At 48.0% G+C, this 115343-nt stretch carries 100 protein-coding genes; 40 read left to right on the top strand and 60 right to left on the bottom strand.

What is annotated here, in order from left to right; translation table 11 throughout:
- The first annotated feature begins 110 nt into the window (after positions 1–110).
- From hutG to AADH33_RS02925, 3 genes are all read left to right on the top strand, one after another.
- Positions 111–1178 (top strand): formimidoylglutamase, encoded by a 1068-nt coding sequence (gene hutG / locus AADH33_RS02935; RefSeq protein WP_348549940.1) that lies wholly within the window; start codon positions 111–113, stop codon positions 1176–1178.
- A 290-nt stretch (positions 1179–1468) separates the two neighbouring features.
- Positions 1469–2809, top strand: coding sequence for an imidazolonepropionase (gene hutI / locus AADH33_RS02930; protein ID WP_348549511.1), 1341 nt, complete (start codon positions 1469–1471; stop codon positions 2807–2809).
- 172 nt (positions 2810–2981) lie between these two features.
- Positions 2982–3758, top strand: a complete 777-nt coding sequence (locus tag AADH33_RS02925) for a hypothetical protein (protein ID WP_348549510.1) — start codon at positions 2982–2984, stop codon at positions 3756–3758.
- Between the two features lie 66 nt (positions 3759–3824).
- On the opposite strand, the gene AADH33_RS02920 is transcribed toward AADH33_RS02925, so the two are convergent.
- The 5 genes from AADH33_RS02920 to gdhA all read right to left on the bottom strand — a co-directional run bounded on the left by AADH33_RS02920 (position 3825) and on the right by gdhA (position 11098).
- Positions 3825–4799: a glycosyltransferase family 2 protein gene (locus AADH33_RS02920; protein ID WP_348549509.1), complete on the bottom strand. Its 975-nt coding sequence runs from the start codon at positions 4797–4799 to the stop codon at positions 3825–3827.
- Positions 4800–4841: 42 nt separating this feature from the next.
- Positions 4842–6047, bottom strand: coding sequence for a hypothetical protein (locus tag AADH33_RS02915; protein WP_348549508.1), 1206 nt, complete (start codon positions 6045–6047; stop codon positions 4842–4844).
- A gap of 68 nt (positions 6048–6115) precedes the next feature.
- Complete coding sequence (locus AADH33_RS02910) at positions 6116–7312, bottom strand: glycosyltransferase (protein ID WP_348549507.1); 1197 nt, start codon at positions 7310–7312, stop codon at positions 6116–6118.
- A 100-nt stretch (positions 7313–7412) separates the two neighbouring features.
- Positions 7413–9398: a glycosyltransferase family 2 protein gene (locus tag AADH33_RS02905; RefSeq protein ID WP_348549506.1), complete on the bottom strand. Its 1986-nt coding sequence runs from the start codon at positions 9396–9398 to the stop codon at positions 7413–7415.
- Positions 9399–9751: 353 nt separating this feature from the next.
- Entirely contained in the window at positions 9752–11098 is a 1347-nt protein-coding gene (gdhA, locus tag AADH33_RS02900) for an NADP-specific glutamate dehydrogenase (RefSeq protein WP_075100536.1), read from the bottom strand.
- A gap of 648 nt (positions 11099–11746) precedes the next feature.
- Here gdhA and AADH33_RS02895 point away from each other — a divergent pair.
- From AADH33_RS02895 to AADH33_RS02860, 8 genes are all read left to right on the top strand, one after another.
- Positions 11747–12109, top strand: coding sequence for a roadblock/LC7 domain-containing protein (locus AADH33_RS02895; protein ID WP_105243989.1), 363 nt, complete (start codon positions 11747–11749; stop codon positions 12107–12109).
- Positions 12110–12183: 74 nt separating this feature from the next.
- Positions 12184–12678, top strand: coding sequence for a PAS domain-containing protein (locus AADH33_RS02890; RefSeq protein ID WP_105243990.1), 495 nt, complete (start codon positions 12184–12186; stop codon positions 12676–12678).
- Between the two features lie 3 nt (positions 12679–12681).
- Entirely contained in the window at positions 12682–13431 is a 750-nt protein-coding gene (locus AADH33_RS02885; RefSeq protein ID WP_348549505.1) for a PhnD/SsuA/transferrin family substrate-binding protein, read from the top strand.
- A 163-nt stretch (positions 13432–13594) separates the two neighbouring features.
- A complete protein-coding gene (locus AADH33_RS02880; RefSeq protein WP_075100532.1) occupies positions 13595–14218 on the top strand; it encodes a hypothetical protein in 624 nt (207 codons plus the stop codon).
- Positions 14219–14259: 41 nt separating this feature from the next.
- Positions 14260–14874, top strand: coding sequence for a hypothetical protein (locus AADH33_RS02875; protein ID WP_105243993.1), 615 nt, complete (start codon positions 14260–14262; stop codon positions 14872–14874).
- A gap of 531 nt (positions 14875–15405) precedes the next feature.
- Positions 15406–16077 (top strand): class I SAM-dependent methyltransferase, encoded by a 672-nt coding sequence (locus AADH33_RS02870; protein ID WP_075100530.1) that lies wholly within the window; start codon positions 15406–15408, stop codon positions 16075–16077.
- Positions 16078–16422: 345 nt separating this feature from the next.
- Positions 16423–17076 carry a DsbA family oxidoreductase gene (locus tag AADH33_RS02865; RefSeq protein ID WP_348549504.1) on the top strand — a complete coding sequence of 218 codons (654 nt, stop codon included), beginning with the start codon at positions 16423–16425 and terminating at the stop codon, positions 17074–17076.
- 31 nt (positions 17077–17107) lie between these two features.
- Positions 17108–17803 (top strand): haloacid dehalogenase type II, encoded by a 696-nt coding sequence (locus AADH33_RS02860; protein ID WP_348549503.1) that lies wholly within the window; start codon positions 17108–17110, stop codon positions 17801–17803.
- 86 nt (positions 17804–17889) lie between these two features.
- Here the strand turns inward: AADH33_RS02860 and AADH33_RS02855 are convergent, their stop codons facing one another.
- Positions 17890–19020: an S-(hydroxymethyl)glutathione dehydrogenase/class III alcohol dehydrogenase gene (locus AADH33_RS02855; RefSeq protein ID WP_348549502.1), complete on the bottom strand. Its 1131-nt coding sequence runs from the start codon at positions 19018–19020 to the stop codon at positions 17890–17892.
- Between the two features lie 200 nt (positions 19021–19220).
- On the opposite strand from AADH33_RS02855, the gene AADH33_RS02850 reads away from it, so the two are divergent.
- Together AADH33_RS02850 and AADH33_RS02845 are read left to right on the top strand one after the other, a co-directional pair.
- The gene (locus AADH33_RS02850; protein ID WP_348549501.1) at positions 19221–20135 is read left to right on the top strand and encodes a LysR family transcriptional regulator; all 915 of its coding nucleotides are present in this window, start codon (positions 19221–19223) and stop codon (positions 20133–20135) included.
- A gap of 170 nt (positions 20136–20305) precedes the next feature.
- The gene (locus AADH33_RS02845; RefSeq protein WP_348549500.1) at positions 20306–20824 is read left to right on the top strand and encodes a DUF302 domain-containing protein; all 519 of its coding nucleotides are present in this window, start codon (positions 20306–20308) and stop codon (positions 20822–20824) included.
- 125 nt (positions 20825–20949) lie between these two features.
- On the opposite strand, the gene AADH33_RS02840 is transcribed toward AADH33_RS02845, so the two are convergent.
- From AADH33_RS02840 to epmB, 8 genes are all read right to left on the bottom strand, one after another.
- Positions 20950–21240: a DUF4031 domain-containing protein gene (locus AADH33_RS02840; RefSeq protein WP_348549499.1), complete on the bottom strand. Its 291-nt coding sequence runs from the start codon at positions 21238–21240 to the stop codon at positions 20950–20952.
- Between the two features lie 68 nt (positions 21241–21308).
- Positions 21309–23630: a transglutaminase family protein gene (locus AADH33_RS02835; RefSeq protein WP_348549498.1), complete on the bottom strand. Its 2322-nt coding sequence runs from the start codon at positions 23628–23630 to the stop codon at positions 21309–21311.
- A complete protein-coding gene (locus tag AADH33_RS02830; RefSeq protein ID WP_348549497.1) occupies positions 23627–24688 on the bottom strand; it encodes a hypothetical protein in 1062 nt (353 codons plus the stop codon). The genes AADH33_RS02835 and AADH33_RS02830 overlap by 4 nt, the downstream gene beginning before the upstream one ends.
- A gap of 84 nt (positions 24689–24772) precedes the next feature.
- The gene (locus tag AADH33_RS02825; protein ID WP_348549496.1) at positions 24773–25801 is read right to left on the bottom strand and encodes an AAA family ATPase; all 1029 of its coding nucleotides are present in this window, start codon (positions 25799–25801) and stop codon (positions 24773–24775) included.
- Positions 25802–25849: 48 nt separating this feature from the next.
- Positions 25850–26308: a c-type cytochrome gene (locus AADH33_RS02820; RefSeq protein ID WP_348549495.1), complete on the bottom strand. Its 459-nt coding sequence runs from the start codon at positions 26306–26308 to the stop codon at positions 25850–25852.
- Between the two features lie 56 nt (positions 26309–26364).
- Entirely contained in the window at positions 26365–28449 is a 2085-nt protein-coding gene (locus AADH33_RS02815) for an EAL domain-containing protein (protein ID WP_348549494.1), read from the bottom strand.
- A 293-nt stretch (positions 28450–28742) separates the two neighbouring features.
- Positions 28743–30536: a hypothetical protein gene (locus AADH33_RS02810; protein ID WP_348549493.1), complete on the bottom strand. Its 1794-nt coding sequence runs from the start codon at positions 30534–30536 to the stop codon at positions 28743–28745.
- Between the two features lie 293 nt (positions 30537–30829).
- Positions 30830–31837 carry an EF-P beta-lysylation protein EpmB gene (epmB, locus tag AADH33_RS02805; protein ID WP_348549492.1) on the bottom strand — a complete coding sequence of 336 codons (1008 nt, stop codon included), beginning with the start codon at positions 31835–31837 and terminating at the stop codon, positions 30830–30832.
- Between the two features lie 194 nt (positions 31838–32031).
- Between epmB and efp the strand changes: the two genes are divergently transcribed.
- Positions 32032–32604: an elongation factor P gene (efp, locus tag AADH33_RS02800; protein ID WP_075100517.1), complete on the top strand. Its 573-nt coding sequence runs from the start codon at positions 32032–32034 to the stop codon at positions 32602–32604.
- Between the two features lie 84 nt (positions 32605–32688).
- Here efp and AADH33_RS02795 read toward each other — a convergent pair whose 3' ends face one another.
- From AADH33_RS02795 to AADH33_RS02755, 9 genes are all read right to left on the bottom strand, one after another.
- A complete protein-coding gene (locus AADH33_RS02795; protein ID WP_348549491.1) occupies positions 32689–34452 on the bottom strand; it encodes a GAF domain-containing hybrid sensor histidine kinase/response regulator in 1764 nt (587 codons plus the stop codon).
- 35 nt (positions 34453–34487) lie between these two features.
- Complete coding sequence (locus AADH33_RS02790) at positions 34488–35303, bottom strand: tRNA threonylcarbamoyladenosine dehydratase (protein ID WP_348549490.1); 816 nt, start codon at positions 35301–35303, stop codon at positions 34488–34490.
- Between the two features lie 104 nt (positions 35304–35407).
- Positions 35408–36415, bottom strand: coding sequence for a TatD family hydrolase (locus AADH33_RS02785; protein WP_348549489.1), 1008 nt, complete (start codon positions 36413–36415; stop codon positions 35408–35410).
- 501 nt (positions 36416–36916) lie between these two features.
- Positions 36917–39160 carry a type II secretion system secretin GspD gene (gene gspD, locus AADH33_RS02780; RefSeq protein ID WP_348549488.1) on the bottom strand — a complete coding sequence of 748 codons (2244 nt, stop codon included), beginning with the start codon at positions 39158–39160 and terminating at the stop codon, positions 36917–36919.
- Positions 39161–39364: 204 nt separating this feature from the next.
- Positions 39365–40258 carry a type II secretion system protein N gene (locus AADH33_RS02775; RefSeq protein WP_348549487.1) on the bottom strand — a complete coding sequence of 298 codons (894 nt, stop codon included), beginning with the start codon at positions 40256–40258 and terminating at the stop codon, positions 39365–39367.
- 9 nt (positions 40259–40267) lie between these two features.
- Entirely contained in the window at positions 40268–41095 is an 828-nt protein-coding gene (gspN, locus tag AADH33_RS02770) for a type II secretion system protein N (protein WP_348549486.1), read from the bottom strand.
- A gap of 162 nt (positions 41096–41257) precedes the next feature.
- Positions 41258–41581 carry an H-NS histone family protein gene (locus AADH33_RS02765; protein WP_348549485.1) on the bottom strand — a complete coding sequence of 108 codons (324 nt, stop codon included), beginning with the start codon at positions 41579–41581 and terminating at the stop codon, positions 41258–41260.
- Positions 41582–42053: 472 nt separating this feature from the next.
- Entirely contained in the window at positions 42054–42656 is a 603-nt protein-coding gene (ssb, locus tag AADH33_RS02760) for a single-stranded DNA-binding protein (protein WP_348549484.1), read from the bottom strand.
- Between the two features lie 138 nt (positions 42657–42794).
- Complete coding sequence (locus AADH33_RS02755; RefSeq protein WP_348549483.1) at positions 42795–44159, bottom strand: MFS transporter; 1365 nt, start codon at positions 44157–44159, stop codon at positions 42795–42797.
- 819 nt (positions 44160–44978) lie between these two features.
- On the opposite strand from AADH33_RS02755, the gene uvrA reads away from it, so the two are divergent.
- Positions 44979–47885 carry an excinuclease ABC subunit UvrA gene (gene uvrA, locus AADH33_RS02750; protein WP_348549482.1) on the top strand — a complete coding sequence of 969 codons (2907 nt, stop codon included), beginning with the start codon at positions 44979–44981 and terminating at the stop codon, positions 47883–47885.
- Positions 47886–48003: 118 nt separating this feature from the next.
- Here uvrA and AADH33_RS02745 read toward each other — a convergent pair whose 3' ends face one another.
- Positions 48004–48858: a M48 family metallopeptidase gene (locus tag AADH33_RS02745; RefSeq protein WP_348549481.1), complete on the bottom strand. Its 855-nt coding sequence runs from the start codon at positions 48856–48858 to the stop codon at positions 48004–48006.
- 207 nt (positions 48859–49065) lie between these two features.
- Entirely contained in the window at positions 49066–49347 is a 282-nt protein-coding gene (locus AADH33_RS02740; protein ID WP_207969129.1) for a DUF503 domain-containing protein, read from the bottom strand.
- 158 nt (positions 49348–49505) lie between these two features.
- Between AADH33_RS02740 and AADH33_RS02735 the strand changes: the two genes are divergently transcribed.
- The 3 genes from AADH33_RS02735 (at position 49506) to gorA (ending at position 52273) form a co-directional block, all read left to right on the top strand.
- Entirely contained in the window at positions 49506–50321 is an 816-nt protein-coding gene (locus AADH33_RS02735; RefSeq protein WP_317053777.1) for a threonine/serine ThrE exporter family protein, read from the top strand.
- 1 nt (position 50322) lies between these two features.
- Positions 50323–50775, top strand: coding sequence for a threonine/serine exporter family protein (locus AADH33_RS02730; protein ID WP_075100506.1), 453 nt, complete (start codon positions 50323–50325; stop codon positions 50773–50775).
- Positions 50776–50917: 142 nt separating this feature from the next.
- Positions 50918–52273, top strand: a complete 1356-nt coding sequence (gene gorA, locus AADH33_RS02725) for a glutathione-disulfide reductase (protein ID WP_348549480.1) — start codon at positions 50918–50920, stop codon at positions 52271–52273.
- Positions 52274–52625: 352 nt separating this feature from the next.
- Here gorA and AADH33_RS02720 read toward each other — a convergent pair whose 3' ends face one another.
- Together AADH33_RS02720 and AADH33_RS02715 are read right to left on the bottom strand one after the other, a co-directional pair.
- Positions 52626–53222, bottom strand: coding sequence for a GNAT family N-acetyltransferase (locus AADH33_RS02720; RefSeq protein ID WP_348549479.1), 597 nt, complete (start codon positions 53220–53222; stop codon positions 52626–52628).
- A gap of 104 nt (positions 53223–53326) precedes the next feature.
- Positions 53327–54964, bottom strand: coding sequence for an FAD-dependent oxidoreductase (locus tag AADH33_RS02715; protein ID WP_348549478.1), 1638 nt, complete (start codon positions 54962–54964; stop codon positions 53327–53329).
- 362 nt (positions 54965–55326) lie between these two features.
- Here AADH33_RS02715 and AADH33_RS02710 point away from each other — a divergent pair, with 362 nt between their 5' ends.
- Positions 55327–56502, top strand: coding sequence for a tRNA pseudouridine(13) synthase TruD (locus AADH33_RS02710; protein ID WP_348549939.1), 1176 nt, complete (start codon positions 55327–55329; stop codon positions 56500–56502).
- On the opposite strand, the gene AADH33_RS02705 is transcribed toward AADH33_RS02710, so the two are convergent.
- Together AADH33_RS02705 and AADH33_RS02700 are read right to left on the bottom strand one after the other, a co-directional pair.
- On the bottom strand, positions 56499–57962 hold the full coding sequence (locus AADH33_RS02705; RefSeq protein ID WP_348549477.1) for a GGDEF domain-containing protein: 1464 nt from the start codon (positions 57960–57962) through the stop codon (positions 56499–56501). The genes AADH33_RS02710 and AADH33_RS02705 overlap by 4 nt on opposite strands.
- Before the next feature lie 288 nt (positions 57963–58250).
- Positions 58251–59132 (bottom strand): PHP domain-containing protein, encoded by an 882-nt coding sequence (locus tag AADH33_RS02700; RefSeq protein ID WP_348549476.1) that lies wholly within the window; start codon positions 59130–59132, stop codon positions 58251–58253.
- Between the two features lie 306 nt (positions 59133–59438).
- On the opposite strand from AADH33_RS02700, the gene AADH33_RS02695 reads away from it, so the two are divergent.
- The 5 genes from AADH33_RS02695 (at position 59439) to AADH33_RS02675 (ending at position 64209) form a co-directional block, all read left to right on the top strand.
- On the top strand, positions 59439–59990 hold the full coding sequence (locus tag AADH33_RS02695) for an inner membrane-spanning protein YciB (protein WP_274631929.1): 552 nt from the start codon (positions 59439–59441) through the stop codon (positions 59988–59990).
- 191 nt (positions 59991–60181) lie between these two features.
- A complete protein-coding gene (locus tag AADH33_RS02690) occupies positions 60182–60508 on the top strand; it encodes a YciI family protein (protein WP_075100499.1) in 327 nt (108 codons plus the stop codon).
- Positions 60505–60942 (top strand): hypothetical protein, encoded by a 438-nt coding sequence (locus AADH33_RS02685; protein ID WP_348549475.1) that lies wholly within the window; start codon positions 60505–60507, stop codon positions 60940–60942. Before AADH33_RS02690 ends, AADH33_RS02685 begins: the two co-directional genes overlap by 4 nt.
- Positions 60943–61124: 182 nt before the next feature.
- Positions 61125–63104 carry an FAD-dependent 5-carboxymethylaminomethyl-2-thiouridine(34) oxidoreductase MnmC gene (gene mnmC / locus AADH33_RS02680; RefSeq protein WP_348549938.1) on the top strand — a complete coding sequence of 660 codons (1980 nt, stop codon included), beginning with the start codon at positions 61125–61127 and terminating at the stop codon, positions 63102–63104.
- Between the two features lie 433 nt (positions 63105–63537).
- On the top strand, positions 63538–64209 hold the full coding sequence (locus AADH33_RS02675; protein WP_348549474.1) for a hypothetical protein: 672 nt from the start codon (positions 63538–63540) through the stop codon (positions 64207–64209).
- 122 nt (positions 64210–64331) lie between these two features.
- Here the strand turns inward: AADH33_RS02675 and AADH33_RS02670 are convergent, their stop codons facing one another.
- The 7 genes from AADH33_RS02670 to ffh form a co-directional block, all read right to left on the bottom strand.
- A complete protein-coding gene (locus AADH33_RS02670; RefSeq protein ID WP_348549473.1) occupies positions 64332–65000 on the bottom strand; it encodes a DUF4112 domain-containing protein in 669 nt (222 codons plus the stop codon).
- Positions 64993–65910, bottom strand: a complete 918-nt coding sequence (gene ubiA / locus AADH33_RS02665) for a 4-hydroxybenzoate octaprenyltransferase (RefSeq protein ID WP_348549472.1) — start codon at positions 65908–65910, stop codon at positions 64993–64995. The genes AADH33_RS02670 and ubiA overlap by 8 nt, the downstream gene beginning before the upstream one ends.
- Positions 65911–65968: 58 nt before the next feature.
- A complete protein-coding gene (locus tag AADH33_RS02660; RefSeq protein ID WP_207969624.1) occupies positions 65969–66217 on the bottom strand; it encodes a hypothetical protein in 249 nt (82 codons plus the stop codon).
- 76 nt (positions 66218–66293) lie between these two features.
- Entirely contained in the window at positions 66294–67187 is an 894-nt protein-coding gene (locus tag AADH33_RS02655) for a class I SAM-dependent methyltransferase (protein ID WP_348549471.1), read from the bottom strand.
- 51 nt (positions 67188–67238) lie between these two features.
- The gene (locus AADH33_RS02650; protein ID WP_075100492.1) at positions 67239–68081 is read right to left on the bottom strand and encodes an undecaprenyl-diphosphate phosphatase; all 843 of its coding nucleotides are present in this window, start codon (positions 68079–68081) and stop codon (positions 67239–67241) included.
- An 81-nt stretch (positions 68082–68162) separates the two neighbouring features.
- Positions 68163–68861, bottom strand: coding sequence for a tRNA (adenosine(37)-N6)-threonylcarbamoyltransferase complex dimerization subunit type 1 TsaB (tsaB, locus tag AADH33_RS02645; RefSeq protein WP_075100746.1), 699 nt, complete (start codon positions 68859–68861; stop codon positions 68163–68165).
- Positions 68862–69112: 251 nt separating this feature from the next.
- Positions 69113–70651, bottom strand: coding sequence for a signal recognition particle protein (ffh, locus tag AADH33_RS02640; RefSeq protein ID WP_348549470.1), 1539 nt, complete (start codon positions 70649–70651; stop codon positions 69113–69115).
- Between the two features lie 398 nt (positions 70652–71049).
- Here ffh and ccsA point away from each other — a divergent pair, with 398 nt between their 5' ends.
- Complete coding sequence (gene ccsA / locus AADH33_RS02635) at positions 71050–71841, top strand: cytochrome C assembly family protein (protein ID WP_348549469.1); 792 nt, start codon at positions 71050–71052, stop codon at positions 71839–71841.
- A 108-nt stretch (positions 71842–71949) separates the two neighbouring features.
- Here the strand turns inward: ccsA and purU are convergent, their stop codons facing one another.
- Positions 71950–72915, bottom strand: coding sequence for a formyltetrahydrofolate deformylase (gene purU / locus AADH33_RS02630; protein ID WP_348549468.1), 966 nt, complete (start codon positions 72913–72915; stop codon positions 71950–71952).
- Positions 72916–73126: 211 nt separating this feature from the next.
- Positions 73127–75178: a hypothetical protein gene (locus AADH33_RS02625; protein ID WP_348549467.1), complete on the bottom strand. Its 2052-nt coding sequence runs from the start codon at positions 75176–75178 to the stop codon at positions 73127–73129.
- 486 nt (positions 75179–75664) lie between these two features.
- Between AADH33_RS02625 and rpmB the strand changes: the two genes are divergently transcribed.
- Together rpmB and rpmG are read left to right on the top strand one after the other, a co-directional pair.
- Positions 75665–75901 (top strand): 50S ribosomal protein L28, encoded by a 237-nt coding sequence (rpmB, locus tag AADH33_RS02620; RefSeq protein ID WP_075100488.1) that lies wholly within the window; start codon positions 75665–75667, stop codon positions 75899–75901.
- Between the two features lie 38 nt (positions 75902–75939).
- A complete protein-coding gene (gene rpmG, locus AADH33_RS02615; RefSeq protein WP_075100487.1) occupies positions 75940–76095 on the top strand; it encodes a 50S ribosomal protein L33 in 156 nt (51 codons plus the stop codon).
- Positions 76096–76265: 170 nt separating this feature from the next.
- On the opposite strand, the gene AADH33_RS02610 is transcribed toward rpmG, so the two are convergent.
- The 13 genes from AADH33_RS02610 to ispH all read right to left on the bottom strand — a co-directional run bounded on the left by AADH33_RS02610 (position 76266) and on the right by ispH (position 88110).
- Positions 76266–76577: a hypothetical protein gene (locus AADH33_RS02610; protein ID WP_192996055.1), complete on the bottom strand. Its 312-nt coding sequence runs from the start codon at positions 76575–76577 to the stop codon at positions 76266–76268.
- A 200-nt stretch (positions 76578–76777) separates the two neighbouring features.
- Complete coding sequence (locus tag AADH33_RS02605; RefSeq protein WP_075100485.1) at positions 76778–77089, bottom strand: hypothetical protein; 312 nt, start codon at positions 77087–77089, stop codon at positions 76778–76780.
- Positions 77090–77260: 171 nt separating this feature from the next.
- On the bottom strand, positions 77261–77620 hold the full coding sequence (locus tag AADH33_RS02600; protein ID WP_241900745.1) for a hypothetical protein: 360 nt from the start codon (positions 77618–77620) through the stop codon (positions 77261–77263).
- Positions 77621–77686: 66 nt separating this feature from the next.
- Positions 77687–78379 carry a ribulose-phosphate 3-epimerase gene (rpe, locus tag AADH33_RS02595; RefSeq protein ID WP_348549466.1) on the bottom strand — a complete coding sequence of 231 codons (693 nt, stop codon included), beginning with the start codon at positions 78377–78379 and terminating at the stop codon, positions 77687–77689.
- A gap of 54 nt (positions 78380–78433) precedes the next feature.
- Positions 78434–78655 (bottom strand): TIGR03643 family protein, encoded by a 222-nt coding sequence (locus AADH33_RS02590; RefSeq protein WP_349257763.1) that lies wholly within the window; start codon positions 78653–78655, stop codon positions 78434–78436.
- 60 nt (positions 78656–78715) lie between these two features.
- Positions 78716–78865 (bottom strand): hypothetical protein, encoded by a 150-nt coding sequence (locus AADH33_RS02585; protein ID WP_348549465.1) that lies wholly within the window; start codon positions 78863–78865, stop codon positions 78716–78718.
- An 88-nt stretch (positions 78866–78953) separates the two neighbouring features.
- Positions 78954–79844, bottom strand: coding sequence for an S-formylglutathione hydrolase (fghA, locus tag AADH33_RS02580; RefSeq protein WP_348549464.1), 891 nt, complete (start codon positions 79842–79844; stop codon positions 78954–78956).
- A gap of 94 nt (positions 79845–79938) precedes the next feature.
- Positions 79939–81408: a C13 family peptidase gene (locus AADH33_RS02575; RefSeq protein WP_348549463.1), complete on the bottom strand. Its 1470-nt coding sequence runs from the start codon at positions 81406–81408 to the stop codon at positions 79939–79941.
- 333 nt (positions 81409–81741) lie between these two features.
- Positions 81742–83721 (bottom strand): molecular chaperone HtpG, encoded by a 1980-nt coding sequence (gene htpG, locus AADH33_RS02570; RefSeq protein WP_348549462.1) that lies wholly within the window; start codon positions 83719–83721, stop codon positions 81742–81744.
- Positions 83722–84023: 302 nt separating this feature from the next.
- On the bottom strand, positions 84024–85550 hold the full coding sequence (locus AADH33_RS02565; RefSeq protein WP_348549461.1) for a catalase: 1527 nt from the start codon (positions 85548–85550) through the stop codon (positions 84024–84026).
- Positions 85551–85916: 366 nt separating this feature from the next.
- Positions 85917–86732 carry a thioesterase family protein gene (locus AADH33_RS02560; protein ID WP_348549460.1) on the bottom strand — a complete coding sequence of 272 codons (816 nt, stop codon included), beginning with the start codon at positions 86730–86732 and terminating at the stop codon, positions 85917–85919.
- A gap of 168 nt (positions 86733–86900) precedes the next feature.
- Positions 86901–87152 (bottom strand): hypothetical protein, encoded by a 252-nt coding sequence (locus AADH33_RS02555; RefSeq protein ID WP_075100476.1) that lies wholly within the window; start codon positions 87150–87152, stop codon positions 86901–86903.
- A gap of 1 nt (position 87153) precedes the next feature.
- Positions 87154–88110, bottom strand: a complete 957-nt coding sequence (gene ispH, locus AADH33_RS02550; RefSeq protein ID WP_075100475.1) for a 4-hydroxy-3-methylbut-2-enyl diphosphate reductase — start codon at positions 88108–88110, stop codon at positions 87154–87156.
- 317 nt (positions 88111–88427) lie between these two features.
- Between ispH and gmk the strand changes: the two genes are divergently transcribed.
- The 8 genes from gmk to AADH33_RS02510 all read left to right on the top strand — a co-directional run bounded on the left by gmk (position 88428) and on the right by AADH33_RS02510 (position 99651).
- Entirely contained in the window at positions 88428–89051 is a 624-nt protein-coding gene (gmk, locus tag AADH33_RS02545; RefSeq protein ID WP_100749974.1) for a guanylate kinase, read from the top strand.
- 191 nt (positions 89052–89242) lie between these two features.
- A complete protein-coding gene (gene rpoZ / locus AADH33_RS02540) occupies positions 89243–89503 on the top strand; it encodes a DNA-directed RNA polymerase subunit omega (protein WP_068403827.1) in 261 nt (86 codons plus the stop codon).
- Positions 89504–89911: 408 nt separating this feature from the next.
- Complete coding sequence (locus AADH33_RS02535; protein ID WP_348549459.1) at positions 89912–92110, top strand: RelA/SpoT family protein; 2199 nt, start codon at positions 89912–89914, stop codon at positions 92108–92110.
- A gap of 253 nt (positions 92111–92363) precedes the next feature.
- Entirely contained in the window at positions 92364–92744 is a 381-nt protein-coding gene (locus AADH33_RS02530) for a RidA family protein (protein WP_075100471.1), read from the top strand.
- A gap of 218 nt (positions 92745–92962) precedes the next feature.
- A complete protein-coding gene (locus tag AADH33_RS02525; protein WP_348549458.1) occupies positions 92963–95245 on the top strand; it encodes a primosomal protein N' in 2283 nt (760 codons plus the stop codon).
- A gap of 307 nt (positions 95246–95552) precedes the next feature.
- Positions 95553–96722 (top strand): cation diffusion facilitator family transporter, encoded by a 1170-nt coding sequence (locus AADH33_RS02520; RefSeq protein ID WP_348549457.1) that lies wholly within the window; start codon positions 95553–95555, stop codon positions 96720–96722.
- A 264-nt stretch (positions 96723–96986) separates the two neighbouring features.
- Positions 96987–97691, top strand: coding sequence for a hypothetical protein (locus AADH33_RS02515; RefSeq protein ID WP_348549456.1), 705 nt, complete (start codon positions 96987–96989; stop codon positions 97689–97691).
- A gap of 73 nt (positions 97692–97764) precedes the next feature.
- Positions 97765–99651: a monovalent cation:proton antiporter-2 (CPA2) family protein gene (locus AADH33_RS02510; RefSeq protein ID WP_207969609.1), complete on the top strand. Its 1887-nt coding sequence runs from the start codon at positions 97765–97767 to the stop codon at positions 99649–99651.
- Positions 99652–99761: 110 nt separating this feature from the next.
- Here the strand turns inward: AADH33_RS02510 and AADH33_RS02505 are convergent, their stop codons facing one another.
- Positions 99762–100691 (bottom strand): DUF2628 domain-containing protein, encoded by a 930-nt coding sequence (locus AADH33_RS02505; RefSeq protein WP_348549936.1) that lies wholly within the window; start codon positions 100689–100691, stop codon positions 99762–99764.
- Positions 100692–100966: 275 nt separating this feature from the next.
- Here AADH33_RS02505 and trmB point away from each other — a divergent pair, with 275 nt between their 5' ends.
- From trmB to AADH33_RS02490, 3 genes are all read left to right on the top strand, one after another.
- Positions 100967–101800, top strand: coding sequence for a tRNA (guanosine(46)-N7)-methyltransferase TrmB (gene trmB / locus AADH33_RS02500; protein ID WP_348549455.1), 834 nt, complete (start codon positions 100967–100969; stop codon positions 101798–101800).
- 1098 nt (positions 101801–102898) lie between these two features.
- Positions 102899–103957: a recombinase RecA gene (recA, locus tag AADH33_RS02495; RefSeq protein ID WP_100749980.1), complete on the top strand. Its 1059-nt coding sequence runs from the start codon at positions 102899–102901 to the stop codon at positions 103955–103957.
- A gap of 30 nt (positions 103958–103987) precedes the next feature.
- Positions 103988–105040, top strand: a complete 1053-nt coding sequence (locus tag AADH33_RS02490) for a regulatory protein RecX (RefSeq protein WP_348549454.1) — start codon at positions 103988–103990, stop codon at positions 105038–105040.
- 29 nt (positions 105041–105069) lie between these two features.
- Here AADH33_RS02490 and AADH33_RS02485 read toward each other — a convergent pair whose 3' ends face one another.
- The 7 genes from AADH33_RS02485 to AADH33_RS02455 all read right to left on the bottom strand — a co-directional run bounded on the left by AADH33_RS02485 (position 105070) and on the right by AADH33_RS02455 (position 112666).
- The gene (locus AADH33_RS02485) at positions 105070–106527 is read right to left on the bottom strand and encodes an anion permease (protein WP_075100462.1); all 1458 of its coding nucleotides are present in this window, start codon (positions 106525–106527) and stop codon (positions 105070–105072) included.
- Between the two features lie 227 nt (positions 106528–106754).
- Positions 106755–107465, bottom strand: a complete 711-nt coding sequence (locus AADH33_RS02480) for a YidB family protein (RefSeq protein WP_348549453.1) — start codon at positions 107463–107465, stop codon at positions 106755–106757.
- Between the two features lie 408 nt (positions 107466–107873).
- Positions 107874–108332: a hypothetical protein gene (locus AADH33_RS02475; RefSeq protein ID WP_348549452.1), complete on the bottom strand. Its 459-nt coding sequence runs from the start codon at positions 108330–108332 to the stop codon at positions 107874–107876.
- Between the two features lie 37 nt (positions 108333–108369).
- A complete protein-coding gene (locus AADH33_RS02470) occupies positions 108370–108660 on the bottom strand; it encodes an FAD assembly factor SdhE (RefSeq protein ID WP_348549451.1) in 291 nt (96 codons plus the stop codon).
- Between the two features lie 28 nt (positions 108661–108688).
- Positions 108689–109636, bottom strand: a complete 948-nt coding sequence (gene folP / locus AADH33_RS02465; protein ID WP_348549450.1) for a dihydropteroate synthase — start codon at positions 109634–109636, stop codon at positions 108689–108691.
- Between the two features lie 196 nt (positions 109637–109832).
- Positions 109833–111728: an ATP-dependent zinc metalloprotease FtsH gene (gene ftsH, locus AADH33_RS02460; protein ID WP_075100457.1), complete on the bottom strand. Its 1896-nt coding sequence runs from the start codon at positions 111726–111728 to the stop codon at positions 109833–109835.
- Between the two features lie 305 nt (positions 111729–112033).
- On the bottom strand, positions 112034–112666 hold the full coding sequence (locus tag AADH33_RS02455; protein WP_075100456.1) for an RlmE family RNA methyltransferase: 633 nt from the start codon (positions 112664–112666) through the stop codon (positions 112034–112036).
- A 341-nt stretch (positions 112667–113007) separates the two neighbouring features.
- On the opposite strand from AADH33_RS02455, the gene AADH33_RS02450 reads away from it, so the two are divergent.
- Positions 113008–113319 carry a YhbY family RNA-binding protein gene (locus tag AADH33_RS02450; RefSeq protein ID WP_075100455.1) on the top strand — a complete coding sequence of 104 codons (312 nt, stop codon included), beginning with the start codon at positions 113008–113010 and terminating at the stop codon, positions 113317–113319.
- Positions 113320–113629: 310 nt separating this feature from the next.
- Positions 113630–114319: a hypothetical protein gene (locus AADH33_RS02445; RefSeq protein WP_348549449.1), complete on the top strand. Its 690-nt coding sequence runs from the start codon at positions 113630–113632 to the stop codon at positions 114317–114319.
- A 123-nt stretch (positions 114320–114442) separates the two neighbouring features.
- On the opposite strand, the gene AADH33_RS02440 is transcribed toward AADH33_RS02445, so the two are convergent.
- On the bottom strand, positions 114443–115171 hold the full coding sequence (locus AADH33_RS02440) for a CHAP domain-containing protein (RefSeq protein ID WP_348549448.1): 729 nt from the start codon (positions 115169–115171) through the stop codon (positions 114443–114445).
- Positions 115172–115343: the final 172 nt, after the last annotated feature.

Genomic DNA, 115343 nt, shown 5'->3' with positions numbered 1-115343 from the left:
TGATAACAGCACGCAAGTAAAACTTATACCAGTCGCACTGTACTTATTTTATAGCGGATCAAATATACACAAGCCATACGGATTAAAGGAGATCGGCGATGAGCCTATCAATGTCTGACACAGCCGTGAGCCACAGCGCCGCTGATATGAGCCGCTGGACTGGACGTGCCGAGCCGTTTGAGTCTGCACGCGCCCGCTATTGGTATCAAATAGCGCAGCCTTATGCCTTTGATAGCAGCAGTCAACAAAAAAGCCAGCAAAATGGCCAGCGCATTGGGCTAGTCGGCTTCGCTTGTGACCAAGGCGTCAGACGCAATCAAGGACGCGTGGGAGCCAGAGCGGCGCCGCCTTTGATTCGTCAAGTATTTTCGGCGCTGCCCGTCATCGCTGAGCTACAACAACGCTTTGATGGGCAACTATCAACGCTACTGGGTGATGCTGGTGACATACATTGTCATGATAATGATGACTTTGCCGAACGCACCCTTGAGCAAGCTCAATTAACCTACGCTGATAAAGTCAGTCACATTATCCAGCAAGGCGGTTTGCCTGTCGGACTTGGTGGTGGTCATGCGATTGCTTATGGTAGCTTTTTGGGATTGTGGCAAGCGCTACAGCAGACAGATGCTACCAGTAACAACGATGCGCCGCTGCGTATTGGCATTATTAACTTTGATGCGCATCTGGACATTCGTCAGTCTGATGTCGCCACCTCTGGTACGCCCTTTCGCCAAATAGCCGAGCACCTTGAGGCGCAAGGCCAGCCATTTCACTATTGCTGTATCGGCGTCAGTCGGTTTTCCAACACTGCTGCACTCTTTGACCGTGCTGAGCAGTTAGGTGTGCATATTATCAGTGATGAAGATTGCACCAATAAAAAATGGAAAAAACTTGCGGCGCAAATAGAGACCTTTATCAATGACGTTGATGTCATCTATTTAACCATTGACATGGATTGCTTGCCAGCAAGCGTGGTACCCGGCGTTAGTGCGCCCGCCGCTTATGGTATTAACTTGGCTTTCGTTGAGCGCGCGGTCAAACTGATTATGGCATCAGGCAAAGTAAAAATGTCTGATATCGCCGAGATTAATCCGACCTTTGATATTGATGCACGCAGCTGTAAAGTCGCCGCTCGCCTCTTAGCGACTATTATCGAGCAGCATTTACTTTTAGTATAAATAAATCGATATAGAATCAAAATGTGGTTGCTATTGATATAAGTGACTGGGATAAATTTTGCGAAGCCTTTGTCTCGCTTGCGCACAACAAGCGAGTAAAATTTGTACCAGTCACGCTATAACATTTTTAAAATAAACCAACCATACAAGGTTACTGAAGTAAATTTTGCACACCCTCTGTCCGCAGCACCACAGCAAGAAGCGTTTTTACCAACGACACACTGTCTATTTTAAAATAAACGGACTATGGATGGCTGCACTAAATCTATACTAATAAGCAGGAGCACACCATGACTTATACAATAAATCCTACAGATCAAATGCATATAAACGATTCCATCCTGACTTCATTTGATCACGTTATTATCAATGCCAATCTTGCCACCTTTTCAGCGCAATACGGCTTTGATATTTATCGCAACAATCAAAGCGCTAATCAAAGCAATGATCAAAATAAAAGCACCCCTTATGGTCAATTAGAAAACGCTGCTATCGGTATCAAAGACGGCAAAATCGCATGGGTTGGTACGCATGAGCAAATCAAACCGCATCTAACTCATTATAAAAGCGATCAAATCAAAGACGTACATGGCAACTGGATCACGCCCGGACTTATCGATTGTCATACCCATATCGTGTATGGCGGCAACCGCAGCAACGAGTTTGAAGCACGCTTGCAAGGTGCCAGTTATCAAGATATCGCGGCACAAGGTGGCGGCATCGTCTCGACAGTGAGCGCCACTCGTGCAGCGAATGAGGAAGAATTGTTTGCGCAAAGCGAAAAACGTCTGCTCGCGCTCATGCGCGAGGGCGTGACCAGTATCGAGATTAAATCTGGCTATGGGCTAGACTTAGACACTGAACGCAAAATGCTAAAAGTCGCCCGCGCACTTGGTGACAAACACCACATTCATGTCAGTACCACGTATTTGGCCGCCCATGCGCTACCGCCTGAGTATAAAGACCGTGCCGATGCGTATATCGAGCAAGTTTGCCAGTGGTTGCCCATTTTACATAGCGAGGGCTTGGTCGATGCGGTCGATGGCTTCTGCGAAAACATCGCCTTTAGTAGTGAGCAAATTAAGCGGGTCTTTGACGCTGCCCGTTCATTAGACTTGCCAGTGAAGCTGCACTCTGAGCAGCTCTCAAACATAGGTGCGAGTGCTTTGGTAGCAGAATACCAAGGGCTATCAAGCGACCATCTTGAGCACTTGGCAGAAGTCGATATTAAAAAAATGGCCGCAAGCAACACAGTAGCCGTGTTATTGCCGGGTGCTTTTTATACGCTGCGTGATACCAAGTTGCCACCGATTGAAGCGTTGCGTAAGCATCAAGTTCCGATGGCTATCTCGACCGATTGCAACCCCGGTACCTCGCCGCTCACCTCGCTGTTATTAGCGATGAATATGGGCTGTACACTATTTTATTTAACGCCCGAAGAAGTGCTCGCAGGAGCAACCGTTCAAGCGGCACAAGCGTTAGGTCTAGCCAAAAAAGGCAAAATAGAAGTCGGCTGTGATGCTGACTTGGTATTATGGGACATCGCCCGCCCCGCTGACCTTGCTTATCAAATGGGGCTAAATCCTATCACAGGTATCATGGTACAAGGCAGATGGCGTGAGACGGTATAACAAACTCCTATAAAAACCTATTCATAACAAAAAATCTGGCAATACCTTATTGCCAGATTTTTTCTATTTTCAAAACTCAAACAAGCCTAGGCACCTTCTTCTTTATACTATAATGAGCACATGAGAAAAATCTCACTCACCGTCTATACCTTAATACATTGATATGCCAGATATGCTTGATCAATCACTACCAAATATCAGTAGTAGCCATCTTGCTGCAGAAGCATTTGCTGCGCTACCGCCTATCATGCAGGCGCGGCTAATACAAAGCCAGCGTGTGATATTGATCGCCAACAACCCGTCGATAGATACAGCAAGCCTAAAGACGCTATTGCAGCCTACTGATATGTTGGTGTTATTTAATGATTTTATTCATGCAGACTTCTTTGCCTATCATCCGCTCGCCAAAGATTTGCCAAAGCTACTGTTTTTTAGACAAATCGGTGACAGTAAACTGCATTTTGGCCTACCACCACGCAGCAATAATGTGACAGCGATGCTCGATATGACCAAGCAAGCACCGCTTGGCATCTTGTTTGGGAATGCTGCCTATCAGTTTCCCATGCCATGCGACGACCCAAATCCCACTGACGACCCTATAACGGCTAACCGAGTGCTAGAGATTCCAGAACCGCTTGAGAAACTATTACGTAGCGATGAGTATTGCGCTGTGCTATCAGAACAGCACAGTGTGGTAGCAGACTATCCTATCTTTACTGATATCCATTCCTCTGCGCCGACATCAGGGTTTTTATTATACCGGTTACTCTTATCTGCACGCCTGTATATTCAGCAAAAACAGAAAGCTGTGACGCCGCTATCGATCATCATGTTAGGTTTTAATAATGATGATAAGACCGCGCATTTTTGGGAAGGTCATAATTGGGCGTTTGAACGGCAAGCGCTTGCAACGCCGCCTACAGGTGTGGAGATTATCCGTCAGTATTAGTTGTTCATCAAAACTAACTACTCATTGCTACTAGTGATGTATCGGTATTAAAGTGCTAAGAGCCGTCTACACATACGGTGCATCTGAACAATGTGCGCCGTCAATCTCAGCGCTACTTGGCTGCCGAAGAATCTCAATGGGTATTGTCTGCGTCTCTTGCCAATCAATCAAACCTAGCTGCGTAAACGCTACCAGCCAGCCTGCCATCGGCCAATGCTGCCATTTGTCATAAAAGCGATTGGCATTAATCACTATGCTATCGAGATGATTGAGCGGCGGCCGGTAGACGCTATGCTGCTGATGGTAAACCACGTCGTTGGTCAAATAAAAATCAATGTCTAAAGCACGTGCCATAAAAGCAAAGTCGGTGTCTTCAGCGCCGTAGCCGACATAATCGGTATCAAAGCCGCCGATCCGCTCAAACTGATGACGCATTATCGCAAAGCATAGACTCCAAAATGCGCCATAGTCTTGCGTTTTTTTAATATTAGCATCGACATTGTCACTACGATGTTGGGTAAAGTTAACACGATAAGGGTTAAATACCGACAGCTTGTCTAAGGCATCGGCGGCCATTTGACCTTGCTGTAGCTGACTACCCTCATCATCCGTCAAAGGCCGTGTTAAATAACGTGGCTGTCCCATCAGTAGCGCATCAGGATGCGTTTGCAATTTATCATATAGCCCGTCGATAAATCTATGGCCGACGATGCAATCCACATCCAGAAAAATCATGGCATCATAGCTAGCACGTGCAGCGCCAAAATTACGGTTACGACCGATATCAAACGAGGCGCTACTCGTCAATCCATGCTCAGTCGCTGTAGTCGTTGCTATCTTAATAATATTTAAATCGTAGTCTGCCAGACGTTCAGCTTCGGCGTCATCATTAACGATAACCACCTCGCTCGGCCTGACGCTACCTTGCGCCAGACTAGCAAGTAGATTGTAAAGATGACGATTGCGCCCGTAGCAAGTCGTTATTACACTCACGGGAATGGTGTTATATGCGGCGTCTTGAGCTCTGGTTGTCGCTGTCATGGAAATATTTGCTCTTATTATTATAAGTTTCTTTGTTATTTCTTATTTTTTAGGTTTTAAGTCCAACTGCGGCAATAGCCATTCCGCAAACCAAGCTTTTACAGAAATATAGTCAGCAATGCTACTCATAAAGCGTTGCGCCGCCAGATTGGCTTGCTTACTCATCAAAGCAGTCTGCTCATGGTCAATCGACTTATTATTCGTGGAGAGAGAAGACAATAGGTTCTGAGTGTCCAGACTAGAGGCTTTAGCGATAAACTGTGGCCAACTAAGCGCACGGCCTTGCTCAATAAGCGCCTCTGCCATCACTTCTTGCTCACGGTGCGGGCGCACATCAGGCAATACAATAAGCGGCGTAGCATAATCATAGGCCTGCGCAATTCCATTCAAGCCACACGCCATCAATAGCAGATGACTATAGGCGATAAATGGCGTCACATCATCGACATGGGCGGCAATATCGACACAATGCCGTACTTCATCGTTGATAGGACCAAGAGAGACAATTATAGCGTCTGGTAGCATTTGGCGTAGCTTCGGCAACTTGGCATCAATCGCTTCGTGCCCGCCATAGCCTTTAATCACAGTAACGATAGAAGACTTATCGACACTGGCGACCAGTTGTTTATGAATAGCATCATCATGGGTCAATGTCATAAGCTCGTCCATAAACTCACAAAAGCTAGGCAAACCTTGGGCTCTGCTTGGTAAAAAATCCAAATATAACGTTTTTTGTCGTACCCAGTCTGGCGTTGCTGCCGCCTCCAATGCTTTAGGATAAGGAGCTAACAATCCAAGCGCGCCTGCAAAGGCGTTTAAGTGCGGCGCATCATCACGCTCGCCTGCCAGCCGTACATAGAGATAAGGCACACTAGCGGTACGGCATAGCATAGCCACTTCGGCGCTCACATCGACAATCATCAGGTCAATCTGGCGCTGATAAATGGTATCAAGCAGCTGCCAACTGCGTCTCTGGATGTCTTTGTTACCTACTGGCGAATAGTGCAAACAGCTTGGCTGCCAATACTCACCTGCTCGCCCCGCTAGCACATCATCTGGTCGCTCATCCTCAGCGTCTAAACGTACGATGTGCTCATTATTTATACTGCTAAAGCGATAACCATCAGCAGGTAAGCTGGTAAACACCGTCATTTGCGAACGCAGCTCTGGTGGTAGTAAGGCGGCCAGTTTGTCTGCTTGGCGGCAGTGCCCCGAGCCGTGGTGATGAGCATAGTAGCCGATACGCATGGTAAATAGTTCCTAACAAGTTAAGCCAGTCATTGATATTCACTACATAAAGAAAAAAGGAAAGAACGCTAGACAAACGCCTCTTGGATGCTATCGCTGTCATCAACCGCTACTGCCTGCTCATATAAACGCAGATAACCATCGACCATCGTAGCGACTGAACAAAACTGCTCAGCGCGAGCACGACAGGCTGCTCGTGAAATATGCTGAATGTCAGCAAACGCTTGTATAAATGCTTTTTTATCCTTTTTGGGTACGATAATACCCGTCTGATGCGTGATAATCTCAGCACTAGCACCGGCATCGAAGCCAATCACGGGCGTACCACAAGCGAGGCTCTCAGCGAGCGTCAAGCCATAAGGCTCCTCCCAAGTACTGGTAAATAGCATGGCGGTGACTTGGCTTAACTGCTTGTTGATTTCATCCTTACTTAAATGTCCAACATAATCAAATAACGGCATATCGCTATTCCTATCTGCCTCTAACAGCGGTGCCACATAGTCATCGAAGTATTCCTCATTACTTTTGGGTCCTGCAATAATCAGGCGCTTGCCTGCCGCTTTGCAGTAGTCCATCGCCAAATGCGTGCCCTTTTCAGGACAAATGCGCCCGTACCAAAAATACACTTCATCAGCAATTGGGTTTGTATTGGCAGTAAATGAGTGAACATCGATGCCGTTATAGACCACATGCGAGGGCACAAACTCAGCAAACAACTGCTGCTGATGACCACTGATTGCCGTAAACTGAGTCTGCGTCCCCAGACGTAGTGTCAGTAGTGCCAGACGCAGCTGCGGAAAAATCGGCGTATGAAACGTGGTAAAAAACCGCGCGCCAAACGCCTGCCCCATCATCATCGGCACATGGTGCAAGCTATGATTGTGTACCACATCAATCATTCCCATCTCATCACGGCTAATGATATCGCGCAGCGCCTGCTGGTAGACCAAATACTGATACAGCTCCTCACGGCTCATCTCTACTGACTCATGCTCATTGGGATAAACTGTCTTTTCAAATTCATCACGGGTCATAAAGGGCACTAGTGTGGCATGGGTTTGACTATCCGCATGAGCGTAGAGCAACACCTGATGGCCTTGAGCCACCAGCTCATCACAAATCAGCTGAGTGATCATCTCAAGACCGCCTGCATAAGGCTGGGCAATGGGATATAACGAGTGAGCGATGATGGCAATACGTAGTGGTCTTCTTACTTGAATGTTTGCCCCATCGGTTGTCTCACACGCCGCTGATGATTCAGACAAGTCATATGCTTTATGCATAATGATGTTAGGAGTTTTAGCTTTTATATGACTATTTGAATTGGTTTTGATAGAAGTCAGCATACGTCATCCATTTATTATTTTATTCAGCCATATATTTTTTTATTGGGTCGGTGTTATTTGGGTGCTTATTTTTAGTAATATTATCTCTAGCCGTCTTTTTATTTTTAGCGACATTATTTTTAATCACACAGCTTTGGTTTACAGTGTTATTGATCTCGTCATACGTGTCATGCTCATCAGCATAGCGCTCATCCACCTCAGGATGATACCCATAGTTATCAAAAGCTATTTTTGCAGACCATAGCTTGAGGACGGTGACTACAAGCGCACTGACAAATAACAAAGGCGAATACAGCGCTGATAGCGGTGAGGTCACAGCCAAAGTGATGATGTTAAGTATGAGTAGCAGTTTTGGTAAGGCACAAATATTGGCCTGCCATACGCTGCGGCGGCTACTGATCACCGCCTGTTTGGGCGTACACACAAATGGCTTGTCGCGGCCCCACAGCACAGGCCACCATGACAACGCGCCGATTTCCCAAAAGTTCAGATGCAGTGCCCACGCTCGTAGCTTATTGGTAAAGGTTGGCGTAACGTGCTGAGCTACCTGCTGATTAAGCGGTGAGCGGTCTTGTGCATAGGCCCACAGCCGTCGCAACAAAAACACGCCATAAGCCGCATAAACCACATATAAGGGCGTAAGCAACATCGCCATATCCACCTGTGCGCCCATTATCAGAGCCGCCAGCATGATAAGCAGCGTACAGATCTGCAGCACGATAAAAATCCCCGTGAAATTAATCCAGGCACTCAGCTGCGAAAAATGCGCACGCATATACTGCAAACGCTCGCCCATCGTCTGGCTTACATTTGTATTTGCGCTGCTATCGGCGGTCAAAGACGCCGGCCTAACAAAGTAACTATTGAGCACTTGTGCATTGCCATATACCCAGCGCTGCCGCTGAGCGATCAAATCACACAGCGTGGTGGGCAATATACCGGTAGCAATCACCTTTGGTATAAAACGACTGTGCAGACCCATACGATGGAGCAGCACCCCCATCTGCGCATCTTCAGTAATGGACGCTCCTGACCAGCCGCCTAAACCCACCAAAGCATCTCGGCGTATCACCGCATAAGTACCTGTAGATAACGCCCGCTGACGGTTAAAAAAGCGATATAGATGATAGTTAAAATAATGGTTTAATTCGCTGTGGACATCTGCTTTATCTGCATCACGATAAAACTGCGGAAATTGCAATAAAGCATGCTTAGGATACTCGTGGATCGCGCTGATAATAGCCTCACGAGCATGTGGCAACGCTTGATAATCACTATCGACCACCACCACATGACTGGCGCTAGGGTCCATCAGCCCCAGCGCCAAATTGAGCGCACCAGACTTAAACCCTGACACCGCATCGATATGATAAAAATGCACATTGAGATGCGGATCCAAGCCATGACAAAAATCTGCCAAAGGCTCATAAAGCTCACGCTTAGTATGGTTGTTATCTATGATTAAAATTTCATCATCGGCCGCTTTAATGGCTAATAGCGATTGTATGGTCGCAATTACCATTGTGGCAGGCTCAGCACGGGTCATCAACTGAAAGCTCAAGCGTATCGGCTGCGCGACCTGATCGATAGTACTGACTGCATCATCTGCTAGACGCTCCATCCGCTCAAATTTACCGACAGGTTGCATGCCATTGTTTGTGTCATTTTTTATACCCCTTTGGGTGTTTTGGTGGTAGGGCTTTAGGTAATCATCGCTACGTAGATGGTTGGTTACTTGCTCGTTTATATGCTCATTTATATGATTGTTTATATGGTTGTTTAATACAGGGTCTTTATACCAGCTGGTCTGCGCGCGTTTGGAAGCTGGTAGATAAGCGCCAAAGGCATGCGCCGCTCGATTGCTTATAGCTTCACTGCCATTATCGTTATGATTCTGACCAACGCTGCAAGCAAACCGCTCAGCATTTGGCGTATCCTGTATCATTGGATATAAGCCCGACATACCTGAGCGGCCATCAGAATAGACCTCCTTATTGACTGTCATGATTCATCCTTTGATAAATATATCGACATTGTCAGCGGCATCGTTTGCCCGCGACATGAATGATTGATGATATAAACCCGTGCGATAAACACTGAGATAATTGATGATAGTCAAAAAGATCGGTGATAATTATTTATAAACTGTCTAAAAAAATAGATTAATGTAACTTCAAGTAAAACATGTAAAAACTTTTATAAATTAACACTTTATAATCCAAAAAACTTTAACCGGCGTCTATTACCTCGAATTTGCAACCAGTCTTTGCGCTCATAAATATTTTATACAAACAAAAAAATACCGCACTTATATATGATAAGCGCGGTATTTGACAGTGTCTCAGCAGCCAGAAGGCGTTAGTTTAAGATACCATAAGCGCACAGTGCGTCCGCCACCCGTTTAAAGCCAACGATATTGGCCCCTGCCATATAGTCGATATAGCCGTTGTCCGTTTGACCATAGTTTGCTGACGCTTCAGCCGAGCAGTCATGGATGTTTTTCATGATGCACTTTAGGCGCTCATCGATTTGCTCAAAGGTTTTGTATTGACGTACCGAGTTTTGTGACATCTCAAGACCTGAGACCGCCACGCCACCTGCGTTTGCTGCCTTACCTGGCGCATAATGCACACGGTGCAAACGGATATGATCGACTGCCTCTGCCGTCAGTGGCATGTTCGCGCCTTCGACGATATATCTGATGCCGTTTTCGACCATATGTTTGGCATCGTCTTCGTTGACTTCGTTTTGTGTGGCTGATGGAATGGCGATATCACCTTTGATATGCCAAGGTTTTTGCTGCGCGAACCACTCACCACCATAGACCTCGACATAATCGCACAGTGGTTTGCTCTGGGCTTTTTGCGCTTTTAGCCAATCGATTTTTTCTTGATTTAGGCCATTTGCATCATAGAGCGTCCCTTGTGAGTCGGAGACCGTCAGAACTGTCGCGCCTAGCATGCAGGCTTTTTCGGCGGCATGGAGCGAGACGTTGCCTGCCCCTGACACCAGTACTTTTTTGCCTTCGATACTCTCGTTTTGAGCAGCAAGCATGTTTTCTAAGAAGTACACCGCACCGTAGCCTGTCGCTTCTGTACGCATCAAGCTACCACCGAATCCCACCCCCTTACCTGTCAACACGCCACCGTATTCACGCGTTAAGTTTTTGTACATGGCAAACATATAGCTGACCTCACGGCCGCCGACACCGATATCACCAGCTGGCACATCGATGTCTTTATTGACATAGTGGTGCAGCTCACGCATAAACGCATAGCAAAAGCGGCGAATTTCGCTGTCTGTTTTACCTTTAGGGTCAAAATCAGCGCCCCCTTTACCGCCGCCCATCGGCAGACCTGTCAAAGCGTTTTTGAAAATTTGCTCAAAGCCCAAAAACTTAAGCACTGACTGGTTGACGGTTGGATGAAACCGTACACCGCCTTTGTAAGGGCCAAGAGCGTTGCTGAACTGGACACGCCAGCCGCGGTTGACTTGTACTTCACCTTTATCATTTTCCCAGTTGACGCGAAAGCAAATAATACGATCCGGCTCAACCAAACGCTCGAATATCTTCATTTTTTGAAATTCAGGATGGGCATCGTATAAAGGCGCGATAGTCAGTGCCACTTCTTTTACGGCTTGGACAAATTCAGGTTGATGGGCGTAACGCGCTTCGACTTTTTCGATGGCCTGACTGATACTCATATAGGTTCCTTAGGGTAAAAATGGTGGACGTGTTTATTTACATCGATGTCGCGTCGTATGGCAACAAACGAAGGGGATTATGGACATTGATGTAAGACTACAATCGCCCCTATACACTGCGGTATATAGAGGCTCGTGGGAGTAGAAAAGCGGGATAATGTGACGCCTGAACAAGACGCTCAGTAGCAATGACCGTTTCTATCCTATAACTATATATCATTTTTTTGGGGTATAAGTCTAGTGAATATCACCATCATGAAAAGTTATGGTCAACGTTTTTTGTATAAATCATTCGTTTATCTGGCCGCTACATAGGCTGCTAGGCATTGCGAGCTTGAAGTAAAGCGCTGAGTAAATGAAACAAAAATTGCTACAGGCCTACTGTCTGATTGCAAGTGGCTGAGCCAAATGGAGAGAATAAAAACCCTATCACCAACTTTAGTTCGGCTTAAAATTAAAAACAACAGATAAAAGGTTGATAATGATAACTAGACGGTCAAAAAATAGCAGAACCCAGCCATTTGTTTGCTGTAACATATATCAATATAAGTAGTAAGGGTTTATAATGACCAGCGTTTGCTTCAGTCTTTTTTTGACATCACTGATAGTGGTGCCATTCATTCAATAACCTATCATAGAGAAAGTGATATGCGTACAGATTCGTTCCAGCAAATCTTGGAAGACCTAAACAGCTCATCTGCCGATGTCGAAGCATCTGCCCTAATTTCTAACGATGGTCTAATGATCGCGTCAGCCCTACCATCAGGCGTTGATGAAGACCGTGTTGGCGCTATGTCAGCCGCTTTATTGTCATTGGGTGACCGTGCAGGTCGCGAGCTGGCGCGTGGTAGTATCGATCGTATTATGATCCAAGGCGAAAAAGGCTATGTCATCATGACCTCATCAGGCGATGAAGCGGTATTGACCATCATGGCCAAGCCAAACGCCAAGCTCGGTTTGATCTTTTTGGACATCAAACGCGCCTCAGAAGCCCTAGCAAAACTTATTTAATCGATCACTGTTTGCCAGTCAATCATGACGAATACAACGATAGATAAATACAACGATAAATAAAGGAGATTACTATGGGTTCTCCAATCCCTGATGCACCAAAGCCGGATATGCCAGCTGAGCAGATGACGCTGACTTACTATGACGGCACCTCGCGCACCATTTATGATACGGGTGTTGAGCGCCCTTATCCTGATGGTAAGCTTATCGTCTCACGTACCGACTTAGACGGTATTCTAACTCACGTCAACGATGCTTTTGTCGAGATTAGTGGTTACACCAAAGACGAGCTGCTTGGTCAGCCGCAGTCTATCCTGCGCCATCCTGATATGCCAAAAGCGGCTTATCAAGACTTGTGGGACACAGCAAAAGCTGGAAAGAAGTGGCATGGCTATGTCAAAAACCTATGTAAAGACGGCAGTCACTACTGGGTCTATGCCACTGTGGTGCCAAACGTGCGCCGCGGTGAAACCGTGGGCTATACCTCAGTACGCCGCAAGCCATCACGTAGCAAAATCGAAGCCATGCAGGCGCAGTACGCTGATATGAAACAAAATGAGGAAGGGTAAATCATGACGACACACAATATGTTAATCGCCCCTGATTTTTCGCCTGAGCGTTTTGCAGGTTGGCATATGTTTAACACCTTGATTCAAAAGCGTGCCAACTTAAACATGCACCTAAATACGCCAGCCTCACACGCAGAGCAACAACAAATCATCACGGCTGGGGACATTCAGGTCATCTATGCCAACCCTTTTGATGCGGCAGCTTTGATCCGTGAACAAGGCTACAAAGCGGTCGCACGTCCTATCGGCAAATCTGACGAAATGGTCATCGCCGCTGGTGCCAACAGCGACATCAACGCCTTAGAAGATATCAAAGCTGGTGCCACCATCGCGATGGCAAACAACCGCGATGTCAAGCTGATCGGTTTGCGCCTGCTTGAAGCTGTCGATATAGCAGAGTCTGATCTGAGCTGGGATGTCACCGAAACATATCAAGCTGCCGCGCGTAAAGTCATCAAAGGCGATGTGCAGGCAGCGTTCTTTTTGGCAGAGGTATTTCACGGTTTTTCTCGTCTGACCAAAGCTCAGCTATCGGTACTGATCGAAAGTGATTTGGCTGATATCAGTCATGTGCTGCTGATCAAAGACGATTTTCCAGATACCGATATCTTTATGAACGCCATACTCAACCTGCACAACGACCCAGACGGTCAAGAAGCATTGGCCGAGCTCGGTATGCCGCAAGGATTTGAGGCCATGGATGAAGAAGACGCCGAGTTTATGATTGATTTGATGGAAACCTTGCTTGATTAGTCGTTACTTGCTATCTTGCTTTGGCTGATTTTATTTTTCATGGTCGATGACAATCGTCGTCGCCGTGATTATTGGGTCATGTCCATACAACGCAACACCATAGGCGCAGCCGCTATCAAGGCAAGAATAACCGCAACGAAGATGTGACCTAAAGGATCCTGTTATGTCTGATGTAGATCTGATCAAAGAAGCCGAGACCGAGGCGCGCCGTGCGTTTCGCTTTTACTCACGCAAAGTGTTTTTGGCACCTGCCAATCGTCACTTTCATGAGCAGCGTATCAACGCTGCCCTACTGCTGAGCGAAAAAGAGCCGCTACAGGGCGCAGTGGCAGATTTTTTTTATGGCTGCTGGTACGACATTCCTTACGATGTCAATAATCTATTTACCCGTATTAAAGACCGTCTGTACCCTCATGTTGCACAAGGCTTTCGCGACTGCATCGACAAAAAACGCTACATCCAGCGCAACAGTATGCTGGCGACGCGTTGGAGTGTATTGATATCGCCGTCGCTCAATGAGCAAAAACAGCGACTGCGCATCAGTAGCGACGATGCCAAAGAAATCTCCAAAGACATCACCGCCGAGCTGATGCAAGCACGTGCCGAGGAGGACTGGGGCACGATTGAACAAATCGAAAACGAGTTTTTTGCCCACTGCATCGCTCGCAATGACCGTCTGGCTTTTTCTTTGGTTTGGTTTCGTTTAGGCAAAAGCGACTGGCACTTTGATGAACGCTGGAACAACTGCCAACAACGCCTTGACCAAACCAAAACCATCAAAACTTAACTTATCGCCTGTTTTATAATTTCATCACAATGGTAGCCGCTATGTCCTCTTACTTAAATGCTGATAAAACCTATCTTACCCTAACCCCAGCCGGTATTTTTGAGGCATTTTCCCAAAGCGAACCTACAGAGGAGCAGCTATCGTTACAAGACCTACTCTCTTATGAGCAAACCCTACTCGCCGCTGATTGGCTAGAGCGCTACTCTGAGACGTGGTTACAGCGCTTTATAGAGGCCGGCTGGATCGAAAAGTTGTCTCTGTTTTTGCCCGCGCCCAACTTACCATTGGATCAGTTTTTGCCTTATGTCGTCGCTAGCCTATCTGGTAAGCGCCGTGCCGCCATCGGCTCTGATGAGGGCTTTTGTCTGGCACGTATCGGCTATAACCAAGAAGAAGCGGATATGCTGAGTGTGGCGGCGGCTGACTTTTCAGGCTTTATGCTGCGCCAAAAACAACGCGGCTGGGCAGTAGAAAGCCAAGCAATTTCGTTTTTTCAGCAGGTTGACTTGTTGATTCCTGAGACCAGTTTTGTGTTTTTGTGGATTGATGGCTCAGGATATGTGCTGATCATCGATGGCGAGCCGCTCACCAATAGCCGCGCTTTTGTAGAGCTGGTTTGGGCACTCAAAACCTCTGGACTCCGATTTTTAAATTAAGCGTCTATGGCGTACTTGCTCATAACTCGTGACGGTCATGACTTTTATAAACATAAAAATAGACATGACTGACATATCATATTCTCATTGAGAGGCACGTACCCCACTTCTATGTTTGGGTTTATAGCAGACAACTTGGTGCGGTGCGCGCTCTTTTTATCCACAACGCCCTCCTTTATCTTTATGCCATACCGCCATACTTCTATATACGCAACGAGATAGCTGACGGCGGCACACTTCGCAACGATACTACCCTCATACGTAACAGTAGCTGGCACCGTATTGCGTCATACTGACCTTTGACGTATGCCAACCTTTATTTGTCTGTTTTTATTGATTTTATTGAACTGATGTTTTATTGAACTGACATATAGGCCGTGTTGAATATTTACCAATAACCACTGCTGTGCATGACCCACCATTTATATCAACCAGCTCTCTACACATTACGTCATTGCACAAAAAACCCAGCCTTTGAACGTGGCACTCCTTGCCAAACCTTGCATTCTTGCTTATTTTTTAGGACAGTTTATGACTTCGCTGACGACTGTGCGTGTGCGTTATCAAACGATTGAAATCGGCAATACCGACATCCATATTTGTACGCTACGTGACAATCAACAATTTAGTGATCCCAATGATGAGGCATTAAACCTCGGTATTTGCTCGGCGTCTTGGCCGATGTTTGGGGTGATATGGCCATCGAGCTTGGTGCTGGCCAATCATATGCTTAACTACGATGTGGCTGGTAAGCGTATCTTAGAAGTCGGCTGCGGCATGGCGTTGTCTAGCCTGCTACTCAACCACAGGCGTGCTGATATTACTGCAACTGACTATCATCCGACGGTTGAGTATTTCCTTGATCGTAATACCACTTTAAACAACAACAAAGAGATACATTTTGAGCGCCTAGACTGGCATGATAACAACAGCCATCTGGGCACGTTTGATATGATTATCGGTAGCGACTTGCTCTATGAAGACCAGCATATCGATATCTTAGCTGACTTCATCGAGCGCCATGCGCGGCCAACTTGTGAGGTCATCATCGTCGACCCTGGGCGTGGTCGCAAAAATAAGCTGACCAATAAAATGTTGGAGTTTGGTTTTAGCAGTCAGCACGTAAGGCCAGAGGATACCTCTTATCTTGAGCTGCCTTTTAAGGGTCATATCTTGACCTTTGCACGCAAGGCTATGGCATAACCCCTCCTGTATGATGGATGCCTGACGTGATGGCCGCACCTTGCCACTGCTGGCGCGTGCTTGTAAATCTGCCCAGCGGGGCAGTGGCCACATTACAAAGCATTATGACCTATAAGATAGTGCTGACTGATTTATTATGACGTAACGATTGCATTGTCTTGTTTTTACTGTGTAGTCATTGCAGTGTAGGTATCAATCTAAAAAAAACAAACCAAAGTTTATTTAATAATATGATTGCAATCGCAATATCATTCTTCTAGCATGGATTGATAGATAGCAATTGAGCATAAACCTCAAATAATTTTAGATAATATCAATTATATTAATAATATCAGGCAGATAGATATGAAAAATACCAACCCTCCCCTACGTGTCGACATCGTCTCAGACGTGGTGTGCCCTTGGTGCGTCGTTGGCTACCGCCAATTGGCCGCAGCGCTTGAGCAAAGCAATACAGACCATGAGATACATTGGCATCCTTTTGAATTAAACCCAAAAATGCCAAAAGAAGGACAAAATATGCGTGAGCACATCATGGAAAAGTATGGCTCAAGTAAGGCAGAATCGGATGCCAGCCGCGCCAGAATAACAGAGGCGGGAAATGAGGTCGGCTTTCAGTTTCACTTCAACGACGACACACGGATGCACAATACCTTTAATGCGCACCAGCTCTTGCACTGGGCCGAAAAACAAGGCCACAGACATGAGTTAAAGCAAGCGCTTTTTGCAGCGCACTTCACGGACAATCGCGATATATCGGATAACGCGGTACTGGCCGATATCGCAGCAGATGTCGGCTTAGATCGAAGCGAGGCACTGGCGGTCTTAGCAGACCAGCGTTTTGCTCGAGAGATACGCGCAGAAGAGCAGCACTGGCAGCAGCAAGGCATTCAAAGTGTGCCAGCGATGATTTTTAATGAGCGTCATTTGGTAAGCGGCGCGCAAGGGGTAGACAATTACCTCAATATCTTAGAACAATTGGCCCATATGCCCGACTAAACCCTAAGCGTTGTCGATGAAAGGATATCTTATGCACGCTCACCCAACACCCGCGGTTATCGTCTTTGATGTCAACGAGACACTACTCGACATAACCACTTTAGCGCCGTTATTTGCACGCCTATTCGGTGACGAAAACATGCTAAGAGAGTGGTTTGCCCAGCTGGTGCTATATTCGCAAACCATGACGTTATCAAGGCTTTACACGCCTTTTGGTGAGCTGGGCGTCGGCGCATTACAGATGAGCGCTGATATCCACCAAATCACGCTGACAGAGGACGATATCGATGAGTTTAAAGCGCGTATGAGTAACATGCCTGCGCATTCTGACACTGTCCCAGCATTGACCAAACTACGTGAGGCAGGGTTTCGTCTGGTGACGCTGACCAATTCAGCACCCAGCGCCGCCCCTACGCCACTAGACAAGGCAGGATTGAGCATATTTTTTGAGCAGTCTTTTAGTGTTGAGCAGGCCGCAAAGTTCAAGCCGGCGCCTGAAACCTATGAGCTGGTCGCTAATGAACTGGCCGTCCAGACGTCAGATTTATGCCTAGTCGCCTGTCATCTTTGGGATACCATCGGCGCGCAAGCTGCTGGCTGCCAAGGAGCGTTTCTCAAACGTCCTTATAATGCCTTGTTATCCGCCCCCAATGTGCCAACACCGGACTTTGTGGCCACAGACTTGACTACGCTTGCAGAGCAAATCATTCATCGCGCGCAAGGCTAATCGCTATGGTTTGTCTTGAGCATAAAAAAATACCGCCCCATAATAGGCGCGGTATTTTCAGCTTATCGTTTGCTGCTTATTAATGTTTACTCAAAAAAGTGCACCACCGAACGAATGCTCTCACCTTTATGCATCAAATCAAAGGCATCGTTGATGTCTTCTAACGGCATGGTGTGAGTGATGAAGTCTTGTAGCGGAATCTCACCTGCTAGGTAGCGCTCGACGTAGCCTGGCAACTCGCTGCGACCTTTGACACCGCCAAATGCTGAACCTTTCCAAACACGGCCTGTCACCAGCTGGAATGGACGGGTTGAGATTTCTTGGCCTGCGCCTGCGACCCCGATGATGACCGACTCGCCCCAGCCTTTGTGGCAGCACTCTAGTGCTGAGCGCATCACATCGACATTACCGATACATTCAAATGAATAGTCGACGCCGCCATCGGTTAATTCAACGATAACCTCTTGAATGGGTTTGTCATAATCTTTTGGGTTAATACAGTCGGTTGCGCCCAGTTTTTTGGCCAACTCAAACTTGCTCTCGTTGATATCGATAGCGATGATACGGCTGGCGTTGGCCATTTGTGCGCCGATGATAGCGGACAGTCCGATGCCGCCCAGCCCAAAGATAGCGACCGTTGCGCCCTCTTCGACTTTGGCTGTATTCATCACTGCGCCCATACCCGTGGTCACGCCGCAGCCCAGCAAGCACACTTCTTCTAATGGTGCCTCGGCGTTGACTTTGGCCAATGAAATCTCTGGCAACACCGTGTATTCAGAAAAAGTCGAGCAGCCCATATAATGATAAATCGGCTCACCATCTTTGTAAAAACGCGTGGTACCATCTGGCATCAGGCCTTTACCTTGGGTCTCGCGTACGGCCGAGCATAGATTGGTCTTACCTGAAGTACAGAACTTACACACCCCGCACTCTGCGGTGTATAACGGAATGACATGATCGCCAACTTGCACACTGGTCACGCCTTCACCGACTTGCTCGACGATACCGCCACCTTCGTGACCCAAAATCGCAGGAAACACGCCTTCTGGGTCTTCACCAGATAAGGTGAACGCATCGGTATGGCAAACGCCGCTGGCGACGATCTTTACCAGCACTTCGCCTTTTTTGGGCAGCATCACATCGACTTCTTCGATAGATAGCGGCTCATTTGGCCCCCACGCGATGGCGGCTTTGGACTTAATAAAATTATCTGACATAGTATTCTCTCTTGTAATCATAAATAAGTGATGGCGTTAATCACGCTCAGACCAATTTAGCTTATAGCGCTTACACCGTAGAGGCAAGCGCTAGTTTGAGTCGTCTATAGGCGTTGATTTTATACTGTCCATTATAGTTGTTTCTGCTGTGATAACAATGTGTTATATTTGCAAATATCTTTTTCACAGTGGTAATAATCATGCGCTGGGATGGTATTAGTGAGTTTGTCTATGTGGCTGAATACGAGAGCTTTACTCGTGCGGCAAAAGAGTTGGGCGTGTCAACGGCGCAGGTCAGCCGACAGATCAGTGCATTAGAGCAGCGCCTCAATATCAAATTGCTGTATCGCACCACTCGGAAAGTATCACTCACAGAAGAAGGCCGAGTGTTTTATCAACACTGCCGCAGCGTGCTTGATGGCTTAGACGCCGCTGAGCAAGCCGTGAGCAATCTGCAATCCAAACCGCAAGGCAGGATTAAGCTGACCGCCCCTGTCACTTATGGCGAGCAGCAATTATTGCCACTGGTCAATGATTTCATGGTGCAATATAGTGATATCGAAGTGACGGCATTTTTGAGTAATCAAAAAATCGACTTGGTTGATGGCGGCTATGATCTAGCGGTGCGTATTGGCAAATTAAGCGACTCAACCATGATGGCAAAAAAACTCAGTCGCCGTACCAACTTTGTCTGCGCTGCCCCTGCTTACCTCAAAAGATATGGTACGCCGCACACGCTGTCTGATCTGCACAAACATAACTGCCTGCTTGGCACACGTGATTATTGGCACTTTATCGAAAATAATAAACAGGCTAACAAAGCAGTGGGTCAGCAAGCGCACAAACCAACGGACACAGAAAAAAACCTACGCGTCTCAGGCAGCGTGCAATATAACAGCGGTCATAGCTTAGTGGATGCAGCATTAAAGGGTCTGGGTATCGTGCAGCTGCCTGATTATTATGTGCAGCAATATCTGGCGTCAGGGGCATTGGTCAGCGTACTGGATAACTATAGAGAGCCTGAAGAAAGCATTTGGGCGATTTATCCGCACAATCGTCATTTATCGCCAAAGATTCGCTTGCTGGTGGATTATCTGGCAGCGCGTCTGGCATAGTTGGCGCTCTTACACCATCGCTGATAAGGTCCATTTGTCACGCGCGCCTTTACTATGCATGGTTTATTACGCACAATGCTATGAGGCACAGTATTATGATTCACAATGAATATTCGATGTTGTCAGCCATCACTCGCTGAATAAACAACCACAATAAAAAAGGACTTTTTATGCTTAAGATTATCTCTATCGCTGCCCTAGCTTTGGCCGTATCCTCTTGCGCCAGTGTTGAAAATATTGTCAATGCGCCGGATAAGGTGCCGCCAACACCCAAAAATACGCCTGCTATCGACGCCCAAAAAGGTTTGGTAACCATGCCAAGCCCGCATTCAGTACAAGACACTGCCGATAAGCTGGTCGCCATTATCGAAAGTAAAGGCATGAAAGTATTTGCCCGCGTCGATCATCAAAAAAACGCGCAAGGTGTTGATTTAACCTTAAGACCGACGCAAGTGATTATGTTTGGTAATCCGAAAGCGGGTACACCATTGATGAATTGCGAGCAAAGCGTCGCTATCGACTTGCCACAAAAAATCCTCATCAGTGAAGATGCCGATAAAAAGGTCTGGTTGTCGTACAATAATCCTGCCTATCTCAAAGACCGCCATAATATAAAAGGTTGTGATACCCAATTAGGGAATATTGCAAAAGCCCTTGATGGCATCAGTAAAGCCGCTATTGCACAGTAACCCCACAATACAATACCCAAAATACAATTGGTAGCGTCAAACGCGCTACTGGTAAACGTCTAAGCAAATAAAAAGGTGGGCTACAAACGCATGACCCACCTTTTTTCTGCTTTGAAAGAATGCGCTTATTCGCAGCCCTCAGCACGTGCGATTTGCTCATGTAATTCTATTTTTAGCTTCTTTGCACATTCAATAATCTTTTTTCGATTGGCAGGTATGGCACCATATTCAATCGCTGTTTCTCGCATTTGCACCGTGACATCATAGTGTGGATAACTTGCATGACGATGGAATAAACGCTTATCCACTTCAATCAGCGCTGCAAAATCATGCAGCTCTTGCAGGGTATCTGCGAGCATGTGGCACCATTTATAGCCTTTAAATTCTATCTGCATAAAATCGACGTATATCGCCATAGAGTCGCCTCCTTTATTATCGATAGCTATTTTATCATGTGCTAAACAACGCTTTCACAAAACAGCCATTAGAACAATTCACGTGCATCTTTCTTAAGCTGCTTTAGGATAGTTTGGTACTCGCTATCATTGGTTTCAAGACTGCTTAGACGTCCATAACGCAGTTGACGATAGTCCTGCCTCATTTGCAAGATTTTTGCTTGTACAATCTCTGAATGGCCGCTATCTGTTAGCTTACTCACTTTACTGCTCTTATTACTACTTTTAGCATTGGTATCGGCGTTGATATCAGCGTCGATATCAGTATTTGAATCATTTTCTCGGTCATCAACCGCTATTGCCAAGCGCTCAAGCCAAGCCAGCTGCCCTTCACTCTCTTGACGAGCCAACTCTTTATCACTTTTACCAATACGTTTTGATAGCTGTGCAAGTGGTAGGTCTGCTGGATGCCAACGCTGACGGCGACGTTGCCAAATAACAAAGACCAAAATCACCATGACAGTAATAGCACTTGCCGCTAGCCAAATAATTTGCTGCATGATTGAGCGGATATTAAACCATTTGAGTAGCGAGTCGGCTTGCTTGTCCTGATCATAGCCAACGACGTCTTTTTGCCAATAATAGCTGGCTTGATCTGACAGGCGGCGTAAGGTTTGTAGCATTTGATACTGCTGATAGCTGATTTGCGCCCCAGCGCCATCACCGAACATCGCCGCTCCTTGTGCCTGCGTCAGTGCATCCATACCCTGCTCAACACGCTCAGGGGCTACAAAAGCCGTCGGATCGACACGTAGCCAACCTTGACCATCAAGCCAAACCTCCGTCCAAGCGTGCGCGTCTTTTTGCCGCACTTCCCAGACATTGCCGCCGCGGCTGGGCTCACCGCCTTGATAGCCTGCCACGACGCGTGCAGGAATGCCAGCGGCGCGCATCATAAAGGTGAAGCTAGAAGCATAATGCTCACAAAACCCCGCTTTGGTCTCAAACAAAAACTCATCGATACGGTTACTAGCTAAACGTGGCGGAGACAGTGTATAACGAAAGTCCGTTTGGTTAATCCAGCGCTCCAGTGCCTGCATATAGCGCACAGGGTCTGAGCCTGACTGAGCGTATAATTGCTGCGCCAATATTCGCGCTTGCGGGTTGCCGTCATCTGGCAGTGTAAGATTGAGACGGCGCGATTCATCAGAGAGAATCGGATCGATACGCATCGGTGCAAACTGCAATACCTCGTAGCGCAACTGCTGAGTCACCGGTTGATCTTTTAACAAAGTAAAATCTGAGGTGATTTTGACGTCTTGGCGCTGCGTAAACGGATAATCAAGCCCAAACAGCCAGCTTTGCTGCGTTGGCTCTAGGATAATCTCATAATTGGTCGGCGCAACTTTCGCTTTATCAGGGATAGTTGCAAAGGCATTCTCAATCCAAGCAGGTGTTTGCGGTGCAGGCTGCCACTCTTGTTGCTGAGGGCTAGGACGCCACGTGACCCCATCAAAGTCGCTAAACACCAAGCCGCGCCAATATAGCTGCTGCTGTGGTGGGCGGTTATCTGCAAACTCTACCCGAAACGCCAGCTCGGTCGATTTTCCCAAATTGGCAAAATCGCCAGGCGACATGCTATCAGAGACACCCGTGGTCGCCTGCTGACCTGAGAGCTGCACCGACCATAGCGGTGGCAAGCGCGGGAAAAACAAAAACAGCACGACCAATAATGGCAATGCGCCAATACCCAGTACACCTAAAGTACGCAAGCGACCATCGCCACGAGTATTGCTATCGTCATTTAAAGCAATAAATGCTAACAACACAATGACCGCCCCGACGATTACTTCTAACGTCGTCACAAGACCTTGATCCATCAAAAATAGCGCGGCGAGGACAAATAGCGAAAGATTCAATACCACATAAGCATCACGGCGTTTATACAACTCCCACAGCTTACTGATGAGACATAGCACTAAAAACGCTACGCCCATATCGAGGCCGAAAGCGGTGTGATAAGTCAGCCATAACCCTGCCAGCCCTAACAAAAACCCGAGCATCTGCATGCCCTGATAGACGCGTTTTAGATGTGCTATTTTTTTAAATTGCGCTTTGACGCCGGGCATCTGAGCAATGATACTGACCACCGCAAATCCCATTAGCCATAATGGCAGATGGGCTGCATGCGGTAAGATAATGACCACTTGGGCGATCAACACCCAGTAGTAGGCAGGCAAAGCAAAAAACTTGGCATATCCGCTTGGCCTTTCACCGCGTACTATCTGTGCGCTGCGATGATCACCCAAGGCCAACTGCTCAAAGCTGGCAGCGTTTATAGCGTCTGCTTTATCCAAGCGACTCGATGACGCTATCGTTTTTTTTGATAAAGGCTGCGTAGAGTTATTCATGGCGCTTTTGCCAACCTTAGCAAGCACGCTTGTACAAAGCTGTCACCTGCCCCCATCGCCGCGCCGGCAGATTTATCTTGCGGTAGTTGCATCGTAAAGGGTACGCCCAGCCCACCCAAGGTCTGTACGCCATAAGCCAGCTGTGCCAGTTTTTGTTCATGATGCGCGGCTGGCATATCGGCATAATCCAACGTTTGCTCATGACCGATAGGATCAGCGAAATGCTTGGTAAACATACCTTGGCCGCGTGCCACATGCCCCCACGACACACGGGCCAGCGACTCACCTTCGATATAGTTGTCGAGCCGCTCAAAATCGTCCTGACCTTGCTGATATTGCCCGCCTGTTGGCAGATCTTTTTCATTGGCTAGCGCATACTGTGCTTGCCAATCAAAAGCCTCAGGTTTGGGATACACCCAAGCGCAACGGGCAAAATACACATAAGACCAGGCGCGCATAATGCCGAGCGGGTAGACGGTTTTGATGGTGAGTCTGGGGAGCACCAGCTGGCCGCGGCTGTGCGTTTGTACAGGCAGGCGAATTGTTTGTTCGCCTTGGAGCCGTGTCACCAGTAGGGAGTTTTGAGACTCAGCGCCAGCGTTTGCTCGGGCGTCGGTTTTTTTATCGGTCTTTTTAGTCTTTTTGCGTGACCCTTTGCTCTCTACCTGCTCAAAGCCAAATAACAGCTGCCGTCTGGGCTGACGACTTTCGCTACAAAGCTTTAAAGTCACCCAGACAGGCGCGCCCGCCTCTGCCATAGTGACATCTATCAATTGCACCTTGAGACCTGAGATATGAGCAAAGGTCACATGAAAGCTGATCAGCCAGACACTAACCAAATAAAAGCACAAACCCAGCACCAAGTTGTTGCCATAATTGATGCCAGCAATAAAAGTGATGATTAACAAAACGGCAAACAGCAGGCCTTCACGGCTAAAAAAAATATAGACATTACGCAGCGTGAGGGTGGCGCTATCGCTTTTGGGCGCACGCGCGGCAAACCAGCGGCGTAGTGCAGAGTCCGCTGGTACAGTAAAGGCATTTGGCAACAGGCTCATAACGACCCCATCCTCAACATTAATAGTCTTATCGCTAATAAACGAGCAGCTTTAGAAGTGAGTCTATTATGAGTAAACAGACGGTCAAACAATAACAGCCACTTCTGCCAAAATACGTTGGGCGATGGTCTGCATCGCTTGTCCACCAGTCACATGCGCGGGCACAAAACGCTGACCAAGGCGATGATCGGTGACGGCAGCAAACACCGCTTGGATGTCCTCTGGTGCCACCTCCTGATGCCCCGATACATACGCATAAGCCTGCGCCGCACGCTGTAGCGATAGCACACCTCGCGGCGACAAACCATGATACTCCGAGCTGGCGCGTGTCTTTGCAACCAGCCGCTGCAGATAGTCCAAAACTACATCAGCGACATACACTTGCTTGACGCCTTGCTGCGCTAATAATACCGCCTCGGTATCAAGTACAGCAGGCAAGCCTTTGAGCAGCTCGCGGCGGTCTTGACCTTGCAAAAGCTCACGCTCAGCGGCAGGCGATGGATAGCCAAGCGAGATACACAATAAAAACCTGTCGAGCTGCGACTCAGGCAATGGATAGACGCCTGCTTGCTGCAATGGGTTTTGGGTGGCAATGACAAAAAACGGCTGCGGCAGCACATAGGTTTGCCCATCTTGCGTCACTTGCCGCTCCTCCATGGCCTCTAGCAGCGCGCTTTGGGTTTTGGGACTAGAGCGGTTGATCTCATCCGCAAGTAACAACTGCGTAAAGATCGGCCCTGGCCGAAACTCAAAGTGCTGGTTTTTTTGCTCAAAGATACTCATGCCCAAAATATCAGCGGGCAGCATATCATTGGTAAACTGCACACGATTAAAGCTCAGGCCAAGCAGCTGGGCTAGCCCTTGTGCTAACGTGGTCTTGCCCATACCAGGCAAGTCTTGTAGCAATAAATGACCACCCGCCAATATACCACTGAGCGCCAGCTTAATCGCCTGCGGCTTATCTAAAACGATGTGGTTTAGTTGCCCAAGCAGCTGAGCTATTTTTTGCTGATTGTGCTGATAGTCAGCGGCACTCAAGGCCGCCGTATCTGCCAGCTGCGGCGCTGGTTGAGAGGTGGTGCTAGAAGCGGGGTCGATCGCGGCATGGCTCATAGTCAGTTATTGGCTCATTTTGGATGAATAAACATAATAAGTCTGCGATCAATTGGCATCATCGGTCGCAGGCGGCGCGGCCCTTAGGGTTGACAGATAAGCAATCACATCTGCTCGCTCTTTTGCATCCGGCATCGGGTCTGAGAGCATTTTTGAGTCTGGCATACTCTTTTGCGCATCGGCGATATAAGGGTCTAGTGTCTGTGCATCCCATACCCAGCCTGACGCCTTTAGTCCTTCACTATAAGTATAATCCTCGAGGGCGGCGGCAGGCGCGCCGTAGATATTCATCAGCTGCGGGCCTTTTTTGTTCAGCCCTGCATTGAGCTGATGGCACTGACCGCAGGCATCTTGATAAATGATCGCACCGTTGTCGGCATCGCCCTCAGTATATAGCGGCAATGTCACAGGGTCACGGTGATCAGCAGGCACTTGCTCTCCGCACGCACTGAGCAATAAAACAGCGGCAACAAGGCCGTACAAACGATACTGACGAATCATAAACATGTTTGACAATCTTCAGTTAAAAGGTATGACAGTTAAAAACAGGATGAGGCATGACGTTATGAGACTTTTATGGTCGCGCTGGGCGCTTCTAGATAGTATCCTTGCAAATAGCGGGCGCCCACACTCCACGCCACCGACATCGTCGCGGCATCCTCGATATATGGCATGAGCACGTCAGCATGGACCTCAGAGGTACGCACAATCAAAGATTTAACCGTATTTAGATTATCCGCAGAATTGATGTCTTGGATATAGCTTCGCGCTAAACGCACCATATCTGGCTGTACAAAGCTGGCGATTTCGATAGACTTAGCAGATGAGCCAAAGTTATTGATACCTAACTGACAGCTGACTTGTGTCAACGCCGAAAACTGGGTCTTGGCGACGGTCAGATAGTCTAAGATATCTTTTTCATTAAACTGCAGTGTCAATACTCCAGCGGCACCGCCGACCGCCTTGATCAACTGACTGGCCACATTTGGCAGTTTTTTGTCGACCAGCGACGCCCCGGTGAGCTGCACCAACAGTCTGGCCTCAGGATGGGTCTTACGGACTTCGTTTATTTTTTTGCAGGCATTGATTAGTACCCAGCGGTCGATTTTTTCTAATAAATTATGCGTCTTGGCGACAGCCATGAACTGATCAGGGGTGAGTACGGTATTGTCAGCATCTGCCAGCGGTAAGCGCAGATACACCTCAAAAAAGTCGCTACGGTCTTTGTTGATGTCATATATGGGCTGAAATGACAGATCAAAACGATTGTTGGTAATGGCATCGACCAAAGATTCAGCCAGTGCATGATCATCACTATTGGCATGCTCACTTGGGTCATACAAATGGTAGGTCCCGCCATGATTGGAGGTCTCTATCATGATTTGATTGATGGCATCGATAGCACGCTCGAGCAGTACATTGGGCGCTGCAGCATTTTTCTCTATCTTCACGATACCAATACTGATGGTGGTACTGGTGGTACGCTTATCGACTTCGATAAACATCTCACTAATGCGTGTGACAATGTGCTGTGCCAAATCTTTTAGCTCGCTGGCGCTTTTGTCTTCGACAAGCACCGTAAACACCGTATCACTAAAGCGGCTCACATGCCCGTCTTCTATCAGCTCATCTAACATATAGGCGACTTGCTTGACCGTCGCATCGACCCCTTGTAGGCCCAAACTGCTTCTTATTTTACCCACATTATCGAGCTGAATATACAAAAGCCCTGCTGTCAGTAGCCCTTGTCGTGCCTGCTCGTACACCAGCGCCATTTGTTTTTCAAAACCATGGCGGTTGTCGATACCGGTTAGCTTGTCTTTACGCTCAGCCTCCGCTAAGCGCTTGGCCACCTCAGCGCTGTTATTGGTGTTTTGCTGAATGATAACTTGGGTGACAGGCTCACCGTCCAAGGTGGCTGAGGCAAGCTGTAGTTTGGCCTCAAAGGTGCTACCATCGGTACGTTTGCTTTCAAACTCAAACTCCACCTCTTGTCGATTGCCTTTGTCAAACTGCCGCAAAAACTGTTTAAAGCCTTTGACACTATCCCCGCCTGAAATCAAATCAACGACTGGCACGCCGATGGCATCGTTCATGGTTTTAAAGCCAAAAAGCTGCAGATAGGGGTCGTTGGCAAATATATGGATGCCTTGATCGATATAGGCGACCGCGCTTTTGGAGTTTTTAATCAAGACGTTCGCGCGTTGCTCCGCCTCAGAGATGACATGGCGCAGCGTCTTTAGCTCACGGCGGCTGCGCAAGTTGTCATGTTGCAAGCAAATAGCCATTACCACTGCCATCTCTTGCTCGGCTTTGAGCGCCTTGACCATTGTACCACTGACGATAGCTGGCAAGCCGTCGTCATTTTGTGCGGTGGCTGCCGCCTCATCATGAAACAGGCAAATCATCGGCAAATCAATACTCTGCTCTTGCACGATGCCCACCACTTCGGTGAAGTTCATATCATAAGCACTGCCAAACACCAATACATCCCATGGCTGACGCAACAGCCTTAGCAGCTCTTCTTTATCGTCCAAAAACCCCAAATTCACACTGTCATAATAAGCGCTCAATAACTGCACAAGTCGCTCAGCATAGAGCTGATCATCATTGATGACTAACAGATTTAGGATAGACTGAGTGCGCATAAATGGCCTTTTAATCTTATGATCATACGATCGTATTTTATCAGTGATGTTTGATACCTGAGCTTGCTTGCTCAGTGCTTGGTCAGCAGATTGGGTTTCGCATCAATAGAGTAACAATTTGTGCCATTATAGACAATAACTGCACCCCCTGCAGGCGAGTTTCATTAGCGGGGGTTCGCGCAGTATGTTTTGGTACTTATCCATGATTCAAATGCAAAAACACAAACTTTATCGTGTCTACTACAGGCCTGATAAAGCTTGCCTCAAATTAAACAATAGTGCTGGTAGTCAAACTATAAGCGTAGCACTTCATATTGGCTAAACTCATCAGTCATTAATAAGCGTCGCCCCAAACGTAACGGCGTCTGCTGCTGATTGATACGCATGATGACCCGATCATCAACCTGAAAATGGGCGGTTGGGACAATGAGGCTTGCCACAGTTTGAAGCTGCTCGTCTTTCCCCATGATAAAAGCTGGCACAAAGTGCCGGTCACGCGTGTCATCACCATCGACACGTAGGCCGCAAGCCGCTGGATTATGTCCGAGTACCTGCCACTCAATCTCTGGTGTAGCGCCATCGGCATTGACCCAGCGGGTCAGCCCTATCGAGCAATCAAGGGTGGTCGCAGTCTCAGCACGACATAACAAAAAAAGCCTCATGATCTGTAATGGCACCGGCGCGGCCACGCGCTCATCACGGGTTTTATGACTGGTGTCATGTTGGATACCTGCATCTATAGGTAGAGGACTCAAATCGAGCTGCCCAGTCCGCGTCGGTGGTTGACGACCTGGTGGCATGCTCGCAGGCTCAGTGCGCAGTCGCAAGATGCGAAACAACGATAAGGTGTCATTGCCATCAAATGTCTCAACGTTCAGCCGCGTATGAGTGTTGGTGGGCAGCTGATGGGTATCATAATGAGGCCGGTGTGCCTCTGGCAGCTCGTTTGCTACAATCAATCTGGTGAAGCTGCAGCCCTGACTGACTCGGTAATGCATGTCGTTAAACCCGCTAATCACCACAGCGTTTTGCTTTGAGCTATACTTGGTGGGCAACGTCAGCTGAGGTTGCAGATAGCGATACGTGAGCGTCATGATTACTTTATTGAGCAGCGCACACGCCACCGCTTCTCGGCCTTCTTTTATCAATGCCTGCCTGCGTGCCTGCAGATAGGTAATCATCGGTGTCAGCTCTATAAATAAGCACTCATACCGATCCTCATAAGGGTTGATGCCTGAATGAGCCGTCAAGTAAGTGGGCGGCTGACTGTCTTTTAAATTGACAAACACTCGGGTTTCACTCTCAGGCTCTATGGTGGCGAGCAGATGCTCGGCCCACTCAGGTAGTAAGCGCTGCACCAACAAGATATTAGGGCGACGCATGGCACGTACGTTCAATAAACTGTGCAAACATAGCTGACAGTACAGACGGTGAATGCTATCTGCGCGCTGAGTGAGCGTATGAGCGCTCAGATTCATCAACGTTAGGCGCTGCTGATGAGCAAGATAATACAGCTGATTGATCTTAGACCATAAGTACGATGACGGCTTTTGGTAGCAGAGCGCCGCCTCGCCTAAGAGCTTTTGATACATCAGTAGTGACTGATAGATAGCAAGGGCGAGCACGGCTGATGCGCGCTTTTCATGGTTGAAATAACGCTGCCAACCGTTTTTTGTAGCAGAGTTAGCAGGATGGATGGAGCTTGTCATCTCACGCTGTATGACACCATCATAGATCATGATAATCAAATAATATAACGACCGAACTTGAGCCACGTACGCTATCTGCGCCTCACTAAAGGCAGCAGTCTCATAAATATAGTGTTGGCGCAGCGCCACAATCAATTGCTCGGCGGCCTCGATGACACAAGCGGTGAGCTTAAGGCGCTGCTCCTCCTCCATATCCGCTGCCTGCAAGACCTTCAAAATCTCTTCTAGCCGCTCAGCTTGCGCCTCATGTGTCTGTGACGGCAGACCGGTCAATAGTGTCTGTAAATAGCGCGCTTCATTATCAACAGAACGCCTTGCTGTCGTTGACTGCAGTTTTGTAGCAGACAAATACTCTTGAAACGTCGATAGGGTGATCATCCAGATTCCTAATAACTTTTAATCCTAATAACTTTTCGTGATATCAAATAGTTTGGCCGCGAAGCCGTTTTGTCAGACAGGCAAGCAAGAAAAGCTGATACCAGTTGCACGTTAATATCAGCGTATCGATTTTACTTCGCATGACTATACTTTAATACCATCCTTACCCGCACGCTGGATAAATCCTTTACCAAGCGTCACTATTGATATTGCTTGTTTGGTAGTCAGCAGCTCGCCCACTCTTTATTAGTCATTCTTTGTTTACTAATTTTTAATATAGCATATTTTGTATATTAAGCATCATGGTAAATGTTAACCGGCACTTTAAAGGGTTTATTCGGTAATTCTCTGACCAGTTTGGGTACCAGATACCCCGGCAAAGCCGCCAGCAGCGACCAGTATAGCCTCACAGCGCTGTGCTCATCACTATCAAAATGGGCCGCGCCTGCCACTTTATCCAAAACGTGTAAATAATACGGCAGCACGCCTGCAGCAAACAGGCGCTGACTGAGCTGTGTCTGTATCACCACACTATCATTGATGCCTTTTAACAACACCGCTTGGTTGAGTAACGTAATGCCAGCGGCTCTTGCACGCTGTAGATACTCCGCCGTCAGCGTGTCAATTTCATTGGCATGATTACAGTGGATGACCATCACAATTTGACAGCGGCTTTGGGCCAGCCTATCTAATAGCGGCGCATCCAAACGCGCAGGAATCACAAGCGGTAAGCGCGTATGCAGACGAATGGTGGTCAGCTGCGGGATAGCTTCAAGCGTGTCCAGCCATGCAAACAGCCGCCTATTGGTCACATTTAGGGGATCACCGCCACTTAAGATAACCTCATTGATTTCAGGGTGCGCTGTGATATAGTCAATGATATGTGCTTTGGCATCGGCGGTGGGCATGTTGGCACTATAATCAAAGTGCTGGCGAAAGCAGTAGCGGCAATGAATCGCACAAGCCCCCGTGATGGTCAGCAGCACTCTTGATTGGTATTTGTGCAGCAGACCTTTGATAGGGTTTTGGTCGTTTTCCGCTAGTGGGTCCGCCACGTAGCCTGTGACCTTGATTTGCTCTTGCTGATCGGGCAAGACTTGTTTGAGCAGCGGGTCATCGGGGTCGCCGACTTTCATTTTTGCAACAAAAGCACGCGGCACTCGCAGCGCAAAGTGTTTCGGCACATAGACCTCTGTGCGTAGCGTCTCAAGCTTTAGGATGCTAAGCAATTCATCCACGGATGTAATGGCTTCGGATAATTGCGTTTGCCAGTTTTTTTGTGTGATTAAATGGTTTATCATGACAGCCTATTACCTGTGCCCAAAAGCCGCTATTATACGCCCTTAGTGTCTACCCTATCAAAGTATCCCGCCTAGCCTATTTTGCTAAGTGCGACAGACACAAGTGATGGTATAAGCTTTGGCGCAATAAGCCCTGCAACCACCAGCACATAGCATAGTGATACCCCCTACCTACAAACCCTTAGGAGTCTCTTGTGGCAAGTTTTTCTACCAATGAATTTAAAGCAGGTCTAAAAGTCATGCTGGATGGCAATCCTTGTGCCATTCTCGAAAACGAATTTGTCAAACCGGGTAAAGGTCAAGCCTTTAACCGCGTCAAACTGCGTAACCTTCGTAGTGGCAAAGTGCTTGAACAAACATTTAAATCAGGCGAAAGCTTGGAAGCCGCTGACGTACTAGACACTGAAATGAACTATCTATACAACGACGGTGAGTTTTGGCACTTTATGCATCCAGAAACCTTTGAGCAGCTGCAAGCTGACAAAGCGGCTGTTGGTGATGCGCCAAAATGGCTAAAAGACAACAGTAACGAGCTTTGTGTCATTACTTTGTTTAATGGTGTACCTTTGTCTGTCACGCCGCCAAACTTTGTCGAATTGCAAATCACAGAGACTGATCCTGGCGTACGCGGCGACACCTCAGGCGGCGGCGGCAAACCTGCCACGCTAGAGACTGGCGCGGTTGTACGTGTACCATTATTTGTCCAGCAGGGCGAAGTGGTCCGTGTGGATACCCGTACTGGCGACTACCAGACCCGTGTCAACTAGTCGACACTTACTGTTTACTGATTATTACTGAGTACAAAAAAAGCTTAACCTTTATCATAAAGATTAAGCTTTTTTATTGCCCCGCTATTCTTGATTGGATGATTGCTGAATCAGCCAATACTGCACCAGCGCATTGAGCTGCTCTTGTTTAAAGGGTTTGGTGCAATAATCCTGCATCCCAACCTTGAGGTATTTTTCACGCTCGCCGTCCATCGCGTTGGCCGTCAAAGCGATGATCGGCGGCAAAGACTGCGGATCATAGAGCTCGTGTAGCTTGATGGTGGCCTGTACCCCGTCCAAAATCGGCATATGATGATCCATCAAAATTAGATCATAGCTATCAGGCGATACGGCAAATATCTCAAGCGCTTGCTGTCCATCCGTGACGTGGGTGACGACATGCCCACTGTTGGTCAAGGTTTTTTTGGCAATAATGGCGTTTACCGCATCGTCTTCGACCAGCAAGATATGACCTGCCCGCTCATGACTTGGCTCATCTGTGATGAGCTCATTGGAGTCCTGCCAAGTTTCATATTTGGCAGCATCGATGGTTGGCAGCGGTAGCAGGACACTAAACGTCGTGCCAACGCCCACTTCGCTGTCGACATTGATTTCACCGCCCATCAAGTCTACCAACGACTTACAAACAGACAGCCCAAGTCCTGTACCGCCATAAAGCCGGTGCGTCGACTTATCCGCTTGATCATAGGCATCAAATATCGCCTCTAACGACTCAGGCTTGATGCCCACGCCCGTGTCGGTCACCTCGATACATACGGTCATATAGTCAGCAGACACCGCCGTATCATCGGCAATATGGTCAGGGTGGTCGGTGTCGTCGGCACAGTGGCAGTTGGGCACGTGCTTGACCGCGATACTCACCCGACCCCCTTCACGGGTAAACTTGATGGCATTATTGACCAGATTGGCGATGATTTGTTTGAGCCGTATCGGGTCGCCTTGTACATAAGGCGAGAGCGATTCAGTATAGTGATAATCTAACATCAGCCCGCGCTGACGTGCCTTTATCGCAAAGAGGCTCACCACCTCGTTGCATAACGTGGAGAGGTTGAGCGGAATGGAGTCAATGGTCATTTTGCCAGACTCAACTTTTGATAAGTCCAAAATCCCATTGATAATCGCCATCAAATGCTCATTGGACACCTTGATATTGTCCACGTATTCTTGTTGCTCGTCACTAAGCTCCGTCTCGCTTAGCATCTCCACCATACCGATGATGCCATTCATCGGTGTCCGTATCTCGTGGCTCATATTGGCCAAAAAATCCGACTTCATCTCATTGGCATGCTTGGCATCGCGCTGCTTGTCTTGTAGCTGTAACGCATCTGCTGCGATCATGGCAAATTGCGCCAGTACTTTGGCTTGCGACTCATCAAAGTCGTCGTGCGGTTTGGTATCCATCAGGCACAAAGAGCCCAAGCGAAAGCTTTTATGATCCTCGTGTAAGACAATGGGCGCCCCTGCATAAAACCGTAAATGCGGTGACTCGGTAATCAAAGGGTTTTGGCTAAAGCGGCTGTCTTTTGATAAGTCCGCCACCACAAAAACATCATTGGAGAGCACTGTATAATTACAGATTGCCACTTCACGTGAGGTTCGGCATACCTCACCTAAGCCATGAGCAGACTTGAGATATTGCGTCTCCTCGTCCATAAAGGTGATGGTGACAATCGGCATGCCAAAAAAAGACTTGGCAAGCTCTACCAAACGCTTAAATGCAGGCTCATCATTGTCATTGAGCACTTGATACTTTCTTAGCTTGTTGATGCGCGCAGCTTCATCGACTGCGATCGGATAGCTGAGCGTTGGCAAGTTGGTTGTAGACAAGATGGACTCCATTTAATAATCTCAGACGGTTGGCATTACGCGGTCTGCTTTATCAATAACTGTAACGCTTCGCTCACCATGACCATGGCCACCACTGAGGTGACGACGACGGCTGAGCCATAACCACCACAATGCAAGCCTCCTGTTTGACAGCTTTTATCTACCCGTGGCGGCTCTGTAGAGTAAACACATTTGATACCAAACTTATCTTTTAGCTCGCGGTTGATGCCTTTTTCGTGCCGGAGCTTGTTGCGTAGCTTGGCCAGTAGCGGGTCTTGATAGCTCTCACGCAAGTCACTCACTCGAATTTGGCTTGGATCTATCTTACCACCAGCGCCCCCAGCACAGACCAGTTTTAATTTGTTAAAACGGCAATGCAACGCGATGGCCAGTTTGGCATTCATATCGTCCACACAGTCGAGCACCACCATCGGTTTGCCCTGCTGGGCGGCTGTTTTGGCCGTATCGCGACTGGGCAATAACGCTGCGACATTCTCTACTGTCAAAAAATCATCGACCAAGTTTACGGTGATTTTTGGATTGATCTCCTGCAGGCGTGTGGCCATCGCTGCAATTTTACTTTGACCAAAGGTGCTGTCTAGTGCCGGCAATTGACGGTTGACATTGGAGGCGACCAACACGTCCAAATCTATCAAGGTAATGGTGCCGACCGCGGTTCGAGCCAGCGCCTCTGCCGCCCAAGAGCCGACGCCGCCGACCCCGATGACATAGGCGTGAGTGGCGGCAAAGGTGTCTGCCGCTGCTGCGCCATAAAGCGTCTTGGTGCCCTGAAAGCGGCGCTCATACTGCCCATCTTCGGCCACTTGCACCGCCAAAGGTGCGTTGCTCATCGCTTCATTTATTTGCTCAAAACTTTTTGTATCACTTATCACAGATTCAACGCTCTTTTAAATTGAAATGACTTGTCTACAGGATGCTTGATTTTCTACCCCCATTATACGGGATAAGGCCAACGCGTTTGTAAAGCATCATTGCTGTTTTGCCATAATTGTTTGGCAAGCTCGTCGATGGGTATTTCGAGCAGCTCACTGAGACTCGACAGCACCCATGGCAAGTTGGCCGGTACATTCCTATTATGAGCACATTCCGCAGTAGACGGCGCGCCCCACTCATCATCTGGAGACTGGCCTAATGCCGATGCGCTGTCGCCTGCCGTCTGACACATGATGGGTGTCATATCAGGACAATCCGTCTCTAACACCAAGCAGCTGATGCCATGCGCGTTTACCGCCGCACTAATCGCGCGGCGCAGTTTTTTGGCATTGGGATTGGTGACTTGCCCCGTCACTCCCAGCTTAAAACCGAGTTTGACAAAAGCCTTGGCTTCTTGCTCGCCGCCACTAAAGCTATGGGCGATACCACCGAGCTGCTGCGCGTCGTAATCGTGCGCTTTTAAAATAGCCAGTGCCTCTGCATGTGCCTTACGGATATGCAGCATCACAGGCAACTGATGCGCCACTGCCATGTCTAGCTGTGCGCAAAAAAACTGCTGCTGCTTGGCAAACACGGCAGGGACTTTCATGGCATCTGTAAACGTATCTAGTCCAATCTCACCAATAGCAATAGGACGCTTTTGCCCCAATATCTGAGCCATATCCGCCAAGTGCTGGTCAGTATGCTGCTCAATATAAAAAGGATGCAAACCTAACGCAATATGCGTGACAGGCATCGGCGGGTGGTCACGATTGTCCCAGTCTTTGTCTTGAAATGCATCAGTCGCCGTGAGTGCGTGCTTGGTCTCATACATACGCTCGAAATGACGCGCCAAATACCCCACCAGTACCAAATGATGCACCCCTCGCTCATAGGCTTGTTGCGCAAGGGCTGTGCGGTCATGATCAAATACAGGCGCATCAAAGTGTGTGTGCGTATCGATGAGCGGGTAGATAGTAGATATCCTCTCATGGTCATGGCTAAGGGTTGATGAATCACTAGCAGTCATAATCGTCACTCCACGGTACGCATTGGGTCTCTGGCAGCTATCTTTACCTTGGTTTTTTGCATCGCCGCTTGATTAGGGCGTGTCATGAGTGGCCTACGCAGCCCTCATGGCAGCTCGTGGCAGACTGTCGGCTACTACGCCGAGGAATCAGTAACAAAGCCGCCGCGGCTAGCCCCAAGGCCAGCCATTTTTTTGTTGTCTGTTTATGGTCTTTATGCTTGGTCATTTTGATACTCTGACATGGTAGCTACTCTTGATACTTGCCTAGTTTTTTGGCAATTGATACCAGCAATCTCTCATTGCCCATTATTATACGGCGATATCAAGTGTGCTATGTGTATCTGTGTTATGAATGCGCAAGCTAATGTACGATGTCATGTACGTGATTACATCATGATCCGGCCCCATAAGCGCCTTGGCTTTATGCCGGATTGTTGATAGTGAATTAAAAAATTGGTGAATTAAAAAATTGGTGAATTAAAAACCAGCCACTATCAGCCATCAGCGCTTTAACGGATAGGTGGTGATACCGCTGCTTGGGCTGTCTACTTTTGTAAAGCCTTGCGGCGCAGCAGTTGAGGTCTGATCGCGCTTGGGTACGAGAGGATTAAGCGGCATCAGCTCATAGTCGGCGCTGACATTGCCATTCCAGCCTTCTGTACCGCTCAGGGGCAACTGTTTGATTGTGCCGTTTTTATCAATGACCAGCTGTAGCACGCGCATCTGATTGTATTTACGCTCAGTGACACTGGCGACCGCACCGCCATCACGTAAGATGGTGGGCTGCAAAAATATGATTAGGTTGCTTTTTTGAGTGCTGTCGTTGTCTGAGCGAAACAACCGACCAATCACAGGAACATTGCCTAGCCCTGGGACTTTTTGTTGGCGGGTGGTGGTGTTGTCACGCATCAGGCCACCTAAGGCGATGGTCTGCTGATCGTCTGCCAAAATCGTGGTATTAATCAGGCTTTTATTGGTAATCAGTCCGCTCGCGTTGCCAGTACTGCCAGGCACCACCGATGAAACCTCTTGTGAAACCTCAAGGCGTACCGTGCCATTATCACCGATATGCGGAATGACATTGAGATTGATACCGATGTCCTGACGATCAATGGTCTGAAAAGGGTTGGTCGAGGAGTTACCACTAGTCGTATAAGAACCTGTGACAAAGGGTACGTTTTGCCCGACCAAGATACTGGCTTTTTCGTTGTCCAACGTCAAGATAGAAGGCATCGACAGCAAATTGGCACTGGTCGTCGAGTCAAGCGCTTGTAAGATTGCGCCATAAAACTGAGTGTTGCCTTGGCTGTCTTTGCTGCTATCACCGATACCGACCAACGCGCCTGCTATCGAGCCAGCAGCGGCGCTGATACTCGACCCACCTGCTAAAGCGGCGGCGGCAAGCGAGGTGGCACTAGCGCCTACGTTATTGAAGTTGACCACGCCGTAGCCGCTATTGGCATTGCCCAGCGCCCACTGTACGCCAAGCTGGGTGGCATCATCGCCTGAGACTTCGACGATCGCTGCCTGAATCAACACTTGCGCGCGGCGACTGTCTAGCTGGTTGACGGCATCTTCGATCTCAAACATCAGCTCAGGGGCGGCGTTGACGATGACGGCGTTTTGGGTTTCATCAGCGATGATACTAAAGGGTCGACCATTTGCACTGGCGCTGCCAGTACCAGCGCCTGCAGAAGACAACGCCGATGCAGCCGTACTATTCGTACCGGTATCGTTGGCAGCACTGCTCAGTCCTGCCCCTGCACTACTGGCGTCGTTTAGTGAGGCAGATTCCAAAGTAGAGGTCGCCCCTGCACTATTGATCGACTGATTGGCCAGCAGTCCGCGTAGCATCTCTGCAATATGACTGGCACTGGCATACTTCAGACGAAAGACCCGTAAGCCGCTAAGACGCCTGCTAGGCGTGGTATCTAACTGATTGACCATCTCTTGTACTTTGGCGATCATCTCAGGGCTACCTTTGACCAACAGCCTATCGCTGGCACTATCAGCAATCACCTTCAGCTGATTACTACCGCCTTGTGCTTGCCCGCTGCCTGCACTAGAGACCAATGCGCTGATCAGCTCCATCATACGCTCAGAATCGACATGGCGTAACGGTATCACGCGTAAGCTATCATTGACATTGCTGTCCAAATCGCGGATGAGCGCCGTCAGCTGATTGAGGCTATCGGCGCGATCAGACAACACCAGCGCATTGACACCAGGTACCGCAGCAGCATGGGCAGACTGCGGCATCAGGGGCCGAATGACGCCCAATACTTCTGCCGCCTGAGTATTGGTCAGATAAATCACGCGTGTGGCCAAGGACTCACCGACACTATCTCCGCGCAAATCGACGGCAACGCCAGATTGCTTGGCGACATTATCAGGCACCAGCTTGACCGTCGTACCAGAATCAATCGCGGCAATGCCATTGACCTGCATCACACTCAAAAACAGCTGGTAAATCTCATCACGTGATAATGCTTTGTTTGAAATCACCGTCACATTGCCATTGATACGCGGGTCGAGGACGAAGTTTTGATTGGTGATGGTCGCCACTTCATTGATAAACGCCTTGATATCAGCGTCTTGTAAGTTGACCTTCCAGCTCTCAGCACTCGCAAGCCCTGTACTGGCAGCCCACAGCGGTATCGCCAGACATAAAGGACGGCACATACGCATCAGACGCTGCATAATACGCTGCAAAGGCGTGACTGAAAATTTGTGAGAACTGACCATATTGATAATTACCTGCAGTGATGTTGCTAAATATGTACTGGCTCTAGGTCAAAACCTACCTAGCCAGCATTTAAAACCACTATGTGTACGTGAAGACTCAAACACAACGCTACAACTGAGCGAACGCCTCATCCATCTGGTGATGGACTTACTATAAATGCGATAAATACAAAGTCGCACCTTGCCGCAACCTGTTAAATGGCATCAAAACTGCTGACGAATGGTGATCACTTGCTCGCCGCGCTGTACTTGTATCTGCGCCTCGCCAGTTTGCTGGACTTGCTGCAATATGCCCGCGTCTTGGGCAGGATTGTTGCCCACACTTTGTCCATTGACCGTGATGACCTTATCCCCTGGCTCAAGACCCAAGCGATTACGCAGTTGCGCTGGCATCGCCGCCGTCACTTGATAGCTCTCTCCTGACGCCATCACCCCCATTCTACTCAGATAGCTGGCGGGGTTTTCTTGCAGCTCGGTGACCGCCTCGGCGATGGCTGATTGCGGACTACTATCACGATCGCCGTGGCCTACCATGGCCGCCTCATTGTCTATATCAGCTGGCGGCGGCGCGGTGGGCAACATCGTATTATCTGGCAAACGCTGATTGCTCACCGCGCCTGCTATGTTATCGCTTTGATCCAGCGCCATCGCCTCAACCATTCTAATCACAGTTTGCTTGTCAAAGGCATCAGCGATGACGACAGCATTCCAATCGACGGCCACCAATGCATAGTCGCTACCTGTCAGCGTATCACCGATACGATAGTTTTTTACCTCACCATTGACATCGAGCAATGCCGACGACTGGCTCTCTGGCATAGCGAGCAGCACCCCTTTTAACTCGACGTTTGGTGGCGGCTGTACAGGCGCTGCACTCGGCTCGGGGTCAGCGAAGATCGCAAACAAACCTGCGTTGTCATTGCCTGAAGCCGTGCTGCTTTGTAATGGCGCTAAGGGCAAGGCTGGTGCGAGTGGTGCCGCCAGCAAGAGCCAAAATAGCCGCGCCGCTGTCCAGCACAGCCATACCATGGCCAAAAACAGCAACCAACCCGAAAAACGATTTAGGATATTGAGTACAGGCTTGAGATTTGCGCTCATATTCAGCATTTACTGCGCCCCCAAACCAGCCAATAACGGCTGACGCACACTGACGACTGCCGTGTCTTGCGGCGCTTGTCCTTTATAGTCGGGCATATTTTCTAGCAGACGTTGGGTCAAACTGACATCTAGCATATTATCGCCATCGATATATAAGTCACCCAAGCGCTTGTCTTGTTGGTTTAGTAGATTGATATGCAAAAGGTTTTTGTTGTTTTTTTGCTCAGCGCTCAGCTCAGCACGCAGCGCAGGCATGGTGATATAAAATACCTTACCGCCACTTGGGTAGCCAACCTCGCCGCCCACCCACGTAAGCTGACCATCTGCTTGGCTAAAGCCTGCTGCCTTGGCACTGGTCGCTGACTCATCGGCGGTACCGCTAGCTGTCTGACGTTTGAGCGAGACATTATTGACCTGAATTGGTGTATTGGGCAGTTGCCAATCGATGATACTGGCAAGGGTGGACGGAGCAATTTTGCCACTCATATGATCTACCTGCCACGAGTGCCAGCCTATTTTCACTTGTCCATGCAGGCGGGTTTGTTCTGATTGAATCTCAACCTTGGCGCCGAGCTTACCGAGTAGCAACTGCCATGGCTGCCATGACCAGTCGGCTGTCCCCGTAAGCGAGCTTGCTGCCACAGGCATCTGCCAAATAGCAGACCCTTGCCAGAGATTGCCCGATACGTGCTGCACATAAGGCGTATCTGGCGCATACTTGTTGAACACCCATGCGGCAGGCATTTGCAGTACCGCAAATAGCGCAAAGAGCACCAGCCCAACGAGCCACCACAGCTTACGGGGACGCTTATGAGACGACGCAGATACTTGGGGCACAGTGTGATAACTCTTATATAAGACAAAAACGTCATTATCATAACAAACAATGGCATACAGATGACAGAAAAAAAGCCAGTATCTTTTTACCAAAAGACTGGCAAAAAAGATACTGGCTTTTATCTGATGCTTGGCTCAGCAACCAGACGCTGGCTGTGCTAATTAAATAGCAAAGTCTTCAAGTTTGCGACCTGCGGCCAACGCCTCTACCAACCAGGTAGGCTTGCGGCCACGGCCCGTCCACGTCTCTTCGCTGTTGTCGGTATTGCGGTATTTAATACTGCGTTTTTTCTCCAGCCTCTCACCAGCTTTTAAAATCTCTTCGATGGTGGTATTGCTGTCTTCTGCAATTTTTTCGAACTGCATATAAGCGTCATATAAACGCTGATGTTGTTTTTTAGCGATAAGTTGCTGAGCGTTTTCGGTAATGGCACGTAGCTCATCAACGCCTAAACTATCCAAATCAATAGCACTATTTTTAGTCATAATAAATCCAACTCTATAATAAAATAACAATCTTAATGACCCAATGAACCATTAAGGACGTAACTGACTCAGTATCTGAGTTATCATTTAATCATATGATAACGGCGTTAAGATTATAAACCCATTAAATGTCATCTGATTTAAAATAGCTCAATATCGCCATACTCAAACCAAAAAAGGTTTTGGGTCATAAAAATTATCCGTAAAAGTAATATAAACAAAAACATCGCTTATCACAACAGTAGTTTTTTATACGTTTTTGTATAGACTCAGCAGACAGTAAACTTAAGTAAATTTTTAATCTGCTATTACTCCCCTTTACTTCTTAATTTTATAAACAATCGCATTTAATAACGAACAAACTTTGTTTTTATTAAAATAAAAAAATTCAATAATAAAAACGGATATAAAAAAAGAGCCTATTCACATAGGCTCTATCTAACTTAATCAACATTACTTAATTATGTATTCCTCAGAACGGAATATCATCATCGACTGGACCATCAGGCATCGCTGTTGGCTTAGGCTGAGAGGCGTTTTGCGCTGGCTGATTGAATGGATTTTGCTGAGGATTGCTTTGGTTGTTATAAGCATTTTGATTGTTATAACCCCCTTGATTACCGCCCTGCGCCATGCCTTGAGCTGCTACGCCGCCTGCTTGGTTGTAGCCGCCTTGCTGACCAAAGCTGTTTTGGCCGCCTTGACTACCATAGCTCCCGCCTTGACTTTGACCGCCACCGCTTGCGCCATCGAGCATCTGCATTTGCTCAGCGCGAATCTCGGTGATATAGCGATCTTGACCATTTTGGTCTTGGTATTTGCGCGTGCGCAAACTGCCTTCGATATAGACCTTACTGCCTTTACGAAGATACTGCGCTGCAATCTCGCCTAGACGATTAAAGAGTGAGATACGATGCCATTCGGTCGCTTCTCTTTTTTCGCCGCTTTGTTTGTCTGTCCACTGCTCTGATGTCGCAACCGAGATATTGGTCACGCTACCACCGTTATTAAACTGACGTGCCTCAGGGTCTGCTCCAAGGTTACCGATGATGATAACTTTATTAACTCCGCGCATGATACCGTCCTTTTATTTATGAATAATTTAGTGAATCGTATCTATGATGATTCAATGAAGCCAATATGCCCCATCATCGTTAATGCTATCGACAATACGATTTTACAGTAATTTGATTTTACTTTAACCAATTTTTATTTAAATATCTAGTGGGCTTTGTGCCAGATGCGACAGTGCTTGTCGCGAGTCGTCGGTGAGCTGGGTTTTGTCCAGCTTAAGATAGGCCACCTGCTCTTTTGCCATGACCACCAGCTCATCTACGCCATCTACCGCTAGCATTTGCCGCGACCAGTCTTGGATATTGATGTTTTTAGGAATGGTAATGGTGGTACTTGATAGATACGGCGGCTGGGCGATCGGAAATATCAGTAATAGCGCCGTGCCCATAATCAGCGCCAGTACGCCCCATGCCAGCAAATTTGGCTGCGTCAATAATAAGCCGCCCAGCGCCCCGCCGACAAATGCACCAAAAAACTGACTGGATGAGTTTAGTCCCATCGCTGTGGCTTTATTGGCGACGGGTGCACGCTTGGATATCCAAGACGGTATCGTCGCCTCAAGCAAGTTAAAGCCCATAAAGTATAAGAGTAAACCCAAAATAATCCCAACGCCCACATGGCTACCCAGCGCCAGTAATGCCAGTGCCGCGGTCATCAGGCCGATCGCACCCAAAAACACCTGACGCATTTTGCGCTTTTTTTCTGCGACAATAATAAAGGGTATCGCTACCGCAAAGCCAATAAACAACAGTGGCAAATATACCAAGCCCTGCTGACGAACCGACAAACCCAGCACCTCAAAGAGCTGATGCGGCAAAAGGACAAATATCGCCGTCATGGTCAAATGTAAGGCAAAGATACTGATATGCAGACGGTTTAAATCGCCAATTTTTAGCACGCTGGCCAACTGCTGACCGATAGATTTGTTGTCCAAGTTATGTTTGAGCACTCGTAGCGGCGTCGGCACCACAAACAGTAGCATCATTGCCAATACCGCAAAACCCGATGTCAGCCAAAACAAGCCTGACATACCAAGCGACCCCACCAACAAAGGGCCAAAGGCAAAGGCCAACATAATAGAGGTGGCAATGGTCAAGCCCATCGTCGCCATCGCTTTGGTACGCATCTCCTCGCGCGTGACATCAGCGAGTAGCGCCATCAATACCGCCGACACCGCACCGCTTCCTGCCAGCGCCCGACCGATGATTACTTCATAAATATCGGTGGCGTTGGCTGCAATCATACCGCCCAGAGCAAACAATATCAGACCCAAAAAGATAATCGGCTTACGCGGAAACTTGTCAGCAGCAAGGCTCATCGGTATTTGAAAAATCGCCTGACCCAGCCCATAAACCCCGACCGCCAAACCAATCAAAAACGGCGTAGCATGCGCATAATTGTCGCCATACACCGAAAACACAGGCACAATCATAAACAGGCCAATCATACGCAGGGCAAAGATGCCGCCGACCCCGAGGATTGCCCGTTTTTCTACGCTATTCATACTTGCCTCACAGGTTTATCATTGCTGATATAGTCGATTCACTCTAAAAAATGACGACCAGTAGGTCTATACTTAACTTATTTTAAAATAGATTATCCATACATCAATATCACAGTTGATCTATCAGGGCACTCGCCTACAAATCAAGCCCTCTAAATTAAGGCCCCTAGTATAAGACATTCGCCGTTTGGTTGCCGAGACTTTTGTTTTTTGTTACCAAGTGCGTCTCTAGCGGCTTTTTGCCTTGAATAATGCACGCATCATGACAATAAAGTACAACGTTATCAATAAGGTTGCGGAGTCGCTTGAGCCATTAAGTGCTGACTAAGACAAGCTTATCTGGTCAAAACCATAACAAAGGATACCTGTTACGTAACACAGATTTGATTTAGATTGGCGGAGTCTAACAAAACTTGTGAGATAAAAACGGCCTAGATGGTTTAGCTGCCTTAAACGGTTTCGTTAAAGATTACCCAGCTTATAAAAAACGCGCGCGAGAAAGCACGCACTAAAAAATGGGATAAAAACCGCAGCGAGGCCTGACAAAGACACTATAAAAACCGAAGCAATAAAGAAGGCGTATCGTCTATAAAAGCATCGCTTATAAATAGTTATCGTAAAAACATAGCTTACAAAAACGCTGTTTATAAAAACCAGCTATCTTTTGCGTCACTATTTTGACCCTCATACACTTTAAAAATAACATAGCGCGACTGGGATGCTGTTTTACATGGCTGGTTTAAATGTAGGTTGCGCTCACTACTTCTTATACATCAGTATTTTTATCCATCACTTTAGCAAATAGGAAACCTATCACCGATGGCAAATGACCACATTGCAATACGCGGCGCCCGCACGCACAACCTAAAAAACATCGATCTGGACATCCCGCGCGATAAGTTCGTGGTAATCACAGGTTTATCAGGCTCTGGTAAATCGTCCTTGGCGTTTGACACCTTGTATGCCGAAGGGCAACGCCGCTATGTCGAGAGCCTGTCCGCCTATGCGCGTCAGTTCCTCTCACAAATGGAGAAGCCCGAAGTCGATAGCATCGAGGGACTCTCCCCTGCTATTGCCATTGAGCAAAAATCCACCAACCACAACCCGCGCTCGACGGTCGGTACCATCACCGAGATCTATGACTATCTGCGCCTGCTCTATGCCCGTATCGGCACGCCTTATTGCCCCGAGCATGGCGAACCCATGGTTGCGCAGTCTGTCACCGAGATGGTCGATCAGATCATGGCGCTGCCGACAGACACCAAGCTTATGATCCTGGCTCCTGTAATTCGTGAGCGTAAAGGCGAGCATACGGTCTTACTTGAGCAGCTGATCGGACAAGGCTTCGTCCGTGTGCGTGTCGATGGCGATGTCTATGATACCGATGAGCTACCCACGCTCGATAAAAAGAAAAAACACACCATCGAAGTCGTCGTCGATCGTTTTAAAGTCCGCGACGATTTGGGCAACCGCGTCGCCGAAAGTCTCGAGACTGCCCTACGCTTAGGCCAAGGTCTGGTCACACTACACTTTATGGATGGCAACCCAAACGCAGACAGTGCTGACGACCAAGTGATGTCAGCCAAGCACTCCTGCCCTGTCTGTGATCGAGCAGTGCCTGAGCTTGAGCCGCGGATGTTTAGTTTTAACAACCCATACGGCGCTTGTCCAAGCTGTGACGGTCTGGGTAAACGTCAGTATTTTGCTGCTGAGAAGCTGATTACCCATCATGAAAAATCGCTCAATCAAGGCGCAATCAATGGTTGGGACAAGCGTCATGCCTATTATTTTGGCCTGCTCTCTACCGTTTGCAAGCACTTTGACATCGATATGGATGCGCCGTGGCAAGCACTGCCAAAAGCGCAACAAGACATCATCATGCACGGCTCTGGTAAAGAAAAACTGAGCTTTAACTTCACCGATGAGCGCGGGCGCAAGACCAATAAGACGGTACCATTTGAAGGCGTATTGCCCTATCTTGAGCGCCGTTATGCCAAGACCCAAAGTAACCTTGTGCGTGATGAGCTGGCAAAATATCTGGCTGACACCACCTGTAACGTCTGCGATGGCGCGCGTCTCAATGAAATCTCGCGCAACGTGCGTGTCGATGAGCAGACCATCGCCGATATCGTCAAGCTCTCTATCGGCGATGCCGCTGACTATTATAAAACCTTAAAAATTGGCGGCCATAAAGGCGAAGTGGCAGAAAAAATCTTTAAAGAGATTAATGAGCGCCTAAACTTCCTCGTCAGTGTCGGGCTAGATTATTTGACCCTTGCTCGCTCTGCTGAGACGTTATCGGGCGGGGAGGCACAGCGTATCCGTCTTGCCAGCCAAATCGGCGCTGGTCTCATGGGCGTTATGTATGTGCTTGATGAGCCGTCGATCGGTCTGCATCAGCGTGACAATGATCGCTTGCTAAAGACTCTAACGCGGCTGCGTGACTTGGGTAATACGGTACTGGTCGTTGAGCATGACGAAGACGCGATTCGTCAAGCCGATCACGTCATCGATATCGGTGTCGGCGCAGGCGTGCATGGCGGTCACATCATCGCGCAAGGTACGATCGATGAGATCATGGCGACCCCAGACTCGCTGACTGGACAATATATGTCTGGCGAGAAAAAAATCGAAATCCCAAAAGTACGGCATAAAGCCAAGACCATGGAAGTTGAGACCAAAGGTAAAGCCAAACCAAAGCAGGTGCCAATGACGATCGAGCTAAAAGGCGCGTCAGGTAACAACTTAAAAGACGTCGATCTGAGCTTGCCAGTCGGTGTGATGACCTGTGTCACTGGCGTATCCGGCTCGGGCAAATCAACGCTGATTAACCGCACCTTGATGCCGATCGCAGCGACTCAGTTAAACAATGCGTCTACCCTTATCGCGGATAAGCATGACAGCATCAGCGGGCTTGAACATTTGGACAAAATGGTCGATATCGACCAAAGCCCGATCGGTCGTACGCCGCGCTCAAATCCTGCCACTTATACTGGCGTGTTTACCCCTGTGCGTGAAATGTTTGCCCAAACGCCTGAGGCGCGCGCCCGTGGTTATAAGCCCGGCCGCTTTAGTTTCAACGTCAAAGGCGGACGCTGTGAGATGTGTCAGGGCGATGGCCTGATCAAAGTTGAGATGCACTTCTTGCCAGATATGTATGTACCCTGTGACAGCTGTGATGGCAAACGCTATAACCGCGAGACGCTAGAGATCTACTATAAAGGCAAAACCATCGCTGAAGTGCTCGATATGACCGTTGAAGATGCCACTGAGTTCTTCTCAGCGATCCCAGCGATCTATCGCCGTCTACAAGCGCTCATGGATGTCGGTCTTGGCTATATTCGCTTGGGTCAATCCGCGCCGACCCTATCAGGCGGTGAAGCGCAGCGGGTCAAACTGGCGCGTGAGCTGGCCAAGCGTGATACAGGGCAAACGCTGTATATCTTGGATGAGCCGACCACTGGCCTGCATTTCCATGATATCGATAAGCTGCTTAATATCCTGCATGCGCTGCGTGATAAAGGCAATACCATCGTGGTCATCGAGCATAACTTGGACGTCATCAAAACTGCGGATTGGGTGATTGATCTTGGCCCTGAAGGCGGTAAAGGTGGCGGTATGATCATCGCGGAGGGTACGCCTGAGGAAGTGGCGGACGTCAAAGGCTCATACACTGGTGAGTTTTTAAAGCCGATGCTTAAGCAGGCGATGTCTGAAGCAGGTTAAGTTTTACTTTTAGTTGTTATTTAACGGCTGCTCTTTTGAGCTGCCCCCATAAGTTGGATACAACTAACTTATGGGAGCAGTTCAGTTTGACTTACCTTTTTTGATGTTATGTACTGATTTATTTATGTTTAATCGTCCGAGTCACTACCCCAGTCATGGTGCCACTCATGGTATTGGTCGGCGCTTTTACAGCGGCTTGATAAACTGGCATCACGTCAGGTAGCAGCCCTTGGATTTTGGCGATACGCTGCCCTGAGTTTGGATGCGTAGACATCAACGTGACTAAGGTGTTGCTGCGACCGTTTGCCGCTTCCATTTTTTTCCATACTGCAATGGCAGCTTCTGGATTGTAGCCTGCTTGCGCCATCAAACGTAAGCCACCTGCATCGGCTTGTGATTCTTGACTACGAGAAAACGGCTTATCAATGCCAAAGTCACTAATCAAACCCAGCGCCTCATTACTCAGCCCTGTTTCCGCCTGTATCGCAGCACCTCCTAACTGAAGTGCTAGGCTTGTCAGAATTTTTTGCCCAGCATCCTTTTTGCTGTGCTCAGCTAACGCATGGGTCATTTCGTGTCCCATGATTGCCGCGATCTCTGCATCTGTCAACTGTAGCTTTTCTACAATACCGGTATAAAACGCCATTTTACCACCAGGCATTGCCCAAGCGTTTAATTCAGGCGAGCGTATCACAGTGACCTGCCAATCAAAGGGCACCCCTGTTGTGTTAGCGCGCACAGCATAGGGCTTCATACGATGAAAAACCCGATTTACCCGCGCGGCGGTGGCAGAGGTATTGTCTACCGCGCCTTGACTATGAGCGCTAGAAACCACTTGCGAGTAGCTTTTTGCCGCATCGATATTCATGGTAGCAGTATCATATCCTGCGATATCAGCGACCGTGGTACAGCCTGCTAAAGTAGTAACCGTAGTCAGCAATAGTGCATTTTTTATTTTTTGAAACGTTGTCATCAGACGTCCTATTTGAGAGCCATAACCATTAAAATGTAACCGATATGTAACTAATGTGTCTAAATTGCACGAAGAGATTATCACGGTAAAAAACAAAAGTCTATCAATTTAACAGTCTATTGTTTGGCTATATCAAGATTGCACGCTCATCCTAACCGCTCAGTTAGGTTTTTTTGTCATTGCGGCAAAATGGATAACGGATTTAATCTAAACAAACTCCCGCTCTATACTCATCACCCGCGCATCTACCGTGCGCTCTATCTTCTCCTCAATTTGACGGCATTGCGACTCGACCTCACGTTTGGACAGCCCGACGATGACAAACGTCCACTCGCTGGCGTCATGGCGCTCGCGCGCGCCGCTCTCACAGACGGCGACGCTTGGCGTATTGCCAAAGCGCGCATGCAATCCGCCCATACGTTGACGTTTTTCTTTAAGTGAGCGACAGCCAGCTAGCGCAAAAGTCAGGGTTAAGATAGCAATATGCATTTTATTCTCCTTGCGACAATGGTTTACGCCTTATAATAGTAGCAAATCAATAGCGCAAGTTATGCTATCGTTACCTTGCTATATCGATACGTCATCACTACTTCTCATCCCTTATAACCCTCATAAGAGCGACAGTAGCCAACATGCCCAGCTTACCCATGACTTCTATCAGCTACGTACAGCAGCAGCGCATCACTCGGCTATGCGTGCGCTGCGGATTACTTCTTATGCAGTATGGCGCAGAGTCTGCGGTGGTGGTGGATTTATCCAAACGCTTGGGGCTGGCCTTAGGCATGAACAGCGTCGAATGCTCGCTGAACTTTAACGCCATTACCTTGACCACCATCTGTGATGAGCGCTGTATCACCACCACCCGAGACACCATCAACCAAAGCATCAATGTCAATTTACTCGTACAAATCCAGCAAATCATCAATAAAACCGAAGCCAATACCAATAGCGGCAAGCTAGGTAGCAATACGCTAAAGTCTGAGCTGACGAACCGCACCATCCTTGCCTTTGATGAGCTAGATAAAGCGGTGTACCCAACATGGTTGGTGGGCATATTTGTAGGGGCGTCTTGCGCCGCATTTGCCTATTTAAACGGCGGCAGCTGGGCAATTACTGGGGTGACCTTTATCGCCGGCATGGTGGCGATGTTTACTCGTATTTATTTGTCCAAGCATCATTTCAACCCCTTTATCACCGTCATTGCCACCGCTTTTATCGCTTCCTTAATCGGAGCGACGACTTATTATTTTGATATTGGCAATAATGCCGATATTGCGGTGGCCTCTAGTGTACTGCTACTGGTGCCCAGCTTTCCTTTGATCAACTCCTTATCCGATATCTTAAAGGGCTATGTCAATATCGGCGTTGGGCGGGCGGTGTTTACTTATATGCTGACCTTATCCGCGTGCGTGGGTATCGTCATGGCACTGGTGTTACTGCAAATACAGCATTGGGGGTTTTGATATGTGGCTCATTGAGACTGTCGCGCTATCATGCATCATCACTCTTGGTTGGACGCTGATGTTTACCGTGCCCAAACGCTATATTTTGCCGTGTTTGCTGATGACGGCGTTTGGCTTCGGACTAAAAACAGCCCTTGTCTATCAGCATGTCCATCTGGCGGTGGCCAGCTTTTTTGGGGCGATGCTTGCCAGCTTTTTGGGGGTATATTTTTCTAAAAAATATACCCTACCGCCCAAAGCGCTGATCTCGCCAAGCGTCATCTGTATGATGCCCGGTATCGCTGCTTATAAGGCGATGGTCAGTATGGTACAGATAGGCTATTTTGGTTTTTCGGACGAGTTATTTAGCCAAATGATGGTGTATTTATTCGAAGCCTTGTTTGTGACCTCAGGGTTGGTGCTGGGTCTGTCCATTCCTGGGTTGTTATTTTATAGACGTCGCGCCATTGTTTAGGTATCGTTTATAGTATGTTGGGTCTTTGCCCATTCTCTTAATAGCGGCTGTTTATGTTGTACCATACCCACAGTGGTCGGTTGCACCCTGCCGCGACAATACTCAAGACAGCACTTATCAATCATACATACGAGGATAAAACATGAGCAAACATTATGATTATATCGCCATTGGCGGCGGTAGCGGCGGCATTGCCTCGATCAACCGCGCCGCCAGCTACGGCAAAAAATGCGCCATTATCGAAGCGGCGCAATTGGGCGGCACGTGCGTCAACTGGGGCTGCGTGCCCAAAAAGGTGATGTGGTATGGCGCGCAAGTGGCCGAAGCGATTGAGAAGTATGCGCCAGATTATGGCTTTGATGTGGAATTAAAAAACTTTGACTTTCAAAAACTGGTACAAAGCCGTCAGCAATATATCCAAAATATCCACCGCTCTTATGACAATAATCTGGCCAAAAACGGCGTGGAAGTAATCAAAGGCTTTGCAAAATTTGTCGATACCAATACGGTCGAAGTCAATGGCGAGCATATCACTGCCGATCATATCCTGATCGCGACGGGCGGACAGCCCATTAAGCCTAATATCAAAGGCGCAGAGCACGGCATCGATTCTGATGGTTTTTTTAAATTGACTCATTTGCCCAAACGCGTCGCTATCGCAGGCGCAGGCTATATCGCTGTCGAAATCGCAGGCGTACTCAACAGCCTCGGCGCTGAGGTACATCTCTATGTCCGCCAGCATTCGCCGCTGCGCTCGTTTGATCACACTATCGTCGAGGCGCTGCTGATAGAGATGGAGCAAGACGGTATTCATCTGCATACCAACACCACACTCACCGAAGTCAATAAAAACGAAGATGGCTGTTTAGAGCTGTTCACCAAAGATGGTACGCTTGATACGGTCGATTGCTTGATTTGGGCAATTGGGCGCGCGCCTTCAACCGACAACATCAACCTGCAAGTAACGGGCGTAGAAACCACCGAGTTTGGCAAAATCAAAGTCGATAAATTCCAAAATACCAATATCGATGGTATTTACGCGGTCGGTGATATTATCGAAAATAGTATTGATCTGACACCAGTTGCCATCGCCGCTGGTAGGCGTCTGTCTGAGCGCTTGTTTAACGACAAGACCGATGAGCATTTAACATACGAGCTGGTACCGACGGTGATTTTTACTCACCCTGCGATTGGGACGGTTGGCTTATCTGAGATCGATGCGGTGGCGCAGTATGGCAAAGACAATATCAGATGCTACACCTCGACCTTTACCTCGATGTATAGCGCGGTGACGCAGCATCGCCAAAAGTGCGTGATGAAGCTGGTGTGCTTAGGTGAGGAGGAAAAAATCATCGGCCTACATGGCATCGGTTACGGGGTCGATGAGATGCTGCAAGGCTTTGCAGTGGCGATCAAGATGGGTGCGACTAAGGCTGACTTTGACAATACCGTCGCCATCCATCCGACAGGTGCAGAAGAGTTTGTGACGATGCGTTAGACAGACTGAATGAGAAGAAAGGCTATTTTTAACGAAATGGCCTTTTTTATTGTCTATTTTTGCTTTAGTGTAAAACCAGATACTGACAGCACAATCCTGATACTGCTATGATGCGTTTAATAATGACCGTTGCGAGATGACTGTGTGGCAGATGTACCTTTTTATATTACCCGTGGGCTTAGGCATCATGACCTTGGCAGGGAGTTTGCTATTTTTATTCGCTTTTCTTATGTCTGATGATAATGCCACGCGCGTACCAGCTTTTACTTGGTTTAAGCGCTTGATTATCGTGGCATTTATCTTATTGAGTGTCGGCCTGTTTATGACCTTTGGGCATTTTTGGGGTTAGGGTTTACGCACTCACCACTTTTTCTAATTCCAATAATTCTAAATCCTGACGTTTTGGTTCGCCATTATTGCCATCATCTGGGAATGGCATTTTATTGCCATTTAGCTGATAGCCGCGGCGCTGATAGTAGGCTAATAGCTCGGGGCGATGGCTCAAGATAGACATGGTCAGACGACTTGGCTGGCCGTTATCTGCTAGATGCCGCGTAGCAAACGTCTCTGCCGCTTGTAATATCTCATTGCCAACGCCGCACCCTTGCAGCTCTGGATGCACGGCAAACATACCGATATAAGCACAAATGGCTACATTGTCATCTGTTTTTATGTCCACTGCGATGCAGCCTAGCAGCTCGCCTGTTTCTGCGTCATCACGTGCGCCTGTCGTGGTTTTTGGATAGACAAACAGGTAGTGTGTTGGATGATCGATGACGCCTGCCAGCTCGTCTGCCGTGGTACGAATACCGCCCACCAGATCCGCTTCATTCGTCCAGCCTGCGGTCTCTCGGTAGCAGCGGTTGAGTAGCTGCTCGAGCGCTGCGATATCGGCGCGGCGGGCTTGCCGCAAAAACACAGGGCGATTTTTGGTAGTATTGCTATCCATATGAGGGTATGTCCTTTTACTGCTGCTATATATAGCGTGTAATATGAAAAGCTGACCTATCTGTAGGCCAGCTTTTTATAGTAAACCTTATCACCCTCTAAATGCTAGCGCGACAGTAGTTGTGCTTGCTCAATCATGTCAAATCCGGCACTGAGCTGCGCGCGCGTTGGCGCATGACCACGGCGTAATAGCTCAGAAAACGCGATCAGCTCTTTGTCTCGTCCAAGCGAGCTTGCAGCACTGGCACGGGTGTCTTCCGCCTCATCATCGAAGTAGTATTCGATATAATCTAGGCTATCTGGCGAGCCAAATAATATGCCTTTATCAGGGGTTGCGGCATGTCCGCTGTAGCGTAGGCTTTTGCCATACTGTCCAGTCCAAAAAAACGGAATACGCTCCTCTAACGAGTGGTCATTGTCTTCATTTAAGATAGCAGCAGCCGTTACCATGCCATGCTGTAAGGCCACGCGCCAATGCTCAATACGCATGCGCCCCATCTGATTGGTGGCTTTGGCAATATCGCCCAGTGCATAGACGCCGTCGCGTAGCTGTAGGCGCTCATCGACTTGCACGCCATCGGGATCATTTACTTCATTTAATATCTCGGTACGTGGTGCCACGCCCGTACCCAAAATCACCACATCTGCGGCCAGCGTACTGCCGTCTGACAGTGTGACACCGCTGACGTGACTGCCATCTTCATTGATGCTCTCAACACCAGTACCAAACACAAAGCGCACCCCATTTTCTTCATGCAGTTTGATGAGCGCATTACTCACCGCCTCAGAGACGATATTGCTCATGACGCGGCGACTGCGCCCGACGATAGTGACGGATGCGGCATTACCAGCCTGCATCAGCGCTGATGCTGCCTCCATGCCGATAAATCCTGTACCGACGATCAGCACGTGCTTGTCTGTTGTTGCAGTTTTGATCGTTTTGGCATCGTCCATACTGCGTAGCGTATAGACGCCCGCTAGCTCAGCACCTTGAAATGGCGGTATCTTCGGCTCGGCGCCTGTTGCCACGACCAAAAAATCCGCAGTCTGTTGCTCGTGGTTACCATCGCCGCCTTCAATGACAATCGTACGCTCATTGGGCCGTACTGCGCTGACGGTTTGGTTTAGGCGCAGCTCAATGTTGTTGTTACTGGCCCACTCGCGGCCACCTAGCATCAGATACTTCTCATCCATCTTGCCTGCCAAAAACATTTTGGACAATAAAGGACGGTTGTAAGGAGCGTAACTGTCCTTACTAATTAAGGTAATTTTGCCGCCATAACCCGTATGACGTAGCTGGTTGGCGGTCATAAATCCTGCACCGCCGCCGCCTACAATGATGGTATGCGTGTCGGTCAGCTTGTCATTTGCGGTACGGTTGTCTATCTTGGCCGCGGTATCCACCACCAACCGTTCGCCCTCATCGATCAGCTCATATTGAGTCAGGCCGCGCATCGCGACAGGCTCTAATAGCGTACCGTCGCGGCTGTCAAAACTACCATGATGCCACGGACAGATCACTCTATCGCCGCAGCGCAACCCCTCACCCAAGTCGGCACCGGCATGCGGACATTTGCCATCAAATGCGCTAAACTCATCACGGTCACGCGTGACTAAAATGATGCTATCGTCCTCTTGTTTATAAGACTTCATGCCACCATCTGGGATGTCGGACTTATCGATGGTCACTAGATTTTTGGCGGCGATTTTGTCAGCGGCTTGATTATTGTTTGTTTGGCTCATAGGTCATCCTTAACAGTTATTATTGATAGGCTGGTATCCGTACTGGCTTAGGCGGACTTGGGCGGGCTTGTATTGGCTCAAACCAAAAGTCCATTTATAGACATTTAGACACTACATTCAAAAATACGTATTATCTGATAGTAGCAAGACCACTTGGCTGACGTTGTTTATTTGTATGCTTGCCACGTTGCAAAACGTAACTTTTTTTCTGTTATTCTCATTACTTATATTCTCATTACTTACCTTTATCTCACGTACGCCTCCTTACCCTTATCAAAACAAAAGACACCTTTATGACTTCCCAAGATCAAGATAATCAGAACGATACAACGACACATCAGCCATCTACTCATGAGCGGGCTATGAGCGACACGCTGACAAGCACTGATATAAAAGCGGCGACAGACACCGAGCGGCTGCCGCAGCCTATACCGCAACCTTTAAGGCAGGCAACTTATAAAACCCAAAACAACGACTTTATTGTCAATGAAATATTGCCGCTTGACTTCACAGGTGAGGGTGAGCACTTGTGGCTACATATCAAAAAATCAGGGATAAATACGGCCTATCTGGCCAAGCTGCTATCAGAATGGGCAGAGATTCCGTTGCGTGATGTCGGTTATTCGGGGCTCAAAGACCGTCATGCGCTGACGACGCAGTGGTTTAGCTTAAGAATCCCCAAAAAGCAACTGCCCAACTCGGATTTTGCCCCAGTAGACATCAGCGACAACGAGTCCGTCACCATCATCGCCCAGCATTGGCACCACAAAAAGCTCAATCGCGGTACTCACCGCGCCAATCAATTTACCATTACCCTACGAGAGATCGAGTTTGCCAGTAATATCGCAGCTACTGACGCCAAGCAGGCGACCGAGCAGCACCTGGCTACTATCAGCAAAACAGGCGTGCCCAATTACTTTGGCCCCCAGCGTTTTGGTTATGAAGGCAACAACATCGCAGAAGCCCTACGGCTATTTGCTCGTCCCATACCGGCGAGCAAACCAAAAACCAAAAAGAGTAAACGCAAACGCGCGCCACGTGAGCAAAACGCCATGGAGCTATCTGCGGCTCGTAGTCTGATATTTAATGAGATACTGGCAGCCAGAGTCCGCGTAGGCAACTGGGATACTGGGCTGGCAGGTGAGGTATTTAACTTAGACGGTTCAGGCTCGATATTTGGCAGTGAGGCAATAGACGATGCCTTACGCGCACGGATGATGAGTGGTGATATTCATCCGACTGGCGTGCTGTGGGGTGTGGGTAACGATAAGGTCAGCGGCATGGCAGCGCAGCTTGAGAGCGATATTGTAAAAAATAATGCCTTATTGACACAGCTGGCCATGGGCTTAGAGCAGCGCGATGTCAAAGCCCAGCGCCGAGCACTGCGTTTGCCAATTGAAGCGCTAAGCTGGGAGTGGTTAGATGCGTCCGAGAGCAATGAGCAAGCGCTGATACTGAGCTTTACCTTGACGACTGGCAGCTTTGCCACCAGTGTATTGGCCAGCATCGTCCAGCATTTACAGTTGGGCTCAGCTTAGATACCACACAGCATCGCATGGCGGCTATTTTCGCTGACGAACATGTGATTGGCACTGACCACTTGGTCGCGGCCACGGTCTTTTGCTTCATAGAGCGCCTTGTCCGCTGTACAGATTAAACGCTGGCAAATATCAGGTGGCAAAAGGGTCTGGTACTCTGGCGATAAGGCGGATCTGTGGTGGCGGGGTTTGCCTGCGGGCGCTGGTTGCAGCGCCGCCTCTAACTGTAGCTGCTCCGTACGGGCTTGTTTCATACACACGCTTTGTTCGTGAGTGAACGTGTATAGCCCCAAGCTTGCAGTGACGCTAAACGCCTCATTATCATCGACCTTGATGATGTGCTTGCTGATGTCTTTGCGGAGCTGTTCGGCGATGAGCATCGCCCCATCGTGACTCGTGGCTGGCAGGACAATCAAAAACTCTTCGCCGCCATAGCGGCTCACGATGGCCGCATCGGTCAATGCCTGCGTCAGCGTCCGCGCCACTTCAAACAACACCTGATCGCCGACCTCATGACCATAGGTGTCATTGATGTCTTTAAACCAATCCAAGTCTAGCAAGATAACGCTAAAGTCCTGCCCGTCTTGTAGCTCTTTTAGCGCCTGCTTCATCTGCGTCAAACCGTATCGACGATTTTTGAGCTGGGTTAGCTCGTCTTGATTGGCATGCTTTAATATCTCGTTTTTGCTGTCATCTAATATCAACAACAACGTACGAAACATATAAACGATAAAGATTGCTTTGGGTAAGGCCAGTAGCACATGGGTTGCGCGCCAAAAAAACGTCGAAGAGCGCTGTAGCTCGCTGATACTCGACCAGTCTAACGTCACCCCCTTAAACACCGAGGTGGCAAGCGTGTTTTCGATCGCCATCAGCTCGTTGTACGTCAGGTAGTTTTGGCTGTCTAAAAATGGATAAACAAACGTCAGTTGGCGCAAATTGGGCAGATGAATACCGAAGTAAGGCGCCAAGATAGCCAATAAAATCAGAGCAATCTGTAGCAAAAACACACGCCACGCATAGCGGCGTTTGATCAGCATCATCCCAAGCATCGCACCGCCTACCAGCGAGACACCCGCAAACAAACTGCTATAACCGACCATGACGATCACAGTGGCGATATAGAAAGTATAAGGCACCACCAACAGCAGCTGCCAATTATTTAAGTTTTTGTTTTTTATGGCAGTCGTTTGCCGTTTAAGACGCGACAGATGGCGTGCGATACCCCAAAAAAACACACCCATCACCGTAATGCCAAGCCACAGCGGATACAACAGATGAATATAAACATAAGCGCCTAAGGCATCTTGATACCACCAGACAAACACACACCAAAGCCAGTGTAAAAACACCTCCATCAAGATAAACACTGCCAATAAAGCAGTCCTATCAGCAGCTTGCCATTCGAAGATTGCTCGCGAGAGTCGCTTGTAGCCTAAATGAGGAAACGATACAGACATAGTTTGGCTACCGCAAAAAATGTAAATACACCAGACATAACATGAGTGAAAGCAACCAACGACTACAACTACTATATAAAATAAGCGTCTATTAAATATAAGCTCAGATAACTGCGTGCGTAAGAGATAAACGTCCTACCCATCGTACAAACGCTGGCCACCACTCAAGTGTGGCAAGATTTTTCTGAGGTTTCAATCTGTTTTGGCTATTTATTAGACAAACGCTCACCCCAAAGTGTAACCAAATAAGCGGCGGCAGCGCGCTTCTAGACAAATGTATATGAGCCGTTAGCCAAGCGTGGTAAACGACTGCCAGACGCCTTGTTGGTCAGGTGTCAATACAGGAACGTCGCCCAAGCGCCGCCACGGCATATTGCTACCATGAAAGTCACTACCAACCGAGGCGACCAAATTGTTGGCAGCGATACTACGATCGACCATGCGGCGGGTGCTGATAGGCTCACTGGTGGCAGGCAGCTCACAACCATCACCGCCCAGCCCAGCAAACTCTTCGATCAGCTTACGCACCCGCGTGGCTGAGAGATGATAACGCGTCGGATGCGCCAATACAGCCTTGCCGCCACACGCATGTATCAGCTCGATACCCTCAGCCATGCTCAGCGCATCGATCGCCACATAGGCAGGTTTATTATCCGCCAGATATTTATCAAAGGCCTTTTGTACCGTTTTGACGTCGCCGCGCTCAAACAATACCTGACCGATATGGGCGCGTCCGACCCCTTGCGGGTTGCCACCGGCTTTACCCAGTACGGCCTGCCACAGCTCCTCATAATCGAGACTTAATAACTCACTAAGCTTCTCAGTGATTTTCTGACCGCGAGTAGCGCGGCTGTCTTGTAATTGCTGCAAAGTTGCGTGCATTTTATCTCGGTCAATAAAATCCAGCCCCAGCACATGGATGATTTTTTTGGTTGATTTGTTTTTGCCATAGCCGCCGCTGAGCGTATGCTCACAGCTAATCTCAACCCCATTAATCAGCTGCATACCGCAGGCCGTCGCCGCTACCCGCGCCTCATCAATCCCTGCCAGCGTATCATGATCGGTCAGTGCCAATACATTGACACCAGCTGCGTGGGCACGTTGCACCACTTCGGTCGGTGCATAAGTACCATCAGAGCAGGTACTGTGACAATGTAAATCAAATTTCATAAAATAAGCCTTAGCTTTAATAGTATATAAAAGTATAGTCAGTTCGAAATAAAATCGACGCGCTCATATGAACGGGCAGCTGTATCGGTTTTAAAGTGAGTTAACTATATAAAAAGTCAATAATAACTCGGCGCGCCCGTGCGTCAGCAACAACCCTTTCGATATAGCAGTAGCACGACTGATCAGCCGCACTGACTATTGGCGCGCAGGCTTGTGATATCGTATGATTATCGCGTTGTTTGCTTTTTTTTGCCGCAGTAGACGTGTAAACTACCCCATACGTTTTTGTTGGACATCCCACTTGCTATGAAAGCCTTATTAGACTTTATTCCTTTAATTGCCTTTTTTATCGCTGCTCGTTACAGTGGTATCTTGGCCGCGGCGGGTGCGCTACTGATCGCCACCATCCTCGTTTATGCCATTCACTTCATTCGGCAAAAAGGCAAATTTGATAAACAGCAATGGGTCGTTTTATTGTTGACCATTTTGTTCTGTGGTGGCACGTTATTGCTGCGTGATGATGTCTATCTACGCTGGAAGTCGCCAATCATCAACGGCATATTTGCCTTAACGCTGATTGTCAGTGCCGCGATCAATAAACCCTTGATGCAGCTGGCCATGAAAGATGTCTTTTCACTGACGATGAGCGGCTGGAAAAAACTGACTGTCGCGTGGGGGTTGTTTTTTGCCTTTATGGGCATCTTGCATTATATCACAGCGTTTATGATGTCAGATGAAGCCTGGATCAACTTTAAAACTTATGGCTGGATTCCAATTATGTTGGTGTTTGTCGTCGCTCAGTTTGCAGTACTAAAAAAGTATCTCAATCCAGCATTGACGGATAAGTCGGCAAAGTAGCAAAGTCGCGCGCGTTATTATTTCTATAATTTTATAATAATTTGCAGCGCCAGCTAAATGCCAATCGCGACCATCATGATGCCATCTTGGCACGTTTGTATCGATACTCGCGATTTTTTATCAGCTCATGTGGTTAGGGCGTGTTGAACATTCACCCCTTTTATTTACTGTTTATTTTATGAGGAAGTCTCATGTCCTTATTTGCCATCATCGGTCATGACGTAGCCGATAGCCGCGCGCAGCGTCAACTCACCCGCGCTGAGCACGTCGCCCGTCTGCAGGCACTCGACCAAGAAAACCGCCTAATTATCGCAGGCCCTACTCCTATCGAACACGGTTTGGAGGCGATGTCAGGTAGCCTAATCATCGCTGACTTTGATTCTATCGAGGCGGCGCAGGCGTGGGCAAACGACGAGCCCTACCTACGTGATGGCGTCTATAGCCATGTCGATATCAGACCTTTTATTCATACGTTGCCAAAATCTGGTAACGGCGCTGCACAAGTGACCAAACCGTGAGCCGATACCCCTCTGTACTAAATACGCTTGGCTCTACGTCTGCGCTTGCTAGAGTGTTGTTGGTCATGGCGCTGGCCGCGCAGTCTGCTTATGCAGCACCGAGCGTCACCGATACGGCTGCCAGCCCAGCCGCCCCTTTGGTAGAGCAAGCCGCACCACCTGCAGCGGGTACCAACGCCAGCCTTGATATTAATAACACCTTGGCCGCGCAGTTGCAGCCGTCCAGTCAAGCGCTCTCCGATGCCAATCAGCAGCTCCTTAGCCGCAATGCCCAATTACAGCGGCAAGTGAATGACTTACAAACCCAAGTCAATGTCTTGATATATGAGAGTAAAGGCCAATTGTTCTTATATGGCGCTTTTACGGTTTTGATCAGCTTGCTTGTGGGTATTTTTATCTCGTGGCTTGTGTTTGTCCGCCGTGAGCGCTGGTAGTTTTATTTATCGTCTTTTTGCTTTGTCTGATGTGACCATTTATGTCTAACGCCGCCCCAAAAAACAGCAGTACATCTGCCTCCTTGCCAGATAAACAGCCAAATAGCCAGCCAGATACGCAGTCGTCAAACAGTCACTCACCACAGCCTTCTGCCATCCGCCCTGCCAAGATCGACTGGCAGATGGATGATACGGGCAATCAGGTACCGGTATCTGGTGAGTTTGGTGATGTGTATTTTTCCCATGCCGATGGCCTAGCAGAGTCGCGTTATGTGTTTTTGGCACACAATCAACTCGCCGAGCGCTTGGCAAACCTTGCGCCAATGCAATGCTTTAGCATCGCGGAGTTGGGACTTGGCACAGGGCTAAATTTATTGGCAACGTGGCAGCTCTGGCGTGCGCTGCGTGACATGCATCCGCACTTAGCAACAGCGAGGCTGCATTTTATTACCACAGAAAAGTTCCCGATACCGCTCACTGATCTCACTCAAATCTTAGCCTTATGGGCACAGCGTGCGCCTGAGCTGGCCGAGCTGATTGAGCAGTTTTTGGCCGCCTATCCGCCGCTCATCACAGGCTGTCATCGTTTGCGTTTTTTTGATGACAACTTAACGGTCGATATATGGTTGGGCGATGCCGCTGACAGCTTGGCAAAATTGGCATCAGGGACGCACCTAACGCCAGCACCTGCTATCGATGCTTGGTATCTGGACGGATTTGCGCCGTCGTGCAACAGCACCTTATGGGCTGAAAATATCTTTGCACAGATACAGCGGCTATCGTCTCCCAGCACGACCGCGGCTACTTATAGCTGCGCCGGCATCGTCAAACGCGCGCTAAAAGACTGCGGCTTTGAGATCAAAAAAGTCAAAGGCTTTGGCCGCAAGCGTGAGATGCTCACTGCCATCATGCCAGCGCCAGTAGGCGATGAGACATCTGGCCACACTGATAATCGAGCGGCTGACCACCAAGCTATAGATAATGGCCATAGCATCGTCATTGGTGCTGGTATCTCAGGGCTGATGATGGCGTGGACGCTGGCCAATCGCGGTGTCCAGGTGACCTTGCTGGATAAAACGGCACCGTTGGCAGGGGCGTCAGGCAATCCGCGCGCCCTACTCGCGCCCAAAATGACGCCCATCCATCATGTCGACGAGCATCTGCATACTATCGGCTATCTCTATAGTAGCAGACTATATCGAACGCTCAATGACAAGGCTACGCAGCAGCAGCTAGCGCCAGTGCTTGAGCCGACAGGCGCGCTCGATTTGCTGATAAAAGCCAATATCGGCACCGAGCAGATTGCAGATTATCCAGATGAGATGGCCACCACGCTACCACATGCGCAGGCACAAAGCATCAGCGGACTAACCGCGCAAGACTTAACAGAAAACTTATATTTACCACAGTCCGGCTTGGTCAATCCGCACGCCTTAAAAGACATCATCCTGACGCACCCGCTCATCCGCTTTCAGCAAATAAACGTTTACGATATTAGCGAGACGGCGCAAACCGCTACGATTAAAGGTAATGATCAGGATGATAGTATCGTCTCTCTTGATGCCGATAACGTGGTGATTTGCGCCGCATTTGAGAGTCATAAGCTAGATCGGCGCATTTTTGATTGCCGAAAAATACGCGGTCAGCTCTCTTGGTTTACGCCGACCGCCGCCGAGCTTACAAACTTACCGAAAGTACCACTTAAATACAGCGGTTACTGCGCCCCCTTTACCGCGCACGCTGGCGATAACGAGTTAAACGATGTGGTAGAAGGTGCAGCGCATTTATTGTTAGGGGCGAGTTTTGTGCGTAATGACACAGGCACCGATATTCGTGATGAAGAGCATCAGATTAGCCGCGACAAACTCGTCACTGCCATTCCTGAGATGGCAGCAGTGATTCCAACAGATACCACTCTGTGGCGGGGACGTGCAGGCATTCGCACGCAAACGCCTGATTATCACCCCATGGTTGGGCTATTGGTAGATAGTAAGCGGCTTTGGACAATGAGTGCAATGGGCGCAAAAGGCTATGCATTAGCCCCCATATGTGCTGAGGCCTTGGCAGATATGATGCTCGGCTCGTTTGCACCATTATCGGCAGCGATGCTCGCACGCCTATCGCCGAACCGTACGCGCTTGCAGACACCGCTTGCAGACTAGGGCGTGTCCTCATTTTAAAAACGGCGATAAAAATGAGATAAATTGCCGTCAAACAAGGAAGATAGCGCAAATATAGTCGATTCTAAATAAAACAGATACATTATATATCAACGTGGAACTGGTATAAATTTTCCTTGCGTGCTGTGCCTGCGCCGACAGAGGCTGCGTAAAATTTATCCCAGTCCCACTGTACCGTTTTTATACTGAACTCACTATAATATCGAGATATTCGTCAGCTATTTGACACCGTTTGGCCAGATTTCGCCCATTTAGATGGCTATCGATTTAATTGAGGACACGCCCTAGTTTAAAGAAAATACCATCACAAAGAAAACCGCTATTTATACTATAAAAATAATTGGCGTGGTCGTGGATTGTTCCTATTGGTTTACTGTGCTTAAATATCGCTATCTTACTAGACAAGCAGCGCCTTATGACGACCCTAGCCCCCACATTGACGAGCTTTCTAAAAGCCATCCCTTCAAATGCCATGTCTCAACATGCGCGGCGCCTTTATCTTTTGTTGCCTGCTGCCGTGCTCAGCCTGCAACTAGCAGCTTGTCAAGAAACGCCCGCGCCCACTGACGATACTCAAACTGAGATCCGCACCCAACCAGTAGCGACCACAAATACTGATACCGATCATGCTGGTAGCGATGAGGCACACACGGCGCACACTCAGATTGAGCCAATAACAGCGACCGACCATGACGTTAGCCTAACGGAATTAGAAAGCGATCTTGACGGTGCAGCGCCGGCTGCCTCCGATACACCCGATACACCACCTACCCCAAACCCAGAGCAAGCCATTAAAGGCGCGCAAATCACCGACGTGCGTTATATAAGCGCAGCTGGTGAGTCATTATCTGTCACTTTTGAGACCTCGGCGGCGGGCGTACTCAATGCCATTGTCACCTTGCCCAATAAATCAACGATGACCCTAAGCGGCCCAGAAGGCCAAGGCAATAACCCAACGTATCGCTCAAGCGATGGTGATGTTCAATTGGTCAGTCATGCAGGTGGCGGCAGTATCGACCTGATTAAAAACGATAAAGTCAAAAGCTTTGAAGCCATCAGCGCTGATGCTGAAGTCATCACTGAGTAAATTACCAACTGGCAACTTATTAAAAGTCAAATGCCTTAAGCCTCTTCAAAAGAATATTTTAAGCAATAAAAAAGGCGGCACACGTTACTATCGTGTGTCGCCTCTTTCATGACTGCTTATTTTTAGCCAAAACCCGTTGTCTTGCCAAATACCTCGACCAACCAACTCATAAGTGCCCACAGCCCCCACGCGATCATCGCGATGACGATAAGGCCGATGATGTCTGGGATATGCAGATACACCCAAGCCACAATAGGATTACGCCAAAAGCGACTTTGCTGCTGCTTGTCTTCTAATGATTGATGCAAAAACGGCCGATCCATATGCATGGTTTCGGTGATGCCATATTCATCATGTAGATGCTCATGGACGATGCCCAAGGTCTTGCGGCTGGGACGTATAAAGATATCCAGCAATGTGCCGATACCAGGGACGATACCGACCACCATATCGATCAGCGCCAGTCTCACTGCAGGCGTCATCTTATGTGCCGGTACGCCTAGCTGACGACCTAATATAAAGGCATAGCTGGTCAACGCCAGCCCCGCCAAATCCCCTGCCAGCGGAATGGTTGACAGCGCGGCATCAGCGCCCATGCCTTGCTTGGTAAATGGCACCCGCACCAATGAGTCCATGGTGTTGGCAAATTTGGCCAGTTTACGCTCGGTAGCGATGACCTGCGCGCGCGTCAGTCCATGTTCAGCAAGCTTGGCCTGATAATCGACGCTTGGGCCGTTGGGTTCTACCCGCTTTCTCGCTTTTGACCTTGAGAGCTTGTTGAATTTATCCATTAAAAGTCGTCCATAGACACGCAATTGCGATAAGTGCAAAGACATAGCGTCCGACCCAGATATTGGCCAAAAACGCCTGAAAACAAGACATTGCACGACGCGTGGCACAAGCGCTGTTTTGCTTAGCAAACATCATCGCCACCAGCGCTAGGCCAAATACTGGCGTGATGCCAAGCGACGTCGGTGCAAAATAATGCCACATCACCACGCCCATAATGAGCAAAAATAGCATCTGTAGTAGCGAGATGATAACGACATCATAGCGGCCAAAGAGTATCGCTGTGGATTTAACCCCAATCTTTAGATCATCTTCACGATCCGCCATGGCATACTGGGTATCATATGCTACCGTCCAGCACATATAAGCGATAAACAACAGCCAACACCAGATATCAGGCGCGCCTTGTATCGCGACATACGCCATCGGTATCGCCCAGCCAAACGCGGCGGCCAAAAACACTTGCGGCAAATGGGTATAGCGCTTCATAAAGGGGTAAATAAAGGCCAATATGACCGCCCCTAACGACCAATAAAACACTGCGATAGGCAAAAAAAACAATAAGCTGGCGCTGAGTAAGACGAGTATCACAAAAGCTGCGATGGCTTCTTTGGCAGACAGGCGACCATCTGCTAATGGTCGGCCTTTGGTACGAGACACATGACCGTCGACCTTACGATCGGCAAAGTCGTTAATCGCACAGCCTGCCGCCCGCATAAAAATCGCCCCGAGCGCAAATAATACAAATACTTTTAGGCTGGGCAAACCTGCCGTCGCCCCTTGCTGCTGCGCCTCACCCATCGCCGCCAGCATCACGCCCCACAGCGTCGGCCAGAGTAGCAGCTCTATACCGACTGGTTTATCAAAACGGGTCAACTGCAGGTAGGCATGTAGTTTGTCTGAAAATGTCATGGTATTTTAATTATCATCAATAAAAAGTTAGGTAACCAGCTTATATGCTCGGATAAGATTACTGGATCTGCTGCCATAATTTATTGGCTTCGATCAGCGACAACTCAGGATATTTTTTTCGCAGCGCTTTGATAGCAGCCACTTTATTATTTTGCGTTGTTTTAGCTTGATTATGCAGATAACTCAAATACTCTTGTGGACCTCTGAGTGCTTTAAGTGATGCTTCCAGCCGAAGCAGCCGAGTACGCAGTATGATATTTATCAATAATAACCCTGCTCCCATGATCCATATGACTAACGCTGACATTCCGGCTCCTATATCCATTAACTCTAAACACTCAAGCGGATTAATTGAGTCCATTCATCCTAATAATAAACGTCTATCACACAAAATAACCATCAAAGCGCACCGCTTCGTTATGCCAACTCTCATTGGGTGGTTGATTGGCAAGTGCTGAGGCAAGCTGTGGACGCTTTACCACCACGCGGCCTTGTTTGTCACTATCTCCAACGATAGCTTGCGCATGTTGTAGCAGTTGACGCTCTTCCTCCAGTGTCGGCGGGCTTGCCAACTGGTGCAAGGCTTGCATATGCTTGCCGACTTTTGCGCCTTTGCCGGTCTTGCTGTCTTGGTAGCTGTCTTCTGGAAACATCGGATCTAGATAGACCACATCGACGGCTTTAGTCGCACCTGTCATATCAGCTGGTAAGGTGGCAAAGTAGCTGAGCGCATCGGTATTGATGATGTGTAGACGGCTCATCAGCTTTTGCCAATTGCGCTGTGCGCTCATGCGCTGCTGCTCTACCAACAATAGCAATGCCATCAACGGCTGCTGCTCGAGCATGGTGACTTGTGCACCGGTGCTGGCCAATATCAAGCTGTCATGACCAAAGCCTGCGGTGGCATCGATAACGCGGCTGTCCGCTGTGACCTTCGCTGCTTGCAGCAATAGCTCAGATTTGCGCCCAGCGCTTACCACGCGGCGCTGCAATTTATCCCATTCTGGCGCCACGCTTAGCCCATCGCTTAGCCACGATAGCTTGTCTTTTTGATCCAATACTAAAACAGGTACGCTGGAGGTTTGGCTTAACTGCTGGCGACGTTTTTGAGTGAGCTTATCGTGCAATCGCTCAGTATTTAAGACAATGGGCAGCTGGTGCTGTACTATCAAGGCTTGCAAGCGCTCAATCTGTGCTTGCTGGCTATCGCTGATATAAAACAGGTGACAGTAACTTTGCACATTAGGAGGGTTAGCTGCTGGTCGCGGCGCGCTCATGACTATTTCTCTCTATTTATTGCTTGTATAACCACAAATCATCGCGCCCATTTAGCCTGCCATTTGATAGCCAAATAACCAAGACGCCAACAATACGATGACTCCAGTGATAATCCGTAGCCATGCAAAAATCGTAAAATCACGGCGACTGACCCATGCTACCAGCCAGCGAATACAAAGCAGCGCGACGATAAATGACACCACTGTGCCTACGCCCAATACCAGCCAGTCTTCGCGACTGCTCAATACATCACCGTGTTTGAGCAAGTCTAATAATGCAGCACCCACAATGACCGGAATCCCCAAAAAGAATGAAAACTCAGCCGAAGCCTTGCGCGAGACGCCAAGCCACAGCGCACCAATGATGGTCGCCCCTGAGCGAGAGGTTCCTGGAATGAGAGCCAGACATTGAAACAACCCTATCATCAGCGCTGTCTTTAGACTGACGTCTTCGGCCTCACATGCAATGACGGTCTTAGGGCGTTTTTCGACATAAAAAATCAGCAGACCACCGATGATAAGCATGATAGCGACTGTGATCGGATTAAACAGATAAGTCTTAATCTCATCGGCAAAAGTAAAGCCCACCAGCATCACCGGAATAGTGGCGACAATCAGACTCAGCCCCAGCTGCCGTGGGTTGCTCATGCCAGCGGCCTTGCCAGTCAGCAGACCCATAAACGCTTGCCAGAGCCGCCCCCAGTAGTCGTAAATGACCGCCAAAATCGCACCAAGCTGCACCACCACCACAAACAAATCAACTTTGTCTTTGCTCCAAAACCCCATGACATCGGCTGACAAAATCATATAGCCGGTACTAGAGATGGGCAAAAACTCAGTGATACCTTCAACGATACCCATGATGACAGCTTGAATTAGTAAAATGATATCCACGGTGGTATTCCTAAACCCAGATTGACAGGTGACTGAGTATAATTTTTGCGATGTTGTTATCGTCTATACGGCTAGCCGCAGTTAGGCCTTGCCTTGCTCTTTGAGGGTTTTCCATGCTTGGTTGCGCAGATACTTTGGTAGCGCATGTGCCGCATCGGTACCGCCAGTATGCATAAATTGGGCGATACCAATCTGCCCTATCACCACGGCGTCCGGCCAGACATCATCATGACACACCTGACCGTCTTGTGGTTTGAGTAATACTGAGCCATTACCAGCGATAGGTAAATTAAGCGTCGTCTGACTGTCATAATCGAGCAGCTGCTCTGTGCTTTCGTCATCAGCCGTCGACACTGGCTGCATAATGGCGGCTGTCTCTTCGGTCTGCTTTATCTTATAGTGACCAAAATATACTTGCTGCATCCGCGCATCAAGGGCGCTATAAACCTCTGTCACGCCATACTGCTGATACGCGCATTGGGCAATGGCCTGCAGGCTTGAGACACCAACGCAAGGCAAATCATGCGCCACAGACAACGCTTGCACCACGGCGGTATTGATACGTATGCCGCTAAACGCGCCAGGGCCACGGTTAAATATTAATGCGTGTATATCCGCAAGCTTTAGATTGGCCTCCAACAAGGCGGCATCAATCATCGGTAAGATTTGCTGGGTTTGCTGACGTTTGCCGCTCTCTGTATGAGCGGACAATACCTGTCCACTGGCATCTAAAACGGCGATCGAACACTGATCAAACACGGTATCCATTGCTAAAAACATCACAACCTCAATTTTGTCGCTCGGCACAAAACTTATGCCCTAATAAATCAGCGCCTATCATAGCATTTAGGATAGGCAAGTTTTATGAATTTCTACGTTTTTCATACTTTCTTTATCAGTACCAACCCACGCTTGGCAAATATAAAAGACCCCAAAGCCGTCACAGCTTTGAGGTCTCTTTGATGGTCGTTATACCTGCCGTATTCATAATACTGACGACCATACTGACGACCATGACCGCCAATCAAGGTTTAAAAGCGCGTTTTGAACTTTTTGGGCGCTTGGTTTTGTAGCTCTTGCATCTGCTTTTGCATCTCTTCGGTGCTCGGCATGTTGTTTGGATCCAGCCCCATTTGCTTTGCCATCTGTGCAGGGTTCACGTCTTTAGCGCCGCCTTTCTGACCACCGCCAAACAGTGGGCCGCCGCCAGATCCGCCGCCGCCCATCAAGCCTTGCATCGACTTCATCATTTTACTGATGCCTTCTGGCTTTGAGATCATTTTCATCATCTTTGCCATTTGTTTGTGCTGCTTTAGTAAGCGGTTGACGTCTTGAATCTCGCGCCCAGAGCCTGCGGCAATACGGCGCTTGCGGCTTGGGTTGATCTTATCTGGGTTTTTACGCTCAAACGGCGTCATAGAGTTAATCAACGCCTCCATTTCACGTACTTTTTCTTCAGGTTTGGCATCCTCGACCGCTTTTTGTATGTCTGAGCCGCCCATACCTGGCATCTTGTCCAAAAAGCCTGCCATACCGCCCATGCTCTTCATTTGCTGGAATTGGGTCAACAGATCCTCAAGGTCAAAATCGCCGCCCTTTTGTATCTTTTTCGCCATTTTTTCGGCTTTATCACGGTCGATTTTTTGTTCGACTTCTTCGACCAGACTCAGTACGTCACCCATACCGAGGATACGCTGGGCGATACGCTCAGGATGAAAGAGCTCTAAGGCGTCCAGCTTTTCGCCGCGACCCAAAAACTTAATCGGCTTGCCTGTGATGGCACGTACAGACAACGCCGCACCGCCGCGCGCATCACCATCGGTCTTGGTGAGGATCACGCCTGTCAGCGGCAGCGCATCATTAAAGGCTTTGGCAGTGTTGGCGGCATCTTGACCTGTCATTGCATCGACGACAAACAACGTCTCAGACGGATTGACCGCAGCCGTTAATGCCTTGATCTCATCCATCATGGTGTCGTCAATGTGCAAACGACCCGCGGTATCGATAATCAAGATATCTTGGTATTGGATTTTGGCTTCTTCGATAGCGCGGCGGGCGATATCTATCGGGTTTTCATCCGTGCTTGAGTTGACAAACTTGGCATTGACCTGACCGGCCACCTGCTCAAGCTGCTTAATCGCGGCTGGACGATAGACGTCCGCTGAGACCAGCATGACTTTTTTCTTTTGCCGCTCTTGTAAGTACTTGGCAAGCTTACCTGCCGTGGTGGTTTTACCCGCCCCTTGTAGGCCTGCTAATAGATAGACAACCGGCGGTTTGCCCGTCATCTCAAGCGTTTGGTTGGCACTGCCCATCATTTCGGTTAGCTCGTCATGGACGATTTTGACAAAGGCTTGGCCAGGTGCCAACTCTTTGAGCACCTCTGCCCCTAGCGCCTGCTCTTTGACACGTTTGACAAAGTCTCGGGTGACAGGTAGCGCCACGTCAGCCTCTAGTAATGCCATACGCACTTCGCGCAGCGTGTCTTTGATATTGTCTTCAGTCAGTTGTCCAGATCCTACGATATTACGTAGGCTCGACGATAAGCGTTCTGTTAAGGTATCAAACATAAATAACTCTCAGTTAAAATAATACAGTTAAAATAGTTGTTCGTTAAATCAGCGCTTAGTAAACCAGTTAACCGATTTATCAATAATATCAGGGTGTCTGAACATATTAAGGGGCACTTTTAGCACAAGCCCTTATGAGATGGCCACAAAAAAACAGCAGATAATCCTTACTATACCATTAAGACGATACGGTACTTATGGTCGTTTTGCAGAGGTTTAAACCCTCTTGCTGCAGATAATGCGGCCACCAAGCATTTATCAAGAATAAGTAAGATGGTGCTCAATTGCCACCCATTTTATGATAAATTGGAGGATTATTCTAATCATTCCGATAATACCACTTTGGTAATACATTGAGCGGTCATGTTGCGCTCAGTATGAGATGAGGTTTTATATCTGTGCACTTTGCATTCTTACTTGCTAGCCTGACTTATATAGCGGTCAGCGTTTACATCGGTTGGGCGCTGATTGCTGATAAACCTATCTACAAAGGCCGCAGTCTAGGCTTATTGCTGATCGGGATGGCCGCGCATGCCGCGCTACTTTATCCATCTGTGGTGACGTTATATGGCCTAAACTTTAATTTATTTAACGTCATCAGCCTGATCAGCTTATTTTTCTTGTGTTTTTATGTGCTGTTTAGCCTGTATCGTCCGATCGTCAGCCTCGGTATCTTGGCGGCGCCGACCGCGCTGGCAGGCATGACCATCGGCTATGTCGGCCGTGCCCCCTATCAGCCCATTACCGATATCAGTCTCGGGCTTGAGACCCATATTTTACTGTCGCTGGCGGCCTATTGTGTGCTGCTGATGGCGGCGGTGCAGGCGCTGTTTTTACGGCTACAAATCCGTGAGCTTAAGCACAAAACCATCCACCGATTTTGGGTCAATAAGCTGCCATCTCTACAAAGTATGGAGAGCTTGTTGTTTGATATGCTCTTAGTTGGTTTTGTCTTGCTTAGTATCGCACTGGGGATTGGCTTTATTTACGTACAGGACTTGATGGCGCAGCATATCGTCCACAAAACCGTGTTTAGCCTGCTGTCTTGGTTGTTATTTGGTGGCTTATTATTCGGTCATTGGCGCGCAGGCTGGCGCGGCAAACGTGCGGCCAATATCACCATTTATGCTTTTATCCTGCTGGCCATCGGTTTTGTTGGTAGCAAGTTTGTATTAGAGATGCTGCTATAATTGGTATTTTCAAGCAGCAAACATAAAAAGGCCGCCAGTCATAATAGAAGATGACTGGCGGCCTTTTTACTAACTTACAGTGATTTCAGCACTATTTAATTAAGTACCTTAATTAAACACCACAGTTTTATTACCCGCCACAATCACGCGGTTTTGTACATGCCAGTTGACTGCACGTGCCAAGACATTGCGCTCGATATCACGGCCAATAGCGCGCAGCTCCGCCACACCCTGACGATGGGTGACGCGGTGTACATCTTGCTCAATGATAGGCCCTTGATCGAGCTCGGCGGTGACATAGTGCGCTGTTGCGCCGATAAGTTTGACACCTTTGTCATAAGCCTGACGATACGGGTCAGCACCGACAAACGCTGGCAAAAATGAGTGATGGATATTAATCACCTGCATCGGCCAGCGTTTGACAAAATCGGACGACAATATCTGCATATAACGCGCCAATACCAATAAGTCATTGCCTGCCATCAGCGTATGAATCTGCTCTTCAGCATCTGCTTTGTTGTCCTTCGTCACCGGTACATGATGAAAAGTGATGCCAAAGTTTTCTACCGCTTGGCGCAGGTCTGGATGATTGCTGACCACACAAGTAATATCGCAATCGAGCAAGCCGCGCTGATGACGCCATAATAAGTCCAATAACGCATGATCGAACTTTGACACCAAGATACCGACCTTGGTCTTGATGGCATTGTTGTGTAGCCGCCACGTCATGTTGTGGCGCTTAGCAACCGTATGCGCAAAACTGGCCTCAAAGTTATCCATAATTTCGCCCAAGCCTGCCAAAGCAAACTCTAAACGCATAAAGTACTGCCCGCCCTCATGCGCGGTGGAATACTGATCCAAGGTAATGATGTTTGCGCCATAGCGATGGATAAACTCAGATACCGCTTGGACGATGCCCGCTTGGTCGCGGCACTTAATGAGCAGTGTGGCGGTATCGATAGCCGCTGTCGTTTGCGAAGATTTTGCTGACGTACTTGGCAATGACACAGCTGGCGAGGACACAGCTGCATTGTCGCTTGAGGTGGTGTTATTTGGTGTTGTTTTACTTAGCATAATACGCCCAATTCAAAAAACAAAGCTATCAGCTTTACATGGTCATGCTGATAGCAAAAATCTAATAAAAGTATAGGAAACCGACTATTCTAATCGTTTTTGCAAAACTTTGCTGATTGAGTTGCTTGTATTTGGTTATTAAGATTATAAATGCAAAAACCCACTTAAAGAATATAGCCTATAAATGGGTTTCTATACGCAGTGTTATTTACTACTTAAACTCAAGCTCTTTAGTAGTAACTGTTCCTTCTGGCGCAACAACAACCAATCTCACCTTATCACCTTTGACACATTGTTGTGTGCGAATCACATAAGTTTTATCGCTGTCATTCTGTGTTTTGTTTGTAGGCTTTGGTGTTAGAGGGGCATATAAATCAACTTCATCAGGTACAGTAAGTTCATTATCAACCTGACCTCTACTTGCAATTTCAACCTTGCAACTCTTATTATTCTTTGTGTCGTCTAAAGCATTTACACTAATAGTCGTACCTGATGGCATAGAAATATTTTTGTTTTGCTTATTTGTACCAAACATTTGGAATTGATACTGTGATGTACCATTACTACTAGATGCTAGTACTGCACCTTCCATTGTTTTACTAAATGTTGGCGTAGTATCAGCAAAACCAATAATAGTTTGTTGATAAATATACTCATCACTTCCATCTAAACCAAACTCACCATTGTCACGCTTACCATTTTCGTTTTCATCTAAGAATACATACTTGCCACTAGTCCCATTGCCTACTTCTGAGTAAGCTAAAACCGTTACTCGGCGGTCATTAGGTAACACACCTTTTGTCGATAAAGTTACATTGCAAGTTTTATTACCTCTTTCTATTTTGCATGTATTATTAGATAACGTACCACCTTCAGCTACAAAGCGTATAGTAGTAGTATCATTGGCTGACTCAGATAGTGTTGCAATAAGCTTAGTCGAGCCATCTAACTCTGTTATCTTCCCTTTATCATCAGTTGATGTAGCTGCTAATACATTTTTTGTCGGAGTTATTTTTAAGCTACTTGTTGGTTCATCATCACTGACTACTGATATTTTACCAAACTCTGCAGTAACATCTGGACGACTAATTAAAGTAGCTCGAACCTTAATATTTTTATCTTTAGTTTCTTTATCATCATCAGGCTTTATTTGGGTACCAGCATATAATGTTACTCTAATTACACCAGCACTGTCTGTTTTATAAGTCTGTGGCAGTTGATTAGACGCATTACCTATGCCAAAGTCGTTAGGTGCGTTTAATAGCTCAACCTTGACATTTTCATAGGCAAAGGCTTGGTCACCCTTACTGACTACAAACTCAAGCGTACGCTGTGATGGTCGAGAGCTTTTTCCAATAGCACCTAGCACTACTGGATTTTTACACTCTTCGCTTCCTGAACCATCAGCTGATGAATCTGGGAACTGAGGCGTATCTCCTGAAATACATTTAATACTTAATGCGCCAAGATTAGTGCTCTGGTTAACTGTAATTGGTAAGCGAATACTGGTATTATTTTCTTTTATGGTTGCAACGACGGTTTGTGGCCCTTCACATGTTTCAGCATTATAAGTGGTTCTAAAGCCCAAGATATTAGTCGTCGTATCGCTCACTGATCCACATGACGCTTCAAACCCAATCTCTATTCCACGTTGTGACTCTAGGTTAGCTGAATCTTTTACCAGTCCTGTAATATCTGTACTACCACCATAAGGCAAGGTGTTTTCGTCTACTTTTACTTTATCAAATATCAGATTGGCTTCTTGTAGCGAGTAAAAATACGATGCACCTTGGCGCTCTGTGTCATTATAGTTAGCTGTTGCCGTCAGTACATAACTACCAGTATCCGTAGCAGATATAGCTGACAGTTTCATTGTGGCAATACCATTAGCATTGGTCAGTACTGTGCCATTGGTGTTAGCGAACTTAACAGAGGACATTGGCGCATCGGTATTAAAGGTAACCAATGCACTACTAATAGGTTGGTTTTCTGCATCTGTAATCTTCACGCTAGCTGTTGCACCTGTCGACGTTATAATACGCGTCGGACTACCGCTGGAGTCTGTCAACGTGATTGGCGAGACATTTACTGCTCGAATCGCATTGTCTGTGTTGCCACTGCCATCTGGCTGAACTCCTGAATCAGGCGTTGGTGCAACCACATCTGTACCATCACCGCCGCCACAGCCAGCCAATGTGAGTGCTAAAGTTAGCGCTGTCAGTTGAAACAACTTAGAAGAAAGTGGACGTGAACTATATGACATATTTGGAACTCCGCATCGGCAGTAATTTATTCGCGCAAATAAGCAAAATATCATTACACAGAATCATGACAGACTGATAATGATACATAGAATTACAGTAAGGTTGGTTGTATTAACAGATTGTATTAAATATATAACAGCAACTTTACTGACTTTTGTTATAACTTACAACTAAAAAATGAATCTTTACTATTAAATAATCAACAACATAGACGGCCCATTTCAGGGTATAATAGCTACCCTTTAGACCGACGATAATCATAAAAATATTTGAGTATTCATCTGTTTTATGGTATAAATGTCGGCTTTAAAATTTTCTGAATTGGTGGGTCTGTTATTTGCCTTTAGTAACAGTCATATCAGCTCAACCTTCATATAGTTTTGTTTGGTGCAAAGCTGCCGCTTGCTGTGTCCATGCCGCAAAAACGCGCAACTTGCCCAGACTGGTATGAGAATCCCTCATGCCTCATAGATTAGGAGTTCGCCATGTCTCGAGTTTGCCAAGTGACTGGAAAGCGCCCTATGGTGGGTAATAATGTTTCGCACGCAAACAACAAAACCCGTCGTCGCTTTCTACCAAACCTTCACAACCATCGTTTTTGGGTAGAGTCAGAAAACCGTTTTGTACGTCTACGTGTGTCTACCAAAGGTATGCGCATCATCGACAAAGTTGGTATTGATAAAGTGTTAGCAGATTTGCGCGCACAAGGTCAAAAAGTTTAAGCCACGCGCTTATCACCACCATCTAAAGGAAAGCTATCATGAGAGATAAAATCAAATTAGTATCGACTGCTGGTACTGGCTATTATTACACCACGACCAAAAACAAGCGCACGATGCCTGGCAAAATGGAGATCAAAAAATATGATCCTAAAGTCCGCCAGCACGTGATCTTTAAAGAAGCAAAAATCAAATAATACGGCAATGCTGATTATTTGAATACAAAAAAGGGCTTATCGATTGATAAGCCCTTTTTTTGTCTGTTTTATCTGCTACTTTTTCTACTGTCGCTCGCATGGCGCTTTGGCCATAGATTCTCAGCTGACTATCTATAATCTATAGTGCATCGGCGCTAGTTATACACCAGCTAGCTATAGTGTGCCGGCTCTTTGTCATAGACATGGGCGTGCCACTGGCTCATTTGTTTTTGCATGATCACCTGAATGGCAGCATGAATCATATGCTGACCTATCGCCTGCGTATCACTGCCGAGGATGTCTTTGAGCTTTTCAGAAAAATCAATGGTCATGAGCGGTGCTTCATTTTGCTCAGCATCACGTAATAGCAGTCGCCCATCATCGGCCTCTACCAGCTCAAGCGTGGTTTCTCTTCCAAATCCTGCGAATTGATCGCTATTCTCGTTATCTACTTCTATCTCATTATCGATGTCGTATGGCATTCATGTGTTCCTTATTGTCCCGTGATGAAGTACTGGCAAAATACGTCGCGTCTGGCCACGTGATTACGCTAAGTAATACGGGTAAAACTGTCTTATGCATACAATGGACGCTTTGGCCCTGAAATTCAAGGGCTGTCACGTAAGTCTTCTATTCTAGAGTCCGCTTTTGTGTCAAGTATTTGCGCCAGCACATGCGCCGATCAGCGCCAGTAGCGCAGTTTTGCTAAGGTAAATAAGAAAGCGACAAACATACCCAGATAATACATGAGCTTAAGCTCAAGCGATGGGTCACGGTATTTAAATGGCAAGGCAACAGTCGCTGTCGCCGTAGGAAATATCAGCAGCATCAGTAGCCAGTTTTCGATGACATTGAGCCAGCCTTGCAAGTCGGTGCCATGACGTAAGGATGACAGCCCAAGCAGCAGACAAGCCACTATCAGGATGATAAACAAACTGTTGGGTAAGTCTTTGGGAAAAATAAGATCGAAGATTTTATCAGAAGGTTTTGACATGCAAGCGTCCAGTCACGCCCAAACAGCGTGACGTATTTATGAATAAAAAGTAAGCAGTCACAAAAGGGTGAGTTCGCTCATACACACTAACCTGTCCTCATAACAGGGTATTTGATATGCACGATACGCAAAACCCCTTAGTTTATGCAGTATAGCGAGGCACATAACAACTTAACTATAAGTCCCCATCAGCCACAGCATGGCCACGCATGCGGTCAGCCAGCCAAGCGTTAAGGCATTACGAGTTTCGATATGCATGCCTTTGACTTTGTTGAGCAGACGCGAACCCAGCCAAAAAAACAGTGGAATACCCAGCACAAAGGCTGGGACGATGACCGCTGCATGGCGCAGCACCGTCTCTACATCCTCACCGAGCATCAGCCGAAAGCCATAACCGGCTAAGCTGAGTACAAGCGCAAATACAGCAAGACCAATGGTAATACCTTTAGGCACTAAGCTGCGCTGTCGCGGCGCGTGGCTATTTACAGAATCAGGCGGCACTGATGCGTGTGGCGGTTTGTTTGTGTTCATATGTCACCTTTTTACCTTTGTAGGGCGCTCACGCTCACAGCAGCCGTGAGCCGTGCCCCATCTCAGCTATGCGCTTGCGTTGGCCAATGCCAGCTCTGTACGCATGGCGTCGATTGCAGCTTTATAATCTGGCTGATTAAATATCGCCGAGCCTGCGACAAACATATCAGCGCCCGCTTCAGCGATCGCACGGATATTGCTGGCCTTGACGCCGCCATCCACTTCAAGCCTGATATCACGGCCACTGGTGATGATGCGCTGACGCACCTCCCGCACCTTGCCCAGCGTACTGTCGATAAACGACTGACCGCCAAACCCTGGGTTGACACTCATTAGCAGGATTTGATCGACCTTATCCATCACGTAGTCCAAGTAGTGTAAAGGCGTTGCTGGGTTTAACACCAAACCGCACTCAGCGCCGCCATCTTTGATCAGCTGCAAAGAGCGGTCTATATGCGCGCTGGCTTCTGGATGAAAGGTAATGATGCTAGCCCCTGCGTCCAAAAACTGCTCAATCATACCATCGACAGGCGACACCATTAGATGCACATCGATAGGGGCATCGACGCCATAATCACGTAGCGCTTTACAGATCATGCTACCAAACGTTAAGTTGGGTACATAGTGATTGTCCATGACATCAAAATGAATGACATCAGCACCAGCCTCTAATACCCTTTCGACCTCTTCACCAAGTCTGGCAAAGTCAGCCGATAAGATAGAAGGCGCAATAAGATAAGGCTTAGAAGGACTGCTCATAAATAAACTACCTGATTGATGATTGTATAAAAATAACAAGGCTAAAAACAAAAGCTAACGCGGCTTATATTGCGTTTTGCAATAAGCGCGTCCTACGCTAAAGGAGCGTTTGGCGTCATGTTTGGTAGCACGGTAGCTGACACGCCGACGCCATAGGCGAAAAGACGACGGTTTTAGCGTGTGACGCATCAGCTTAATAACTGCTTTCTCATTTAGACCATAACCATGCTCTATCGCTGAAAATGGTGTCCTATCCTCCCACGCCATCTCTATCACGCGTGATATCTGCGCCTCATCTAGCACACTCAGACTACTACCTGTATGCTGAGGATAGGGCTACGGCTCAGTTGACGCCCGCTTACCATGTTGCTTGTTTTGTAAGGCGGCAATCATATCAGCGCGCATGATGGTAAGCGAGGATGAAGCACAAGCGGCCTGCGATATAGCAGGCTTGGAAGTCATAATATCTTGATAGCTTGCCATCATATTTTAACCTTAATAAACATAAGCAATCTACCGTACAGTACCTATATGAAAGCCTACGCACAAAAAACAGCTCAGAACAAACAAGCCACTAGCCAAACTGCGCCATACGCCAATGGTGCTCGACATGATCATTAATAAAAGTTTGGATAAAGTAATAGCTATGGTCATGCCCTGCTTGATAACGTAATGTTAAGGGCTGTTTGGCTTTTTCACAAGCGTCAAGCAACTTATTGGTCTGTAATTGGCCGTCTGCCAAAAAATTGTCCGCCGCGCCTTGATCGACCAAAATACTTGCATACTGCTGACCGACTTTTTCTATCGTTTTTGCCGCATCTGCTTGCGCCCACTGCGCTTTATCATCACCAAAGTACTCTGTAAAAGCAGCCTCGCCCCATGCCGACTCGCTGGCGGCGCATACTGGCGACAGCGCTGATACGCTGATAAACTTACTCGGGAATTTAAACCCCAATAGCAGTGCCCCATGACCACCCATTGAGTGTCCTGTCACACCGATGCTATCGATAGGAAACTCTGAGCGCAGTAAGTCATATAGCTCATTTACGATATAACTTTGCATATTAAAATGCTCGGACCACGGTGCCTGCGCAGCATCGACATAGTAGCTGGCGCCCTGCCCGACAAAATAACGCTCATCATTTGGCACATCCACCGACTCACTACTTCTCGGCGAGGTGTCTGGCGCGATAAATATCATCCCAAGCTCGCTGCATTTTTGTTGAAAATGCGCTTTGTGCGTGACGTTATCGGCATTACACGTCAAACCTGATAAATATAAAACAGCTGGACAGCGGCGACCTGCGAGCGCCTCATCTGGCAAGTAGATACTAAATGTCATCGCAGTCTTTGTCGCTGTCGACTGATGGCTATAATAGTGCTGCTCGCCATCAAAACAGCGATTGACACTAAGCTGCGTGAGCTGTGAGCTGGCAGAGAAGCTATGATGATAGGAGTTACTCATAAGTCAGATCCTTTTTATCTAAGATAAAATACTGGTCAAATATATGACGCTTAACGAGAGAATACATGGGCCGTGCTGTCTTATATTGGTAAGATCAACGCATCCCATCAATAGCGGCGACCGCTGGACGGGCAGCGTTTTTAGGTGCGGCATCGATACCAGCACCCTCTATAATGCGTGCCACTGGCGGCCGCGTTTTATCAAACAGCACTTGCTCAAAGGCTGGCAGCGCCGTCTCCATTAGACTACCGATGGCCATTTGCGGCTCAGAGGGCTCAAAGCCCATCAGGTTTTCGCGCTTACTAACCCGCCGCCTTGCGTCTTTAAAGGCCGCCGCAAAGCTGGTATTGCTACGTAAGCTCTCGGCAAAAAACGCCTGGCCAAAGTAAGTCATCTCAGCGGTGTTGGTACAACCAAACGACATCTTATCAGCGGCTGAGGCGGTAATCACCACCGTGGTCGGCGACGCCAGCTCGTCGATAAACGAGCCAGAATAACAGGCAGACACCACAATCACTCGCCAGCGAATACCAGACGCATCCAGTGCCTCACGCAGCCATACCGCGTCGAGGTTTTCCATAGCGAGCGGCGGGTTGGCCAATTGCATCAGGTCTTCGGTGCCGTGTGATGAGAGCGTCATAAACAGCACATCCTCATCGGTATTCATCTGCTGACCAATTTTTTTTAGCCCGCGCAAGATACTGGTCTTGGTCGCCACCGGCTCATCTAGCCAGCTATAAGTATTATTAATCAAAGCAAGCGAGCGACCACTGGTGCCAAACCGTACATCAAACAGCTCACGGACTTTATTGATCTCCGAGCGAAATACATTTTGCTCAGAAAACCCCGCCACACCCATAAAATACCAGTCGGTTTTTCCCGTGATACCCGGATCGATACTGTTTAGAGCGTTTTGGAGCAAACGCGGCTGCTTATAGAGCGCCGCCTCCTCTAGCACAGGCTCGATAGGAATTTGTTTAAATATGGGCTGATCAGCGACGTTACGCTGCCAGATAGTCAAAAGCGCCACCGCACCGAGCAGCACAAGGATACGCTCCCACCACGGAATACGCAGACGCCGCGAAAATATCCAAAGCAGTGCCAGTGTCTGCCACAAAAAAAGCAGCAAAAATAAAATAGGTAAAAACGAATAGCTCCAATCAGGTAGCCAGCCATGACTGCCCAAAAACTGTACCAAGCTTTGTAGCAGCGCCGATAAGGTATCCGCGACCAGCCATAGTACCACGGGCACAAACACCAAAGTTTGATTGCTCGCTCGCCGTGCCAAGATGATACCACCGAGCAAGATAATCATCGGCCAAATAAGATAGCTGACCAGTCCTTGCTCATTAAACACGCTGCCATTTTCGGCTGCCAGCCACGAAAACAGCACATTACTGCCCAGCGCCAATAGCGCAAAAACAGCAAACTGTATAAACGTAGGTTTGACCCAAGAAAACGCCCGCGTTGAGCCTACTAGCATCCATAAGGTTGCAATGATATTGGCCGCGAAATTGAGCGAAAAACGCTGAAGCGATACGGTTTTTAACGACGCAAGTGACAAAGACTTAGACCTCTAGCCAGTCGAGAGAAATAACGCAAATCAAGGATAGCACGCTTTACTGTCAGCGTTTTTTAATAGACCACTTTATAGACTTTATCTAATGTTTGTACGGTGTACCGACAGCAGTTTTATCCCTAATTGACGATAAAATAGGGTTAAAAATAAAAAACCCAGCCAAATAGCTTAGCGCGCTAATCTATCGCGATTGTAACGGATTGTCGCCTAAGAGGATAAGGCTGATTTGTAAAATTCGGCTATATTTACATAAAAACATATAAAAAAAGAGGCCTTGAGTACAAGACCTCCTTTATTAGTCATTGATATCAGCCGTGCTTACTTCATCAATAGCTCGTTGACGCGTTTTAGATACGCGGCTGGGTCGTCAAGTTGACCACCGTCGGCCAATAGTGCTTGATCAAAAATCACTTGCGCCAGCTCATCAAACTGCTCGCTGGTTTCTAGTTTTTTGATCAATGGATGCTCTGGGTTGACTTCAAGCGTGGGCTTGCTCTCTGGCACCTCTTGACCCATTTGCTTGAGCATCTGAATCATCTGCGGGGAGAGCTCACCTTCGCCGACCACCAAACACGCTGGGCTGTCGACCAGACGCGTTGAGACTTTGACGTCTTTGGCACGTGCGCCTAGGGTCGTTTTTAGTTTGTCAACGACTGGCTTCATGGCCTCTTGCGCCTTTTCCGCTTCCGCTTTTTCTTCTTCGTCTTGCAAATCGCCCAAATCTACCGCACCTTTGGCAATGTTTTGTAGCGGCGTGTCATCAAACTGGGTCAAGAAGTTCATCGCCCACTCATCGACGCGGCTGGTCATCAAGATCACTTCGATGCCTTTTTTCTTAAACAGCTCAAGCTGCGGGCTGTTTTTGGCAGCGGCGAGGTTGTCAGCCGTGAGATAGTAGATGGCTTTTTGCCCATCTTTCATACGCGCTTTATAGTCCTCAAAGCTGGTCTCGATCTTATCATTGGTGCTGGTGGCATAGCGCAGCAACTTGGCAATACGCGCTTGGTTGCCCATGTCCTCGCCTAGGCCTTCTTTGATGACATCGCCAAACTCGCTATAGAACTGCGCAAATTTTTCTTGCTTGTCGCTGTCCTCGCTGTTGGCAAGACTCGCCAGCAAAGTCAGTACGCGGCGCGCGTTACCATCACGGATAGATTTTACATCACGTGACTCTTGCAACAGCTCACGGCTGACGTTCAGTGGTAAGTCAGCAGAGTCGATCACCCCTTTGACAAAGCGCAGATACATCGGTAGTAGCTGCTCTGCTTCATCCATGATAAAGACGCGTTTGACATACAGCTTTAGCCCGTGCTGCTGCTCGCGTGTGTACAGATCCATTGGCGCTTTTTTAGGAATATATAACAGCTGGGTGTACTGCACGCGGCCTTCGACACGGTTGTGTGTCCATGTGAGCGGATCGTCCATGTCATAAGTGATGTTTTTATAAAAATCGACATATTCATCATCTTCGATTTCAGATGCTGAGCGTGTCCACAGCGCACTGGCTTTGTTGATGGTTTCCCATTCATCGGTCAAGACCATCTGACCACCGGCTGGTGCGTCGCTACTATCATTTTCGTTCGCACCTTTCTCTTTGACATCTTCTTGCCAAACTTCTTTACGCATCTGAATCGGCAAGCTGATGTGATCTGAGTATTTGTTGACCAGACGCTTGATCTTCCCGCGGTCTAGGTAGTTGTCTTCACCTTCACTGTATTCTTCTTTTAAGTGCAGCGTGATACGGGTGCCGCGAGTGTCTTTTGTGATGGTCTCAACCGTAAAGCTTCCCGTGCCATCAGATACCCAGCGAACGCCTTGATCGGCAGGCTCACCGGCTTTGCGCGACTCAACGGTGATGGTGTCGGCCACGATAAACCCTGAATAAAAGCCCACCCCAAACTGACCAATCAGCTGACCGTCTTGTTTTTGCGACTCAGACAGCTTATCTAAGAAAGCTTTGGTGCCTGATTTGGCGATGGTACCTAGGTTTTCGATGGCATCGGCTTCATTCATACCGATACCATTATCGATAAAGCTGATGGTTTTGGCCTCGGTGTCGACATCGATGCGAATTTTAAGCTCGCCGTCGTCTTCATAAAGGCTGTCATCGTTGGTGGCTTCAAAGCGCAATTTATCACAAGCGTCCGAGGCGTTAGAGACCAGCTCACGAACGAAAATATCGGCATTAGAATATAGCGAATGGGTCACCAAGTGCAGTAGCTGGGCGACTTCTGCTTCAAAACTGTGTTTTTTTACATCAGCGGAACTTTGATTGTCCACTTGGGTCTGCTCACTCATAAAAACTCCTATTATTCATACCAAAGATGCTGTCATCAGCAGCGGTGAATCACAAATTTTCCAATACCAACAGTATGGCATCTCTGGCCATAAAGGCTGGGCGATAAATACTGTTAGGCTGGTTAATCAGATAGGGGCACAGGCAAAAATTTCAAGCCAAAATACCGCAAAAACCAAGATTGACCATAAAAATCGTTCACAAAAAACCGCCTAAGTTGACTTAAGCGGTTTTTATCATTTTTTAGCATTGAGTGGCGTTGCCTCGCTTGCCTCCTTTAGGAGCGCCAAGCATGCGCCGCGGCTTATAGACAGCTTGGCAAATGACGCGCTGGATCAGAGTCACGGGCAGCCATCGCATCTTCGACGCTCAAGCCCAAAGCCTTGGCCACGCCCTCGCCATATGCAGGGTCACACCAATGGCAGTTACGAATATGACGATACTGGATAAAGTCTGGCACGCCTGCCATGTTTCTGGCGGTATTATCAAACAAGACCTGCTGCTGCTCAGCACTCATCAAATGAAACAACGCGCGCGGCTGGCTAAAGTAGTCACTGTCGTCTTCGCGAAAATCATAGTGCGCCGCATCGCCATCAATCTTTAAGGGTGGCTCGGCATAATCAGGCTGCTCCTGCCACTGGCTAAAGCTGTTTGGCTCATAGTGTGGGCGGCTGCCATAGTTGTCATCGACTCGGCCTTGACCATCACGGTGGTTGCTCATCACAGGGCAACGCGGTTTGTTGACAGGGATCTGCTGATGGTTGACACCGACACGGTAACGCTGGGCATCGGCGTAGTTTACCAAGCGATTTTGGAGCATTCTGTCTGGTGAGACGCTGATACCTGGGACTAGGTTGCTAGGCGCAAACGCAGCTTGCTCGACATCGACAAAATAGTTGTCAGAGTTTTTGTTGAGTTCAAACTCACCCACTTCGATAAGCGGATAATCCCCTTTTGGCCATACTTTGGTCAAGTCAAACGGATGATAAGGGACGGTATCTGCCTCAGCTTCTGGCATGATTTGCACGTACATTTTCCACTTCGGAAAATCGCCTTTTTCGATAGCATCATACAAGTCTTTTTGATTGCTTTCGCGGTCCATACCGACGACTTCACGAGCTTCGTCATCGGTTAAGTTTTTGATGCCTTGCTGCGTACGGAAATGAAACTTCACCCAATAGCGCTCGCCCGCTTCGTTCCAAAAGCTATAGGTGTGCGAGCCAAAGCCATGCATGTGTCTGTACGAGGCTGGGATGCCGCGATCACTCATGACGATGGTGACTTGGTGAAAGGCTTCTGGTAATAAAGTCCAAAAATCCCAGTTGTTGGTCGCTGAGCGCATGTTGGTACGTGGATCGCGTTTGACCGCTTTGTTTAAATCTGGGAATTTGCGTGGATCGCGCAAAAAGAACACAGGCGTGTTGTTACCGACCATGTCCCAGTTACCCTCTTCGGTATAAAACTTCAAGGCAAAGCCGCGAATGTCACGCTCAGCATCAGCAGCGCCGCGCTCGCCTGCCACAGTACTAAAGCGCGCAAACATCTCGGTTTTTTTGCCCACTTCGCTAAAAATAGCCGCGCGGGTATATTTAGTGATGTCGTTGGTCACGGTAAAAGTACCAAACGCGCCTGAGCCTTTGGCGTGCATACGGCGCTCTGGAATCACTTCGCGGACAAAATTGCCGAGCTTTTCATTGAGCCAGATATCTTGAGCCAATAATGGGCCGCGCTTGCCTGCGGTCATGCTGTTTTGGTTGTCAGCGACTGGTGCGCCATTACCCATGGTCAATTGGGTTGGGGCGTAAGGGCATTTTTTATCACTCATGGTCATACTCCTGTAAAAACAAATGAAAGTGCCAAACTTATTCTGAATACGCTTCTAGCAGTATATCTAGAATGCTCGTCAGTTTGTTTGAAAAGCGGTGATCTTTGTTCAGTTTAATTTTGTTCATAGTAACCTGCCTGTGCAGTTATCTTACCTAGCCTTTTCTTGATTACTATTACAACCGATTCGGGTTGTTTTGTATAATTAATTAATCACATGCTTTCATTTTATTTTACAGAACTATAAGAGGCTTTGCGATAACTGCCATGGTTCTGGCTCTGCTTTGCCTTCGTTAACATGGTCAGCATAGTTGGCATGGTCGCGAATGCGGCGTATATGCTCGCTCACCTACGCTCACTCACCTTTTTTATGCTAGCGCGGCATCGGGCGGATGGTCAGTATTTGTTCGCTACGACCAAAGGGCCCATGCACATCGTGGAGCACAGCACTGGTCAGCCCGATACCATCAGCGCCATACTGCTGTACTGCTTCGATACCGAGCCAGCGACCTTTAGGGACGCGGTGCATATGGATTTGCAGGTCTGTATTGGGAAACATCCACTCTAGTTTTGACAGCCCTAAACCCAGTCTTGGTACCACGCCATTGGCAGTATCGACCATGCCCAGCAGATGCACCATATCATCAGTGGGTACGCCCTCTACCATCTCGACATCGTTGGTTATCCAAACCATGCCGCGACCTTCACGGCGATCTGGAGCGGCCACCAAGCGCACACTTTCGATAAAGCCGCCCGGCCAACCTTTCATATCCTCCCAAGCAGGCAGCATTTCTGGCTTATGCTGTGCTGGTTGATCCTCAATGCCAGCGATGGCGCTGGTGTCTTGCGTCAGCAGTCGCCATGCCCTAGCAATAATGGCATCACGACCACGGCTGCTCATTACCGCCTCGACAAGCTCGATGGTCTTGCCTGGGCGAATACAGCGCGTAGTAATGGTAAACTCATCAAGCGGTATCAGCCCCAAAATATCTAAGCTAATACGAGCGATGCGCATATTTTTTTGCGGCGCATACCCTTGTAGCTCAGCGCTCAGCACCCCAGTGGCTGGCGCCATATGTTGCTCGTGCTCGTTCCATGCGCCCTGGGCATGCTGGGTCGGCTGATAATGCGCGACACTGACACCCTCTGCCAATGGTTCGCGTTTGACCAGTTTGTAGTACGCTGACATAATTTTCCTTAATATTTTCGATTCTCTTTTTTATTTAAAGCACACTATTTATGACCGCAAACTGTCTGGCTGATCCTGCCTGACTTATCGTCGACGTGTACCTTATATGAGCTTGGTTGGATATGAGCTTGATTGGAATAACGTGTTGCCGGATTCGATAAGCATACGTTATTTGCTCAATCGTTGTTTTTGCATGGTCAGCAGTGTACGACTCTTGACCATGATAAATAGAAAAAACGCCATCACCGCAATCAGTACGCCATATAAGACGCTATAACCCTTTATAAACTGAGCGGTATTGAGTAGCAGCATCAGCACCAAGACGATGGTGACAAAGGTATTGATTTTTAGCTGCTTGTTGATCTCATCTAGCGTGGCTTCTGCTAAGACAAACTTTGTTTTTGGCTGCTGTTGACTCATATCACTTGCCTACTTGAGTGACCGGAATGCGCAGCGCTTTTGGCAGGCTAAACGTTACGTTTTCTTCGATACCCGATAGCTCGCTTGGCAAATCGCCACCCCAGTCTTGTAGCTGCTTTAGCACTTCTTGGATCAGGACTTCCGGCGCTGAGGCACCAGCCGTCACCCCGATACTCTGCACACCCTCCAACCAGCTTTTGTCCATCTCGCTGGCATTGTCTATCAGATACGCTCGGCAATCCATACGTTCGGCCAGCTCGCGCAGACGGTTGGAGTTTGATGAGTTTGGTGAGCCAACGACCAACACCACTTCACAGCGGCCCGCCAAGTCTTTGACCGCATCTTGGCGGTTTTGGGTGGCGTAGCAGATATCGTCTTTGCGCGGGCCTTGAATACTTGGAAACTTATCGCGCAGCGCATCGATGACGCGCGCGGTGTCATCCATCGATAGTGTGGTTTGGGTGACAAACGCTAGGCGCTCAGCGTCTTGGACACTGAGTGCAGCCACATCACTTTCGTTTTCGACCAGATGAATCTGACCGCCATGCCCACGGTTAAATCGCCCCATGGTGCCTTCGACTTCTGGATGGCCGGCATGGCCGATCAGCACAGCATCCATGCCCTCTTGTGCAAACTTTGCCACTTCGATATGCACTTTGGTGACGAGCGGACAAGTGGCGTCAAATACCGTCAAATCGCGGCGCTCAGCCTCATCCTCGACCGCCTTTGATACCCCGTGTGCTGAAAAAATAACGATGGAGCCATCTGGTACTTCATCCAATTCTTCAACAAATACCGCGCCGCGATTGGCCAAGTCTGAGACCACAAATTTATTATGTACCACCTCGTGGCGGACATAAATGGGCGGCTCAAAACGTGTCAATGCTTCGTTGACAATCGCAATAGCGCGATCGACACCAGCACAAAATCCCCGCGGATTGGCAAGATAAATTTGCATAAAAAGGCCTATCATTAGATAATTTGTATTTAAGACTATATAAAACGTCTCACAACAGCTTTGATTGAAGGTTTGGGATAAAACCCATGCGTTACTGTAGCATAATTTGCTTTTATTGCCTTTGAAATTCCCGCGCCGGTCACAGTTAGTACGTAGTAGTCATGTGACTACCGCCTACTGATGGGCAGGGGCTTTATTATGCGTAACGGCTGTTTATTACGGTACCAATCAACCCTGCTATCGCCATAAATGATGGCGATTTTTCTTTTTACCAGCTTTTTATATTTATTAGGGCACTCGCTACTAGGACACACTGTATGACAGGTTCATTATTTATCATCACCGCCGCTTCAGGTACTGGCAAGACCTCACTGGTAAAACAGCTATTGGCTACCACCAATGACTTGACTGTCAGTGTGTCACATACCACGCGCGCGCCGCGTCCAGGCGAGGTCGATGGTCAGCATTATCATTTTACCAATGTCGACAAATTCGTCGCCGCCATCCATGACAATCAGTTTTTGGAGCATGCTGAGGTGTTTGGCAACTACTATGGCACCTCAGAGCAAAGCGTACGGGCGCAGTTAGACGCAGGCGTCGATGTCATCTTAGAGATTGACTGGCAAGGGGCGCTACAAGTCAAAAAAATCTTTACGGACGCGGTGATGATTTTTATTTTACCGCCCAGTATCGACACCCTGCGTCAGCGTCTATCGACACGCGCGCAAGACTCGATGGAGGTCATCGAGCAGCGTTTGGCCGGTGCAGTGGCGGAAATGGCGCAGTACGTCCATTTTGATTATGTGATTATAAATGACAACTTTGAGGTGGCATTGACTGAGCTAAAGGCCATTATCGTCGCTGACAGGCAGACCCTAAGCCGCCAGCAGCAGCGCTACCATCGCACCATCGCCAATCTGCTCGGCACTCAGGCAGACTAAAACGTCAGACAAATTAACGCGTTAAAAGGGCGGCGTGCCAGATTTTGTGATGTAGAGATAAAAAAGCAACGACGCGGCGGGGCAAAAAATGCTATAATATCTAGCTATCCCCCTTTATATATTTTTGATATTATTTTTATTGAGTGGCGGCCATCCTCGCCACTTAATAAAAACAACCGAGGTAGCTATTTATGGCACGAGTGACGATTGAAGATTGTTTAGATAACGTAGATAATCGCTTTGAGCTGATTTTAGTCGCAAGCAAGCGCGCCCGTCAATTGGCCAAAGGTATCGCTGAGCCAATGGTTGATGTCGATAATGACAAACCAACGGTTTTGGCATTACGTGAGATTGCTGCTGGCAAAATCACCCGCGATATTTTAAATCAGCCAGAGCATAACTTTGCAACCAGCTCATTAGACTTAGCCCTGTCAGGTGATCATAGCTTTTAATCTTTAATCGTGGTTTGATAGACCAACCAGATTAAGGCGGGCTATATATGCCCCAAAAGCCGTCATATCATCATGACAAAAGAGACCACAGCATAGGCTGTGGTTTTTTGGTTGTATCAGTTGTAATCACCACTGAGACTCCAAAATATACCACTGAGTAGGATTTTTTAGATTTTTTGCCGCGCGATTTGCTTAGCTGTTGACATTGAATGCGATTTACGATTAATTAGAAGGTGCACGGCTCCCGCTCTCGCGTTTTCTATAAAGAGCTCATATTTTGTCAGCCGCCGTTTATCTTGATCGATGATTGATTGTTATCGCAGTTGCCTAGCCATAAAAAGCGGTCATAAAAAGCAGCCATAAAAACTGGTCATAAAATCCAGTCATCAAACATAGGATCGTCACTTTATGATTCAAACCTTGCCCAAACTCAGTCATCACCTAGTCGATGATGCTCAATATAACTTATTGCGCTCAGTAGGCTACCTCACTGCCGCCGAGCGCCGTGATGTTATCGATGCCTGTGAGTTTGGTGACATTGCCCATATCAAGGATAAGCGCAAGTCAGGGGAGCCTTATATCACCCACCCTATTGCGGTCGCTGAGATATTGGCAGGTTTTCGCTTGGATCGAGATACCATCATTGCGGCGATTTTGCATGATACGGTGGAGGATACTGAGGTCAGTGATGAGCAAATCGCTGAGCGCTATGGTAAAACGGTGGCCAGATTGGTCGATGGCGTCACCAAGCTCAAATCCTCGGCACACAATAAGCAAGAAAACAAAGCCGCCACTTTTCATAAGATTTTGACCGCGACCCTCGCAGATCCACGAGTATTGATCATCAAGCTGGCAGATCGCCTGCACAATATGTCGACATTGGATGCGGTACGCCCAGAAAAACAGCGCACCACCGCACAAGAAACGCTGGATTTTTATGTGCCCTTTGCGCGGCTGATGGGTCTCAATGACATCGCCGATTATATCGAGGTACTGTGCTATCGCAATCTTGACTCTGAGATGTACAACAAGCTCTCAGATAAGCTGTTGCAACACGGCTTGGGGCGCAATTTTCAACGAGAAGCCATTCATCGCTATCTGAGTATCGTGTTAAATAACTTAGATCTAAACGGTCTGGTCAAGGTCTTGGACAACCGCGTGGTGATTTACCGACAGTTTTTTCGCAACCGCGGCGAAATCAGTGCGCTATTGCGTCATTATGCGTTTGAGATCGTACTCGACAATATCGAAGCTTGCGATAAGCTCGCCTATTATCTGATCAAAAAATACCAAATCGACGACACCCATATTGCTGATAATATTCGCCGCCCGCTGCCAGGTGGCAATCAGTCGCTGACGCTCATCTACGAGCGCGACAATGACGTGGTCAAAGTCACGATTTTGACCAAGCAAATGCAAAGCGCGGCAAGGCTTGGAGTCATCGGTGCTGAGCACGCCTCTGATGTCAGTCAATCAGTCATTCAAGCGTCCTTGCGTAACATGAAGGACTTGGTCGAAGAAGACAGCTTAAATGATGGCAGTCCTGACTTTTCGGCGGCCGTCTCTACTATTAACGAGCTGATGGACTATCTACACTCTAGCAAAATCATTTGTTATAGCCCCAAAGGCCGAGCCTACGAGCTGCCGCAAGGCGCCACCGCCCTAGACTTTGCTTATGCTGTCGGCCCGATGGTCGGCAACGTCGCTGTCGGTGCCAATATCGATGGCAAAAAAGCCAAACTGGGCACGGTGGTCAAAAATGGCCAACTGGTTGAAATCGAGGTCGACAACCACTCAGAGCCAAAAGCAGAGTGGCTTGGGTTTGTAGCCACCAACAAGGCCCGCGAAGAGATATTGCGCTGGTTTAAAGACTTGTCCGCTGCTGACAAACAGCATCATGGAAAGCAAGCCTTAGATCGCGCGCTTAAGACTTATCAAAAAAGCCTTGACGATCTGACAGACAACGACTGGAAAAACCTAACTGAATGGCGCGGTTTGACAGAAAAAAACACCTTATTTGAGCAAATCAGCTCTGGCACATTGCTGCCGCAGCTGGTCGTTACCCGCTTATTTAGTGACGAAGTCAACGACCTACACGCGCAAGAGCATAGCGCTGATATGACCCAGCCGCAGCAGCTGATCGTCAACGCCTCAGGGGTTGAGATCAACTTTGCCAACTGCTGTCATCCGATCTACGGCGACCCTATCGTTGGCCATTTATCACGCCACGGTCTGGTCGTCCATCGTCATAAATGTTTTTCACTTGATGACATTCGTAAAGACAATCCTTATCAGGTCATTCAACTGCGCTGGCGCAGCGATAAAGCTGTTAACCAAAGCGAGGCGGGCGAGACGGGGATCAAAAATAACGGTAAGGTTCGTTTCCCCGCTTATCTTAAACTCTCTATTGCCTTGAGCGATGAGCAAATCAGTGAAGTGATTTATCACTTGCGCCAGCTCAATATGGGCGTCGAAAAAATCGATGTTCGCAGCAGCGATACCATCCTCCATATCGTGGTACGTAGCCGCAACCACTTAGCGCAGGGTATCCGCGAGCTGCGCTCATTACTCGGCTTCCCCAATATTATCCGTCTATATCAGCTATAGCGTGTCGCTTTGTCGTCGAATCCAAATAAATCAGACATATGGCTATCAAGTCGTGTTTATATTGGATTGACGATCGCACAAGCAGCTTTTGACGACGCGGCAAATTATAAAACACGGCGCGATGCTCAGAGGTTTTTAGACAGCAGTAAATAATGCTAAACTGGGCAGCTTGCAGCAAGACAGTACAGGCTGCCACTGTATGCTCAAAACCCAACTGATAAACCCATCTAACAACAGATAACAAGGATATCCTATGACTCGTCAAACCATCCAAACAGACAAAGCACCTGCCGCCGTTGGCACTTACTCACAAGCCGTCAAAGTTGGCAACACTGTCTATGTCTCAGGTCAGCTGGGTTTTGACCCAGACACCATGGAGCTAAAAGAAGGCTTTGAAGCACAAGCCAAGCAAGTATTTGCCAATCTAAAAGCCGTCTGTGAAGCCGCTGGCGGTAGCTTAAGTGACGTAGTGAAGTTCAACGTTTCTTTGACCGATCTAAGCGACTTTGCCGTGCTCAACGATGTGTTTGCCGCCAACCTAAGCGAGCCATACCCAGCGCGCGCGGCGGTACAAGTCGCCGCGTTGCCAAAGGGCGGCGTGGTTGAGATCGAAGCCATCATGTATATTGAGTAAGCCTACCACTCATATCTGTGTTGTAACGATAAGCTTAGCACCCTGCTAGGCTTATTGGTTTTTAGCAGTGAATAGCTGAATAGAGTCTGTTAAATATTCAAATATTTTTGGTTAATGCGGCGTTATTTCGACTTTAATGTCCTAATACTGCCTATGCCGACCATGTAAATCATCGTCTGTGGCAATGACATCTCTCTAATAAGACGGCGACGCCTTTTATGTTGGTACAAGTTGCTCTACCTGTGCCCCTTTACCGGGTATTTGACTATCGCCTGCCAGCAGCTACGCAGGCTACCCCAACCGCTGAGCCTAGCACGCGTCCAGCAATCGGTAGCCGTGTCGAAGTTCCTTTCGGTCAGCAGACACTTATCGGTATCGTGGTTGCTCATATCGCTGCTGCCGATAGCAGCGTACCACTAAATAAGCTCAAATCTATCTATCGATGCTTGGATGACGAGCCTATCCTAAACGCTACGATGCTAAAGCTTGCTTACTGGCTGGCACGCTACTATCACTATCCACTGGGCGATGTGTTTGGCGTGATCCTGCCGACGCTGGTGCGTCAAGGCAAGCCGCTTGATCTTTTGATCACGCACTGGCGCATACTGCCGAACATCACTGATGACGACTTTCATCCCAATGCCAAAAAACAAAAACAGCAGTTTGATATGCTCAAATTGCACGGCGAGCGCGGTGCCAGCGAGGACGTCTTATTATTAGAAGGCATGCAGCGGCCTTTTTTAAAGACACTGGAAGAAAAAGGACTCATTGAGCGCTATATCGAGCCAAAACAAGCGCCGACGCCTGTCAAACTGGCCAAACTGCCGCTTGATCTCAATGACGAGCAGCAACAGGCGGTCAGCACCATCATCGCCGCTCATAAAGCTGGCCGTTACACTGGGTTTTTATTAAACGGCATTACTGGTAGCGGTAAGACCGAAGTGTATTTACAAGTCATGCAAGCGGTACTTGAAGCGGGCAAACAGGTTTTGATTTTGGTGCCAGAGATTGGCTTGACACCGCAGACGCGCGCCCGTTTTGCCAGCCGTTTTGCCGCAGATATCGTACTGCTACACTCTGGCATGAACAACACGCATCGTCTTCAGGGCTGGCAAGACTGCCGTACAGGACACGCTCAAATCATCATTGGCACGCGCTCAGCAGTGCTTTATCCTTTTGCCGATTTAGGGTTGATTGTCGTTGACGAGGCACATGATGGCTCGTATAAGCAGCAAGACACCCTACGCTACCACGCCGCAGATGTCGCGCTTTATCGCGGCGTGCAATACAACATCCCCGTCATACTCGGCACCGCCACCCCTTCGCTTGAGCATCTAAAACTGGTCGATGATGGCAAACTGGTAGAATGTCAGCTATCGACACGGCCAGGCAATGCCAAGCCTGCGCCCATGCAGCTTATCGATGCGCGTCTGCAAAGTACGCACCAGCAGACAACGGATGACGGCGCCCGCTACGATACTGGACTGACAGACGCCATGATTGGGGCAATACGGCAAACTCTAGAAGCTGGCGATCAGGTGCTGGTGTTTTTAAATCGGCGCGGCTACGCACCTGTTTTATTGTGCGAAGCTTGCGGCTGGCAAGCAGATTGTCCACGCTGTGATGCGCATTTAACAGTACACTATAGCCGCCAAAACAGCAGTAACGCCTATCTCAAATGCCACCACTGCGACTGGCAAGCTTATATTCCAGCGGTGTGCCCTGACTGCGGCAGTCAAAACTTGGATGCCAAAGGTATAGGCACGACAAGGCTTAGCGAAAATTTGCACGCGATTTTTACCAATCCGCAAACCAGCAAAGTCCTATACCCTATCATTCAAATCGATCGTGATACCACAAGGCGCAAAGACAGCTGGGAAAATATTTATCAGCGTATCAATCAAGGTGATCCTGCCATATTAGTTGGCACGCAGATGGTCGCCAAAGGCCATCACTTTCCAAACGTTACCTTGGTGTGCTTACCCAACGCCGATCGCGGCTTTTTGTCCGCGGATTTTCGCTCACCTGAGCATACCGCGCAGCTGATGATTCAGGTCGCCGGTCGGGCAGGACGCGGAGACAAAGCAGGACGTGTGTTAATCCAAACGCTACAGCCTGACAATGCGCTACTGCTAAAACTGGTAAAAGACGGCTACCTGTCATTTGCGCGAGAGCTACTACAAGAGCGCAAAATGATGGGACTGCCGCCTTATACCCATGCCGCGTTGATTCGCTGCGAAGGCAAAGCCCTAGCCGTCACCATGCAAGCGCTCAAAGATGCCATCGCTATCTTGCCCAGTAACCACAATTTGGCCGTGCTCGGCCCCATCGATGCGCCCATGAGCAAAAAAAACAGCCGCTACCATGCCCAGCTACTCCTCATCGCCAAAGAGCGCGGGCAACTTCACCAAGTACTAAGCCACTGGTGGCAACCCGTACTGGCGCTACCCAGCGCTAAATATCTAAAACTCACTTTAGATATCGACCCTGTTGGCTGGTAGGCTGACACCTCAAACTTATCACCGTTTCCTCTTATTGTTCTTAGGCTCCTAAACGTATAGTCAATTCAAAATAACATGGTGATAAATTGAAGAGTGCTACTGGAATGAATGTTGCGCAGCCTCTGTGATAACAGCACGCAAGGAAAATTCATACCAGTAGCACCATGTCACTTTTACAGTAAATCGACTATAGCTTACTGGCTGTATTTTTACCTCGTCGTTACAGCTTCTAATACTCGACTATGTTAGATTTATCATTAATCCTTGAAGTTATTTACCATAAGTCTTAATAAATTTGAGTAACGTTATGAGTCAAGAAGATCCCAGTCATAAGCAAAATAAGCATTTACCTCCAAGTGAGCCTATTGATGTCTATAAAAACAGCGATAGTAACTATACTGCTGGCAATCAAGACGCTCATGATCATGACACTCACCTAGAGCAAAACACCGCCCCAAGAGATACCAAAGGCTATCAGCGTACGTTACTGATTAGCTTTGTGATCATCACAGGCTATATGTTTATCGAGGCGATTGGTGGCTTACTGACAGGCAGCTTGGCGTTACTCTCTGATGCAGGACACATGCTCAGCGACGCCATCGCCCTTGGTGCGACGTTGATGGCATTTAAAATCGGCGAAAAAGCCGCCACCCATCAAAAGACCTTTGGCTATAAACGCTTTGAGATTATCGTGGCCACCGTCAATGGTGCGACGCTAGTAATTATCGCCTTGATGATTTTTTATGAAGCGATCAAACGTTTTAACTCACCGCCAGAGATTGCCACCCAAGGTATGTTAATCGTCGCCACCATCGGTATGCTGGTTAATATCTTGGTCGCTTGGCTGATGCATCGTGGTAGTAGCGGCAGCGATGGGCACACCCACAGCCATGGAGCAAATGAAGACCATATAAAAGCCAAAAGTGCTGACCCAAAAGAGCCTGTCAACCTCAATATGCAAAGCGCTTACTTGCATGTATTAAGTGATTTGATGGGCTCAGTGGCCGCTATTGTCGCTGCATTACTGATGATGGGGTTTGGCTGGGTTTGGGCCGATGCCGCAGCGTCGGTGATCGTCGCCATACTTATCTTAGTGAGTGGTTACCGCGTTGTACGTGATTCGGTACATATCTTGATGGAGGGCACGCCAGAAGGCATATCGCTGGTGGATGTCGAAGACAAACTGCTTGCCCATCCACAAGTAAAACAAGTCCACGACCTGCATGTCTGGAGCATCACCAGCGGGCTAAATGCGCTATCTTGCCATGTGGTGGTCGATGGGGATATGAGAATCTCGGATGCCAGCGTATTGATTGCCAATCTTGAGCAAGGTTTGCTTGCGCTTGGTATTCATCACGCCACCATTCAGGTTGAAAGCTTGTCACACCCGCAGACCAGCGCCCATAGCGATGCATTGGTCTGCGACATATCAAAGCAGCAAAGCTCTGTGAATAGCCATATCGGGCATAGTCATTAGGGCGTGCCCTCCATTTAATCGACAGTCACCTAAATGGGTTAAAAATTGCCCATTCTGCTTATTACTTACCCATTACCGCCAACCTACCACCGCCAACCCATCTCAACAATTTCTAGCAAAACTTTACTTATCCTATTTAAAAAAATCCTTTTACTGGTGTTTATATGGTTATAATAATTATAAACTGCCATTTTACTGATTGATTTGCCATGGCAGATAAACTGACTTGTTATTTTTTAACCGATTCCTTGACGATGTGATCTTATGTCTAGACGTTCCGCGCCCTTTGTCGCCCCAGACTATATTGACAACCCAACGTCAAAAGAGGGCAAAAAACACGCCAAAGTTTTGCTATCGACGCTGCAAGACGATATTGCTCAGTTTCGTGACGAGCAGTTTCCACCTGATATCTTGCGTCAGATCCGCGACATGCCTATTTATGAAGGTAACTTAGCAGAGGTGCAGGCCTACCAGCAGCGTTGGCAGCCCCTACTTGAGCGCGCGATGGCTTTTTATCCTGCAGCCAACCTACCGCCCGATTATCTGCCACTGCCAGCCAGCCTCGAGATACCGCAGTTTATTTATCATGTGCAGCGCCTGCATCTGACCAAAGCCCGAGCCAAAGAATCCAAAAGCTTTGGCTCGGTCGGTGCCCTGATTGATAAATGCGGCGATTATAGTGCCGAGGAGACTGCGCGCATGTCAGCAGTATTTGATAACGATGACGAGGCAAGATTGGTGGCGCATCGTGAGTTTATCGATCTACGTGCTTATGTGTTTTGCCGCGATAGTAAGGGTGAGATGATGGAGCCTGAGCGCGTACGCTTTTATCGTACCGGTCTTATCGTCCATGCGTTGCCTGATTTTAAAGTCGTCGATAGCAGACAGACCCCGCGTAAGCGCCGTAACGATGCTTATAACAACCCCATCGCCGACAATGGCGTTTGGAAAATTTACCGCAAAAAATAACGCAGGTTTCTGATATTTTTTTGACCACGTTTTTGATTATGTCTTTGACCTTGCCACTATTTGAGGATACCAGATGTTCGCTGCCGCCGCCGGCTCACCAAATTTGATGTTACAAGCTACAATCTTTTTAGGAGCAGCGCTGCTGTTTGTACCCCTTGGTAAACGATTTGGTATCGCGACGGTTTTAGGGTATCTCATTACTGGTTTGATTTTGGGGCCGAGCGGCTTGGATGTGGCAGGTGACGCTGAGAGCTTGCTGCATTTCTCTGAATTTGGCGTGGTCATGCTGCTGTTTATCATTGGCCTTGAGCTACAACCATCGCGGCTTTGGGCACTACGGCGCTCCATCTTTGTCCTCGGTGGTTTGCAAGTTGGCCTCACTGGCATGCTGCTAATGTGGCTTTTGCACCAGTTTTTTTCTTTGGCATTAGATACTGCCTTTATCGTCGGTTTTGGCCTTGCGCTCTCCTCCACCGCTTTTGTCTTACAGATATTGACCGAAAAGCAGCAGCTCTCTAGCACTCATGGCCGTGAAGCCTTTACTATTTTATTGTTTCAAGACATCGCCGTCATTCCTTTATTGGCGGTCATTCCGTTTTTGTCAGGGGTACGCGAGCAAAGCTATGACCTGCTGTATTTTGGTAAAGTGTTTGCCGTATTTGCGGGTCTGATTTTTGCCAGCCGTTATGTGGTACGTCCATTTTTTAAGTTTGTGGCCTCCAGTGGCGCCTCTGAGCTGCTCACGGCGGTGGCGCTTTTCATTGTGATGGGCGTGTCGATTTTGATGGGTCAGATTGGTCTATCAATGGCACTAGGCGCGTTTTTGACGGGCGTATTGCTGGCCGACTCTGAATATCGTCACGAGCTCGAAGCGAGTATCGAGCCGTTTAAAGGCTTGCTTTTGGGCTTGTTTTTTATGTCGGTTGGCATGCTCACAGACGTCAAGCTTATCTTAGCGGAGCCTATTTTTATTATTGGCTGCGCCATTGCGTTGATGGTGATTAAGTTTGCTGTGATTACCGCCATCGCCAAAGTCTCAGGCAATCGCTGGCCGACCAGTATTAGGCTGGGCGTGACACTGGCACAAGGCGGTGAATTTGCCTTTGTCCTCTTTAGCGTGGCAAGCGCCCAAAACGTCTTGCGCCCTGAGCTTGCCAACACCTTAAACCTCATCGTCACCATCTCTATGGCGCTCACACCATTGGCGTTTTTATTGCTAGAAAAAATCGGCGAGCCATTATTTGCCAAAAGCAAGCCCAGCCGTGAGTACGATGCGATTCCTGATCATGAGCATCAAGTCATCATTGCAGGGTTTGGCCGTGTCGGGCAGATTATCGGGCGCGTACTGCGCATGCACAATATCGAATTTACCGCCATTGAACGCTCAGCCAACCGTGTTGATTTCGTGCGTAAATTTGGTAACCAAGTCTATTACGGCGACCCAAAAAACCCTGAAATCCTCCGCGCTGCTGGTATCAAAAAAGCACGGGTGTTTATATTGGCGATTGACGATTTGGAGCGCTCTATCACCACCGCCCAATATTTGCGCAAAAACTACCCTGATATGATCGTCTTAGCACGAGCGCGGGATCGTCAGCATTATTATCGCTTGCGTGAAGTAGGCGTACGTCATATTTGGCGCGAGACTTACCTGTCGTCGTTAGATATGTCGCGTGAGTCGCTACAGCTGCTGGGCATCTCTCCAGAAAAAGCCCGAGAAACGGTGCAGACATTCCGTGATTACGATGATGACTTGATTGAGCGCCAGCAAGCCATTTATGGCGACGAAGCCAGCCTGATCGAGTCGGCGCAGTCAGCCATGGCAGAGCTTGAGAGTCTATTTGATGAAGATATCGATAAAGCGCGCAAGATGGATTTGACTGACTTTTATGAGGCACTAAAGAGTCAAGCAACGCCTGTCGATGACCAAGATGCCAGCGCCGCTGATTCCAAATCCTAAAGCATTGTCATTATAAATTATTGCCACTCTAAAGCATTGTCCTTGACTACATTGACGACATTGACTGGGATACATGCTCGATAGCACACCCTTGAGCCGATATCGATGCATCAATCAGCTAGGCAGCTTTTTGGGGATTGTTTTTTATTGAGTGAGCTGGTGCAAGCCCAATCATTGCTATCTGGCAGATGATAAAAGACCAAGGTCTGATCATTTAAGTAGCGCACTGGAAAGCTGACGTTTTGAATGGTCGCAATGATGGCGCAATCGGTATTGGTCACTCCTGGCGCTTGGGCGGCGATATCCATGCGCACCTGTTGATCCTCGGTACTAAGCGGCAGATGCACAGGACACTGCCCAGTCTGCTGATAGATCAGCGCTACCCGGTTTTGGGCGTTTTTGGCGATATCATAGGTATCAAACAGCACCGCGTTTTCTTTTGGTTTGGCAACGATAGGTAAAAACTGCACTTTAATCACCAATAGCGCAAATGCAAAAAACCCAAAGCCAAGCCCCAAACCAAATAAGCTCACGCCGCCTTCTTTTTTTAGGTGCGCCTTTTGCGCCTCCTCATCACGCGGATAGTCATTGATAGCATCAGCAATCTCACGACGCGCCATGCGGTAATAATAGGCATCCGTCCAGCGCGCCACCATAAACGACCAAAACAGCCAAATAGCCGCCGCAATACCGATACGGGTGGCCATCTGATAAGCATCAGGGACATAAGACATCGCCACAAACTCAAATGCGACCAAAACCAGCGCCACATTGAGCTGAATAAACGACCAACCAGCCACACTATAGACAATAGCGTCCATATAGCGCTTGCGGTATAGCAGCCAAGGAAAAGTGATAAAAAATGCCGCCCAGTGCCATTTGGGCGACAAATACCCTTGCTCATCAAATTCCTCAAAGCGTTTTAGATAATAACGCTGGCTACGATGGCCAATAAACCATTTGTCCAGCTGCCTGCGCTTGGCTGCTGTGAGCTGTTCTTGATAAAACGGCGGTGGCGAATCCGTTTCGATAAATAACATGAGAGTACGCTCTAAGTTTTCAAAAATATCAATCGTCATTATATGATAACGCCAACCGACCTGTATAGAAAACCCGTGTACACCGATTTGACGTCTTTCGATACTTTAATAGCCTTTATCATCTCGATAGTCTTTACTATCGCCTTTGATGTCATATCTACTCTCATCTCCTACAACTGTATAAAACCGCTAAAAACGTATTGCACATTCACAGTCGCAGCAATATCACTTATAATGACGCCATCTCACTCACCTAATGAAGCACTGCCCATCTTATGAGTCAACATCCTGATAGCAATGACAATCTCACCAGTACGCCAACCACTGATGAGCAAACCCTAATCGACGTCGATACAGCGAGCGCTGACGTTGATGACAACCAAAGTACGCCTGCCGCGGACAAATACATTCGTATCGTCAACACCTTTATGAAACGGCGTACACACATGAACAAAAACGCTGAGCTGGCGTTGACCGCGCCCGAGTTCGCCGATTATTTGGTCAATAACAGCTTTGGCGATGGCGATTTAACAGGCATCAATGACTTGCGCGCGCTATTTGCCGATAGCCCAAATGGCAGTGACGCACCGCTGACCTTAGAGATTGGGTTTGGCTTAGGCGACTCGTTCATCGAGATGGCCGCAGCAGAGCCGGCGCGCAACTTTGTCGGTATCGAAGTCCATGAGCCAGGTATTGGCAAATGCGCCTATATGGCCGGCACCCAAGGCTTGCGTAACGTCAAGATTATCAATGGTGACGCCATCCAACTACTCAAACAGCTACCAGAAAACCATATCGACCGTATTCAGCTATACTTCCCTGACCCATGGCAAAAAAAGCGCCACTATAAGCGCCGCTTTGTCAGCCCTGAGCGCATGGCGATTGTGACACGCAGCCTAACCCAAGGCGGCTGGTTTCATACCGCCACTGACTGGGAGCATTATGCTTTTTGGATGCTGGATGTACTAGACAACTTTGCTGGCCTCACCAACCAAGCAGGCACTGGCAACTTTATCGATAGACCAGACTTTCGTCCAATGACCAAATTTGAGCGCCGCGGTATCGCACGTGGTCATGGCGTTTGGGATTTGATTTATAGCAAAGACTAACACCAAACGATTAAAAATCTTCCCTTAGATAAAGAGCGATAAAGGCGGCTAACAGATTAGCCGCCTTTTTTATGCGTGGCGCTTTGCCAGCAAAGATGATCAAGAGCACAGCGAAATGTGACCGATATAGCTGATAAACAACGCGCCTTAACACGGCCTACTAATTATAAAAAGCTTACCATACGGTCAACTCAGCGCTTCTTGCGACCATTTTGACGGTTTTATTTTTATTAAAAATAATAATTTTATGGCGTGAAACATCGGCGACACAAAGCAATTTTTTGGAAAAACTATACGCGTGACATCACAAAATCCGCTTTGATCTTTAAGAAGTCATAATAAGCGATTTGCGCAAACATTGATGTTACAAGGGCTTGGTGAGTTCTCCCCATAAGCTGTGGATAACCCTGTGTATAAGTCAGCACTTGACAAGCATTTTCCTAGATATATTAAAGGTTCAGGTAAAATCGTTCATTTTTTGTACAATTTAAAACCCTTTAAAAATCAATAATTTACGCTTATAGAGAGAAGCTAAAAATTTATTTCTTATATTTTTTAGAAAAACCGAAATCAGAGCCGATGTTTCACAATCAGCGAATTTTTACCGAAGATATATTGTGGACAACTGCAAACCCTATTGACAAACAATACCATTTTCCTATCCAAAATACTTGCTAATTTTGCCAATACTTATATAACTCTAAAAATAATATGCATGCGACAACCGATGTCGTTTAGCATACCTGCACCCTTAGTATGCTATCTAGATTTTGTTATAATATCCTTATCCAATCAACCATACATCCCTAACGCTTAGATAAATGAACAAACGCCTTAATAATGAGAAGGCGCTGCTTGCACAAGGGGTTATATCAAACTTTTATTTACTTTTATCCGTCATTAATTTTACTGTATAGTAGAATGATTGCACTCTCGACATCATCGATACGACATCTTATTCGTCTTGCTAGACACTGGCCGTTGCCTACCATTTGGGGAGCCGTCAGTATATATGGCCCGTAACCTTCCTATTACCCGTATTTTATCTATCATCGAATTTATCGTTTTACACTAATGATTGAAGACAAGGAATCCAGTATGGACGACAATAAAGCCAAAGCTCTCAAAGCCGCACTTGGTCAAATCGAAAAACAATTTGGTAAAAATACCATCATGCAACTGGGCGATGACTCTGCAGTCCTCGATGCCGATGTGGTCTCGACAGGCTCGCTAGGACTAGATATCGCGCTTGGTATTGGCGGCTTACCAAAAGGCCGTATCATTGAGATTTATGGGCCAGAGAGCTCAGGTAAAACTACCATGACGCTACAAGCGATCGCTGAGTGTCAAAAACAAGGCGGCACCTGTGCCTTTATCGATGCCGAGCATGCGCTTGATCCGGTTTATGCGCGTAAGCTTGGGGTCAATACAGATGACCTACTGCTCTCTCAGCCTGATAACGGTGAGCAGGCGCTGGAGATTACCGATATGCTGGTACGCTCGGGGGCGGTCGATATGATCGTGGTCGACTCCGTCGCCGCCTTGACACCGCGCGCTGAGATTGAAGGTGAGATGGGCGACTCACACATGGGTCTACAAGCCCGCTTGATGAGTCAAGCGCTGCGTAAGATCACAGGTAATGCCAAACGCTCTAACTGTATGGTGGTGTTTATCAACCAGATCCGTATGAAAATCGGCGTGATGTTTGGTAGCCCAGAAACCACAACCGGTGGTAATGCGCTGAAATTCTATGCCTCAGTACGTATGGATATTCGCCGTATCGGGGCGGTCAAAAACGGTGATGAAATCATCGGCAACCAAACCCGTGTCAAGGTCATCAAAAACAAAATGGCACCACCCTTCCGCCAAGCTGAGTTTGAAATCACTTATGGCGAAGGCACCAATCACCTAGCAGAAGTCATCGACTTAGGTGTCGAAATTGGCGCTGTGGGTAAAGCAGGCTCTTGGTATAGCTATGGCGATGAAAAAATCGGCCAGGGTAAAGCCAACTCTGTGCTTTTCTTAAAAGAAAACCCTAGTATTGCCCAAGAAATCGAAGATAAGATCCGTGAAGAAAAGCTTGGTAGCAAAAAAGACGCCAAAGACACTGACGCCTCTCAAAAAGATGAAAACCTAGCGCCTGAGCCAGTACAATAACGGCACGCTTATTTATCATTATGATTGATTATGAACATTAAAACCTTAGCTGAAATACTCGCTGAATCGGACGCCGACTCAGCGAGCGCCCCTACTAGCAAGCCCAAAAAAATCTCTAAAACCTCCCAAACACCCAAAGCGCTCAGATCGCCTCATGCAGCACATGTCGATAAAAATACGTCTCAGAAGTCGGCGTCTACAGCCAAACGTAAAAGACGTGAAAAACGCTTTCATCCAGCCGCGAGCTTTAGCCCTGAGCCTAACGACGCACCTGCGTATCAGCCACCAAAAGCGCAAAGTATCAAAGAGATACTGGCCGAGGTAAAGCATCATATTCATGGTCATTCGGACGATAGCGCCTCTACCATTACCGCTGATAGCGATGCGCGCCTAGAGGGTGCAGATTATTTAGAGAGCACAGAAGGCTCAGCGCCACTGCCTGACCCTATAGCTTCCCATAGTCACCGTACAGACGCGCAAGCGGACAATTTACCTGCTGCTCTAAAAGCGTATCTTCGCACCCCTGAGCAAAGGCAAGTCGAGATTGACGCTATCAAGGCAGAGAGTCGCCTGCGCTGGCTGGCTTTTTATTATCTGTCGCGCCGTGAGTATGGTAAAGCAGAGCTAAAGCAAAAACTGCTCGATAAGGAGCAAGACCCAGACAAGATCGATGCCTTACTCGATGAATTTGAAGAAAAAGGCTACCAAAGTGATTATCGCACTACCCTCATGCTCATCCGTGAAAACATTCGTAAAGGACGGGGGCGTGGCCGTATCAAGCAAGCGTTTTATCAAAAAAAAATAGCCATGCCAGACAACATCGATGAACTGATCGATATGGCAAATGCAGAGTCTGAGGAATTTAGCGAATTTGTCAAGGATGGTGATGACAATCTGGTCGAAGGCGTTGACTGGCTAAAGCTGGCGGTCACCGCTCGCACCAAAAAATACGGCAATACCTTGCCCCGTGAGCCAAAAGACAAGGCTCGTCAATTGCGGTTTTTGCAGTATAGAGGCTTTAAAAGTGACATCTGCTTTGCCGCCCTTGACTACACGCTTGAGACATTAGATGAACGGTTTTAACCGTGACTCATCTAACACTCAGATACCTATTAATAATAGCCAAGCACTTTCCACCATATCATACCTGCCCCTATCCAAATCACCAGATTGACCACACTCATGATAGCGCCGATGCCCCACCACTCTTTTAAGGTCACATACCCTGAGTTAAAGATGACGGGGGCGGTGCCGGTCGCATAATGGGTGAGGGTCATCATAATGTTGCCCGCTGCTGCCAAAATCAGCGCATATAGCATGGGCGGCGCTCCTAAGCTCAGCCCGACGGCATAAAAGGCGGCAAATAAAGCGGTGATATGCGCAGTCGTACTTGCAAAAAAGTAGTGAATGTACAAATATACCAGCGTCAAAATCGCCACGGCACCTACCCAGCCCAGACCTGTCGTACCAATCATCGCTTCAATATTATCAGAAAACCAGCGAATCAAGCCAAGCTCATTCAGATAAGCGGCCATCATAATCAAGGCACCAAACCAGATGATGGTATCCCAAGCAGATTTTTCTTTGAGAATATCCTCCCACGTCAGTACCCCAGTCAATATCAAAGTCGTCAGACCGATAAAAGCCGTCGTCGTGGCATCGACGCTGTATTGCTCACCCAATAGCAGCGCCGGTATATTAGCCCAGAGTAGTAGCATCAGGCCAAACACACCGAGCATGATTTTTTCTTGGCGGCTGATGCTACCCATGTCTGCCAAATTGTCTTTTGCAAAACCTTTAGCGTCGGGCGTGACTTTGACATCAGGTGGATAGATCAGATAAATCACCAAGGGCATCACCACCAAGCACAGGATGCCCGGCACAAACATCGCCACCGCCCACGTTGTCCACGACAACTGAATGTTGCCGCCTGTGGCTTTATTTACTAGGTCTACCACTAAAGGGTTGGGCGCGGTCGCGGTGATAAACATCCCTGAGGTAATCGGATTGGCGTGGTAATTGACCATCGCCAGATAGCGACCAATTTTATTTTGCGTGCCTTCCTCTGGCGTTGAATGAAAGCTTTGGGCGATAGATTTCATAATAGGATGAATAATACCGCCACCACGCGCGGTATTCGACGGCGTGATAGGCGCTATCATCAGCTCAGCCGCCGTCAATGAGTACGCGACTCCGATGGTTTTTTTGCCAAAGATAGAAATAAAATAATAAGCAATGCGGCGACCAAGACCAGTTTTGATAAGGCCGCGCGATATCATCACTGCGATACCAATCAACCATATCAGCGGGCTTGAATAGCTAGAGAGCGCATCATTGATGGCTTGTTTTGGGCTGTCACTGGTTACCCCCGTCAAGGCCACGAGCGTCACGGCGATGACCGCTATCGCCCCGATGGGTAGCACTTTACCAATAATGGCAACGATGGTGGCGATAAATAAAGCCAGCATGTGCCATGCTTCAGGAGTGACGCCCGTCGGTACAGGAATGACAAACCAGATGATAAGACCTACGACGATGGCAATAGCGGCTTGGATCGGCTTAAACGGCATGCGTCAGTATCCTATGCAGTGGCTGATACCCTCATCTTATAAGATTACCGGCACTGTTGTGCATTTGTTCACCATTTTTAACATATCTATGTAGCATGTATTGTTGAATTCCTCACAACAAAAAAGAGCACGCTATACAAACGTGCTCTTTTGGCCGCTATCAGCTGTCTGTTTCAGTAACGGTAGACTACACAGCTAAAGGTAGATATAACACAAGCATGGGGCCATTATCGTAAAGTGCCTAGACGGTTGGATAACTGGCCGATGATTTGATCAATCTCTTCGTTAGCCTCCGCTTCGGTATCTAAATTACCTTTGGGGGTAAGCTGATTTACGACTTCAGGTAACAGCTCTGCAATGCCTTGGCGCACCTCGGCTTCGTTGGCACCGGTATGCGCTGCCACTTGTTGAATCTCACTTTCATCAAACAATCGATTGACATCGTTTGGGTCGAGATTTTCATTGTCCTGCTGATTGCTCATCCAAGAGCGTGCTTGGTTTTCATAGCCCATGCCCGTGATTTTAGATAACGCACCGCTCAGACCGCCATTACGCTTGATCCAGCTGAGCACCATTGGCATAAGCGCGGCGATAAGCATGCCTTTACCGCCAAAGCCGCTTTGAGTACGCTGACCACCCAGTACGCTTCCTAAGATATCGCCCAAACCACCAGCGCCTGCGCTGACGCCCCCACGCTGCGCGCCGCCAGTAAAACCACCGATGATATCATCTAGGCCAAAGCCATTATCTGGCTGACGATCGTGTTGACGCGGATTATAGCCACCTGCCTGACTGCCTCCCAGCACGCTTCCTAAGATATCACCCAGACCGCCTGTCCGCCTTGTATCAGCACGCTGATTGACTGGGTTATGCTGGGCGTCGGCAGGATTCATGGCTTGACGAGCCACCTGACTGACTAAATTCCCTAATAAACTCATATTTTTCTCCTTTTTTATCATTATCGTGGTCTAGCACAGTGTTTTTTAGCCGTTATTTGTCGGTAGCCATTTTTTAACGCCGCTGCCTCACAACATACATTATCACCATAACTTTTATAACCATACTTTCTACAACAGTGTTGTTATAGTCAGCTCAAAGCAAAACTGTCATAAGTTTAAACGCGCTACTGGTATAAATTTTACTTGCGTGCTGCGTCCCCAGAGGCTGCGAAAAATTCATCCCAGTAGCGCTATAACACTTTTAAAGTGTATCGACTATAGTTAGTTGTCAATTAATAGTGACATTAATATAGCAAGCTTTCTTGCTGATCGAGATAGGTATTTTGTTATGACATGTAGGCGCTTGTAAGCCTACACATCGCTACCAAGGGAAAAGAAGATAAGTATTTAGACAGTATTGCCCGTGCTCATATTGGCCAAAACATTTAGCTCTCGCCACTGCTCGGGGCTGACTTGATCGCGAAAAACTGTCACGGCCAACGAACGCTGATAAGGCTCGATGATATCAAATTCAAAACTGAGCGCCCACTCAAAACGGTGAATGGCTTGTAGATTTGCCAACCATAAGCCCTCCCCCTGCGCCGTACGCATCAACAGCTGCCAGTGTTGATCAAGGCGCTGACTCACTGGCGGCTGGCTTAGATGTAGCAGGATCGGCCGCGATACGGTCAAATAACCAAGCACTGCGGCTGTCACCACTAAGACCAGCACGTACTGCCAAAGCGCCAAAGACGCTAATAAACCAAGCCCTATCATGATGCTTGCTAAGCTCAGATATAACAGCAAACGCAATCGGCTCCTAGGCTCGATAGCAGTATCAATACGCAGGGCAGTTATCGAATCCATGATATCGCAGTAATCTCATAATGGGTGTGGTAGCGAATTAGGGCATCAACTCTTTGGTATGACGCCATGTTTTAATTTTATTGACCAGCGCCCAGATATCGTCGCTCTCTGGGCGGTTTTGGTTGGTAAAATAATCCAATAAATCTGGGTCTTCATGGGTGAGCATTTCGGCAAAGGTCGCCTGTTCAGCAGCATCTGCGGTCAAATACCGCTCCTTGACGTAAGGGTCGATATAAAAATCCAGCTCTTTTAGGCCGCGGCGGGCTTGATAGATGACGCGGCGCTGCTCATTGGTTGGCTCAAGTTGTTTATTTTCAGATATGCTCATAGGAAACGCCTCATAGCTAGTAGGTACATTACTTAGTGGATTGATAGTGATGGTTGTTGGTCGTAATAACAGAGGTTTGATAATACTCGGTTAATTGCTGCCAAAGCGCGGCCGCTTGCTGCATCATCGCTACATTATGAGTACGGATGATACTCGCGCCTTGCTGCAATGCCAACAATCCAGCCGCAGTACCGATCGCATCACGCTCGCTGGCTTGCGTAGTGGCAACTGCTGGTACACCGCTCTTAGTGAGTACCTGTGCCAAAAAACGCTTACGCGAGATACCAAACATCAATGGCAAACCAAGCGTTTGTAACTTATCAAGCTGGGTCAATAGTGCACAATGATGCTCGTAATCTTTTGCAAAACCAAAGCCTGGATCGATGATGAGGTTTTCACGCTTCACGCCAGCACAAGTCACCTCTTCAATACGAGCAAGCAGCTCGCGACTGACATCACCGATTACCTCGTCATACTGCGCCAACTCATTCATGGTCGTGGGCTCGCCGCGCATGTGCATCAGCATCACCGGTATATCAAGTGCTGCTGCTAATTGGGCTGCACCCTCACGTCTGAGCGCGCGTACATCATTCCAAATATCAGCGCCTGCATCAAACGCTGCTTGCATCACCGTCGGGCTACTGGTATCGATCGACAGCCAAATATCCTGACCCATTTCACCTAACTGCTGACGAATGGCTGTCACCACTGGCACCACACGCTGCACTTCTTCATCCGTCGCTACAGGCGCGGCATTTGGACGGGTAGATTCGCCGCCGATATCGATAATCGTCGCCCCTTCATTTATCAGCTGTTTACAATGCTGCAGCGCTTTATCTACCGCGGTAAACTGACCACCATCTGAAAACGAGTCTGGCGTCACATTTAATATTCCCATCACCTGCGGCTGCGATAGATCCAAAACTTTGTTGCGGCTGCGAATGCGATAAGTCGGTAAAGGCTGAAACAATGACATAGGCCATCCATTATCAATAAAAGGAGCTGAAAAAGGGGAATCGGTATTGGCGATCGTTTGCTTATGATACCAGTAAATCCCATACGGTTCTAAATTCTGAATAAAATACGAGCCATAAAAAAGCCCTTTATCAAAAAGGGCTTTTTAACTTAAACAGTGATGTGCCAGCGGTCTTTTACAATTTTACTTGCTTGCTCTACATCGCTGGTAATGGCGGCGGTGTCGGACCCGTGGTTTTAACGTCATTTTTTGACAAGTTCACTTCGTTGGGCTGATACACTCTTGGTGGACGTGGCTCTTCACCTGCCAAAATGTCTTGCAACTGATCCCGATCGATGGTTTCCCACTTCATCAAGGCATCGACCATCGCATGCATCTTGTCTTGGTTGGCTTCGATCAGCTCGCGAGCGATATCATATTGCTCTTCTAACATGCGGCGCACTTCTTCATCGACCTTTTGCTGTGTGGCCTCTGAAATCGTACGGCTGCTAGAGCCAAAATAACCTTGTGAGCTGTCTTCATCTTCATACACCATGATACCTAGCGCATCAGACATACCATACTTGGTGACCATCGCTCGTGCCATTTTGGTAGCACGCTCAAAGTCGTTGGACGCGCCCGTTGACATCTGATTGATAAAGACTTCTTCAGCAATACGGCCACCGAATAAGATAGCAATATCATTGAGCATTTTTGACTTATACATGCTGGTCTGGTCATGCTCAGGTAGCTGCCAAGTCACACCAAGGGCAAATCCGCGCGGCATGATCGTTACTTTATGCACAGGGTCGGTACCTGGTAGTAGCTCAGCAACCAAGGCATGACCTGCTTCATGATAAGCAGTGGCTCGGCGCTCTTCTTCGCGTATTACCATCGATTTGCGCTCAGGACCCATATACAGCTTGTCCTTTGCGTCCTCAAAGTCATTCATATCTACGCTGGTTTTGTTACGACGGGCGGCAAATAGTGCCGCTTCGTTGACCAAGTTGGCCAGCTGGGCACCACTAAAGCCAGGCGTACCACGCGCAAGCGAGCTGGCATCGACACCGATAGTATTCGGCAATTTACGCAAATGTACTTTCAAAATCTGCTCACGGCCTTTGATATCGGGCAGGCCTACTTGTACCTGACGGTCAAAACGTCCTGGACGCAGTAGCGCTTTATCGAGTACATCAGCGCGGTTGGTCGCGGCAATCACGATCACGCCTTCGTTACCTTCAAAGCCGTCCATCTCAACCAATAGTTGGTTCAATGTCTGCTCACGCTCGTCATTACCGCCGCCCATACCAGAGCCACGGTGGCGACCAACGGCATCGATCTCATCGATAAAGATGATACAAGGGGCACTCTTTTTCGCTTGCTCAAACATATCGCGCACACGTGAGGCACCCACACCGACAAACATCTCGACAAAGTCAGACCCTGAAATAGAGAAGAACGGTACTTTGGCTTCACCAGCGATGGCACGCGCCAATAGCGTCTTACCCGTACCAGGCGGTCCAACCATCAAGATACCGCGTGGGATGGTCGCACCTAGCTTGGTAAACTTGTCTGGATCGCGCAAGAAGTCAACGACCTCGACCACTTCTTCTTTGGCCTCTTCACAGCCTGCAACATCCTCAAAATTGACGTTGATTTGGTCTTCGGTGAGCATTTTGGCTTTTGATTTACCAAAGCTCATCGGACCACCACCCTTGCCGCCAGCGCCGCCTTGCATATTACGCATAAAGAATAAAAACAGACCAATAATCAATAAAATTGGGAAACTGGCTATCAGCAATTGCATCAAGACGCTTTGGCGTTTCGGAGCAGTTCCTTGAACTTCAACCTGATTTTCACGCAACAGCGGCATCAGCTCGTCGTCTGACACAGCGGGTCTAATGGTCTCAAAAGATGAGCCATTTTTCTTTTCACCGGTGATTTGTTCGCCGTCAATTTCAACACTGGCTACCTGATTTTCTGACACCGCGGTCACAAACTCAGAGTAGTTAAGGTTATCCGGCTCAGAAGATTGATCAAAGCCGCTAAACACCAGCACCAAAATGCCGATTACCACCAGCCACAATAAGGTATTTTTTACCATGTCGCTCACTAGTTATTCCCATCCCTTACTTATTGGTGTGTTTACTAAACACGTGACGTCCATAAACGTTTGGCTCATTTGACGATATATAAATCTCAACGAGCATATCGGGCGTTTATTATCAGACGACTTTGCCTAAAACTCATGCTTAAAACAAAGTTAATATACCATGATATGTGGTGTTCTCCTGCATAATTCAAGCAGGTTTCACTTTTATTCAGTTAACGATTGTAGCGGATTTTCACGCATGGTATCCATCTTTTATGATGGCGTACTCTCCCGCTTACAATAGCAGCAACTCATTGAAACTAAAACTATTTGATCGCCACCCAAAACATCTCTTTTGATCGTGGTCGTGAGGCAGCGGGCTTGATGCTACGGATTTTACTAAAATCACGCTGCATCTGCTGACGTAATTCTTGTGTACCCTCACCCTGAAACACTTTCATAATAAGCGCGCCACCTTTGGGTAAGGTTGCCAGCGCAAAGTCGACCGCCAGCTCGCATAGGTACATCATACGCGGCTGATCAATCGCGCGATTGCCAGAAGTATTGGGCGCCATATCTGATAGCACCACATCGACCTGCCGATCGCCCACTTCTGCCATAATCGCGTCAAACACCTCAGCCTCACGAAAGTCACCTTGGATAAAGGTGACATCTGGCAACGCATCCATCGGCAAGATATCAGAGGCGATCAAAATACCTTTATCACCCACCAACTGCCCAGCCACTTGTGACCAGCTACCAGGCGCACTGCCCAAATCCACAACCGTCATGCCTTTTTTTATTAGGCTGGTCTTTTCGTTGATTTCTAGGAGCTTATAAGCTGCGCGGGCGCGGTAGCCGTCTTTTTGGGCCTTTTGTACATAATGGTCGTCAATATGCTCTTGCATCCAAGCACTGCTGCTTTTTGACAATTTTTTGTTTTCGATACGCGTGGCCAAAATACCTGCTCCTATTACTCTGCAAAACTTTATGCGCTTTGATAACGATACACTTTGAAACGCCTGATGACTCATTGCAACGTCTGATGCACAAAAGACATAGTACCAATGAGGCGATTTATCTATAAATGCGCTTAAATCATCAAATTCTCTTGGTTAAATAACTGTTTTAAAAGGCAGTAGCGTTTATAATGTGGTCAAACCTTCAGTTTAACATTTTCGGCACGTAAAATCGTGCAAAATCCCGCCGATCTCATGCAAGTTGGTCATAGATTATCTATAATGATCACTCACTGCCGTTGGCGGTAATATTTTTATTTTTATCAATACCTAGGAATTCTATGCAACTCGATAACGCTACCATCAAACGTCTAAAAGGCATCGGCCATGAGCTAAAGCCTATCGTTATGATTGGCAACAAAGGCATCACTCCCACCATCACCGAAGAGATTGATCGTGCTTTATCAGATCATGAGCTCATCAAGGTAAAACTACCGGCCGGCACCAAAGAAGAGCGTGATACCATCGGCGCAGAGCTTGCGGCGGCGGCAAACGCCACTTTGGTACATTCTATCGGTCGTATGGCGTTGCTACTACGCCAAAACCCAAATGCCAATCCAAAACTCTCTAATCTCACTCGTCACGCCCAGTAGTATGTCGGCACAAAGAGGCGGTGTGGATTTAGTGCGGATAAATAAATGGTCGTGCTGTGTGTGACCATGCCGCAATACGCCTGCTATCTGCTATACCCTAAAACCGCGCGGCATGTTGCTCGCGGTTTTTTGCATGATGGGTATATAATCAATCTACTCTAAATTAAATACTGGTAGCACTCTGGCACCGCAGTTTTTTATGTAGGATTAACTATATAGACCTAGCGCAATAGACCTCGCGCAGTATTCATACTACCTATCGAAAAGACTGCCTATCAAAACTAGTGCCTATCAAAACAGTGATTACATCATGAGCCAAGTCTTTCATTTACGTTTAGCCACCGACAGCCTCGCCATCCAGGCGCAGCAGTTAGGTGTCAGTATCGCTGCGCTATCAGATATCCGCGTGAGCGTACACGCAGACATCAGCAAGACGTCGCCTTTTTATCTAAAGCTTCAATATCAAGTCAGCATGCCCACACCTTCTATGGCGCACCGACTAGAGTGGCCAGTATGGCAGTCAGACAAGGTCGGTTTTGCAGACTATCTGTGGGAGGAGACCTGCCTTGAGTGCTTTATCAGTGCTAAAATCCCGCAAGCTCCTATGGCAAAGGCAAACGCACCTTATATCGAAATCAATGCCAGTCCAGACGGTCGTTACGCACTGTATCAGTTTGATGGCTATCGGCACCCAGATACTTTGCCGCCGCCAGCCTTGATGACAGATCTGCAAACCCGTGCCATGCTCGATTGGCCAGCATCGAGCGTAAATTCAAGCTCAGGTGTAAACTTGGCCCGCTCAGTTGATTTTGAGCGTTACTTGCATATACCAGTGACGCCATTGCCGCATCAGCAATACGCCGTATATGGCACCGTGATTGAGCACCTCCACCCCTGCGTTATCTTATGGGTGGATAAAACGGCGCTATATTTTGCGCCCTCTCACGCTACCCCGCCTGATTTTCACAATCGCCAGCATTGGTGCAAGTTTGTGCTTTAGCTGTTGTGTGCTTCGTGCTATGACAACACAAATAAAAAAACTCAGTAACGTCATAAAGAGCATTACTGAGTTTGGAGAAAACCGGTAAATCAGCTCACTATCAGCTGATTACTAAACAGATTATTATTTGTCTGCCATGGCAAGATAGATACCTCGATCTGAGGCGTCATCTACGTATTGTGAGTCGCGCCATGTGGTATAACTATGGACACCGCTGTATGGGCTGATACCTTTTTGGCGGAAGTCAGATACCCAGTCGGTACCATCAAAAATCTGGATATGGCCGTGCGGGCGTCTTGAGCTACGGTCATAGACGATCACATCACCCACCTGATGCGGTGTGTCATTACTGATTTTGGTAAAGCCTGCTTGGGCAAGCGTGCCACGCGTGGCGTACTGATACGCTGAAGGATTTGGCGTAAACTCATAGCCTGCTGATTGCAAGGCTTTACGGACATAGCGGGCACAGTAGCCAGAGCTTCTAGACAACGCCACGCGTGAAGCACGTGCTGCGGCAATGGCAGGAGCTGAGTTGCTATCAGGTACACGGCTTGCTTGCTGCTGGCGCTGCTCATAAGAAAGGCGGCTGGTGAGCGAGGCAAGTTGATATTCTTTTTGCTTGGCATGAGCACTTAGGTTGTCAATTGCTTGACTGATTTCATCATTACTATAAACATGGGCGCCGCTATTGGTGCTATAGATATTGCGACTAGAACCGTAGTTCACAGAAGTAGAGATGTTTGTGACGGTATGACTCAAGGTATTATTTGGTTGAAAGGTCGTTTCGACAGCACCACTCGTCTGTGCTATGCCCATTCCCAATACTGACAAAATTAATAAAGCTTGTTTCATAAATTTACTACCTATGGTTAATACAGGATTGCTCGTCATCCATGACGACGCATCAATTAATTTAGAGGATATTCACATCAAGCAAACATGATAAAATCCTTATCACAACCACTTCTTTTATCGTGACTCACACCGATAGTTTTGGTCTGGTCAACTGCCTCATCACTCACTT

This window comes from Psychrobacter sp. KFRI-CH2-11 (assembly GCF_038239325.1).
GTDB lineage: Bacteria > Pseudomonadota > Gammaproteobacteria > Pseudomonadales > Moraxellaceae > Psychrobacter > Psychrobacter celer.
Note: the sequence above shows the minus strand (reverse complement) of the source record. Positions and strands in the feature narration are given on the sequence as shown.

Excerpts from the sequence above, each read along its gene's own strand:
- hutG (WP_348549940.1), top strand. The coding sequence starts at position 111 with ATGTCTGACACAGCCGTGAGCCACAGCGCCGCTGATATGAGCCGCTGG.
- hutI (WP_348549511.1), top strand. The coding sequence starts at position 1,469 with ATGACTTATACAATAAATCCTACAGATCAAATGCATATAAACGATTCC.
- AADH33_RS02925 (WP_348549510.1), top strand. The coding sequence starts at position 2,982 with ATGCTTGATCAATCACTACCAAATATCAGTAGTAGCCATCTTGCTGCA.
- AADH33_RS02920 (WP_348549509.1), bottom strand. The coding sequence starts at position 4,799 with ATGACAGCGACAACCAGAGCTCAAGACGCCGCATATAACACCATTCCC.
- AADH33_RS02915 (WP_348549508.1), bottom strand. The coding sequence starts at position 6,047 with ATGCGTATCGGCTACTATGCTCATCACCACGGCTCGGGGCACTGCCGC.
- AADH33_RS02905 (WP_348549506.1), bottom strand. The coding sequence starts at position 9,398 with ATGACAGTCAATAAGGAGGTCTATTCTGATGGCCGCTCAGGTATGTCG.
- gdhA (WP_075100536.1), bottom strand. The coding sequence starts at position 11,098 with ATGAGTATCAGTCAGGCCATCGAAAAAGTCGAAGCGCGTTACGCCCAT.
- AADH33_RS02895 (WP_105243989.1), top strand. The coding sequence starts at position 11,747 with ATGCGTACAGATTCGTTCCAGCAAATCTTGGAAGACCTAAACAGCTCA.
- AADH33_RS02890 (WP_105243990.1), top strand. The coding sequence starts at position 12,184 with ATGGGTTCTCCAATCCCTGATGCACCAAAGCCGGATATGCCAGCTGAG.
- AADH33_RS02885 (WP_348549505.1), top strand. The coding sequence starts at position 12,682 with ATGACGACACACAATATGTTAATCGCCCCTGATTTTTCGCCTGAGCGT.
- AADH33_RS02880 (WP_075100532.1), top strand. The coding sequence starts at position 13,595 with ATGTCTGATGTAGATCTGATCAAAGAAGCCGAGACCGAGGCGCGCCGT.
- AADH33_RS02875 (WP_105243993.1), top strand. The coding sequence starts at position 14,260 with ATGTCCTCTTACTTAAATGCTGATAAAACCTATCTTACCCTAACCCCA.
- AADH33_RS02870 (WP_075100530.1), top strand. The coding sequence starts at position 15,406 with ATGACTTCGCTGACGACTGTGCGTGTGCGTTATCAAACGATTGAAATC.
- AADH33_RS02865 (WP_348549504.1), top strand. The coding sequence starts at position 16,423 with ATGAAAAATACCAACCCTCCCCTACGTGTCGACATCGTCTCAGACGTG.
- AADH33_RS02860 (WP_348549503.1), top strand. The coding sequence starts at position 17,108 with ATGCACGCTCACCCAACACCCGCGGTTATCGTCTTTGATGTCAACGAG.
- AADH33_RS02855 (WP_348549502.1), bottom strand. The coding sequence starts at position 19,020 with ATGTCAGATAATTTTATTAAGTCCAAAGCCGCCATCGCGTGGGGGCCA.
- AADH33_RS02850 (WP_348549501.1), top strand. The coding sequence starts at position 19,221 with ATGCGCTGGGATGGTATTAGTGAGTTTGTCTATGTGGCTGAATACGAG.
- AADH33_RS02845 (WP_348549500.1), top strand. The coding sequence starts at position 20,306 with ATGCTTAAGATTATCTCTATCGCTGCCCTAGCTTTGGCCGTATCCTCT.
- AADH33_RS02840 (WP_348549499.1), bottom strand. The coding sequence starts at position 21,240 with ATGGCGATATACGTCGATTTTATGCAGATAGAATTTAAAGGCTATAAA.
- AADH33_RS02835 (WP_348549498.1), bottom strand. The coding sequence starts at position 23,630 with ATGAATAACTCTACGCAGCCTTTATCAAAAAAAACGATAGCGTCATCG.
- AADH33_RS02830 (WP_348549497.1), bottom strand. The coding sequence starts at position 24,688 with ATGAGCCTGTTGCCAAATGCCTTTACTGTACCAGCGGACTCTGCACTA.
- AADH33_RS02825 (WP_348549496.1), bottom strand. The coding sequence starts at position 25,801 with ATGAGCCATGCCGCGATCGACCCCGCTTCTAGCACCACCTCTCAACCA.
- AADH33_RS02820 (WP_348549495.1), bottom strand. The coding sequence starts at position 26,308 with ATGTTTATGATTCGTCAGTATCGTTTGTACGGCCTTGTTGCCGCTGTT.
- AADH33_RS02815 (WP_348549494.1), bottom strand. The coding sequence starts at position 28,449 with ATGCGCACTCAGTCTATCCTAAATCTGTTAGTCATCAATGATGATCAG.
- AADH33_RS02810 (WP_348549493.1), bottom strand. The coding sequence starts at position 30,536 with ATGATCACCCTATCGACGTTTCAAGAGTATTTGTCTGCTACAAAACTG.
- epmB (WP_348549492.1), bottom strand. The coding sequence starts at position 31,837 with ATGATAAACCATTTAATCACACAAAAAAACTGGCAAACGCAATTATCC.
- AADH33_RS02790 (WP_348549490.1), bottom strand. The coding sequence starts at position 35,303 with ATGAGCAACGCACCTTTGGCGGTGCAAGTGGCCGAAGATGGGCAGTAT.
- AADH33_RS02785 (WP_348549489.1), bottom strand. The coding sequence starts at position 36,415 with ATGACTGCTAGTGATTCATCAACCCTTAGCCATGACCATGAGAGGATA.
- gspD (WP_348549488.1), bottom strand. The coding sequence starts at position 39,160 with ATGGTCAGTTCTCACAAATTTTCAGTCACGCCTTTGCAGCGTATTATG.
- AADH33_RS02775 (WP_348549487.1), bottom strand. The coding sequence starts at position 40,258 with ATGAGCGCAAATCTCAAGCCTGTACTCAATATCCTAAATCGTTTTTCG.
- AADH33_RS02765 (WP_348549485.1), bottom strand. The coding sequence starts at position 41,581 with ATGACTAAAAATAGTGCTATTGATTTGGATAGTTTAGGCGTTGATGAG.
- ssb (WP_348549484.1), bottom strand. The coding sequence starts at position 42,656 with ATGCGCGGAGTTAATAAAGTTATCATCATCGGTAACCTTGGAGCAGAC.
- AADH33_RS02755 (WP_348549483.1), bottom strand. The coding sequence starts at position 44,159 with ATGAATAGCGTAGAAAAACGGGCAATCCTCGGGGTCGGCGGCATCTTT.
- uvrA (WP_348549482.1), top strand. The coding sequence starts at position 44,979 with ATGGCAAATGACCACATTGCAATACGCGGCGCCCGCACGCACAACCTA.
- AADH33_RS02745 (WP_348549481.1), bottom strand. The coding sequence starts at position 48,858 with ATGACAACGTTTCAAAAAATAAAAAATGCACTATTGCTGACTACGGTT.
- AADH33_RS02740 (WP_207969129.1), bottom strand. The coding sequence starts at position 49,347 with ATGCATATTGCTATCTTAACCCTGACTTTTGCGCTAGCTGGCTGTCGC.
- AADH33_RS02735 (WP_317053777.1), top strand. The coding sequence starts at position 49,506 with ATGACTTCTATCAGCTACGTACAGCAGCAGCGCATCACTCGGCTATGC.
- AADH33_RS02730 (WP_075100506.1), top strand. The coding sequence starts at position 50,323 with ATGTGGCTCATTGAGACTGTCGCGCTATCATGCATCATCACTCTTGGT.
- gorA (WP_348549480.1), top strand. The coding sequence starts at position 50,918 with ATGAGCAAACATTATGATTATATCGCCATTGGCGGCGGTAGCGGCGGC.
- AADH33_RS02720 (WP_348549479.1), bottom strand. The coding sequence starts at position 53,222 with ATGGATAGCAATACTACCAAAAATCGCCCTGTGTTTTTGCGGCAAGCC.
- AADH33_RS02715 (WP_348549478.1), bottom strand. The coding sequence starts at position 54,964 with ATGAGCCAAACAAACAATAATCAAGCCGCTGACAAAATCGCCGCCAAA.
- AADH33_RS02710 (WP_348549939.1), top strand. The coding sequence starts at position 55,327 with ATGAGCGACACGCTGACAAGCACTGATATAAAAGCGGCGACAGACACC.
- AADH33_RS02705 (WP_348549477.1), bottom strand. The coding sequence starts at position 57,962 with ATGTCTGTATCGTTTCCTCATTTAGGCTACAAGCGACTCTCGCGAGCA.
- AADH33_RS02700 (WP_348549476.1), bottom strand. The coding sequence starts at position 59,132 with ATGAAATTTGATTTACATTGTCACAGTACCTGCTCTGATGGTACTTAT.
- AADH33_RS02695 (WP_274631929.1), top strand. The coding sequence starts at position 59,439 with ATGAAAGCCTTATTAGACTTTATTCCTTTAATTGCCTTTTTTATCGCT.
- AADH33_RS02690 (WP_075100499.1), top strand. The coding sequence starts at position 60,182 with ATGTCCTTATTTGCCATCATCGGTCATGACGTAGCCGATAGCCGCGCG.
- mnmC (WP_348549938.1), top strand. The coding sequence starts at position 61,125 with ATGGATGATACGGGCAATCAGGTACCGGTATCTGGTGAGTTTGGTGAT.
- AADH33_RS02675 (WP_348549474.1), top strand. The coding sequence starts at position 63,538 with ATGACGACCCTAGCCCCCACATTGACGAGCTTTCTAAAAGCCATCCCT.
- AADH33_RS02670 (WP_348549473.1), bottom strand. The coding sequence starts at position 65,000 with ATGGATAAATTCAACAAGCTCTCAAGGTCAAAAGCGAGAAAGCGGGTA.
- ubiA (WP_348549472.1), bottom strand. The coding sequence starts at position 65,910 with ATGACATTTTCAGACAAACTACATGCCTACCTGCAGTTGACCCGTTTT.
- AADH33_RS02660 (WP_207969624.1), bottom strand. The coding sequence starts at position 66,217 with ATGTCAGCGTTAGTCATATGGATCATGGGAGCAGGGTTATTATTGATA.
- AADH33_RS02655 (WP_348549471.1), bottom strand. The coding sequence starts at position 67,187 with ATGAGCGCGCCGCGACCAGCAGCTAACCCTCCTAATGTGCAAAGTTAC.
- tsaB (WP_075100746.1), bottom strand. The coding sequence starts at position 68,861 with ATGTTTTTAGCAATGGATACCGTGTTTGATCAGTGTTCGATCGCCGTT.
- ffh (WP_348549470.1), bottom strand. The coding sequence starts at position 70,651 with ATGTTTGATACCTTAACAGAACGCTTATCGTCGAGCCTACGTAATATC.
- purU (WP_348549468.1), bottom strand. The coding sequence starts at position 72,915 with ATGCTAAGTAAAACAACACCAAATAACACCACCTCAAGCGACAATGCA.
- AADH33_RS02625 (WP_348549467.1), bottom strand. The coding sequence starts at position 75,178 with ATGTCATATAGTTCACGTCCACTTTCTTCTAAGTTGTTTCAACTGACA.
- rpmB (WP_075100488.1), top strand. The coding sequence starts at position 75,665 with ATGTCTCGAGTTTGCCAAGTGACTGGAAAGCGCCCTATGGTGGGTAAT.
- rpmG (WP_075100487.1), top strand. The coding sequence starts at position 75,940 with ATGAGAGATAAAATCAAATTAGTATCGACTGCTGGTACTGGCTATTAT.
- AADH33_RS02610 (WP_192996055.1), bottom strand. The coding sequence starts at position 76,577 with ATGCCATACGACATCGATAATGAGATAGAAGTAGATAACGAGAATAGC.
- AADH33_RS02605 (WP_075100485.1), bottom strand. The coding sequence starts at position 77,089 with ATGTCAAAACCTTCTGATAAAATCTTCGATCTTATTTTTCCCAAAGAC.
- AADH33_RS02600 (WP_241900745.1), bottom strand. The coding sequence starts at position 77,620 with ATGAACACAAACAAACCGCCACACGCATCAGTGCCGCCTGATTCTGTA.
- rpe (WP_348549466.1), bottom strand. The coding sequence starts at position 78,379 with ATGAGCAGTCCTTCTAAGCCTTATCTTATTGCGCCTTCTATCTTATCG.
- AADH33_RS02585 (WP_348549465.1), bottom strand. The coding sequence starts at position 78,865 with ATGATGGCAAGCTATCAAGATATTATGACTTCCAAGCCTGCTATATCG.
- fghA (WP_348549464.1), bottom strand. The coding sequence starts at position 79,844 with ATGAGTAACTCCTATCATCATAGCTTCTCTGCCAGCTCACAGCTCACG.
- htpG (WP_348549462.1), bottom strand. The coding sequence starts at position 83,721 with ATGAGTGAGCAGACCCAAGTGGACAATCAAAGTTCCGCTGATGTAAAA.
- AADH33_RS02565 (WP_348549461.1), bottom strand. The coding sequence starts at position 85,550 with ATGACCATGAGTGATAAAAAATGCCCTTACGCCCCAACCCAATTGACC.
- AADH33_RS02560 (WP_348549460.1), bottom strand. The coding sequence starts at position 86,732 with ATGTCAGCGTACTACAAACTGGTCAAACGCGAACCATTGGCAGAGGGT.
- AADH33_RS02555 (WP_075100476.1), bottom strand. The coding sequence starts at position 87,152 with ATGAGTCAACAGCAGCCAAAAACAAAGTTTGTCTTAGCAGAAGCCACG.
- ispH (WP_075100475.1), bottom strand. The coding sequence starts at position 88,110 with ATGCAAATTTATCTTGCCAATCCGCGGGGATTTTGTGCTGGTGTCGAT.
- gmk (WP_100749974.1), top strand. The coding sequence starts at position 88,428 with ATGACAGGTTCATTATTTATCATCACCGCCGCTTCAGGTACTGGCAAG.
- rpoZ (WP_068403827.1), top strand. The coding sequence starts at position 89,243 with ATGGCACGAGTGACGATTGAAGATTGTTTAGATAACGTAGATAATCGC.
- AADH33_RS02535 (WP_348549459.1), top strand. The coding sequence starts at position 89,912 with ATGATTCAAACCTTGCCCAAACTCAGTCATCACCTAGTCGATGATGCT.
- AADH33_RS02530 (WP_075100471.1), top strand. The coding sequence starts at position 92,364 with ATGACTCGTCAAACCATCCAAACAGACAAAGCACCTGCCGCCGTTGGC.
- AADH33_RS02525 (WP_348549458.1), top strand. The coding sequence starts at position 92,963 with ATGTTGGTACAAGTTGCTCTACCTGTGCCCCTTTACCGGGTATTTGAC.
- AADH33_RS02520 (WP_348549457.1), top strand. The coding sequence starts at position 95,553 with ATGAGTCAAGAAGATCCCAGTCATAAGCAAAATAAGCATTTACCTCCA.
- AADH33_RS02515 (WP_348549456.1), top strand. The coding sequence starts at position 96,987 with ATGTCTAGACGTTCCGCGCCCTTTGTCGCCCCAGACTATATTGACAAC.
- AADH33_RS02510 (WP_207969609.1), top strand. The coding sequence starts at position 97,765 with ATGTTCGCTGCCGCCGCCGGCTCACCAAATTTGATGTTACAAGCTACA.
- AADH33_RS02505 (WP_348549936.1), bottom strand. The coding sequence starts at position 100,691 with ATGTTATTTATCGAAACGGATTCGCCACCGCCGTTTTATCAAGAACAG.
- trmB (WP_348549455.1), top strand. The coding sequence starts at position 100,967 with ATGAGTCAACATCCTGATAGCAATGACAATCTCACCAGTACGCCAACC.
- recA (WP_100749980.1), top strand. The coding sequence starts at position 102,899 with ATGGACGACAATAAAGCCAAAGCTCTCAAAGCCGCACTTGGTCAAATC.
- AADH33_RS02490 (WP_348549454.1), top strand. The coding sequence starts at position 103,988 with ATGAACATTAAAACCTTAGCTGAAATACTCGCTGAATCGGACGCCGAC.
- AADH33_RS02485 (WP_075100462.1), bottom strand. The coding sequence starts at position 106,527 with ATGCCGTTTAAGCCGATCCAAGCCGCTATTGCCATCGTCGTAGGTCTT.
- AADH33_RS02480 (WP_348549453.1), bottom strand. The coding sequence starts at position 107,465 with ATGAGTTTATTAGGGAATTTAGTCAGTCAGGTGGCTCGTCAAGCCATG.
- AADH33_RS02475 (WP_348549452.1), bottom strand. The coding sequence starts at position 108,332 with ATGGATTCGATAACTGCCCTGCGTATTGATACTGCTATCGAGCCTAGG.
- AADH33_RS02470 (WP_348549451.1), bottom strand. The coding sequence starts at position 108,660 with ATGAGCATATCTGAAAATAAACAACTTGAGCCAACCAATGAGCAGCGC.
- folP (WP_348549450.1), bottom strand. The coding sequence starts at position 109,636 with ATGTCATTGTTTCAGCCTTTACCGACTTATCGCATTCGCAGCCGCAAC.
- AADH33_RS02450 (WP_075100455.1), top strand. The coding sequence starts at position 113,008 with ATGCAACTCGATAACGCTACCATCAAACGTCTAAAAGGCATCGGCCAT.
- AADH33_RS02445 (WP_348549449.1), top strand. The coding sequence starts at position 113,630 with ATGAGCCAAGTCTTTCATTTACGTTTAGCCACCGACAGCCTCGCCATC.
- AADH33_RS02440 (WP_348549448.1), bottom strand. The coding sequence starts at position 115,171 with ATGAAACAAGCTTTATTAATTTTGTCAGTATTGGGAATGGGCATAGCA.